General features: G+C 37.0%; 97 protein-coding genes, 1 tRNA gene and 2 pseudogenes. 41 read left to right on the plus strand and 59 right to left on the minus strand.

Annotated features, from left to right (window positions below):
• Positions 1-187: 187 nt before the first annotated feature.
• The 7 genes from C6H22_RS01895 (at position 188) to C6H22_RS01925 (ending at position 5857) form a co-directional block, all read left to right on the plus strand.
• Positions 188-1129, plus strand: coding sequence for an alpha-2,3-sialyltransferase (locus C6H22_RS01895; RefSeq protein ID WP_104693649.1), 942 nt, complete (start codon positions 188-190; stop codon positions 1127-1129).
• Entirely contained in the window at positions 1117-1653 is a 537-nt protein-coding gene (locus C6H22_RS01900) for an acylneuraminate cytidylyltransferase family protein (RefSeq protein ID WP_233706991.1), read from the plus strand. The genes C6H22_RS01895 and C6H22_RS01900 overlap by 13 nt, the downstream gene beginning before the upstream one ends.
• A 163-nt stretch (positions 1654-1816) precedes the next feature.
• Positions 1817-2854: an N-acetylneuraminate synthase family protein gene (locus tag C6H22_RS01905; RefSeq protein WP_104693650.1), complete on the plus strand. Its 1038-nt coding sequence runs from the start codon at positions 1817-1819 to the stop codon at positions 2852-2854.
• Positions 2851-3999, plus strand: a complete 1149-nt coding sequence (gene neuC / locus C6H22_RS01910) for a UDP-N-acetylglucosamine 2-epimerase (RefSeq protein WP_104693651.1) — start codon at positions 2851-2853, stop codon at positions 3997-3999. Before C6H22_RS01905 ends, neuC begins: the two co-directional genes overlap by 4 nt.
• Positions 4000-4023: 24 nt before the next feature.
• Positions 4024-4341, plus strand: a complete 318-nt coding sequence (locus tag C6H22_RS01915) for a Rieske 2Fe-2S domain-containing protein (RefSeq protein WP_104693652.1) — start codon at positions 4024-4026, stop codon at positions 4339-4341.
• 29 nt (positions 4342-4370) lie between these two features.
• Complete coding sequence (locus C6H22_RS01920; protein ID WP_233706999.1) at positions 4371-5351, plus strand: MBL fold metallo-hydrolase; 981 nt, start codon at positions 4371-4373, stop codon at positions 5349-5351.
• 14 nt (positions 5352-5365) lie between these two features.
• A complete protein-coding gene (locus tag C6H22_RS01925; RefSeq protein ID WP_104693654.1) occupies positions 5366-5857 on the plus strand; it encodes a hypothetical protein in 492 nt (163 codons plus the stop codon).
• A gap of 68 nt (positions 5858-5925) precedes the next feature.
• Here the strand turns inward: C6H22_RS01925 and miaB are convergent, their stop codons facing one another.
• Together miaB and C6H22_RS01935 are read right to left on the minus strand one after the other, a co-directional pair.
• Positions 5926-7257: a tRNA (N6-isopentenyl adenosine(37)-C2)-methylthiotransferase MiaB gene (gene miaB / locus C6H22_RS01930; protein ID WP_104693655.1), complete on the minus strand. Its 1332-nt coding sequence runs from the start codon at positions 7255-7257 to the stop codon at positions 5926-5928.
• A 3-nt stretch (positions 7258-7260) separates the two neighbouring features.
• Positions 7261-7509, minus strand: coding sequence for an HP0268 family nuclease (locus tag C6H22_RS01935; RefSeq protein WP_104693656.1), 249 nt, complete (start codon positions 7507-7509; stop codon positions 7261-7263).
• A 159-nt stretch (positions 7510-7668) separates the two neighbouring features.
• On the opposite strand from C6H22_RS01935, the gene nusA reads away from it, so the two are divergent.
• Genes nusA through miaA form a run of 3 tightly spaced genes read left to right on the plus strand, consistent with a single transcriptional unit; the run spans position 7669 to position 10919 of the window.
• On the plus strand, positions 7669-8841 hold the full coding sequence (gene nusA, locus C6H22_RS01940) for a transcription termination factor NusA (protein ID WP_104693657.1): 1173 nt from the start codon (positions 7669-7671) through the stop codon (positions 8839-8841).
• 21 nt (positions 8842-8862) lie between these two features.
• Complete coding sequence (locus C6H22_RS01945; protein ID WP_104693658.1) at positions 8863-9981, plus strand: pyridoxal-phosphate-dependent aminotransferase family protein; 1119 nt, start codon at positions 8863-8865, stop codon at positions 9979-9981.
• Between the two features lie 5 nt (positions 9982-9986).
• Complete coding sequence (gene miaA, locus C6H22_RS01950) at positions 9987-10919, plus strand: tRNA (adenosine(37)-N6)-dimethylallyltransferase MiaA (RefSeq protein ID WP_104693659.1); 933 nt, start codon at positions 9987-9989, stop codon at positions 10917-10919.
• Positions 10920-11125: 206 nt separating this feature from the next.
• Here miaA and rnhA read toward each other — a convergent pair whose 3' ends face one another.
• Genes rnhA through C6H22_RS01980 form a run of 6 tightly spaced genes read right to left on the minus strand, consistent with a single transcriptional unit; the run spans position 11126 to position 16390 of the window.
• Entirely contained in the window at positions 11126-11557 is a 432-nt protein-coding gene (rnhA, locus tag C6H22_RS01955; RefSeq protein ID WP_104693660.1) for a ribonuclease HI, read from the minus strand.
• Complete coding sequence (locus C6H22_RS01960) at positions 11532-12620, minus strand: tetratricopeptide repeat protein (RefSeq protein WP_104693661.1); 1089 nt, start codon at positions 12618-12620, stop codon at positions 11532-11534. The genes rnhA and C6H22_RS01960 overlap by 26 nt, the downstream gene beginning before the upstream one ends.
• A gap of 1 nt (position 12621) precedes the next feature.
• Positions 12622-13455: a peptidylprolyl isomerase gene (locus tag C6H22_RS01965; protein ID WP_233706993.1), complete on the minus strand. Its 834-nt coding sequence runs from the start codon at positions 13453-13455 to the stop codon at positions 12622-12624.
• A 4-nt stretch (positions 13456-13459) separates the two neighbouring features.
• Complete coding sequence (locus tag C6H22_RS01970) at positions 13460-14110, minus strand: CheB methylesterase domain-containing protein (protein WP_104693662.1); 651 nt, start codon at positions 14108-14110, stop codon at positions 13460-13462.
• 8 nt (positions 14111-14118) lie between these two features.
• Positions 14119-14952: a CheR family methyltransferase gene (locus C6H22_RS01975; protein WP_104693663.1), complete on the minus strand. Its 834-nt coding sequence runs from the start codon at positions 14950-14952 to the stop codon at positions 14119-14121.
• A gap of 10 nt (positions 14953-14962) precedes the next feature.
• Entirely contained in the window at positions 14963-16390 is a 1428-nt protein-coding gene (locus C6H22_RS01980) for a Do family serine endopeptidase (RefSeq protein WP_104693664.1), read from the minus strand.
• Positions 16391-16642: 252 nt separating this feature from the next.
• Between C6H22_RS01980 and C6H22_RS01985 the strand changes: the two genes are divergently transcribed.
• Positions 16643-17137 (plus strand): flavodoxin, encoded by a 495-nt coding sequence (locus tag C6H22_RS01985; RefSeq protein WP_104693665.1) that lies wholly within the window; start codon positions 16643-16645, stop codon positions 17135-17137.
• Between the two features lie 43 nt (positions 17138-17180).
• Here the strand turns inward: C6H22_RS01985 and C6H22_RS01990 are convergent, their stop codons facing one another.
• The 6 genes from C6H22_RS01990 to C6H22_RS02015 form a co-directional block, all read right to left on the minus strand.
• Positions 17181-18086 carry a methylenetetrahydrofolate reductase gene (locus tag C6H22_RS01990; RefSeq protein WP_104693666.1) on the minus strand — a complete coding sequence of 302 codons (906 nt, stop codon included), beginning with the start codon at positions 18084-18086 and terminating at the stop codon, positions 17181-17183.
• 22 nt (positions 18087-18108) lie between these two features.
• Positions 18109-20379 carry a 5-methyltetrahydropteroyltriglutamate--homocysteine S-methyltransferase gene (gene metE, locus C6H22_RS01995; RefSeq protein WP_104693667.1) on the minus strand — a complete coding sequence of 757 codons (2271 nt, stop codon included), beginning with the start codon at positions 20377-20379 and terminating at the stop codon, positions 18109-18111.
• A gap of 136 nt (positions 20380-20515) precedes the next feature.
• On the minus strand, positions 20516-21262 hold the full coding sequence (locus C6H22_RS02000) for an amino acid ABC transporter ATP-binding protein (protein ID WP_104693668.1): 747 nt from the start codon (positions 21260-21262) through the stop codon (positions 20516-20518).
• A gap of 77 nt (positions 21263-21339) precedes the next feature.
• Positions 21340-22005, minus strand: a complete 666-nt coding sequence (locus C6H22_RS02005) for an amino acid ABC transporter permease (RefSeq protein WP_104693669.1) — start codon at positions 22003-22005, stop codon at positions 21340-21342.
• 2 nt (positions 22006-22007) lie between these two features.
• Positions 22008-22664, minus strand: a complete 657-nt coding sequence (locus C6H22_RS02010; RefSeq protein WP_104693670.1) for an amino acid ABC transporter permease — start codon at positions 22662-22664, stop codon at positions 22008-22010.
• 71 nt (positions 22665-22735) lie between these two features.
• On the minus strand, positions 22736-23860 hold the full coding sequence (locus C6H22_RS02015) for an A/G-specific adenine glycosylase (protein WP_233706994.1): 1125 nt from the start codon (positions 23858-23860) through the stop codon (positions 22736-22738).
• A 145-nt stretch (positions 23861-24005) separates the two neighbouring features.
• Here C6H22_RS02015 and C6H22_RS02020 point away from each other — a divergent pair, with 145 nt between their 5' ends.
• Together C6H22_RS02020 and C6H22_RS02025 are read left to right on the plus strand one after the other, a co-directional pair.
• Positions 24006-26081, plus strand: coding sequence for a heavy metal translocating P-type ATPase (locus C6H22_RS02020; protein WP_158654587.1), 2076 nt, complete (start codon positions 24006-24008; stop codon positions 26079-26081).
• Between the two features lie 68 nt (positions 26082-26149).
• Positions 26150-26896: an SAM-dependent methyltransferase gene (locus C6H22_RS02025; RefSeq protein WP_104693672.1), complete on the plus strand. Its 747-nt coding sequence runs from the start codon at positions 26150-26152 to the stop codon at positions 26894-26896.
• 547 nt (positions 26897-27443) lie between these two features.
• Here the strand turns inward: C6H22_RS02025 and C6H22_RS02030 are convergent.
• From C6H22_RS02030 to C6H22_RS02115, 19 genes are all read right to left on the minus strand, one after another.
• A tRNA-Ser gene (locus tag C6H22_RS02030) sits at positions 27444-27531 on the minus strand.
• Between the two features lie 49 nt (positions 27532-27580).
• Positions 27581-28369: a shikimate dehydrogenase gene (locus tag C6H22_RS02035; RefSeq protein WP_199769790.1), complete on the minus strand. Its 789-nt coding sequence runs from the start codon at positions 28367-28369 to the stop codon at positions 27581-27583.
• Positions 28369-29178, minus strand: a complete 810-nt coding sequence (locus C6H22_RS02040; protein ID WP_104693674.1) for an SH3 domain-containing protein — start codon at positions 29176-29178, stop codon at positions 28369-28371. The genes C6H22_RS02035 and C6H22_RS02040 overlap by 1 nt, the downstream gene beginning before the upstream one ends.
• Before the next feature lie 15 nt (positions 29179-29193).
• Entirely contained in the window at positions 29194-30177 is a 984-nt protein-coding gene (gene purM / locus C6H22_RS02045; RefSeq protein ID WP_104693675.1) for a phosphoribosylformylglycinamidine cyclo-ligase, read from the minus strand.
• Between the two features lie 71 nt (positions 30178-30248).
• Positions 30249-30956: a CDP-diacylglycerol--serine O-phosphatidyltransferase gene (pssA, locus tag C6H22_RS02050; protein WP_104693676.1), complete on the minus strand. Its 708-nt coding sequence runs from the start codon at positions 30954-30956 to the stop codon at positions 30249-30251.
• Entirely contained in the window at positions 30953-31564 is a 612-nt protein-coding gene (locus C6H22_RS02055) for a phosphatidylserine decarboxylase (RefSeq protein ID WP_104693677.1), read from the minus strand. The genes pssA and C6H22_RS02055 overlap by 4 nt, the downstream gene beginning before the upstream one ends.
• Positions 31565-31592: 28 nt before the next feature.
• A complete protein-coding gene (gene ftsH, locus C6H22_RS02060; protein WP_199769791.1) occupies positions 31593-33506 on the minus strand; it encodes an ATP-dependent zinc metalloprotease FtsH in 1914 nt (637 codons plus the stop codon).
• A gap of 12 nt (positions 33507-33518) precedes the next feature.
• Positions 33519-34502, minus strand: a complete 984-nt coding sequence (gene prmA, locus C6H22_RS08750) for a 50S ribosomal protein L11 methyltransferase (RefSeq protein WP_199769792.1) — start codon at positions 34500-34502, stop codon at positions 33519-33521.
• 14 nt (positions 34503-34516) lie between these two features.
• On the minus strand, positions 34517-34894 hold the full coding sequence (locus C6H22_RS02065) for a chemotaxis response regulator CheY (protein ID WP_104693678.1): 378 nt from the start codon (positions 34892-34894) through the stop codon (positions 34517-34519).
• A gap of 88 nt (positions 34895-34982) precedes the next feature.
• Complete coding sequence (gene hisA, locus C6H22_RS02070; RefSeq protein ID WP_199769793.1) at positions 34983-35693, minus strand: 1-(5-phosphoribosyl)-5-[(5-phosphoribosylamino)methylideneamino]imidazole-4-carboxamide isomerase; 711 nt, start codon at positions 35691-35693, stop codon at positions 34983-34985.
• Positions 35693-37414, minus strand: a complete 1722-nt coding sequence (locus C6H22_RS02075) for an ATP-binding protein (RefSeq protein ID WP_104693679.1) — start codon at positions 37412-37414, stop codon at positions 35693-35695. Before C6H22_RS02075 ends, hisA begins: the two co-directional genes overlap by 1 nt.
• 12 nt (positions 37415-37426) lie before the next feature.
• Positions 37427-38326, minus strand: coding sequence for a cation diffusion facilitator family transporter (locus C6H22_RS02080; protein WP_104693680.1), 900 nt, complete (start codon positions 38324-38326; stop codon positions 37427-37429).
• A gap of 32 nt (positions 38327-38358) precedes the next feature.
• On the minus strand, positions 38359-39159 hold the full coding sequence (locus C6H22_RS02085; protein ID WP_104693681.1) for an enoyl-ACP reductase: 801 nt from the start codon (positions 39157-39159) through the stop codon (positions 38359-38361).
• 58 nt (positions 39160-39217) lie between these two features.
• Positions 39218-39820 (minus strand): methyltransferase family protein, encoded by a 603-nt coding sequence (locus C6H22_RS02090; protein ID WP_104693682.1) that lies wholly within the window; start codon positions 39818-39820, stop codon positions 39218-39220.
• 12 nt (positions 39821-39832) lie between these two features.
• On the minus strand, positions 39833-40699 hold the full coding sequence (gene dapA, locus C6H22_RS02095) for a 4-hydroxy-tetrahydrodipicolinate synthase (protein WP_104693739.1): 867 nt from the start codon (positions 40697-40699) through the stop codon (positions 39833-39835).
• A 42-nt stretch (positions 40700-40741) separates the two neighbouring features.
• On the minus strand, positions 40742-42010 hold the full coding sequence (locus tag C6H22_RS02100) for a M16 family metallopeptidase (protein WP_104693683.1): 1269 nt from the start codon (positions 42008-42010) through the stop codon (positions 40742-40744).
• 35 nt (positions 42011-42045) lie between these two features.
• Entirely contained in the window at positions 42046-43224 is a 1179-nt protein-coding gene (locus C6H22_RS02105; RefSeq protein WP_104693684.1) for a quinone-dependent dihydroorotate dehydrogenase, read from the minus strand.
• A gap of 46 nt (positions 43225-43270) precedes the next feature.
• The gene (pth, locus tag C6H22_RS02110; RefSeq protein WP_104693740.1) at positions 43271-43882 is read right to left on the minus strand and encodes an aminoacyl-tRNA hydrolase; all 612 of its coding nucleotides are present in this window, start codon (positions 43880-43882) and stop codon (positions 43271-43273) included.
• Positions 43883-43896: 14 nt separating this feature from the next.
• A complete protein-coding gene (locus tag C6H22_RS02115; RefSeq protein WP_104693685.1) occupies positions 43897-44433 on the minus strand; it encodes a 50S ribosomal protein L25/general stress protein Ctc in 537 nt (178 codons plus the stop codon).
• Between the two features lie 229 nt (positions 44434-44662).
• Between C6H22_RS02115 and hsdR the strand changes: the two genes are divergently transcribed.
• The 8 genes from hsdR to C6H22_RS02155 all read left to right on the plus strand — a co-directional run bounded on the left by hsdR (position 44663) and on the right by C6H22_RS02155 (position 53831).
• The gene (gene hsdR, locus C6H22_RS02120; protein WP_104693686.1) at positions 44663-46990 is read left to right on the plus strand and encodes an EcoAI/FtnUII family type I restriction enzme subunit R; all 2328 of its coding nucleotides are present in this window, start codon (positions 44663-44665) and stop codon (positions 46988-46990) included.
• A 70-nt stretch (positions 46991-47060) separates the two neighbouring features.
• A complete protein-coding gene (locus C6H22_RS02125) occupies positions 47061-48341 on the plus strand; it encodes an AAA family ATPase (protein WP_104693687.1) in 1281 nt (426 codons plus the stop codon).
• A complete protein-coding gene (locus C6H22_RS02130) occupies positions 48331-48966 on the plus strand; it encodes an RloB family protein (RefSeq protein WP_104693688.1) in 636 nt (211 codons plus the stop codon). The genes C6H22_RS02125 and C6H22_RS02130 overlap by 11 nt, the downstream gene beginning before the upstream one ends.
• Positions 48956-49138 (plus strand): hypothetical protein, encoded by a 183-nt coding sequence (locus C6H22_RS02135; protein WP_104693689.1) that lies wholly within the window; start codon positions 48956-48958, stop codon positions 49136-49138. The genes C6H22_RS02130 and C6H22_RS02135 overlap by 11 nt, the downstream gene beginning before the upstream one ends.
• Before the next feature lie 71 nt (positions 49139-49209).
• Positions 49210-50304 (plus strand): ImmA/IrrE family metallo-endopeptidase, encoded by a 1095-nt coding sequence (locus C6H22_RS02140; RefSeq protein ID WP_104693690.1) that lies wholly within the window; start codon positions 49210-49212, stop codon positions 50302-50304.
• Entirely contained in the window at positions 50297-50860 is a 564-nt protein-coding gene (locus C6H22_RS02145) for a DUF4411 family protein (RefSeq protein ID WP_104693691.1), read from the plus strand. The genes C6H22_RS02140 and C6H22_RS02145 overlap by 8 nt, the downstream gene beginning before the upstream one ends.
• A gap of 12 nt (positions 50861-50872) precedes the next feature.
• Positions 50873-52243, plus strand: a complete 1371-nt coding sequence (locus C6H22_RS02150; RefSeq protein WP_158654588.1) for a restriction endonuclease subunit S — start codon at positions 50873-50875, stop codon at positions 52241-52243.
• Positions 52244-52328: 85 nt separating this feature from the next.
• Complete coding sequence (locus C6H22_RS02155) at positions 52329-53831, plus strand: type I restriction-modification system subunit M (protein WP_104693693.1); 1503 nt, start codon at positions 52329-52331, stop codon at positions 53829-53831.
• Between the two features lie 37 nt (positions 53832-53868).
• Here C6H22_RS02155 and C6H22_RS02160 read toward each other — a convergent pair whose 3' ends face one another.
• The 5 genes from C6H22_RS02160 to C6H22_RS02180 are packed head-to-tail and all read right to left on the minus strand — an operon-like array spanning position 53869 to position 59296.
• Positions 53869-55449 (minus strand): phospholipase D family protein, encoded by a 1581-nt coding sequence (locus C6H22_RS02160; RefSeq protein WP_104693694.1) that lies wholly within the window; start codon positions 55447-55449, stop codon positions 53869-53871.
• Positions 55450-55469: 20 nt separating this feature from the next.
• Complete coding sequence (locus tag C6H22_RS02165; RefSeq protein ID WP_104693695.1) at positions 55470-56315, minus strand: YihY family inner membrane protein; 846 nt, start codon at positions 56313-56315, stop codon at positions 55470-55472.
• Positions 56316-56318: 3 nt separating this feature from the next.
• Positions 56319-57164, minus strand: a complete 846-nt coding sequence (locus C6H22_RS02170) for a biotin synthase (protein ID WP_104693696.1) — start codon at positions 57162-57164, stop codon at positions 56319-56321.
• Positions 57164-58174, minus strand: coding sequence for a Gfo/Idh/MocA family protein (locus tag C6H22_RS02175; protein ID WP_104693697.1), 1011 nt, complete (start codon positions 58172-58174; stop codon positions 57164-57166). Before C6H22_RS02175 ends, C6H22_RS02170 begins: the two co-directional genes overlap by 1 nt.
• Positions 58175-58189: 15 nt before the next feature.
• Positions 58190-59296: a DegT/DnrJ/EryC1/StrS family aminotransferase gene (locus C6H22_RS02180; protein ID WP_104693698.1), complete on the minus strand. Its 1107-nt coding sequence runs from the start codon at positions 59294-59296 to the stop codon at positions 58190-58192.
• Positions 59297-59423: 127 nt separating this feature from the next.
• Between C6H22_RS02180 and C6H22_RS02185 the strand changes: the two genes are divergently transcribed.
• Together C6H22_RS02185 and obgE are read left to right on the plus strand one after the other, a co-directional pair.
• Positions 59424-61010 carry a flagellin A gene (locus C6H22_RS02185; protein ID WP_104693699.1) on the plus strand — a complete coding sequence of 529 codons (1587 nt, stop codon included), beginning with the start codon at positions 59424-59426 and terminating at the stop codon, positions 61008-61010.
• A 157-nt stretch (positions 61011-61167) separates the two neighbouring features.
• Entirely contained in the window at positions 61168-62163 is a 996-nt protein-coding gene (obgE, locus tag C6H22_RS02190) for a GTPase ObgE (RefSeq protein ID WP_104693700.1), read from the plus strand.
• 86 nt (positions 62164-62249) lie between these two features.
• Here obgE and C6H22_RS02195 read toward each other — a convergent pair whose 3' ends face one another.
• Genes C6H22_RS02195 through speA form a run of 5 tightly spaced genes read right to left on the minus strand, consistent with a single transcriptional unit; the run spans position 62250 to position 66193 of the window.
• On the minus strand, positions 62250-62942 hold the full coding sequence (locus tag C6H22_RS02195; protein WP_104693701.1) for an MqnA/MqnD/SBP family protein: 693 nt from the start codon (positions 62940-62942) through the stop codon (positions 62250-62252).
• On the minus strand, positions 62942-63211 hold the full coding sequence (locus tag C6H22_RS02200) for an HP0495 family protein (protein WP_104693702.1): 270 nt from the start codon (positions 63209-63211) through the stop codon (positions 62942-62944). Before C6H22_RS02200 ends, C6H22_RS02195 begins: the two co-directional genes overlap by 1 nt.
• The gene (locus C6H22_RS02205; RefSeq protein ID WP_104693703.1) at positions 63212-63634 is read right to left on the minus strand and encodes an acyl-CoA thioesterase; all 423 of its coding nucleotides are present in this window, start codon (positions 63632-63634) and stop codon (positions 63212-63214) included.
• Between the two features lie 8 nt (positions 63635-63642).
• Complete coding sequence (cysE, locus tag C6H22_RS02210; RefSeq protein WP_104693704.1) at positions 63643-64341, minus strand: serine O-acetyltransferase; 699 nt, start codon at positions 64339-64341, stop codon at positions 63643-63645.
• 1 nt (position 64342) lies between these two features.
• Positions 64343-66193 (minus strand): arginine decarboxylase, encoded by a 1851-nt coding sequence (gene speA / locus C6H22_RS02215; protein ID WP_104693705.1) that lies wholly within the window; start codon positions 66191-66193, stop codon positions 64343-64345.
• 111 nt (positions 66194-66304) lie between these two features.
• Here speA and ybeY point away from each other — a divergent pair, with 111 nt between their 5' ends.
• From ybeY to C6H22_RS02245, 7 genes and pseudogenes are all read left to right on the plus strand, one after another.
• Positions 66305-66775 carry an rRNA maturation RNase YbeY gene (gene ybeY / locus C6H22_RS02220; RefSeq protein WP_104693706.1) on the plus strand — a complete coding sequence of 157 codons (471 nt, stop codon included), beginning with the start codon at positions 66305-66307 and terminating at the stop codon, positions 66773-66775.
• A 50-nt stretch (positions 66776-66825) separates the two neighbouring features.
• Positions 66826-67536 carry a flagellar basal body L-ring protein FlgH gene (gene flgH / locus C6H22_RS02225; protein WP_104693707.1) on the plus strand — a complete coding sequence of 237 codons (711 nt, stop codon included), beginning with the start codon at positions 66826-66828 and terminating at the stop codon, positions 67534-67536.
• Positions 67537-68274 (plus strand): pseudaminic acid cytidylyltransferase, encoded by a 738-nt coding sequence (pseF, locus tag C6H22_RS02230; protein ID WP_104693708.1) that lies wholly within the window; start codon positions 67537-67539, stop codon positions 68272-68274.
• Positions 68271-69200 (plus strand): hypothetical protein, encoded by a 930-nt coding sequence (locus C6H22_RS02235; protein ID WP_104693709.1) that lies wholly within the window; start codon positions 68271-68273, stop codon positions 69198-69200. The genes pseF and C6H22_RS02235 overlap by 4 nt, the downstream gene beginning before the upstream one ends.
• Before the next feature lie 30 nt (positions 69201-69230).
• Positions 69231-69710, plus strand: a pseudogene (gene pseH / locus C6H22_RS08820) (UDP-4-amino-4,6-dideoxy-N-acetyl-beta-L-altrosamine N-acetyltransferase); the annotation flags it as partial.
• Positions 69711-69764: 54 nt separating this feature from the next.
• Positions 69765-70769 carry a pseudaminic acid synthase gene (gene pseI, locus C6H22_RS02240; protein WP_233707000.1) on the plus strand — a complete coding sequence of 335 codons (1005 nt, stop codon included), beginning with the start codon at positions 69765-69767 and terminating at the stop codon, positions 70767-70769.
• A 120-nt stretch (positions 70770-70889) separates the two neighbouring features.
• Positions 70890-71171, plus strand: a complete 282-nt coding sequence (locus C6H22_RS02245; protein WP_104693711.1) for an HU family DNA-binding protein — start codon at positions 70890-70892, stop codon at positions 71169-71171.
• A gap of 62 nt (positions 71172-71233) precedes the next feature.
• Here C6H22_RS02245 and C6H22_RS02250 read toward each other — a convergent pair whose 3' ends face one another.
• The 5 genes from C6H22_RS02250 to accB are packed head-to-tail and all read right to left on the minus strand — an operon-like array spanning position 71234 to position 76638.
• Complete coding sequence (locus C6H22_RS02250; protein WP_104693712.1) at positions 71234-72136, minus strand: NAD(P)H-dependent glycerol-3-phosphate dehydrogenase; 903 nt, start codon at positions 72134-72136, stop codon at positions 71234-71236.
• 2 nt (positions 72137-72138) lie between these two features.
• On the minus strand, positions 72139-73539 hold the full coding sequence (locus tag C6H22_RS02255; protein ID WP_104693713.1) for an alanine/glycine:cation symporter family protein: 1401 nt from the start codon (positions 73537-73539) through the stop codon (positions 72139-72141).
• Between the two features lie 48 nt (positions 73540-73587).
• Positions 73588-74769 carry an MFS transporter gene (locus tag C6H22_RS02260; RefSeq protein ID WP_104693714.1) on the minus strand — a complete coding sequence of 394 codons (1182 nt, stop codon included), beginning with the start codon at positions 74767-74769 and terminating at the stop codon, positions 73588-73590.
• A 45-nt stretch (positions 74770-74814) separates the two neighbouring features.
• Positions 74815-76167 (minus strand): acetyl-CoA carboxylase biotin carboxylase subunit, encoded by a 1353-nt coding sequence (locus C6H22_RS02265; protein ID WP_104693715.1) that lies wholly within the window; start codon positions 76165-76167, stop codon positions 74815-74817.
• Positions 76168-76176: 9 nt separating this feature from the next.
• Positions 76177-76638, minus strand: a complete 462-nt coding sequence (gene accB / locus C6H22_RS02270) for an acetyl-CoA carboxylase biotin carboxyl carrier protein (protein ID WP_104693716.1) — start codon at positions 76636-76638, stop codon at positions 76177-76179.
• Between the two features lie 111 nt (positions 76639-76749).
• Here accB and dcd point away from each other — a divergent pair, with 111 nt between their 5' ends.
• Entirely contained in the window at positions 76750-77316 is a 567-nt protein-coding gene (gene dcd, locus C6H22_RS02275; protein WP_104693717.1) for a dCTP deaminase, read from the plus strand.
• Positions 77317-77322: 6 nt separating this feature from the next.
• On the opposite strand, the gene C6H22_RS02280 is transcribed toward dcd, so the two are convergent.
• The 5 genes from C6H22_RS02280 to C6H22_RS02300 form a co-directional block, all read right to left on the minus strand.
• Entirely contained in the window at positions 77323-77715 is a 393-nt protein-coding gene (locus C6H22_RS02280) for a GtrA family protein (protein ID WP_104693718.1), read from the minus strand.
• A gap of 18 nt (positions 77716-77733) precedes the next feature.
• Complete coding sequence (locus tag C6H22_RS02285) at positions 77734-79521, minus strand: glucosyltransferase domain-containing protein (RefSeq protein WP_104693719.1); 1788 nt, start codon at positions 79519-79521, stop codon at positions 77734-77736.
• Positions 79521-80534: a glycosyltransferase family 2 protein gene (locus C6H22_RS02290; protein ID WP_104693720.1), complete on the minus strand. Its 1014-nt coding sequence runs from the start codon at positions 80532-80534 to the stop codon at positions 79521-79523. The genes C6H22_RS02285 and C6H22_RS02290 overlap by 1 nt, the downstream gene beginning before the upstream one ends.
• 75 nt (positions 80535-80609) lie before the next feature.
• Entirely contained in the window at positions 80610-82004 is a 1395-nt protein-coding gene (locus C6H22_RS02295) for an aminotransferase class V-fold PLP-dependent enzyme (RefSeq protein WP_233706995.1), read from the minus strand.
• A gap of 19 nt (positions 82005-82023) precedes the next feature.
• Positions 82024-82728: a thioredoxin domain-containing protein gene (locus C6H22_RS02300; RefSeq protein ID WP_104693721.1), complete on the minus strand. Its 705-nt coding sequence runs from the start codon at positions 82726-82728 to the stop codon at positions 82024-82026.
• A gap of 175 nt (positions 82729-82903) precedes the next feature.
• Between C6H22_RS02300 and C6H22_RS02305 the strand changes: the two genes are divergently transcribed.
• The 3 genes and pseudogenes from C6H22_RS02305 to C6H22_RS09155 form a co-directional block, all read left to right on the plus strand.
• A complete protein-coding gene (locus C6H22_RS02305; RefSeq protein ID WP_104693722.1) occupies positions 82904-84115 on the plus strand; it encodes an argininosuccinate synthase in 1212 nt (403 codons plus the stop codon).
• A 6-nt stretch (positions 84116-84121) separates the two neighbouring features.
• Entirely contained in the window at positions 84122-85171 is a 1050-nt protein-coding gene (locus C6H22_RS02310; RefSeq protein WP_104693723.1) for an N-6 DNA methylase, read from the plus strand.
• Positions 85172-85603: 432 nt separating this feature from the next.
• Positions 85604-85861, plus strand: a pseudogene (locus C6H22_RS09155) (R.Pab1 family restriction endonuclease); the annotation flags it as partial.
• Between the two features lie 66 nt (positions 85862-85927).
• Here the strand turns inward: C6H22_RS09155 and argB are convergent.
• Positions 85928-86788, minus strand: coding sequence for an acetylglutamate kinase (argB, locus tag C6H22_RS02320; protein ID WP_104693724.1), 861 nt, complete (start codon positions 86786-86788; stop codon positions 85928-85930).
• A 68-nt stretch (positions 86789-86856) separates the two neighbouring features.
• On the opposite strand from argB, the gene C6H22_RS02325 reads away from it, so the two are divergent.
• From C6H22_RS02325 to C6H22_RS02335, 3 genes are all read left to right on the plus strand, one after another.
• A complete protein-coding gene (locus tag C6H22_RS02325) occupies positions 86857-87786 on the plus strand; it encodes a D-2-hydroxyacid dehydrogenase (RefSeq protein WP_104693725.1) in 930 nt (309 codons plus the stop codon).
• Positions 87787-87876: 90 nt separating this feature from the next.
• Entirely contained in the window at positions 87877-89160 is a 1284-nt protein-coding gene (locus C6H22_RS02330; RefSeq protein WP_233706997.1) for a hypothetical protein, read from the plus strand.
• Between the two features lie 10 nt (positions 89161-89170).
• Positions 89171-89758: a DedA family protein gene (locus tag C6H22_RS02335; RefSeq protein ID WP_104693727.1), complete on the plus strand. Its 588-nt coding sequence runs from the start codon at positions 89171-89173 to the stop codon at positions 89756-89758.
• Here C6H22_RS02335 and C6H22_RS02340 read toward each other — a convergent pair.
• Genes C6H22_RS02340 through hisB form a run of 4 tightly spaced genes read right to left on the minus strand, consistent with a single transcriptional unit; the run spans position 89745 to position 92372 of the window.
• Complete coding sequence (locus C6H22_RS02340; RefSeq protein WP_233706998.1) at positions 89745-90704, minus strand: septal ring lytic transglycosylase RlpA family protein; 960 nt, start codon at positions 90702-90704, stop codon at positions 89745-89747. The genes C6H22_RS02335 and C6H22_RS02340 overlap by 14 nt on opposite strands.
• A 9-nt stretch (positions 90705-90713) precedes the next feature.
• Positions 90714-91265, minus strand: coding sequence for a hypothetical protein (locus C6H22_RS02345; RefSeq protein ID WP_104693729.1), 552 nt, complete (start codon positions 91263-91265; stop codon positions 90714-90716).
• Positions 91240-91788, minus strand: coding sequence for a KdsC family phosphatase (locus tag C6H22_RS02350; RefSeq protein ID WP_104693730.1), 549 nt, complete (start codon positions 91786-91788; stop codon positions 91240-91242). Before C6H22_RS02350 ends, C6H22_RS02345 begins: the two co-directional genes overlap by 26 nt.
• Positions 91785-92372: an imidazoleglycerol-phosphate dehydratase HisB gene (gene hisB, locus C6H22_RS02355; RefSeq protein ID WP_104693731.1), complete on the minus strand. Its 588-nt coding sequence runs from the start codon at positions 92370-92372 to the stop codon at positions 91785-91787. Before hisB ends, C6H22_RS02350 begins: the two co-directional genes overlap by 4 nt.
• Positions 92373-92507: 135 nt before the next feature.
• Here hisB and coaBC point away from each other — a divergent pair, with 135 nt between their 5' ends.
• Positions 92508-93776 carry a bifunctional phosphopantothenoylcysteine decarboxylase/phosphopantothenate--cysteine ligase CoaBC gene (coaBC, locus tag C6H22_RS02360; protein WP_104693732.1) on the plus strand — a complete coding sequence of 423 codons (1269 nt, stop codon included), beginning with the start codon at positions 92508-92510 and terminating at the stop codon, positions 93774-93776.
• Entirely contained in the window at positions 93760-94506 is a 747-nt protein-coding gene (locus tag C6H22_RS02365) for a hypothetical protein (RefSeq protein WP_104693733.1), read from the plus strand. Before coaBC ends, C6H22_RS02365 begins: the two co-directional genes overlap by 17 nt.
• A 38-nt stretch (positions 94507-94544) precedes the next feature.
• Here the strand turns inward: C6H22_RS02365 and C6H22_RS02370 are convergent, their stop codons facing one another.
• Entirely contained in the window at positions 94545-95267 is a 723-nt protein-coding gene (locus C6H22_RS02370; RefSeq protein ID WP_104693742.1) for an FkbM family methyltransferase, read from the minus strand.
• Between the two features lie 183 nt (positions 95268-95450).
• Between C6H22_RS02370 and fabI the strand changes: the two genes are divergently transcribed.
• Together fabI and C6H22_RS02380 are read left to right on the plus strand one after the other, a co-directional pair.
• On the plus strand, positions 95451-96278 hold the full coding sequence (fabI, locus tag C6H22_RS02375; RefSeq protein WP_104693734.1) for an enoyl-ACP reductase FabI: 828 nt from the start codon (positions 95451-95453) through the stop codon (positions 96276-96278).
• On the plus strand, positions 96278-97366 hold a 1089-nt coding region (locus tag C6H22_RS02380), incomplete at its 3' end, for a MiaB/RimO family radical SAM methylthiotransferase (protein ID WP_104693735.1). The genes fabI and C6H22_RS02380, both read left to right, overlap by 1 nt.

Genomic DNA, 97366 nt, shown 5'->3' on the forward strand with positions numbered 1-97366 from the left:
CATTAAATGATTTTTAAGAAAAAAGTATTACAATTGACATTCAGAATAGTTTATAACTGTATGAAAATTACCATTTTCATAAGCATGCATCCCTATTTTACGAGATTCCTTACAACAATAAAGGGAAAATGGATGTATTTTATACTAATTCAATTCAGATTCAACAAGCAAATATTGGAAGGTTCTTATGTGTAACAGCTGTGAAATAAAGACATATAGCAAGGCGTGTGTAATCGCTGGGAATGGTCCAAGTTTAGCCAATATTGATTATTCTCTACTTCCAAAAGATTTTGAAGTTTTTCGTGCAAATCAATTCTTTTTTGAAGATAAATACTTTCTAGGCAAAAGCATAAAATGTGCATTTATCAATGGAATTTTCAACCTACCAACCTCTCACTTAACGCTTCATACTTTAAAGCAAAAGGATGAATATAAGATAGATTACTTGATGTGCATTCAACCAGGTGTAATAGTGGGGGGGGGGGCAACCCAAAACACATTGAGTTTTTTCCCAGATGTAATGGATGGATGTGAGTATATAAAAATGCTGTCAGTATTTAACAATAGCATTATGTTTAATTACATACATAAAGATCAAGCAATCACAACAGGCGTTTATATGGTGGCAGTAGCCGTAGCACTAGGTTATAAAGAATTATATATTGTTGGTATTGATTTATACAGAGATGGTGGTAAGTATGCTTTTAGTATGAAAGATAAGCCAAATTTCTTTTCATTGGGATTTGATAAAGAATGTAAGCCGGCAGATTGGCATAATGCACAAACTGATATAGATGCACTTAAGCTCTTAGAAAAAGAATATGGTGTAAAAATTTATATTTTAAGTGAAAGTTGCCCATTAAAAGAGTATTTTCCATTAGCTCCACGAGTTAATGACTTGGATTCTAGTTTTGTTAAGCCTAAACCTACAAATTTCATAAATGATGTTGTAAAAATCACGCCTAAAGATTTAGCAAGAATTAACTGGGTATTATCAGGAGATTACCTTTCAAGACAAGATTTAGCAGAAATTAGACGAATTCTAAAAATCTCAAAAATTATACTTTATCCATTGGTGATACTTAAAAGATTTATCAACAAAATGAGAAGGTTTGCATGGAAAAGTTAAATATCTTAACGATAATTCCTGTTCGTTCTGGTTCAAAAAGACTTAAGAATAAGAATATAAAAATGCTCAATAATAAACCACTTATGGCATATAGTATACAAGCGGGATTAGGATCTAGATATACTCATGATGTGATAGTTAGCACCGATTCAACTGAATATGCAAAGATTGCAAAGGACTATGGTGCTTTAACACCATTCATACGACCCAAAGAAATTTCATTAGATTCTACGAGTACTTATGAAGTTTTAGAACACGCGATAAATTTTTATAAAGAGCAAAATAAAATTTTTACATATATTTTATTGCTTCAAGCAACAAGCCCATTAAGAGAATCTAAACATATAGATTCTGCGATCGAATTAGCTTTGTATAAAAATGCAGATTGTGTGATAAGCGTCTGTGAATGTGATCACCCAAAAGAATGGAGCAATGTTTTGGGTGAGGATCTAAGCTTGGATAATTTTATAGATAAAAAATTCAAGGAAAAAGAAGTCAAGATTTGCCCAAAAATTATCGTTTAAATGGAGCAATTTATTTTGCAAAAATTGAGAATTTACTCTTAAATGAGGGTTTTTATATGCCTAATTCTTTTGCCTATATAATGCCAAGGGAAGTCAGCATTGATATAGATAGCGAATTTGATTTTTTAATGGCAGAAACTCTGCTTTTAAACAAAGGAAAATTATGAAAATAAAATTTAAAAATATAACAATAAGCAAAGATATTCCTCCATTGGTGATACCTGAAATGGGTATAAATCATAATGGCAGTTTAGAATTAGCAAAGTTGATTGTAGATTCTGCATGTAGAGCTGGGGCAAAAATTATAAAACATCAAACCCATATCATAGAAGATGAAATGAGCAGTGAAGCCAAAAATATAATTCCCGGAAATGCAAAAATTAGCATTTATGAGATAATGAAAAAATGTGCTTTAAACGAAAAAGACGAGAGAGAATTAAAAGAATACACAGAATCTAAAGGAATGCTATTTTTAAGTACACCATTTTCAAGAGCTGGGGCAAATCGATTAGAATCCATGGGTGTTAGTGCTTATAAAGTTGGCTCTGGCGAATGTAATAATTACCCACTGTTAAAGCATATAGCAAATTTTAAAAAGCCAATAATTTTAAGTACGGGAATGAACAATTTAGATTCTGTTAGAAAATCTGTCGAAATTCTAAGAAATGCTGATGTTCCTTTCGTATTACTTCATACTACAAATTTATATCCTACTCCCTATGAATTAGTTAGGCTAGATGCCATGAAACAACTAGAAAATGAATTTAATTGCCTTGTGGGTTTAAGTGACCACACGCTTAGTAATTTAGCTTGTCTTGGTGCGGTAGCCGTGGGAGCAAGTGTATTGGAGAGGCATTTTACAGATACAATGGATCGCGTTGGTCCAGATATTGTTTGCTCAATGGATGAGGAAAACTTAAAAAAATTAATCATAGAATCTAAATTGATGTGGCAAATGAGAGGTAATGGAGAATCTAAAAAAGCAACCATACAAGAGCAAGTCACAATTGACTTTGCCTTTGCATCTATTTGTTCTATTGCACCTATTAAAAAAGGTGAAAAATTTAGTGAAAAAAATATATGGGTTAAGCGTCCTGGATTTGGTGGTATAAGAGCTGAAAAATACGAAAATTTACTAGGCAAAATTGCAACAAGAGATATAAAAGAAAATGTTCAAATTAAAATGGGTGATTTTGAATGATTGGGTCAGAATCTAATACCAAAAAAATTGTTTTTTTAACCGGCACAAGAGCAGACTTCAGTAAAATAAAATCAATCTTAAACGAAGTGGAAAGAAACGAAAAATTTGAATTATTTATATTTGTAACTGGTATGCATATGAGCGAAAAATTTGGTCAAACTTATAGAGAGATTGAAAAAAATGGTTTCAAAAATATTTATAAATTTATAAATTTTAATCGCTATTTTGATACTGATAGCTCCCTTTCAGTTACTATTGATGGTTTCTCTCGTTTTGTTCACGAAATAAAGCCGGATTTAATAGTTGTTCATGGTGATAGAATCGAGCCACTGGCAGCAGCAATTGTTGGCGGATTAAATAATATTTTGGTGGCTCATATTGAAGGTGGGGAAATAAGCGGAACAATAGATGATTCTTTAAGACATGCTATTTCAAAACTTTCACACATACATTTTGTGAATGATGAACAGGCAAAAAAAAGACTCTTGCAAATGGGTGAGAGTAAAGAAAATATACACATAATAGGCAGTCCTGATTTAGAAATTTTACATAAGAGTATTGGGAAAATACAAGAAGCTAAAAGATATTATGAAATTGAATTTAAAGAATATGCGATTGTTATATTTCACCCTGTTACAACCGAGATAGATACCATACAAATACAAGCAAGACATTTGGTAAAAGCAATAAAACAAAGTGCTCAAAACTTTATAGTTATTTATCCAAACAATGATTTAGGATTTGATTTAATACTAAAAGAATATGAAGGATTACAAAATAATAAAAAAATTAAAATATTTCCATCATTAAGGTTTGAGTACTTTATAGCCTTGCTAAAACATGCGAAGTTTATAATAGGAAATAGTAGTTGTATTTTAAAAGAAGCAGTATATTTAAATACAAAAGGCATTTTAATAGGTACAAGGCAAAACGGCAGAGCAGGGATTGATAAAGTACTAAATATAAAGGCAGAATCTAAGCAAATTTTAGATGCGATAAATTCACTACAAATCAAATGCAATTTAAATACAGAATCTCAGCTTTTAGATTCTGGGATTTTAGAAAGCTCAAAATTATTTATAAAAGCGATATTAAATGATAAGTTTTTTAACACACCAAAACAAAAAATCTTTAACGATCTTTGAATTTTTAACAAAAAAGGAGTTTACATGAAGCTTTGCAGTTTGAATACTCTAAATGAAGGCATAAATGAATTTTTTTTAAATGATGAATTATATTTGATTGTATATGAAAAATTAAAAAATAATATAAGTGTTTATAGCTCTATTTGTCCGCATCAAGGTGGGCAAGTAAGAAAAAAAGATAAGACCTTTCATTGTCCTGCACACAATTGGTGCTTTAATAAAAATGGTGAAGGAATAAATATAAAAAGCGTTAATCTTTGTAAGCTAGATTCTGTAATTTTGAATAATGAAGTTCATATAGAATCTAAGCAATTTACCCCCCCCCATTACCACAAGCATTAGAATCTAAGCTTTCACAACAAAACTCTTTAATTAAAAAATCAAATTTAACACTTACTCTTCATTCTCATGCTACGCTAGAATTAAAAAATGATAATTTTTGTTTATTATGTGATCCTTGGCTTATAGGATCAGCATTTTTAGGTGCATGGAGAAATTATCCAAAGCCCTTAATTCATCCCAAAGATTTAAAACCAAATGCAATATACATTTCACATGAACATAGCGATCATTTACATCCTGCTACACTAAATTTTTTTGACAAAGATACAAAAATTTATATACCTTCATTTTCGAATATGCGAATGGAAAAAAAGCTAAAAGAGTTAGGTTTTAAAAATGTTAATCCTTTAAATTTTGGACAAAAAATGAAAATAGCGGGTGATATTTTTATAACAATATATGAACCAGCAAGCATTTGGAATGATTCACAAAGTTTAATTGAAATTTCTGGATATAAAATTTTAAATGTTAATGACTCAGGATTTAATCGAAGAATAGCAAAACAAATTGGAGAAATAGACATTTTATGTAGCTCATTTAGTCCTGGTGCATCAGGTTATCCTCTGACTTGGAGTCATTTGAATGATGAAAGAAAAGTTGAGATTTTTACCACTCAAGCAATTGCACAATTAGAAATGCTAACTCAAATGGCAAAGGAATTTAAAGCTAAATATTTTTTACCATTTGCTAGCCATTTTATTTTAAATCATCCTAAACATTTACCATATATGAATTTAATGAGAAAAAATACAATTCAAGATGTGATAAATGCTTTTAAAAATGAACGTTGCAAGGTTATAGACTTATTAACGGGTGAAAGTTTCTCTCTTCCGAATGCCGAATTTAAAAAACTACATTATGCACAAAATTTATATGATAAAAGCATAATAGAAAAATATATAAAAGAAGAATTCGATGAAGATGAATTTATAAGCCAATATCCTACAAATAAATTTGATATAAATAAGCTAAAAAAATATTTTTTAATCTTAATAATGTCCCAGAAATAAAGCTTAGTGAAGAAGTGGTTGTCACCATAAGAGTTTTAGAAAATTTAACTGGCTTTAGTATTGAAATTAAAAATGGTGAGTTAAAAATTTTAGATTCTATTGTTAAAAATCCACATATAACAATTAGTGCACCGGAATCTATTTTAGCCTGTATAGTTGACAATAACGAATCATGGGATGAAGCTAGCATTGGATATTGGTGTAAATTTCATAGATCACCTGATGTTTATCATAGTGAGTTTTGGCGATTACTTCAAGCACCATATTTTTTAAAACACAAAAATTATAAAAGCAAATTAGATTCTGTAATTTGTAAAGAAACCCCAATTTCTAAAATACTAGATTCTAAATCCTATCTAAAGGTTTTAAATCGTTATGGTTTGTATTGCTCTATTTGTGATAAGGCGAAAGCTGAGACACTAGAATTGGCTAGCCTTATTCATGGATTAACACCACAAAATTTAGACAGAATGATAAAAGAATTAAATGCGATTAATAAAATTTGAGAAAACTCAAAACGATTTGCTAAAACAACATACTACAATGAGTTTTCCGATACGCCAAAGCAAAAGATTTAAGGATATGCGATCACCTCGCCACTCAAAGAGCCACCCTGTGCGTTGGTAATTTTCACACGCACAATCTCACCAATATCCCCTACAAAATTACCAATCTTAACAAGCCGATTGTGATCGCTACGCCCTTCACTCCAACGCTCTTGTGTATGATGATTTTCAACCAAAACTTCCACAACTCTACCAATCTCATCTTGAGATTTTTGTGCAAGTATCTCTCTATGGAGATTCTGTAATGTTGCCAATCGCTCCTTCGCCACTTCAGAATCCACAAGCAAACTAGATTCTGTATTATACGCACTTGTATGTGGTCTAGGCGAGTAGATAAAGCTATACATTGTATCAAATCTCACTTGTCGCACGACATCAAGCGTATCTTCAAAATCCGCATCGCTCTCACCAGGAAAGCCCACAATAATGTCTGTGCTAATACCCACATCTTCCCTACCCTCACGTGTGCAAAACTCACGCAATTTTGCCACACGCTCAAGATACCATTCTTTTGTATAGCCTCGTTTCATAGCTTTGAGAATCTTGCTCGATCCACTTTGGAGTGGCATATGGATAGATTTACAAATCTTTGGATTACGCGCAAACTCTGCTAAAAATTCATCATTCATATGTAATGGATGAGGAGAGGTAAAGCGCAAACGCTCAATGCCATCAATCTCACTTAAATTGTGCAAAAGCGTCGCAAAATCTACCTTTTCATGTGGCACAGAAAATCGCACCCCATAATTATTTACATTTTGTCCCAAAAGTAAAAGTTCTTTTACACCTTTAGTGGCAAGTTTGCGCGCTTCATTAAGCAATAAATCTTGAGGTATAGAGATTTCCTTACCTCGTGTAAAAGGCACGATACAATAACTACATTTTTTATCACAACCTATGGAAATATTCAGTAATGCTTTAATCCCCATAGTTTGTGGCGAAGCAAAGACATATGTGCTATCATCATAATCTATATCTACTTCCACGGCTTTTGGCGTGTGTAAAACCTGCGTAATCTTAGATGTATTACGCGCACCTAGCACAAAATCCACATGTGGTGATTTTTTGATAATCCCACCACCCAAATGACTAGCGGTACAGCCACACACACCAATTTTTGCACCTTGCTTTTTGTGTAAAGCAAATTGCCCAATCTCACTAAAAAGCTTTCTTTCTGGCTTTTCGCGCACCGAACAAGTGTTAATAAGGATTAAATCCGCTTGTTTAGGATCATCTGTAAGATCATAGTGCTCTTTTTGTGCAAGCTCGGCGATAATGTGTTGGGAATCGCGCTCATTCATCGCGCATCCAAATGTTTGAATATAAAGTTTTTTGGTCATTCTTTAGATAATGTGTATTTCATAGATGTAATTGTTTTCATCAAGCCCATAACGCACTTCATTGAGTTGTGCACGATATCCAGCTTTTTGTATCGTATTTTGGGCTTTTTGCATATCTTTGTGAGCGTTTTGCCCATCAAAGTAAAACACATGTCTATTTTCTTCTTTGTATTGTCGCAATACCTCATCTAGTGAGATTTTGACTTCATTTTTTTTACTTTGTAAATCTGTTTTGGCAACTTTTAATTCCATAAGACTACCTCCCGAATCGGTGACAAATAAGGTCGCAAGTATAGCAAAATTACAATAATTTTGTAACTTTTAAGCTAAAAATTACTACAATGCACCCACTTCAAAACTTCTCTAAAGCAAGATAACTCACAAAGACAATTCGGAGGCTATAAAGACAGAATGGAAAAAATCTTAGACATCATAGATATGATAGCGTATGAAAAAAATATAGAACCAGAGATTGTGTGCAACATCGTCAAAGAAGGGTTAATTAAAATTGCACAAGAAGAGATTAGCCCTGATTATGAATATTTTGTAGAAAAAGATACCAAAAACCGCACCCTCAAGCTTTTTTATAAAATTGCTGTATGTGCAGATGATGATAAACGCCTAAAAGAAAATCCATTAGGCGTGATCGCGATCTCAAAAGTGCATCAAGAAGCACAAAATATAGGACAAAACATTAACATTGATGATATCTTAGAATATGAGCTTAGTTTAGATTCTATGAAGCGTGGAGCGATAAACAAACTCTTTTTAACACTTGAGCTAAATTTACAACGCCAAATTGAAGAACAACTCCTAAACGATCTCAAATCTAAAGTAAATAAAATCGTTGCAGGTGTGGTTGTGGGCGTAGATAAAGATGAAAATACCTTTGTTGAAATTAATGGTATACAAGCACTCTTAGCCAAAAAAAATCGCATAAAAGGCGAACATTTTAAAGTAGGACAAACCATTAGGGCATTACTAAAGTTTGTGGGCATAGGAAAAGGTGGCATACGCCTAGAGCTTAGTCGCACTGCACCAAAATTCTTAGAAGAACTTCTTACACTAGAAGTTCCCGAACTCAAAGATGAAGAGATTCATATCCATAAAAGTGCAAGAATACCGGGTGAGCGAGCAAAAATTGCCATTTTTACCGACAATACGCGTATTGATCCCATAGGTTGTTGTGTAGGGGTAAAAGGTGTGCGTATCAACGCTGTGAGTAGTGAGCTTAATGGTGAGAGCATAGACTGCATAGAATATGTCCAAACACCAGAAATTTTTCTTGCCAAAGCATTGGCACCTGCACAAGTGCTTAGTATCAAACTCCAACCTTATGATGAAGATTCACAACAAAAATTTGCCCATAAAGCTATCGTGCAAATACGATCAGATCAAAAAAGCAAGGCTATCGGAAAAAATGGAATCAATATTCGCTTAGCGAGTATGCTATGTAATTGTGAGATTGAACTTGTTGAAGTGAGAACACCGACACATAATGATGAAATAACCCTACAAGATATAAGAGAATCTAAAGTAGAAAAAACCGGCATTGATGCGTTGCAATCTCTCTTTAAAAATTAATCTACATTCTAAGGAGCTTTTATGTTATTGTTTACTCCAGGTCCAACACCAGTCTTAGAATCTATCCGCAATGCTATGAGTGAACCCACACTCCACCACAGGACGCCCGAATTTGAAGCCATTTTTGCGCGTGTGAGAGAAAATCTCAAAAAACTTCTCAACCTCCCAGAAGTGCTTATGCTAGCAAGTAGTGGTAGTGGTGCTATGGAAGCATGTGTAAGGACATTTACCAAAAACAAAGTGCTTGTGGTAAATAGCGGTAAGTTTGGAGAAAGATTTGCAAAAATCGCACAAGCCTACAATATCCCACACACACAAATACAGCATTCTTGGGATACTCCAGTAAGCCTCAATGAAGTGCTTGAAGCATTTACAAATGATAGCGATCTTGATTGTATATGTATGCAAATGTGTGAATCCGCGGGAGGATTACGCCACCCTGTAGAAGACATAGCTAGAGAAGTAAAAAAATTAAAGCCAAATGCTATGGTTGTTGTAGATTCTATCACGGCTATGGGAGTAGAACCTATCGACACAACACATATCGATGCGCTCATAGGTGGATCACAAAAAGCATTTATGCTACCACCGGGCTTAAGCATTATCGCGCTTTCACAAAATGCTATTGATATGGCAAATGAACGCAATATAGGATTTTATTTTAATCTCAAAACCGAACTAAAAAACCAAACCCAAAATACAACTGCATGGACTGCCCCCACAACTATCATTCAAGGACTTTACAGATACTTTGAGCTTGTAGAGGAAATGGGTGGAATCCAAAATATATATGCACAAACTAGAGCACGATCATTAGCAAGCAATGAAGCCCTTAAGGCATTGGGGCTTACTATTTATCCAAAAACTCCGGCACTAGCAATGAGCACGATCTATGATGAAGCACATGCAAGCACATTGCGTAAGATTCTCAAGACAGATTTTGCACTCAATGCCGCTGGTGGGCAAGATCACTTAAAAACAAGTATTATACGATTTAATCATATGGGGATTATCCCCGTGTATGAAACTGCGTGGATGGTCAATGCGCTAGAGTTTGCACTCCAAAAGGCTGGATTGCGAACATTTGATGGCACAGCTAATGCGGTATTTTTGCAAAAATATTATGCATTACTTAGCTAGATTCTATGCAAATCTTTGCACTCATCGGATCGAGTGGTAGTGGCAAAAGTGCGCTAGGAATAGAGCTTGCCACGCGCTATGATGGAGAGATTTTTTCATTAGATTCATTAAGCATCTATCGGTATATTACTATCGCTTCTGCCAAACCAAGTCCACAAGACTTAGCAAAAGTCAGACATTATGGGATTGATGAGTTAGATCCACACCAACCCTGCAATGTGATGACATTTTGGCAAAGTTTAGAATCTGCACTCACACAAGCAAAATCCAAAGGAAAAAGGACATTTTTTATTGTAGGAGGATCAAGCTTTTATCTAAAAAGTATGATTGAAGGCTTAAGCCCTATGCCACAACTCACACAAGAGGTATCACGCGCAATACACAATCACATAGCTACTATTCCAAAACCCTATGAGTTTTTATCTCACATTGATTCTCTATATGTGCAAACACTACAGCCTACCGATACATACAGAATCCACAAAGCCCTTGAAATATATTTTGCTACAGACACAATTCCAAGCGTGTATTTTGCTACACATCCTAAACAAAAATTTTTAGCTTTAGAAAATATACCTATTTTGGTGCTTGATATGCCTAGAGACATCTTGCGAAAAAGGATAAACATACGCACACACGCGATGATTTCTCAAGGTTTGCTTGATGAAGTGCGATTTTTGCATGATAATTATCCAGCACATTCCCAAAGTCTCAAGGCTATAGGCATTAAAGAAAGTCTAGAATTTCTTGCAACAAACAATAGCGACACCAAAATGCTACATACACTGATAAGCACACACACCGCACAACTCGCCAAAAGGCAAAGTACTTTTAATCGCACACAATTTCGCAATGCCCTATTCTTAGATTCACACCAGATTCACGCTTACATCGCTTCACATGTGCAAGAACACCAAAACACACACTCTAAATTGTAAAATAAAACAAGCACTATATAAACACACTTCTTGCAAAAGAATATGGCATAAAAACAATAGTGTTTGCAGAAGCAACAATTAAAATCCTTATTCTGATGGAGAAGACTTTCACGGAAAAGTTGTAAGTTTTAAACTCTTGGGATATACAAAAAGATGCCATTCATAACTTTATGTACGGATCACAGATAAAACCTGCGTATGATTTATTACTTGGTAGATTCTAAAATTTTGAACGCTTCTTGTTTGGCAATCTTATCGCACTCTTCATTAAGTGCAATGCCTGAATGCCCCTTAATCCAAGTCGCGTGAATCTTGTGTTTTTGTGCAACTTCTATATATCTTCGCCACAAATCAGGATTTTTTACCTTAGCGAAATCCTTTATTATCCAATTTGCAAGCCATACATTGATACCCTCACACACATACTTAGAATCGCTATAAATTTCTACACAACAAGGCTCTTTGAGTGCTTCAAGAGATGAAATAACAGCTTGAAGCTCCATACGATTATTGGTTGTGTGCGCTTCTCCACCACTTATGACTTTGCGAGTGGATTTAAACTCCAAAATCCCACACCAACCACCCGCACCGGGATTGCCCAATGATGAACCATCACAATAAAGAGTAACGGATTTCATCTTTGCTTTCTCGCACAGAACACAAAACGTCAAAGCTCAAAAGTGCATTACAAGTGGGACATCGTTGATTTTCTAGAGGAAAAATCCCCTTGCATTCGCTACAACGATATTCAAAATGCAAATCCACACTAAAATTCGAATATGCGCGTAGCAAACGAAGTGTTTCTAACTCAAATTTTGCACATTCTTGCATACTAGATTCGTGTGATATATGAGATTGCTCACGTGCTCTATAAATTTCAATAATCTTTTGATTTGTAAGACTCTCAAGTGGGACTTCACTTTTGGGACAATGCCAAAATACATCAAGGAGATTTTCTATATTGCGTGCTTCCTGTGCCTTTTGCCAAAAAAGTGCAAGATTATAATTCCTATAATACATTAAAATAGGCTTTTCTAACCTCGGAAAAATAGCCTTTAGCGCCTCCAATTTAGGCACTTTATCTTCAAACGCACTCTCTTCATCAGCAAAAATACACACACTCTCTAAATACGCACGATTATGCGATAAGGTTTCGAAATACTTTGTGTCATCAAGATTTCCAGATTGCTCATAAATCTCTTGCAAACAATCTACTACATCAATCGCCTTTTCATACTCATTAAGCTTCTCATAAATCCTAAGTAGATAAAACAAAGCTTCTGGATTTCTAGGAAAATTTTTGACAATCTCCAAAAATACATTTTTGGCGCGTTGTAAAAATCCTGATTGAAAATGCGCCACACCAAGTGCATACAAAATATGAACTTTATCCTGTGTAGATGTGCTAGGGTTGGTGTTTAATATACTTGTATAGATCTTGATAGCTTCTTGAATATTACCACTTTGAATATAGGCATTGGCGATAAATTCTAGCGTTGGAATCGCATTTTTGTTTAGCTTTAAAAACTCTTCAACACCATCTTTTATCCCCAAAAATTCATAAGATTTTTTCAAATCTTCAAGAGAATTCACACGCTTTCGATCCTTTAGGCGGTTGCGAATAAAATCTAGCACACCGACAATAGCAATAATCATAAAAACAAGGATAATGCCAAAAAGCGGATCTTGATACCACTGCATATTATTCTCGTAAATAGACGATCTTAGCACTCGCGCGAATCTTGGCAAAGTGTTCTTTAATGATGCTTTGCTCTTTTTGTGCCATTACCCGCTGATTGACCATAGGCTTAGCTTCCTCATAACTCATAAGCTTCTCTCCAAGCTTTTCAAGCACCAAAAAACTCGCAAGAACATTATTTCCTGCATTAAGCACAGGCGTAAAATCCCCTTTTGGTGTTGTAACAAATACTTGAGCAATTTGTGGTGAAAGGATATGCATATTGATTGTTTCTTCTTGTTTTTGCACGCCTTCGATATTCTTCTTTGGATCTTTCATAGCCTTTTGAAGCAACGCATCGCTTGAAGTGCTATAACGCATAACTTTGACACTAGATGGGACTTCAAAATCTTTTTTATGTGCATTATAATAGGCAAATAATTCGCTTTCATCGGTAATATTGACATTACTAGCAAGAATTTTTTGCATTAATTCACGCGTTTGGAGTTGTTTTTTGAGATCAGATCGATATACCTGATAACTCACCCCTTCTCTAGCAAGTTGTGCAATAAGCGCATTTTTGTTGATACCATTGCTTGAGGCAATACGCCCAATTTCATCATCAATCTTAAATTCATCAATGCTAATCTTAAAACGCTCAATCTCATCATCTTTCAAACGCTCATTAATCAATAAATCAATGGCTTGTTGCCTATCAACTTTCATAGTTTTTTGCATTTTTTCTATCTCATGCAATGTTATAGCATATCCATTGACACGCACCGCTACACCAGCTATAACATCACTTGCTACTACCATACTCCCAAACCACAGACACATAATAAGCACATATCGCATATTTCTAACCTTTAAAATTACTAATATATTCAATAATTTGCTCAAGACTTAGCGTATACTTTGCTCCACCAACCTCAATAGCTCTTTTTGGCATACCAAAAACCACGCAACTTTGCTCATCTTGTGCAATAGTAATAGCACCATTTTGATACATTTCTTTTAATCCTATACTCCCATCATCGCCCATACCGGTAAGAATCACGCCAAGTGCATTTTTTCCTGCCACATTATTCACATTGCGAAACAAAATATCCACACTAGGTTTGTGTCGGGAGATTCTAGGACCATCTATGGGCTTTGCAAAATAATGTCCATTTTCATAACTCAATGATATATGTGAATCTCCACTTGCAAGATATGCGTAGGATTGCTCAAGACGCATTTTTTGTGTTACCTCAAAAATATCAAGCTCTGAAAGAGAATCTAAACGTCTAGCAAAAGAAGAACCAAAAGTTTTTGGAATATGTTGAACTACGACAATTGGTGGCAATCCTCTAGGAAGTTTTGAAAAAATCACGCTAAGTGCATCAACACCACCTGTGCTCGCACCTATAGCGATAAGTTTTGGGCGTATCAAATCCTTGCATGGCTTACTCTCTAGCAAGGTATCTGGATGGAGTTTTTGACCTGTAGCTAATTCTTTTGAATCTATCATTGTCTCCCTTATCGCTGCCGAATAAAAATTTTATGCCCAAGCTTTTCTGTGTCATTTGCTAAATCATAAAGGCTTTCGGAATGCCCCAAGTAAAATGTCCCACCAATTTTTAGCAAAGAAAAGAGGCGTTGCAAAATATTCTCTTGATCGGGTTTAGTAAAATAAATAAGAATATTTCTACAAAACACTATATCAAATTCTTCGTTACTAAAAGGATATCTTTTAGCAAAAAGATTTAATTGCTTAAAAGTTATCATATTTTTAAGCTTTGGTTTGGCGCAAAGATGGCGTATTTTTTCAGATTCATCAACAACATCAAAAAACCCTAAGGTCTCACTCTCCGCCCACTTAGGCCACTTTTCCATTAAAGGATTGATCGTATATTTTCCTTCTTTGGCAACCTCTAGCACTTGTGTGTCAATATCTGTAGCAATAATCTCAACTTGTGTGCTAGTATTATAAATTTTTTTGGCATATGCCACCGTAGCAGCAATAGAATACGGCTCCTGTCCTGTAGAAGATGCACAACAATAAATTCTAATACGCGATTGTGTCTTAAAAAGCTGCGGCAAAACCCTATCAAGCAAATCATCAAAATGAAAGCTTTCGCGGAAAAAATCTGTCTTGTTGGTGGTAAAAACATTGATAAAAGCTTGTTCGATATTTTTATCTTTTGTCACCTCTGCAAGTAGGCTCTCTACACTCTCACAATGCGTATCTTTCATAAGTTTTAGGACACGATTTTTTGCCATAGCAAATTTAGAATCTACAATGGCAATCCCTGAAAGCTCATAAATTTTCTCTTGCAAAAGTTTAAAATGCTTAGCATCAATATGAATCATAAATCATTCTTTATTTTAGGATAATGGTTTTAATTCCATTTCGAGAATATACCAAGATTCTCTTGTTTTTGTTTTTAAACTTGCCCAAAGCTGCCAAAAAATCTGATGTTCTTGTAATGTTGCTATTCTCAACTTGCGCTATCACGTCACCTATACTAAATCCGGCTTTATGGGCTAATGAATCTCTTTTTACCTCCACAACCACTACACCTCGCACATTATCTGGGATTCTGTAGCGTTGGCGCAAAGTTTGAGTGATTTCACTTACCTCTAAACCATTAATACCTCCATTGGCATTCTTTGGAGTATTTTGTTCTTCATCCATTTTGTATGATTCATCACTGCTAAGCTCTCCTAACACAACTTGAGTCATGCGCTCTTGTTTGTCACGCACATATTTAATGGTAACTTTTTGTGTGGGCGGAAGCATACCAATAAGATTTTTAAGATCCTGTGCGCTTGTAATTTTTTTGCCATCTACTTGCGTGATAAGATCCCATATCATAAGACCAGCTTTTGCTGCTGGAGATTGTGGCTCAATACTAATAAGCAATGCTCCCTCTCTTTGTCCATAGGTTTCTTGTAAATCCTCACTCACATCTTGGATTCCCACACCTAAATACCCTCGTTTGACTGAACCTTTTTCGATAAGCTCTTTGGCAATTTTTTTAACCATCTCAGAAGGAATCGCAAAACCTACACCATGATTACCACCTGTGCGTGAAAGAATCGCAGTATTTATCCCTATGAGTGCTCCACGAGAATCTATCAATGCTCCGCCACTATTGCCCGGGTTGATAGATGCATCTGTTTGGATAAAATTTTCATAATCATTAATCCCTATGCCACTTTTATTGAGGGCAGAAACGATACCTTGTGTTACCGTCTCTCCGACGCCAAATGGATTACCTATGGCAAAAACTACATCACCTACTTGCACCGCATCACTATTAGCAAAACCAATAGATGGTGTGTTGGCGTCTATTTTAATAACAGCAAGATCACTGCGAGAATCTGCACCTATAATTTTGGCAGTATATTCTTTGGTGCTACCAGAGAGTGAGACAAGAATCTTATCGGCACCATCTATGACATGATGATTGGTAATAATATATCCATCGGTGGAGATAAGCACACCACTTCCCAAACTTCGCTCGATTCTATCTCTTGGAATCTGCCCATACACATCGCCAAAAAATTGTTGAAAAAATGGATCATTAAACATAGGGTGGTTAGGAATTGTGTTTGAAACTTGTTTTTGCGTAGAAATATTGACAACTGCCTTTGTCGCATCGCCTAATGAGGAAGCATAAGATTGAATACTTTGGGGAGAACTACTAGGATTTAGGCGTTCTTGCACATCCGGTGCATTTTTGAAATCAAAAGCCCCCATATACCCGACACTTGCTATCAATAAAATACGACACGCTTTTATCATACAAACTCCTTACTTTAGATTCTAAAATATGTAAATCGTTATTGTATTTGGTATTCTTAAATAATTACTAAAGTGAGTGAGCTTATAAGAATGCTTATCTCATGGAGACTATGTCTATTTGTGCAAAAAATAAAAAAGCAAGATTATTAGAATCTTGTAATACTTTGTTACAAAAAAAGTGTATTATTCGCATTTTAAGAGATATAGGAATTATTCTTATTTTCTCTATCTATGGTATTGTAAGGAGTATGTATGCAAAAAATTGGGATTTTTTATGGGAGTGATTCTTCAAATACACAAAATATCTGCCAAAAAGTTGCTAAAGAACTTGGTGATGCAGAACTCTTTGATGTAGCAAAAGCTTCTAAAGAAGACTTTATGAAATTTAACAACCTCATTCTTGCCACACCTACCTATGGACATGGCGATTTACAAGATGATTGGGATAGTTTTTTAGATACACTAAATGAAGATGACTTTAGCGGAAAAGTAGTCGCTTTTATCGGCGTAGGAGACCAAGACACGTATAGCGATACATTCTGCAATGGCGTTTCTTATCTCTATCACAAAGCTACAAAAGCCAAACGCATTGGGCAAACCGCCAATGAAGGATATTACTTTGATGATACAGAATCGCTCGTTGATGGTAAGCTTGTAGGACTCTTGCTTGATGAAGATAATCAAGAAGATCTTAGCGATGATCGCATCACTAAATGGGTGGCTCAGATAAAAAACGAATTTGTATAAAATATTTGGGTGCAATTTTGCCCCAAATATAAAACATAAAATTTTATGATGGATAAAATTCTCTCACAAGCTCTAATTTATTGGCACTCATAAAATGTATTTTGTCATGTAGGCTTCGTAATTGATCCAATAACTCTCGCGATAATTCCAAGCCAACCTCATATTCATTATCTTTGGCATTTCGTAGTTGGGTAATCCAAGCATCTGGGATAAACACGCCTGGTAGCTTATCGCGCAAAAAAATGGCGACTTTATAATTCACTACTGGAAAAAATCCAAAAATTAGCGTGGTGTGTGTGCCAAGCTCGGCATTTATTTCGTTCAAACTTTGGAGAAGAAATTCTGCCATTTTTTTAGAATACACAGGCTGTGTAAAAAGCGCGTATGGTTTGCCCTGTGAGATTTTTTTACGCATTTTGGTTTTAAGAGATTGGGGATTATTAGCATAGGAATTTATCACTTGAAAACCATAGATAGGCTCTATAGAATCTTTTAGGGCTTTGCCACTAAGCACCTTCCCTTCATTGAGATCGTGAATGATACGCATAAGCTTTAGGGAATTTTCCTCAAAAACACCCTTGGATTCTGCGCAATCTCCAAGCTTAATGGGATCGCCCGTAAGACACAAAAATGATCGCAAACCAAACTCATTTGCTGCCAAAATATCTCCACACAATGCAATAGAATTACGATCGCGCATTCCAAGAGTGCATACAACAGGTCTGTGGGTGATATTCTGAAGTTTGATAGAGCTTAGAATCGATGATGGTTTAAAATGCGCCAAAGGCGAATCGGTGCAAACAAATGCATCGATTGTCACCTCGCTAGAAAGCTTAAGAAGTTTCTCTACTTCTTTGCTTCCTGCAAGTGTCGGTGAAAGTGGTGGGGTAACCTCTAGGGTCAAAAGTCTTTGTTTTGTGCCAAGTTTGGCTACAAACTGCTCGATCATCTCGTGTTTCTTTGTATGGATCTTAGCCTAATGTGCCTCGCACAGCCTTAACTGCCTCAACCATATTTTTGAGACTTGGCTTGACTTCTTCCCATTTTCGAGTTTTTAGCCCACAATCTGGATTAATCCATAATTGTTCTTTTGGCAATACTTCCAAAAGTGCTTTGATTTGATTGATAATTTCTTGTGTGCTTGGGATTCTAGGGCTATGAATATCATACACACCCGGTCCTACTTCATGTGTATAGCCAACTTCTTTAAAGACTTTTAGCAATTCATTTCCACTTCTTGCAGTTTCTATACTAATGACATCAGCATCCATTGCTTCGATGGTTTTGATAATATCATTAAACTCACTATAACACATATGTGTGTGAATCTGTGTGTTTGCTTTTGCTACTGCAGTAGAAATCTTAAAGCACTCTAGCGCCCATCGCTCATATTCTTTGATATTTTCAGTGCGCAAAGGATATCCCTCTTTAAAGGCTGCCTCATCGACTTGAATAATTTTCACTCCGCCTTTTTGTAAATCATCAATCTCATCAGCAATGGCTAATGCAATTTGTTCGCATACTTGTGAGCGTGTCATATCATCGCGTACAAAACTCCAATTTAGAATCGTTACAGGTCCTGTTAGCATACCTTTCATGATTTTTTGCGTAAGACTTTGCGCATATAAAATCCAATCAAGTGTCATTGCCTTAGGTCGTGCCACATCACCAAAAATAATAGGTGGTTTCACACAGCGACTACCATAGCTTTGCACCCAACCATTTTGGCTAAACACAAAACCTTCAAGTTGCTCCCCAAAATACTCCACCATATCATTGCGTTCTGGTTCTCCATGCACCAAAACATCTAAATCAATTTCTTCTTGAAATTTCACACAATCTTGTATGTATTCTTTGATCCCTACTTCATACGCATCTTTACTAATCTCACCTTTTTTATACCCTAAACGCAATGCCCGAAGTTCTGGTGTTTGAGGGAATGATCCAATCGTTGTTGTCGCAAGATCTGGATAGCCTAGCTCATCTCGTTGAATCTTAATACGATCTTTGAAAGCTACATCACGGCTTTTTAGTGTATTTTTGCTCACACGATCGCGCACAGCTTTATTATTTGTTTTTTCAGAAGTTTTACGCACATCATTAATAACTTTATTGGCCTCAAAAAATACTTTACTTCCTCCATTTACACCATTTTTGAAGAGATCTTCAAGCACTCTTAACTCTTCAAGTTTTTCTTTTGCAAAGCTAATCCAACTTAAAATTTGTGAATCCATTTTGTTTTCATCATCTTTCCCAAAAGGCACATGCAAAAGTGAGCAAGAAGTAGTAACCACTACGCGATCTTTAGGAACCTGTGCTGTGATAGATTCTAATGTTTTGAGTTTAGATTCTAAATCTGCCACCCAAATATTACGCCCATCAATAAGCCCTGCAAAAAGCACTTTATTACTTCCTGCGATAGCACCAAGAGATTGTGTATTTTTAGCCCCTGCGATAAAATCAAGTCCTATACCATAAATACTTGTTTGCAATAAAACTTCTGTAAGCTCATTGCTATGCTCAAAAAAAGTTGTTACAATGGTTTTGATACCTTTTTGTGCAATGCTTTCATACACTTCTTTAATGGCTTGTTTATCATAGACACATTGCACTTGTGGCGTATCATTATGCCATCCACGCACAAAAATAGGCTCACTAAATTCAATCATAACTTCTGAATCTAGTTTGGCAACCTCATCAATCAAGTCTAAATACGCGCTTTTAAGCTTTGCAAAGATAGCCTTTGGATCACCTTGTGCAATTTTGCTTAATCCAAAAAATGTAAAAAGTCCTATAAGTGAAATCTTTGGCTTATATCCTAGTGCTTTGGCTTCGTTGTATTGATCCTTTAGTGTTTGAATCTGTGCTTGATATACATCTGTTTGGCTAAGCTCTGGCACGACATAGTGATAGTTTGTGTTAAACCACTTTGTCATTTCACACGCTACACCTTTTGCGTGTCCGCGTGCCATAGCAAAATATCCCTCCAAACCGCTTAAGTCTTTGAATCTTTGTGGCTTTGCATCAAGCGCATAGGCAAGATCTAAAATATTATCATAGTAGCTAAAGTCATTGACGCATACATAATCAAGATGTTTTTGTGCTTCCCAATGCTTTTTGCGCAAATCTTTGGCTACATTTTCTAAATCACTTTGGCTACATTTTCCAGCCCAAAATGCCTCTAAAGCTTTTTTTAGCTCCCTATTTTGTCCGATACGAGGAAATCCAACGATACTACTCATCACGATCCTTTTTATGAAATTTTATTTGGCGGATATTATTACATAGTTTTTTTAAAAACACAATATGTGTTTTGAGATTTTTTAGATTCTGTGGCACAAAAAGTAACAAACACATTATGTGTTTTAAGATTTTTGCTTAGTTATGCTGAAGTTTGCGTTTAAAATCAAAAGTCTTAAGAAAATTTTTGGCACGAGTGCTTTTGGGATTGGTAAAAAACTCTTGTGGCGTGCTAGATTCAATAATCTTTCCAGAATCCAAAAACACGATTTTATCACTCACTGCCTTTGCAAAGCCCATTTCATGAGTAACAAGAAGCATTGTCATGCCTTCATCAGCAAGTTCCAAAACCACATCAAGCACCTCACGTACCATTTCAGGATCAAGCGAAGCTGTAATTTCATCAAAAAGCATAATCTTTGGATTCATACACAATGCACGCACAATCGCCACGCGTTGTTTTTGCCCACCACTTAAGAGTTTAGGATATGCCTTAAGCTTAGATTCTAGCCCTATGCGTTTAAGAAGATTATGGGCTTGGTGCAATACCTCATCTTTAGGGCGTTTTTGCACCTTGAGTGGTCCTAATAAAATATTTTGCTCCACACTTAAATGTGGAAATAGTTCATAATTTTGAAATACCATACCAATTTCTTGGCGAATCTTGCTCCAATCAGTCTTTGGTGTGTTTATTTGCACAGATTCTAAATAAATCTCACCACCTTGTGTGTGCTCTAATCCATTAATGCAGCGCAATAATGTGCTTTTACCACAACCACTAGGCCCCAAAAGGGTTACTACCTCGCCTTTTTGCACCACAAGATCGATATTATCAAGCACAAGAAGAGAATCGTATCGCTTCGTAAGATTATAGATTTGCAACATAAAAACTCCTTATATCAATACATGTAGCACATTTGATACCACACAAGATTATCTTGTTTCTTAGAATCCAAAAGATTCTACATCCCAAAATCCTTGGATTCTAAGCGTTTTGCAAGATAAGAAAGCGGATAGCATAAAACAAAATACAATACAAGCAAAAAGCCATAAATCACAAATGGCGTACTCACGATTGTATGGTTTGCTTCAATAATCTGTCTAGCGACAAAAAACACATCGCCCACTCCGATAAACAACAAAAGTGAGGTGGTTTTGATAATGCGCGTAAAAAGATTAATACTTCCAGGTATAAGACGCGTGGTAACTTGTGGCAAAATGACAAAAACCTGTGTCTTTATCCAATTCAAACCCAAACTCAAAGCCGATTCTCGCTGATGGTTGCTAATAGAACTAAACGCGCCACGCACCAAATCTGCCATTTCTGCACTTCCCCAAAGACTAAATACCAAAATCCCCACAAAAATATTATTGATATGTATATCCATAGCTTGTGGCAATCCAAAATAACATACATACAGCAATGCCAAAATAGGCACGATACGCACAAATTCCAAATACAGCCGACATACCATACGCACTACCACAGATCGCATAAGCATACACAGCCCTATTAATGAGCCAAATACTATAGAAAGCCCAATGGACACAAAAGAAACAAAAAGCGTAATACCTAATCCTTCGCCCAATCGATATACATTGCTTGCGCTAAAAAGTGAATCTATCATCGCTACAGCCTTTGTTTGATCGTGCGTTCGATAAGGCTAAACACTAACGATAGGGGCAAAAGTATCACCAAATATGCACACAACAACATAAAAAGTGCCTCATAGGTTTTGGCATACATCATAATAATATCCTTACTCACATACAAAATATCTGCAAGTGCGATAATCCCCACCACTGAAGTTTCTTTGATAAGAAAGATTACATTTGCCGCTAGAGATGGCATACACACGCCTAATGCCTGTGGAAAAATGACATAACACACAATATCAAAATGCGATAATCCTATGCTAAGGGCAGATTCTTTTTGTGCTTTACCTACACTTTGCAATCCTGCACGAAAAGATTCACACATATAACCACCGCCCAAAAACGCTACACCAATAATCGCACACCAAAATGCACTAATATGCAATCCCACCTTGCTAAGCCCAAAATATAAGAAAAAAAGCTGAATAAGCAGTGGGGTATTGCGTGCCACTTCAACATACAACGCGCTAAGGCGAGTGAGAAAAAAGATAGGTCTAAAAGATAAGCAAAGCGCGCACAAAAAACCAATGATAATCGCCAACATTATGCCAATTCCAGAAATTTCTAAAGTTAGCCAAAATGCATCATAAAACATATAAGTATGTTGTAAGATAAAACCCCAATCAAGCACTATTATCCCTTTTTACAAAATTATCTTAAGTAGTATTTGTTAATCACTATCTTAACACAAAATCTCATTCATTACATTTCTATACCACATGGAATACATTTTAGGGCTTTGTGGCTTAGGTTTGAGAGTGGAATACTAGAGAGCATATCTAGTGCCACAAAAGTAATATCATGTCGTAATTGTGAATCTACACTACAAACCACACAAGAATCTATAAGCGCCTGTGTCTGCTGTTTATCCTGACAATGGACATGAAATACCAAAGCACTGATGGCATATTTTGTATAGGCATGTTTAAAACTCCCTATGTGTGCAAAAGATGTGGTAGAACCCTTAGAAATGCTAGAAGGAGAAATATTAGAAGGATTTCCAACACGCATAGGCACATTATACAACCCAGCATACAATGCAGAATCTCTGCGAGAATGCGGAGAATCTAATGCAATATACAATATTTGATCCTCATAATAAGTAACTATATATAACTCCAGTGTTAGAGATTCACGCGTCTTTAGTATTTTTTGTGGATAAAGATGTGGGGCGTTGCTACCCTTACAAAATTCCCTAATAGGACATACTATACACAAAGGCTTACTTTTACACACAAGAGCCCCAATATCGAGCAATGCTTGATTATAAGTGAAACTATCTTGTGTATCTAATAACGTTGTGGCAAGGGTTTGTAATTCGTGTTGCGTGGGATTTTGCAACGCAAAAAGGCGAGAAAATACACGCTTAATATTTGCATCGACAAAACCCACACTCTCCCCAAAACCAAAGCAGCTTATCGCTCCAGCACTATAAGCCCCAATACCAGGCAATTTTTTGAGATTCTCCACACCTTTTGGCAACGCCCCATTATAGTTCTCTACACAAATTTGTGCACATTTTCGCAAATTACGAGCCCGTGTATAATACCCTAGTCCTTGCCAAAGTCGTAAAATGTCTTGCTCGTGAGAATCTGCCAAGGTAGATAAGCTAGGAAATGTATGTAAAAATGGAAAATAAAATGCCTCTAATACGCGAGAAACTTGTGTTTGCTGTAACATAATTTCACTAATATACACTTCATAGCTTTGTGAGCCATCACGCCTAAGATTGCGCCAAGGTAACTCCATTCTACCACATTTGGCATACCATTGTGCGATACGCATATGAAAATCAGGAAGCCAATCTGGTACAGAGCATATAGACATCAATATCCTTACAAAAAATTGCGTGATTATAGCAGATTCACAGACAAATATGTTTTCTTATAATTATATACATTTTGATAATACATTAACGCAACATTGCAAAATATACATTATGATTATCACTATAAATTTTTGGGGAGCTTGTATGCAAACATTTCACATAACAAACCTTGAATGCCCATCTTGTACCAATACATTAGAGCATAAACTTCGTAATATCAAAGGTGTGAGATCTGTGCAAATTTCTTTTGCCACCAACACACTTACTATCGATTGCGATGATATAGAATCTGTAAAACAAGCAATCTCATCTCTTGAACCAAAGGTAAAAATTACAAAAAAATCCCAAAAAAGCCATATTTTCACACCTCAATTATTTATATTATTAGGGCTTATCGCGCTGTTTCTCGCTTCGTTAGGTTGTATGCATTGGCTCACATCTTTGGAGCAAAAAACCTCCGATTTCTGGATATTTTTTATAAAGCTACTTTGGATTCTTATCTATCTTGTAAGCGGACGCAATGTCATTAAAGGTGCAATACAAAGCTTTAGGCACAAAGAGTTTTTTAATGAAAATGTCTTAATGCTCACCGCCTCCATAGCAGCATTTTGTCTAGGGGCGTGGGAAGAGGCGGTAAGTATTATGCTTTTCTTTGCCACAGGAGAATATCTCCAAGAAGTGAGTGTCAAAAAATCCAAACAAGCCATCAATGAAAGCGCAAACCTTATCCCACCAAACGCACATATTATCGATACAACAACACACCAAATACAAGATATTGATCCCAAAGATCTTGCCATAGGTGATCATATTATCTTATATGCTGGGGAAATGCTCTCGTGTGATTGTATGCTCATACAAGAGAGTGCAAGTTTTAACACCGCTGCTATCAGTGGCGAATCCCTGCCTATAGAATCTAAGCAAGGTGATGAGATTCTAAGTGGTGCTATTGCACTAAATCAAGCTATAAAACTTCAAGTCTTGCGTCCTTTTGCGACAAGTCAAATCGCTAAAATTGCCGATTTAATAGTCTCTGCTACAACACAAAAATCTCATACTGAAAATTTCATCACCACTTTTGCTCGCTATTACACACCTATCGTATTTGCTCTGGCTCTAGTCTTAGCCCTTATTCCACCTATATTTTTTGGTGCAAGTTTTGAAGAATGGATCTATCGTGCTCTAGTCGTGCTTATGGTAAGCTGTCCTTGTGCGCTTGTCATATCCGTGCCTATTGGGTATTTTGGAGGCTTGGCTGCAGCGAGTAAAAGAGGTGCATTAATCAAAGGCTCAAACTACTTAGAAGCTCTAAGCAAACTCTCCATCATAGCATTTGATAAAACAGGGACATTGACAAAAGGTGTGTTTGAAGTGCTTGATATAATCCCAAATGCAGGGTTTAGCAAAGATGAAGTCCTAACCACCGCACTTTGCGCACATAATCTCTCTAATCACCCCATAGCTCAATCTATAAAAGACACATATCATAAGCTTGGACACATACATCATATCAGCGAATATGAGGAATTATCGGGCTTGGGTGTGCGTGCGGTTTGCGATAATCACGAAATTCTTGCTGGAAATGACAAAATTCTGCATGCCTTTGATATAGCTCATAATACTTGCGATGTGCAAGGAAGTGTCGTGCATATCGTGCGTGATAAACAATATTTAGGCTATATACTCATTGCCGATGTGCTAAAAGATGAAGCACCACAAGTTATCAATGCACTACACAAACTCCATATAGATTCTATAATACTTAGCGGTGATAGAGAATATCCATGCAAACAAGTAGCACAAAAACTTGGATGCAACTACAGGCACTCTCTCTTGCCACAAGACAAAGCACAGATTATGCGTGAGATAAAAGCCAAAAGTAGTGGCAAAGTAGCCTTTGTGGGCGATGGCATAAACGATGCTCCAACACTTGCCTTAGCAGATGTGGGTATAGCAATGGGCAGTGGTAGTGATATAAGCATTCAAAATGCTGATGTTATCATCACAAACAATTCCCTAAAAACCCTCCTACAAAGCATACAAATTGCCAAAAAAACAAAAACCATCATCTACCAAAATATCGCCCTCGCACTTGGGATAAAGGGTGTGTTTATTGTTTTGGGATTATGTGGGTTTGCGACCATTTGGGAAGCGATTTTTGGTGATGTGGGCGTGGCACTTTTGGCTTTGGCAAATGCTATGCGATGTATGCGCACATAAACTAATTCAAATAAGTTTTATATTATATATGATATAACTCCAGTACTATCTAGACCAGAGGGGGTTTTATGTTAAAAAAGTTAATCAAGAAATATATTCCTAAATCATATCTTGATAGATATTATTATCCATATAGATGGACACTAAGGAACTACAAAACACTTTCACGGGAATACAATCAGTTTCAAAGTATGCGAGAGTGGAAGTGCCTTGATAAAAATAGAGAAGCGTTACCATGGTATACTTATTCATGTATAGAGTATCTAAATAACTTGGATTTTTCTAACAAGAAGGTTTTAGAATGGGGGGGGGGGCAATCGTCTCTTTATTGGAGTAGGCGAGTGTCACACCTTACAACTATAGAAAGCAATACACAATGGTTTAAAACCCTACAGGATCAACAAGCTATAAATCAAGATCTATACCTGAAAACTACCCTAAATGGTCATCCACAGGAGGACTACTCACAATTTGCGCTAAATTTAAACAAAAAATTCGATGTAATCATAATAGATGGTGGTGATGTTAATGGTCAAAATACACGCTTTTTATGTGCAAAAATAGCCGCAAAAATTCTCAACAAAAATGCACAGGAGGGTGCCATGATTATTTTAGATAATGCTGATTGGCACAAAGGGTGTGCAAAATTTTTACGAGATGAAGACCTCATTGAGATTGATTTTCATGGATTTGGTCCTATAAACTGTTACACATGGACAACCTCAATTTTTATTACAAGAAACTTTGCTTTTAAACCAAAAAATGACATACAACCTCATTACTCAATGGATGCCTTACGCTTTAATTATGATTAAGAACCAAGTTGAATATTTTATTGTAAACAATACCATTTTTTATGGAATGGTAACTTAAACATTGTAGAAATCTATAGTCGTGTTTATAGATTTTGAGGCTTTCTAGTTTTTTTGAGAATCTTTATAATCGATACCTCCTATCTTAATGTTGAATGTTTGGGATTTTTGGATTTGGATTCTCATTTTTGACCTTGGTTGAGCATAAGACCCGATTTTTAAAAGATTAAGTTTTATAGTTTATACAGACAAATCAATATTGTAAGTCTAGAATGTAAAGATAATGACTTTCTTGGATTGTTGATAGATTGGATTAAGTGATTATATTTTTCACCATTAGATCGCCACCATAATGCACATATGCATTATGACAATCATCACATTCAACACAATGGGATGGATCGTTGGTCCGATCCCTTTGGCACACAAAATCTGATTTCTTTGGTGGTTTGAGTAGCGATAGTGGTTTTGGTTTGGGATTTGGTAATGGCAGTGAATGGTGTAAATAATTTCGATAAGTCTAGAGATGTAAGTTAGGATTCTTAAGTAATGGCAGAGAGGAAGGGATTCGAACCCTCGAAGGTTTGCACCTTACACGCGTTCCAGGCGTGCTCCTTCAACCACTCGGACACCTCTCTCTATAAAGGGTGTATTATACTTTTTCTCATCTTCAAAAACCCTTAGAGTCTATAATCCAAGGGTATTCATGTATGCAAGTGCGTCTTTGGTGCTAATAGCACCAAAGCTAAAAAGCTCACTGCTAAGTGCTGCTTGATTAATAAGCATTTGTGCACCATCGGAGGTTTGTAAGCCAAGATCTTTGGCGAATTTCAAAAATGGCGTATGCCTACCATAAATAAGATCAAAGCCATAGCGTGCTTGAGAGAGAATAGCACGCAAGAGTGTTTCTTGCAGTGGTAAAAGATCATCATTTAACCCTGCTGGAGTAGTATTTATCACGATGTCATAGGGTTTGGTAGAGTGGAAATCTTGGGGTGTAAGACACACAAAACCATTACGTGCAAAGTATTCTAAGCGTGTTTTGGAGCGATTGATGATATGCGTGGTGATACCATTTTGTCGCAAGATAAAGGCTAAAGCCTTTGCCGAACCACCTGCACCAAGAATAAGTGCATTACGCAGATTCCATTCTTGCACACACATAAAAAAACCTTGTGCATCGGTGTTATAACCAATGATTTTCTCTCCTTCACGCACCCAAGTATTAACAGCTCTAATTTCTTTGGCAATCCCTCGCACTTCGTGGCTTTGGGCAAATGCTACTTCTTTGAAGGGCACGGTAATATTTGCCCCTTGAAGCTTAAGCATACTAAATGTAGCACCAAGCTCATCTGGGATTTTTAGTAAATATCTCCCATAGCGTGCCTCAAACCCTAAAGACATAAAAGTAGTATTGTGCAAAAGAGGGGATTTTGAGTGTGCAATAGGATTACCAAAAACACAAAATTGTTGCATTATTTGCTCAAAAGGCGAGATGCAATATAACCTTCTCGTCCATTGTCTAAAAGGATTTTACTCCATTCATCTTCACTTTGGAGGACTTGCACATTTTGACCAAGTTTGAGCGTCATAATTACTGGTGCATCAGGGCTAGGAAATGCGCGAATATTAGCGGATTTAACGATAACTTTAGGCATAGCATCTTTGGATATGATACCTACATTTTGTGTACTCTCTTGTGGGGCATTAGTGCCAAGCAAGTATGAAGCGATATAACCACGAATCTTAGAATCTACCTCCACTTCACTCCACTCACTTTCTGGAATATTTTGCACCAAGAATAGTTGTTGCCCTGCATATACTTTGTATAGAATCTTACTATTTATATTTGGAAGTGCGCGAATATTGGCACTACGCACATGCACATACCGAACCTGTGGGACATCAAAGGTTTGGGGTGTTTGTTGTGGCGTTTGAGGTAATGTATCTGGTGTATCTGTATTCGCTTGTGATGGCACTTGGTCTTGTGTAATCTCTTGAGTTGTTTGAGGGATTATGATTTCTTGGGTAGGTTGTGTCAAGATGATTTCTGGTTGTAAGTCATACGCTTGTGCTAAAGTAGTGGGTGGTGTTGTATGTGTATTTTGAGAATCTGCATCCATTGTGTTTTGTGCGGATTGTGATTTGTTGTTTTTATATTGTGCGTATAAATATGACAACTTTTTTTCGTTAAGTTCTGCAAATATCACAAAATACAAAAAAATCCCCAATATCACGATAAGAATGGGGATAGAATAGAGTTTTACAATAGATTTTAATGACATATATATACTCCATAATTATTGTAACTTCACCCCGTTGCTAGAATCTATGTATCCTAGCACATAACCCCCGCTTTTGCCTACCACAAGATCGACATCCTTTGGATCTACTATAAAAATCATTCCAACACCCATATTAAAAGTCCTAAAACATTCTGCTTCATCGACATATTGACGCATCAAATCAAAAATTGGCGGTGTTTTGAGAGCACTTTTTTGGATACAAGCACCTAACCCATGAGGAATCGCGCGAGGGAGATTCTCTATAATCCCACCACCTGTAATATGTGCAAGTGCTTTGATATGATTTTTGAGTGTTAAAAAGGTTTTGACATAAATAGCAGTAGGCGTAAGGAGCGTTTGTGCAAGTGGCAGTCCTTCAAAGAGTGAATCTAATGTAAGATTCGCACGATCTAGGACTTTTCGCACTAGCGAATAGCCATTAGAGTGCAAACCACTAGAAGGTAGAGCTATAAGGACATCTTCTTCTTTTAACCTTGTTTGGCGTTGTAAATCCTCTTGTTCTGCAATTCCTACCGCAAATCCAGCAAGATCAAAGTCTTTTTTGGCATACATACCGGGCATTTCAGCACTCTCTCCGCCTATAAGCGCACATTGTGCGAGTTTGCAACCCTCTACAATACCTTGTATGACACGCAACGCATTTGCTTTATGAAGCTTACCTGTGGCGTAGTAATCAAGAAAAAATATCGGTGTAGCAAAATTACAAATAAGATCATTAACACACATTGCAACAAGATCAATGCCCACATTCTCTAAAATATCTGAATCTATAGCAAGGCGTAGTTTTGTCCCCACACCATCGGTAGCACCTAAAATCACAGGTTGCTTATATCCACTAGGCATAGCATACGCACCAGCAAAAGAACCAATCCCACCGATAACATTTACATCAAATGTGCTTTGGACTAAGGGTTTTAGTCCATCTACAAGAGCATTACCCTCGTCTATATCTACTCCAGAATCTTTATAACTTAGCATAAATGCTCCATAAAAAATTTGGCGTATTGTATAGTATAGAAACTTTGCATAAGATTATGTATAAGCTCACACTACTTATTTTTATCTATTTTGCAAATAATCTTGCCAAAAAGTATAAGCCAACGCACAACTCCATACACGACATAAAGACTAATGAGTATGCAAAGCGCCTCTGAAGGATAAACAAAAATCACACCAAGCAAAATCACAAGAATAATAAATGCCTTAAGATTCCAGTGCATTTTTTTAAAGCTTGGGTAACGAATATTGCTTACCATTAAGATTCCAACAACAAACGCGCACAGCAATAGAGGCAACATTGAAGCAGAAAAAATAGAATATTCTAAATCTACCAGAATCCAAAGCACGACAAAAATCGCAGCTGATGGAATGGGTAAGCCTATGAAAAAATGTGGCTCATCTGAAGTAGTGATATTAAATCGTGCTAAGCGAATTGCACCAAAAATCACAAAAAGCGCAGGGACAACTTCCCCAAGTCGCCCATACGATTCTCCTACATAAAAAAACAATAACATGGCGGGTGCTACCCCAAATGCAACAACATCAGCAAGAGAATCAAACTCCACACCAAATTTACTAGAGGTATTGGTAAGCCGTGCTACGCGTCCATCAAGTCCATCTAAAATCATCGAAATGACAATAAACCAACATGCAAGTGCGAAATTACTGTGTGAAGAGGCAATGATACTTAAAATGCCTAAAAAAATACTACCAGCGGTAAATAAATTAGGTAGTATGAAAAGCGGACTTATTTTCATTGATTGTATCCTATAATACTTTCATACCCATAAACCTTATCGCCCACACTCACTTTTATTTCAAATGTTTTTGGAAGATATATTTTGGTAAAGCCTATTTTCATGTAGCCACAGCGATCACCTACGGCGAGATTTGAGGTGGCATATACGCGTGAGGTATCCAATAACTGCGGAAAAAAGTCTATGCGATATGTGTCATTGCGTTCTTGCCAAGATAGACTAAAAGATGCGTTAAGCGTATGCTTTTTATCGTTATTACTAAAATAGAGATTAAGTCCATTTTTGCATTGTAAGGTTGCATTAAGGATATCCATAGGGGCTCGTATTACACCTATATCATAGCATCGAGTTTGAATTTCCACACACACGCTATCTTCAAGAATATCGATATTTTTCACAACACCATCTATTGGTGCTACAAAACTTGCAGAATCTACATCCGCAATCCTTTCGGGATTACGAAATATATACAGCCAAAATGCCAACCCAAGCAACATAACAAAGGTGATAAACCCGAGATCAAGATATGCACTGATTAAAAAAATAATTACCCACACAATCGCACCAAACCAACCTTCTTTGGCTATTATTTGTATGTTTGTGTTCATCTTTCCTCCTTGTAGTGCCTCGATATTCTTAGTGTTCCTCTTCTATAGGAACTAAGCGAGAAGTCATATTATGCTCTTTTTCATACGATTCTATAATTTCTCGCACTCTGCTACCATCAATGACTTCTTTTTCTAATAATTCAGCAACCATACTTTCAATAGCTGGTGCATACTCACGCAAAGTTTTCTTGACATGCTCAAAATGTTCTTCAAGCATAGTGCGTATGTAATTATCCATTTTTTGCGCAGTCTCTTCACTAAATTCACGGCTGTTAGCACCACCGCCTAAGAAATTATTTCTTCGCGTAAAATCCTCTAGCACCATAAGTCCGCTTACATCAGTCATGCCATAATACACAATCATATTTTTTAAAATTCCTGTAGCACGTCGTAAATCATCAGATGCACCATTAGAAATTTCTTGTAAAAATACTTCTTCAGCAGCTCGCCCACCAAGTAACACATCAATTTGTGCTAACATTTCATAGCGTTGCTCAAGGTTACGATTTTCTTCTGGTGTATGAAGAGTATAGCCAAGTGCACCCATACCACGCGGTATGATAGAAACTTTATTTACTCTGTGTGCGCCTTTTGTGAGTTCACCCATAAGAGCATGCCCGCTTTCGTGGTAAGCGACTATTTTCTTTTCTTTTGGCGAAATGGATCGAGATTTTTTCTCTAAACCTATCATTGTTCGCTCCATCGCTTCTTTAAAGTGTTTTTGAGAAACTTCTTTTTTATTTTCACGCCCTGCAAGAAGTGCAGCCTCATTGACAATGTTTGCCAAATCTGCTCCTGCAAGTCCTGCGGTAAATTTTGCAATTTCTTGTAAATCCACATCGCGCGAAAGTTTAACGCTTTTTATATGGACTTTTAGAATCTCAACACGCCCTTTGAAATCTGGTGCATCAACAAGCACTTGTCTATCAAAACGCCCTGGTCTTAGAAGTGCAGGGTCAAGAATCTCTGGTCTGTTTGTTGCAGCCAAGACAATTACGGGGGCATTTTCGCTACCAAACCCATCCATTTCTGCTAAAAGTTGGTTTAGTGTTTGTTCTCGCTCATCATTGCCACCTACCATACTACCTGCAGCACGAGATTTTCCTATCGCATCAATTTCATCAATAAAAATAATGCTAGGTGCCTCTTTTTTTGCCATTTCAAACAAATCTCTTACTCTACTAGCTCCAAGTCCCACAAACATCTCTATAAAGCTACTTCCACTCATAGAAAAAAACGGCACATTTGCTTCCCCTGCGACTGCTTTGGCAAGCAAAGTTTTACCGGTGCCCGGAGGACCTACTAATAGCACGCCTTTAGGGATTTTTGCACCTACTGCCGCATAGCGTTCTGGATATTTTAGGAAGTCCACAATTTCTACGACTTCCTCTTTTGCCTCTTCATTCCCTGCCATATCATCAAAGGTTACATTGGGCTTTTCAGCATTGACAAGTTTTTTTGAGCTTCCGATACCAAACATACCACCACCCATGGATTTTTGCATTCTGCTTGCGATAAAAAGCCAAATAGCAATGATGATAAAAATAGGCAATAGCATATTAATCATATCTGTGAAGAAATTAGATTCACTAAAGCCACTATATTCAATTTGCTTTTCATCAAGCAAAGTCGTAAGATTTGGATCTGACACTCTTTTGGCGGTGTATAAGACTTTTGGTGATGAACTTGTAGAAAGTGCGCGTATGATAGTTTGTCCGATACTTACAGAATCTACCTCTTTGTTTTGAATGAGTTGCTTAAGCTCATAGTAGCTTACTTCTTTGCTGACCACATTGCCACTTAGCCTATCGCTAAGAATATCCCCTGTAGGTGAAAAGAGCTTAAATAAAATCATTACACCAATTACCAAGATAGCAAAAGTCAAAAATGGATTTTGCTTAAATGGCGTTTTTTTGTTGTTATTATTTTGATTTTCTGTCATTGTTTATACTCCTTAAGATTTATCATGTATGCATTTTTGGAGTTTTAGGGCTACCCACTCATCACGCACACAAGATTCTATAAGCCTAAAACCCTGTAAAAAACTTTCTAACACATCATCTTTGTGGGTTTCTAAAATCCCAGAAAGGATTAAAATCCCACCATCATGGAGGTTGTGCATAAAATCTTTGTAAAGAACCTTTAAGGTAAAGGCTAAAATGTTTGCCACTATAACATTAAAAGTTAAATCTGTTTTGAGGCTTCCTATACTCCCTTCCCAAATTTTGCATACAGATACATCGTTATTGGCAAAATTCTTTTGACTTTCTACAATGCTAAGGGGATCGGTATCACACGCATACACTTCCGCACCAAGTTTGGCGGCTACTATAGATAATATACCACTTCCACAACCCACATCAAGGAGTTTTTTACCCTGCAAGTTAAGGGTGCTTAGCATTTCAATACACATTGCCGTGCTTGCGTGATGGCCTGATCCAAAGGCAAGAGCAGGATCTATAATGATAGGTACTTGTTGTGAATCCTGTGAACTAGTGTGTGAAAGATCCCAAGAAGGTGTGATAAAAAACTTGCCACATGCAATGGGTTTAATAGAATCTTTATAGGCTTGTATCCAATCTTGATTGTCTTTTTGGGTAATTGCGTAAGCACAGCCTATGCTAGATTCTACCCTATGACTAAGAATCTCGCAAAACTCTGCCAAATTTTTTACAAATTCTTCACGCACATCAAACGGAAAACGTGCTATAAGTTTTGTTTGTTGTGGGGAGTGCAAAAGCGTGCTATATGTAGTGTGCAGTGTGTGCCATTGCATAGAATCTAACTTTTCATCAAAAATGCTATCGTTTTGGATATATTCGATACTACACAAACCAGAATCTTGAAGGTATGTCGCAATAAAGCAAGAGAGGAAATCTGCAAAAATCTCTACATCTTGACTTGGATAAATAGTATATTGAAAGTATTTTTCGTGCATTAGGAGATGGGAGTTTAGCCCTCATTCACACCCAAAACTACCTCAAGCTTTTCTTTAAGCACTTGCGGAGTAAAAGGCTTAACGATATAATTATTCACACCAGCCTTGAGTGCGGTAATAACTTCAGCTTTACCACCTTCTGTGGTAACCATAATAATAGGAATATCTTTGTAGCGATCATCACTTCTTACTTTTTTGACTAGATCAAGTCCATTCATTTCGGGCATATTCCAGTCCGTAATAAGCACATTGATACCCTCTACACTATCAAGCAAACTCCACGCTTCCACGCCGTGTTCAGCTTCCAAAATATCCTCATAGCCTAATCTCTGGAGTGTATTTTTTATGATTCTTCGCATTGTTGAGCTATCATCGACTACAAGTAACTTCACTGCTACTCTCCTTAATATTGATTTATTTTGGGTTATATCGGAAAAATTGCGCAAATCTTAGCACACAAAGTTTGAGATTTGCTTTAATCTAAGTATTTTTCATATACTTTTGTAAATCTATTTTGTGCTCATAAAAAGCTTTACCTATGATAACTCCATTTATATGAGGGTTGGCACTAAGAATCTCTAATTCTGTGGCATCAGAGAATCCTCCACTTGCAATTGTATAAATGCCACTAACTTGTGCGATACTTTGTGTGAATTCTATATTTACACCACTTAGAGCGCCATCGCGGTTAATATCTGTGCAAATGATAGCATCTACTTTACTTCCCTTGAAATATGAAGCAAAGACACTTGCTTCCATATTTTCCTCTTTTTCCCAACCTTGTGTCGCTACCTTGCCATTACGTGCATCAATTCCTATGGCAATTTTGTAGTGTTGTGCCATTTTGAGTGCAAACTCTGGATCTTGTAGTGCAATAGATCCTAGAATAATCCTCTCTACACCTAAATCTTGATAGTATGCGATATTTTCTTGTGTCCTAATCCCTCCACCTAGCTCGATTTTTAGTGATGTGTGTGAGAGAATTTGTTTAATAACTTCTTTGTTGCGTGGCTCTCCAGCAAATGCGCCATTTAAATCTACGATGTGCAGCCACTTTGCACCCATTGCCTCGATTTCTTTAGCAAATTCTAGCGCTTCACCATAGACTTTTGCGCTTTGCATATCTCCTTTGTATAGACGCACAGCCTTACCATCTTTAAGATCAATAGCCGGATAAATATCTATCATCATTACTCCCTTCTAAAACCTACACTTTTTTGGTTATCAAAATTTGCGTTTAGCTCTTTTTTGATTTCTTCCTCAAAATCTTGTATACAAAAGATAGGATCTTCTCTTGTAGCGACTTTGTAAGCAGTATTTCGCACGACAAGCTTTATCTGCCCTCCACTAAGATCAGATTCACAAAGTTTCGCAATAAATGCCTCCCGTGTGCCATCTAAGGTAATATTTGTTGGCAAAAGATGATCCCAGAGTTGTCGCCTTTGCTCTTTGTTTGGTCTTTTAAATTCGATTTTGTAGTTAAATCGCCGCGAAAATGCCCTATCAAAATTTTCTAAAAGATTAGTTGTTGCGATCAAGATTCCTTCAAAATGCTCAATTTGTTCTAAAAAAATATTTTGCATTTGGTTATGCATTTTATCCGTGCTTGTGTGTGCTCCACCTCTTGATGAGAGAAATTGATCTGCTTCATCTAAAAACAAAATAGGCTCACTTTTGACTTTTTTGCACATCTCTTTGTAAGTATCAAAAATAAGGCGTACATTTTTTTCACTCTCGCCAACATATGCGGATAAAATCTTGGAGCAATCAAAACTTAGTACCTCTTTTTTTAGGCTTTTAGCCAATGCCATTGCACTAAGCGTTTTGCCAGTGCCTGGAGGTCCAAAAAATAAAATTTTAGCCTCAATATTTTTGCTTTCTTTGATACCCCACAGCTTTAAGCGATTAATAACTACAGAATCTACTTGTGCAAGGATATGCCTTAGGGTTTCTTTTGTGTTCGGGGATAAGATTACCTCATCAAGTGTGGATTTTGGATCAAGGAGTTCAAAAATTTCTTGATTCTTGATGAGAGATTCTAGAGTGATTTTTGTATGTTTTGGTTTTTTGGTGGGGTTATTGATTGTGTGCAAAATTTCATTAGGGATAAAAAAAGATTTATCAATATTCCCAAATCCTGAAAGATACTCATCATAATCCACCAAGCCTTTTGAAAGTAATTTAGAATCTTCGCTAAGAAGTTCAAGGTTTGCCATTTTTTCATATTCATCATCACTTATAAGGTGCATAAGCGCATTTACATCTCGCGTATTTTGCATACTTCTTGGGGAATACTCTTCTTTGAGTAAAGCTAAAAAGATAATTTGTTCTTTTTGGTTTAATTTATGGGCTTTGAAAAATTTTATAAGAGAGAGTTGTTTTTTGGTAAGTTTTAATCTTGCAGAGATTCTATCTTCAAGGAGCTTGAGGGAATTTTTGGATAAAGATAGAGAATCTTGACGCATACGACTTGTTTTGTGTAATAAATCTATACGTTTAAATTGATCTTTTAGATATTCCAAATCGTTGGTATATGCGCTAATTTCTGGTAAAGTGTCATCAAAATATCCCTCTAAAAGTCGCAAAAAATTATACGAAAGACTAATGCGGTCATTATATAGTTCGAGCATAAGCATAGGCATACTATTGGGATCATCTGAATTAAGTTGTGTAACCCATCCCATTTCGATGAGATCATATATTTTTGGCAAAAGCTCAAAGTGTGTTTTGTATTCTTGTTCGCCATAATACTTACTCAAAAATAGCGACACAGAGCAAATATTATCACCATACAGATAATTTTTTAGAAGGTTTTGGAGAATCTGTGCTTCTTGCTCATCGCATTTAAGATGAGGGAAGATTTTTGAATTTTGTAATGTGTTAGATTCTAAAAAATCAACAAGAAATTCCATATATTATCCTTACTACAAAATCACATCAAATTCTGAATCATCATAAGGGTCAAGGTGGGCATTAATTTCCCATACCAAGTTTTTGTCAATTGCGCGAATGCGATTTTCTATATCATTACAAATTTTATGTGCCTCTATAAGTGTAATGTCTGGGTGAAACACTAAATGCACATTAATAAAAATAATATTTCCCACGATACGACTACGCAATGCGTGATAGCTTGTGATAGGGCAATCTCCTAAAATCTCTTGCACACGCGCAAAAATATGTGGTTCAATCGCCCTATCAAGCAATAACAAAACATTTTCCTTGATAAGTTTAAAAGCAGAAACCATAATATATAACGCAATAATAATCCCCAAAATCGCATCAAGTTTTTCAAAACCGCTAAAACCAATGACTGCAAGAGAACATAAAATCGCACCATTGCTAAGCAAATCCACTTTGTAGTGAATCACATCGGCTTTGATAACTTGTGAATTTGTTTTTTTGGCTACTTTTTGGAGAAACCATACAAGTGCGAATGTTACACAAAAAGAGACAATCATCATACCTATAGAAGAATACAAACTCTCAAGCGCGTGAGAGGAAATAAGTTTTTGCACAGAAGTATAAAAAATATACATTCCTGAACATGCGATAATCAAGCCTTCAAATGTGGCTGCTAGGAATTCTAGCTTTCCTAACCCATAGTTAAATTTACCATCTGCAGGTTGCTCGGATTTTTTGATAGCAAAAAAATTAAAAATAGAGATTCCCACATCAAGCAGTGAATCTATCGCACTAGCTAAAACCGCGATGGATCCACTTACGATCCCTACTATGAGTTTTCCTATGGCAAGACAAAGTGCAGTAAGCGTCGCGATGAGCGTCGCGTATTTTGGAGTGTAAAGTAGATTTTGTAAGAACACTTTGTTGCTTGTCTTTGGGTTTGTTATGTTATTTACTTAAAGGTTGTGCCACCATCGATAATGATAGTTTGTCCTGTAAGCCACGCACTTTGTGTGTTATCACACAAGAAAAATGTTGCTCCTGCCAAATCTTGTGGCGTTCCCATACGATTAAGAGGGGATTGTTCCTCAACTTTTGCCTTCACTTCTGCATAATCTGGAAATGCTCTTAATGCGTCAGTATCGATAGGTCCTCCACTTACAGCATTAACGCGTATGCCCCATTCTCCTAATTCTGTGGCAGCATATTTGACCATTGTCTCTACTGCATTTTTAGAATTTCCATGTCCTGCATAGTTTGGCATATATACAAGATTCCCTGTAGAGCTAAGAGAAACGATCGCACCACCACCAACTTCTTTCATGCGTTTTGCTGCCTCTTGCGCTCCCACAACAAAAGCAAGCACGGTAGCAGTATAAATATTATTGAGACCTTTTGGGCGTAGTCGCATAAATGGTGCAAAACCACCTGCTACGCTTTTTCCATAGATAATAGCATTTGAGATAAAAAAGTCAATGCGATCAAAATCGTTATCGATTTTGCTAAAAAGTTCTATATATTGCTCAGGCTCCAAAACATTAAGAGGATAGAATCTCGCCTTCACTTTGTAGGTAGATTCTATATCTTGAGCGATTTTTTGTGCCTCTTCTTCATTTTTGTTGTAGGTAAAAGCCACATTCACGCCATTTTGTGCAAAACGATACAAAATTGCCTTGCCTATACCGCGTGTAGCACCACTGATAACTAACGTTTTACCTTTCATAAATTCTGTAGTATTTTGCTCATTTGTCATCATATACCTCGTTTATTGAAGTTATAAAACCCTAAATTCTAGCAAACTTTTCTTTAAACTAATACATCATGTAGAAATTTGGTAATATCTCATAGTTGTGTAAAACTTCAATGACTAAAATAGCCACTACACCGATAAACCAATTAAATGTGCGTCGCAATTCTTTGTGAAAAAACTTAGGGCGCACTTCGATTTTTTCTGGACAAGAGAAATGTGCAAATGAAGGAAAAAATCTTGAAGTATTTTGCAAAAATTGCTGATATTTTTCACCGAATCTTTGAGATAGGAAGTTTTCTTCACCCAAAATAGTCATACGATAAATCCACAAAAACAAGATTCCGCCAAGAATGATAAATATTAGCTGTGCTTTAAGCGCCAAAATCCCAAGAAACCCTATAAAAGAAAATAGATACAAAGGATTGCGACAAAGGCTATATGCACCATAATCAATAAAGCTATTGCCATCGGCTCCCTCATTTTTCATACCGCCAATAAATATTGTGGCATAAAGTCGTCCGATAACACCCGCAATAACAAGTGCTATGCCCACACCGCGTATGCAGTTTGCCACAAAATCATTATATGGTGTGTAAGAGACAAGAAGCCACACAGCACCAAATGTTCCTAAAAGATATTGCCAAATAAAACGATTCCATTTCATGCATACTCCTTTTTATGGTAGGACTTTATAGTCTTGAAGGACTTGTTCTATTTTGATCATATTTTCCTTACTTGGTGCAAGTAATGGCAATCTGTATTCCAAACTTGGTATAAGCCCACTAATATACATTGCTGCTTTAATTGGAATAGGATTACTCTCACAAAAAAGGACTTTGTTTATAGCATAGAGTTTGTTATTTATCTCTTGACTTTGTTTCATATCACCATTGAGGGCTAGATGTGTGAGTTTGGCAATTTCTTTTGGCAAAAGATTACCCGCCACAGAAATCACACCTTTTCCACCATTAGCTAAGATGGGATAATTAATCGCATCATCACCGCTAAAAACCTCCATTTTTGGTGCATTTGTCACAAGCTCAATGACACGCTCCATTGACCCTGCCGCTTCTTTAATCGCAAAAATATTTGGCACATTTTCAAAAAGCCTTATAGCTGTATCTGTTTGGATACTTACGCCTGTGCGTCCTGGGACATTATAAAGCATAAGGGGGATTTGCACAGAATCTGCCACTGCTTTATAATGCTGATACAACCCTTCTTGACTTGGTTTATTATAATATGGACTCACACACAATATCGCATCTGCACCGCATTTTTGCGCAAATTGTGCAAGCTCTATAGCTTCTTGTGTCGAGTTACTACCAGCGCCAGCAAGTACCTTAGTATTGCTTCCTTTGCATACATTTACCGCCACTTCGATACATTCCATATGTTCTTTGTGATTTAATGTAGCAGATTCACCCGTTGTCCCCACTGGCACACAAGCATCCATACCATAATGTATTTGCCGCAATAAAAGTTTTTCATATGTCCCAAAATCAATTTTACCTTGGTAAAAAGGTGTAATAAGCGCACTCATAGCCCCACTAAGTGTTATCTTACTTTCCACGATACCCCCCCTCTATTTGTGCAAGATAACAACACTTAATTGTTTATTGTCAAAATACTTTCTTGCCACACTAGCAAGTTGTTCTATGCTTAGATTCTCAATAGCCTCTTCATACGCAAATAATGGACTTAAATCCCCTCTAGCTAGATAATCCCCGAACACATATGCACTCGAAGAAGCGTCTTCAAACCCATAAATAAAACTTGCTTTAGTGTTAATTTTTAGCTTTTCAAGTTCTTGATGGCTTATTTTTCCCTTTTTGATACGATCTAAAATCGCATAAATTTCTTTTTCAATCGCCTGTGCTTTGACATTTGGGAGGGCTTGTGCCATAATGAAAAAGATTCCATCATCTTTGAGTTCCATATTATAGGCTGAAATACTAGAAGCAAGATGTTTTTTATCAATAATCTCACTCTCAAATAAGCTAGATTTACCGCCACTAAGAATCTTGCTAATGGCACTTAGTGCAACTTGATCTTTGTGTGCAAAATTTGGTATTTTATAGCCCATAGCTAAATATTCTATTTCGGTATCTTTTGTGATTGCTACGCGTTTTTGCTCTGTTTGTGTTGGTTCTTTTGCTTGCACCTGTGGGATAGAATCTGTCTTATTAGCAATCTTGCCAAAATACTTTTGTGCCGAGTCAAAAACTACTTGTGGATCTATATCCCCTGCTACAAGCACGATTGCATTTTGTGGTTGGTAATACAAAGAATGAAACGCTTTAATATCCTCTAATTTCCAGCTCTTTATGTCATCACTAAAACCAATAGGTGTCCAATGATAAGAGTGCTTTGTGAATGCGGTATTAAAAAATGTGAAATACAAAAGCCCCATAGGATTATTATCCGTGCGCCATAAACGCTCTTGCATTACCACATCACGTTCAGGCTGAAACTCTGAATCTGTAAGGCTTAGATTCTCCATGACTTCGGCAAAAAGCCCTAAACTCTTATCAAGATTTATGTTTGTGGTTTTGATATAGTATTTGGTGTAATCAAAGCTTGTAAAAGCATTATCCACGCCACCAAACTTTTTTACAATTTCATCGAACTCACCAGCTTTAAGGTTTTTTGTTGATTTGAAGTTTAAATGCTCAAGCATATGGGCTATGCCACTTTTACCTATAACCTCATTGCGACTACCAACTTTATAAATCACATCAATCTCTACCACGCTACTTTGATTTGCCAATGGCACGACTACAACTTGCAATCCATTGTCTAGTGTTTGTTCATAATGCTTTGGTATAGCTCCAGCATAGCTTATCGCACTCATTAAACCTCCTAATAGCAAAATTTTTAGACTTTTCATTATATATCTGCCTCATCAGCTTTGATACGTTTTGTTGGAGTTTTTGGTCTTTTGCTTTTTGGGGATTGGGTTGTTTGAGATTCACTAGATTGGGCTACTTGTATTTCACCATCATTTTTTGATTTTTTGGTGTGGTTAACACCTATGGCTTCAGAAATATGATGGAATCCATCAGCCTCAAGATTTTCTATAATTCCTTCGTTGATGCGTTTAAGAAGTGAAGGACCTTGATAAATAAGTCCCGTATAAATTTGCACAAGTGAAGCCCCCATTTTGATCCGCTCATATGCTTCATTGGCGTTGTCAATACCACCAGAAGAGATAAGAAGTGTTTTGCTAAAAAATTCTTTTGCAATACTTGCAAAGACTTCTCTTGAACGCTCTTTGAGAGCCTCGCCACTAATCCCTCCTTGATCCTTTGCACCTTGCAACAAACTATAGTCAATACTCGTATTTGTGGCAATGATACCTCTACATCCATGCTTTATGGCAGATTCTATAACTTCTAGCATATCATCGGTATGCATATCGGGTGAAATCTTTAAGAATACAGGTTTTTGCGTGTGTTGGCATGCCATTTTAAACAACGAGGCAACAAAACTTTTGTTTTGCAAATCGCGAAGTTTTGGGGTATTTGGGCTAGAAATATTAAACACAAAATAATCCGCTAGATTCAATAACTCTTTGAGCGTATTTTCATAATTTTGCAAAGAATCGCTTTGCGCAATAATTTTATTTTTTCCAATATTTGCACCAATAGGGATAGAAAAAGGATAGCATTGTTGGAGGTGTTTGGCAATCTTGCTAACACCAGCATTATTAAAACCCATCATATTTTGCAGGCTATGTGCTTGCGGAAATCGGAATAACCTTGGTTTTGGGTTGCCACTTTGTGGAGCTTGCGTGATTGTGCCAACTTCAACAAACCCAAACCCCAACGCACTAAGTCCTTTTATCATCGTCGCATTTTTGTCAAATCCAGCACTAATACCCACAGGGTTTGGAAAACATAAAGAATCTAGAGTGTTTGTAAGTCTTTTGTCATATCGCACAAATTGCCATGCCAACAAGTCTTGCACCAAAGGCAGTGGTGCAATTTTGCGCAAAAATAATTCAGTAAGATTATGAGCTTTCTCTGCGTCTAGTTTAAAGAGTAGTCGCTTAAAGTTTTGATACATTTTTACCCCTTTGTGATGATACAAACTTGCATTTTATAAAAATTCCCTAAATAATATCTTTAACATTCTTGGTATTATATGCGTTTTGTATGGCTTGTAGTGTTGGGTTGGTAATAAAAAAATCTAGTGCTTTTATACCATAAACACATAGAGAATCTAGAGTTTCTTGTTCTGTATGCGTGAAATCACCAAGCACGTAATCAATAACGCATTGTTCTTTTGGTTTGGATTGGCTAAGTGTTGGCTTACCAATCCCACAACGCATACGCATATACACATTCCCACAAAGAGAATCTAGAGATTTTAGTCCATTATGTCCGCCACTTGATCCACCTTGCTTAAATCGCACAGCCCCAAGGCAAAGATCCATATCATCGTGTATGACAAGCATTTGTGTGATCGTATGATATTTGTAAAACGAAGCGATACTCTCGCCGGAGAGATTCATAAATGTTTGCGGCTTGAGACAAAAGATAGAAGCGTGTGGGGTGCTAAGACACGCACAAAAAGCTTGGGATTTTTTATCACAATCCCAAGTGAGATGATGGTGTTTTGCAAACACATCAAGAATAATAAAACCGATGTTATGTCGTGTGCGTGCATATTTTTCGCCGGGATTTCCAAGACCAACGATCAGTAAGCACTCTTTAGACTGCATTGCTGCATACAAAACTATTTTGCTTTGATGACACCAACTACAGCAACATCTTGATTATTGAGAACTCTAACACCACTAATTTCTGGTAAATCCCGCACGAGGATAGAATCTCCTACATCCAAATCAGTTACGTCAAGCTCATAAGCATTTGGCAAACTCTCTGGAGTGCATTGCACACTGATACGCTTTGTAGAGATAAAAAGCACACCTTTGTTTTTTAGCCCTTTTGCGTTACCTTTTGTTTTTACTGGAACTTTAAATTTGCTCACCACACCTTTTTGAGCTAACAATAAATCCACGTGTTTAAGAATATCTGTAACAGGATCTTTTTGATATTCTTGGACAACGACATCATAACTTTTTCCACCGATTTTCACTTCAAAAATCAAGTTTGCCTTACTCTTGATTTCTTTTATGAAATCATTGAGTTTAAATGCGCAATGGATATTTTCTTGTCCTTTTCCATAGATATTGGCAATTAGATAACCATTGTTTCGCAAAGCCTTTGCCGCTGCTTTAGAAATACTCTCTCTAATAATACCTTCTAACATTTGTAATCCTTTTTGTAAAAACTTAAAAAGGCGAGATTATAGCAAAAAATCTACAAAAAGAGAAATAAATGGGATTATGTTTGATGAGTGGGACCGATGTGCAAGTCTAAAGATCTGCATACCCCCTCTGTCATACGTATCTTGCTTAGATATAAACCAATCTACATAAGATTCATATAGACAAATGCCAAGAAACCGATTATAATGTATATTTTTATGGAGAGTATGGATGCCATTAGGAGAAACGGATACAAGAATCAAATTTATCGATACCAAACTTAAAGATTCTGGCTGGAGCGAGGATTTTATCAAGCGTGAATATTATTTTACCGATGGTAGAAAACTGCTTGGAGGCAAAAGGGGTGTTAGAAAATTTGCCGATTACTTGCTTTGCTTTCAAAACAACAATCTAGCCGTTATCGAAGCAAAAAGGCTTAGCAAAGATTCACTAGATGGATTATCTCAAGCCATAGAATATGGCGAGATTCTTGGTGTGCGTTTTGTGTATGCTACAAATGGCACAGAAATTTATGAATACGATAGACTAGATTCACAAGGTCGCTATATAGATGAGTTTCCAAGCCCACAGATTCTCTTTGATAGGACTTTTGGTAACCTTTTGGAATGGCACCACAAACTCCTAACCCAAAAAGAACTCTATATCCCACAAAAGCCATTGCGTTATTATCAAAAAATAGCCGTAGATAGAGTGATACAAGCCCTTATCAATGACAAAAAGCGAATCTTACTCACCCTCGCTACTGGCACAGGCAAGACAACTATCGCCTTTGCGCTTTGCTACCGCCTCCTGCAAGCAAAATGGAATCTTGATAACACTAATAGAAAGCCAAAGATTCTCTTTCTTTGTGATCGCATTACCTTGCGAAATCAAGCTTTAAACGAGTTTAATCCTATAGAGGGAGATTGCAAAGAGATTAGTGCAGGAGAGATACACAAAAATCAAGACAAAGTGCCTACAAGTGCTGATGTGTTTTTTGGTATCTATCAAAGCCTAAGTAGCGAGGAGAATATTCAAGAAGATGCTCAACAAGACAGGCACAAAGAAGAAAGCAAGTTGTATTTGCAATACCCAAAAGATTTCTTTGATCTTATTATCATAGATGAATGCCATAGAGGCGGAGCCAATCAAGAGGGGAGCTGGAGGGCTGTGCTAGATTATTTTGAAAGTGCAGTGCATTTGGGGCTTACTGCCACGCCAAAGCGAAGCGATAATGTAGATACTTACAAATATTTTGGCAACGCTGTGTATGAATACAGCCTAAAAACTGGGATAGAAGATGGCTTTCTCACGCCTTATAAAGTCAAGCGTATCATCACCACTCTAAGCGATGGCTATACATACAACCCCGATGACATCGTGCAAGGCGAACTACAAAGCGGACATTATGCACCAATCAAATTTGAGCGTGAGATCACACTACCCAAATACAACGAATTTATCGCCAAAAAGATTCTAGAGCTTATCAATCCTATGGATAAAACGATTATCTTTTGTGTCAATCAAGCCCACGCAAGTGCTATAAAAATCGCTATTGATGCACACAAAAAGGTTAAAAGAGATGATTATTGTGTGAGAGTTACAAGCGATGAGGGGACTATAGGACTAAACTATCTTAAAGAATTTCAAGACAATGATAAAAGCTATCCTGTGATTCTCACAAGCTCCAAAATGCTAACAACAGGTGTCGATGCGAAAAATGTCCGAAATATCGTGCTTTTAGCAAATATTGGATCAATGATTGAGTTTAAGCAAATCATAGGGCGAGGCACAAGAGTGTATGAGGGCAAAGACTTTTTTACAATACTTGATTTTTTTGGTGCGACCAAGCTTTTTTATGATCCAAAATGGGATGGAGAAAGCAATGCTATAGATGAAGAGAGTAACACAGATTCTGATACTAGTTTCCCTGTAAGCACCAAAAGCAACAAACAATCAAACAAAACAGATGAAACGCCAAGCCAAAAGGTAGTGATTCACCTAAAAAGCACCAAGCTACAAGTGCTAGATATACAAACGCGTTATGTAGGAGGAGATGGCAAACCGCTAGGCACAAAGGAGTTTTTGGAATTTCTCATCGGCAAGCTTGGTGCATATTATGATGACGAAAAGAAACTAAAGGCGATGTGGAGTGAGCCAAAAAATAGACAAGCATTCTTAAAAAGTCTCCAAAATGAGGGGATTGATGATGAAGTGCTAGAGAATCTACAAGAGATTTTTGAGCGAAAAGATTGCGATATTTATGATATTTTGGCGCACATTAGCTTTAGCAGCGAGATAGTATCACGCAGTGAGCGAGTGATAAGCGTGAGAAAAAGTGGCTTTTTGCAAAGATTCCATAAAGAAAGAGCTATAAGGCTTATAGAGTTTTTGCTCGGATATTATGAAAAACACGGAATCAACGCCTTTGACAACATTAGCACTTTGCTAGAGCTTAGCTCACTTGGCTCTATGCAAGAAATCATTAATGACTTTGGCGGAATCTCCGCACTAAAAGAGAGCATAGAGGATTTGCAAAGGGAAATATATGGGGTATAAAATATATTTTTAAGAATAAATTTGAGATTTTTTGTTAAAATTATGCTCTAAAATTATTTTGGAGCAAGGTATGTTAGTAGAATTTAGGGTGAGAAATTTTTTTTCCATTCAAGGTGAGCAAGTTTTTAGTATGGTGGCAAGTAGCGATAAAACCTTTTTAGATTCTCACACAAATAACGACAAAAAACTAACGCTACTAAAAAGCAGTGTGATTTATGGAGCAAATGCCGCTGGAAAATCAAATATAATAAAAGCTTTGATAGCCATGAGACAAATTATTACATCAAGTGCAAAAAGTCAGAGAGGAGATGAACTACCTATAATGCCTTTTGTTTTAGGAAGTGATGAGGATAAACCCACAAAATTTGAAATCATTTTTATACAAGATGACATAAGGTATCAATATGGTTTTATTTTAAATACGGAAAAGATTTTAGAAGAATGGCTTCTAGTCTTTAGTGAAAGCAATCGAGCACAAAAATGGTTTGAAAGAATCTATAGTGAAAAAGAAAAAAAATATCATTACACATTTGGGGCAAAATTTCTAGGCTCCAAACAGCTATGGGCCAATAATACAAGGGAGAATGCTTTATATTTATCTATAGCCACTCAATTTAACAGCAAACAATTAAAACCTGTATTTGATTTTTTTTTAGACAACCTGAAAATAGCTGCTGAAGATCACTGGAGTGATGCACAAGAGGTCACGATTAAGCTAATAGAAAAGGGTAATACAAAAATTATTAATTGCTTAAAAAAAGTTGATTTAGATATCGAGGATATTTGGATTAAGCACGAAGAATTAAATATAACTGAATTAATCCAAGAGAAATCTATTTCACAGAATCTCAAACAAGAAAAATTGGACAATACCGGAAGATTAATAAAACAGAATATACAAATTATACATACAGACCAAAAGGGTAGCAGGGTCGGTTTTAACATAGCCTTAGAATCAAAAGGGACGCAAAAATTTTTTAAATTAATTGGGCCCTGGATAGACACCCTAGAAAAAGGATATCTAATTGTAATTGATGAGCTAAACACACATTTTCATCCATTAATGACAAAATTTTTGGTAGAACTCTTTCATAACAAAGAATTAAACCAGCATAATGCACAATTGATATTCACTACTCACGATACTTCTATTCTAAATCAAGATATATTTAGAAGAGATCAAATTTGGTTTTGCGAGAAACAAAACAAAGCCACCAAGCTTTATCCACTAAGTGATTTTAAAGTCAGAAAGGATAAAACAAATTTAGAAAGCGATTATCTTTTGGGGCGTTTTGGGGCTTTGCCTTATTTCAAAGAGATACTATCATCTTGGAGCGATAATGGGCAGTGATGATTTGCATAAAAAAAGAAATACAAACCTAAGAAAAAGACACTCAGAACGAGAAACAAATGAAGTCATACTAATAGTGTGCGAGGGTGAAAAAACCGAAATCAATTATCTAAAACAACTAAAAGATTTTTTTAGATTAAGCAATGTAAGGATAAATATCATCTCAAGCAAAAAATCGAATCCTTTGCAGATTGTGACATTTGCCAAAGGAAAACATAAAGATCATTCTTATAGTAAAGTTTATTGTGTATTTGATAAAGATACGCATTCAACCTTTGATGAAGCATTGGAAAAATGCAAAAAATATAATTTTGAAGCGATTGTTTCAAACCCTTGCTTTGAGTTTTGGATACTTTTGCATTTTACATACACTACAGCAAACTTTCATACAGATAACAAAAATAGCCCTTGTGATAAATTAATCAGCAATTATTTAAAAACCCATATCAAAGATTATTCAAAAAGCTATAAGTCTTTTGCTCAACTAATAGAAGATAAATTTAATCAAGCAATTGAAAATGCCATAAAGGCAAACAAGGAAGCCGAAGATAATAATTACACAAGCCCATATACCTTTATGTACAAACTCGCCTCTAAATTCAAAGAGTTACACAATGCCAAATAACACAATGACACATTTGCCACAGGGGTGGGAAATAAAAAACTTCAATGACATTAGCACTTTGCTAGAGCTTAGCTCACTTGGCTCTATGCAAGAAATCATTAATGACTTTGGCGGAATCTCCGCACTAAAAGAGAGCATAGAGGATTTACAGAGGGAAATATATTTAAAGTAAGCTTGAATTATTTGGTATAAATTGGATAAAATTTAAGAAGAAAGAAAAAATAAGAAAAAAGCAGAATAATAATGGCTAATATAAATATCAATTTTGATAGATTAAATTATTTATTGGAATTATTTGATTTTAATTCTATTAATGAACTTGCAGGGTATATTGGAGTTAAACAAATTAAAAATCCATTAACAAAAACAATTTTAAATAAAATAGATAATATTTTTAAAAGGGGTTTAGATTTTTATACAAACCCCAATTCTATTGACAATAAACAATCAAGTATTTTATTTAGAAAGAACAATATCCAAGAAAAATTAAATGTGGGTGATAAACAATTAATTAGTAAAATAGAACAAGAAATTTCTTATATTTCGGGATTAGCAAAAATAACTAATTTTAATTTTTCAACAAGAAAGTTTGGACAATTTAATATCAATGATAATCCCAGAGAGGTTGCCAAGCAAATGCAATTTTTGCTAGCAAATAACATAAAAGATGATAAAAAATTTTTGCAATCTTTTATAGATAATCTTGCCGAATACAATATTCTTGTAATAGAAGAGGTGCAATCTCCAAAGTTAAAATATAAAAGCAATTTATGTGGTTTTTTTATAGAGCCAAATGTTATAGTTTTAAAAAAACAACAATCAAGAAAAAGAGAGATTTTTACTTTAGCACACGAGCTTGGGCATTATCTATTAAAGAGAGAGCATATTGATAAAAATATTTTTAACGCAGATGTTAATTCAGAGGAAAAATGGTGCAATAAATTTGCCTTTCATCTTTTGGCTAGTAATGAGATAGATGAATTAGATGATATTGCAAAAGATGATATGAGTATTACTAATAAAAAAATATTGGGGTTCTCATCTAAAAAACATATAAGCAGGCTTGCAATTTTTTACTATTATGCTGACAATAAAAAAATTAGCTGGAAAGAATACAATAGGCTAAGTAAAGAGTTAGAGGAAGAATTTGACAACAAAAGAAAGATTGATAAGTTAAAAGGAGTTAAATATCGTCCATCTAAGCCAATTATATCTCCATTAAAAAAAGATATTTTTGTAGATGCATTTTTAAATAATATTATTGATGAATATACGATACGCACAGAATTTTCTAGAAATATAGATAATAATAATTTAGAGGAGTTTATTTATGGATGAATTCCTTTTTGACACAAGCTCTTTGCTAAATTTTGTAAAATACTACCTACCATTTGATGAAAATTCAAAATTAAAAGAATTCTTATTGCAAGGCTTTAATGAGGATAGATTTTTATTGTTAAGTGAAGTCAAAATAGAATGTGAAAGAGTTTCATCTGGCTTAATTTTTAATGAGCTTGCAGAATTAAAGAAAATAAAGCCCTTAAAACAAGCAGATATTGTTAATAACAAATGGCATAATCTCATTGATAATAATTTTAGTATAAAAGGAATGAAGTCAAAATTAAATCAAAATGAATACGAACAGCAAAAATCAAATTTTATTAAAAGTGCTGATTTTGCATTGATTTTTTATGCTTCTAATAATCAAAATAATGGAAATCCAACAATAATAACAGAAGAAACAATAAATAGTAATGATAATAAAATTTTTAAGAAAATTCCTGCAATATGTGAAATGCAAAAGATAAAATGTATTAGTCTTCCCCAATTTCTTAAAAAACAGATAAGCGTTAAATACCAAGTCTTGGGTAATCTTTTTTGTGCAAGCAATTAGGTGGAGTATAGGTTGAAAAAAATACCGCAAGGGTGGGAAGTAAAAACAATAGAAGATGTTTGTAAAAATTCAAATTCAAATTTAGCCTTAAAAGATATAAAAGATAAAAGTGGAGATTATCCTGTTTTTGGTGCAAGTGGCATAGTTGGTTATGTGGATTTTTTTCATAAAGCTCAAGAGTGTTTAGGCATAATTAAAGATGGTGCAGGGGTTGGAAGAGTCTTTGTTTTACCTAAACAATCATCAGTAATAGGCACTTTAAGCTATTTAGAAAACAATGAAACTACGAATCTCAAATATTTGTTCTACTTTCTTAAAAATCTAGATTTTTCAAAATATATTTTAGGTTCGGCAATCCCACATATTTATTTTAGAGATTATAAAAAAGAGCAGATTCCACTTCCGCCACTCAAGGAGCAAGGGAGGATAGTGGGGATTTTGGATTTGGCGTTTGAAAAGATTGATAAAAGCGTGGAGTTACTCAAGGCAAATCTTGCCAACCTCGATGAATTTGCCCAAAGTGCATTAGACAAGGCATTTAATCCTTTGAAATACACCACTCTTCATTCTGAGGCATTAGCCGAAGAATCTAAAATCAATCAATCGCACGAAGTGCAGACAGATAAAAGCGTCGTCGGGGTGGGGGGAGAGGTTGAGAGGGGAGAGGGAGCGACTTCGCAATTCAAGCCCCTCCACCCTCTCGCAAAAGACATAGAATCTAAAAATGATAATTGTGATTCTACGCCTTTATCTCAAGATGACAACTCCCCCTATCCCCTCCCGCAACATTGGGAATGGAAAAGCTTAGGGGAGATTTGTTCTGTTACAGATGGAACACATAAAACGCCAACTTATGTAGAAACTGGGATTCCATTTTTGTCTGTCAAAAATATTTCTAAGGGCTTTTTTGATTTAAATGATGTTAGATACATATCACAAGAAGAACACAATAAACTTATTAAGAGGGCTAAGCCTGAATTTGGAGATATTTTGATTTGTCGTATTGGAACTTTAGGTAAAGCTATAAAAATTTCTTTAAGGTTTGAATTTAGTATTTTCGTTAGCTTAGGGCTTTTGAAACCAAAGATTAAGTTAGTAAGTGATTATCTGGCTCATTTTTTAAATTCTTATTGTATTGAAAAATGGATTAATGATAATAAGGTAGGCGGAGGAACACATACTGCCAAACTAAACTTAAATGTTTTAGAAAAATGTCCTGTAGCCCTCCCAAAAGACATAAAAGAGCAAGAGCAAATCGCTATGCACTTAGATTCTGTCTTTGATAAGATACAAAAACTAAAAGAGCTTTATAACGCACAGCTACAAGACTATGAGGAGCTTAAGCAATCCCTACTTACTCAAGCTTTTAGCGGAAAGTTATAAATGTTAAAAATTTGCCAAACTTTAACACAACAGCAAGATATGTTAAAAATTTTGGATTTTTTTAACATATTATCAAAGGACAACAATGCAAAACACAATTAATAGAATCACAGACATACTAAGGCGTGATGATGGCATAAGTGGTGCGATGCACTATAGTGAACAGATTAGCTGGATATTGTTTTTGAAGTTTTTAGATGATTATGAAAAAGAATTAGAAAATGAAGCGTTTTTGAATGGTGTGCCTTATACAAGTATTTTGGATTCTCAGTATGCGTGGCAGAGTTGGGCAGCACCCAAAAAAGATAGCAAACTTGATGTGAAAAATGCGCTAAGTGGGAGTGATTTGCTAGAGTTTGTCAATAATGAGCTTTTCCCTTATCTCAAAAGTTTCAAAAACAATGAGGGCTTTAAAAGTATCGAGTATAAAATCGGTGGGATCTTTGAATTTATCGACAATAGAATCGCCAACGGACACACGCTAAGAGAAGTGATAAACCTCATCGATGAGCTTAGCTTTAGCAAAGAAAGTGATGTATTTGCACTAGGTGATGTGTATGAGAAACTACTAAAAGATATGGGAAGCGATGGCGGTAATAGTGGGGAGTTTTATACACCAAGGGCGTTGGTAAAAGTGATGGTAGAAGTTATCAATCCTAAGCCAAAAGAGAGAATCTATGATCCAGCGTGTGGGAGTTGCGGGTTTTTGGTGGAGAGTTTCTTACATATTTTGTATAAAAATAGGGCAAAAGGACAAAAAGCAAGTCTAAGCGTAGAGGAGCTAGAATTTTTGCAAAAAGATGCACTCTTTGGCAAAGAAAAAACGCCACTTAGCTATGCTATGGGTGTTATGAATATGATACTTCACGGAATAAAATCCCCAAATATCATCAAAACAAACACGCTAAGCAAGAGAATAACAGACATAACGGAGAATGAAAGATACGAGGTCATACTCGCAAATCCTCCTTTTGGTGGCAAAGAAAAAGAACAGATTCAAGGCAATTTTATCGTGCGCTCCAACGCTACAGAACTTTTATTTTTGCAACATATCCTAAAATCACTCAAAACCAATGGTAGATGCGCGATTATCGTGCCTGAAGGAGTATTGTTTCAAAATTCAAATGCCTTTGTGAAAGTCAAGCAAGATTTGATAGAAAACTATAACTTAGAATGTGTGCTAAGCTTACCTAGCGGAGTGTTTCTCCCATATAGTGCAGTCAAAACCAATGTGTTATTTTTCTCCAAAGGGTTAAGGTGCATTGTAGAGGAGCAAGATAGCAATGTGTATTATTATGAGCTTATCCCGCCTTATAAACTCACCAAAAATAAGCCTTTGGAGTATGTGCATTTTACAGAATTTTTGGAGTGCTACAAACAACGAAAAATCACACCGCATTCTTATCTTGTGAGTTTGGAGGAGCTACAAGCAAGGAATTATGATCTAAGTGCCAAAAATCCCAATGCAAAAGAGGAAAAATCCTTGCGTGAAGTGGGCGAGATTTTAGAATCTTTGCACAACACCCAAAATCAAATGGTGACACTTTTGGAAGAGTTAGAAACACAAATACACACAAAATCTCACTAAAAATACCAAATCTAAGGCATATGCGTAGAAAGCTAAGCTACACTTGATCCTCTGGCAACACTCTAGCTAAGACATTAAAAAAACGCAATAATATGTTTGCATTTGGTGGTTTCTGGTAAATCTCAAACTCTCCATTTTTGTTGTATCCTTTCCAAAATATCTTATCATCTACGCACCAAAGTTGCCACGCATCCATCATCTCTTCTTGGATATTTGCCTTTGTCTTTTTGGCAAAACTCGGATTTTCAAAAACCACTACAGATTCTGTATTGAGATTGCTTGATCGCTGATCGAGATTAAAGCTCCCTACCCACGTAATACGCTCATCAAAAACAATTGTTTTGCTATGTAGCGACGCGCCTGAACTAAGCTTACCTCGCACACCACTTTTCTTTTTTTTGCCCTCATATTGGTATTCATACACGCGCACACCATTTTTGACAAAAATATCACGATAGCGCTCCCACGCTGCATATACCACAAGCGAATCTGTGGAAGCTAGTGAATTAGTAAGGACGCTAACATGTATATTGCGATCTTGGAGTGATTGGAGATTGCCTATAGTATGCTTACCTGGCACAAAATACGCTGCGGCGATATACACATCCTTTGTGGTATGTGCAAAGATTTGTTTTAGTGCATCTGTAATGGGGCGATTGGGATTTGTTTTATCGATTTTATCTGGCTCATCCGCGATAAACATTGCCTTGCCCCACGCCATATCAAATTGCTTTGTTGTGTAGTGTTGCATAAATGCTTTGATTGTCTCATTATACTTTAAAAATCCATTAGGCTGGGTAGCGATCTGTTCTGAAATTGCTTTAGTCTCTTTAATGTAGTTTTTCATAGATCGTTTGGAGGGCAAAAGTGTCGCAGGTATAGAGCGCTCATACTCCCAATAATTCATAAAACTCTTTGTCGCAGACTTTGCTACATCACCGATAAAAACTACATCGGTATCGGTAAAATTTAAATGTGTATTGTTATCAAAATAATCATCCGCAACATTACGCCCACCGATAATAAGTGCGGTATTATCAACGATAAAAACCTTATTGTGCATACGGCGATTGATACGCGAAAAATCATAAATCATTTCAGGATAGCGTAAAAGCTTGGAGCGATTTTTATAGGGATTAAAAATTTTAACCTCAATATTTGGATGTGAATCTAGCGTAATAATATCCGAAAAATCAGAATCTAAGCCATTGTCATCAATCAGAATACGCACCTGCACACCTCGATTTGCTGCTTTCCAAAGCTCGTGCATAAAAATTTTGGACGCAAACTCATCTTTGTAGATATAGGATTGCAAAAAGATAGTTTTTTGTGCCATACGCGTGAGTGCGACGCGATGCAAAAATGCTTGTGTGCCATCAGATAGCAAAAATGCGCCACTCTCGCCTTTGTGTGCTTCTAACTCATCGGCATATACCATACCTAGTGTTGTCGTATTTGGGATAAATTCTGGGATTTTTTGCTTTTGTGGTAAAGCACTGGCATTGATATCTTTGATATTTACCACCACAGAAGAACACCCTGCATATACAAAAACTGCCAAAAATCCTATGATAATAATACTAGTAGCGTTCAATATATGTTCGCTCAAAAATGTCATAACTAACCCTTGGTTACACTTCAAATTTTGACTTCACCAAAAGTCTGCTCAAGCTTCTTGCCAAAGTTACTCATAAACCCTTCGCAAGATCGCATACCACTCAAAATCACTATCCAAGAAACATAAATCCACAACATCAAAAACAACAAAATAGAAATTTGTCCATAAATACTTTTATAAGTTTGGTTATAAAACACATAATACACAAACCCCCATTTTGTGATAAGCCACACAATCGTAGTGCCTAAACTAGAAAGCAATAATGGGAAAAAATGTAAGACTTTGTTTGCTGAAATTTTAAACAACACAAAAAACATCGCCCAAGTGATAAGATAAGGCAAAGTCTTATACAGCATACTAAAATCCGCCACATCATTAAGCACCCTTTGGACTTCGCCACTAAAGTAAATAGAAAGCGCTAAGGACACTGGAAACAAAGTAATCATAGTCCAATACACCACAACAGAATCAAAAAACTTTCTAGGGCTTGAATTAAACACTTTAGCGGTTACATACTCAAAGTTGCGAAAAAACAAAATCGAAGTAACAAGCACATATACTAATCCCATTGTGCCGAGCTTGGAGCTGTTTGCCAAAAATGCATCAAAGTATTGAGAAAATGTGTCTGTGTTGGTAGGCAAAAGATTTGATAAGATAAGTTCTTTTAACTCCAAAATCTCACTTTGAAACTGCGGAAAACTAAGCAAGATAGAAAAAAAGATAAGCAACATCGGAATAAGGGCAAAAATCGTATAAAAACTTAGTGAAGCCGCATAAATCAACTGCTGATCAAAAAAGCGATAGATTCTGCGAATCTCAATGCTTATTTTGTGCACAAATACTTTAGAGATAAAAGGTTTTTTCATCGATTAATGACAACTTGTTGCGGGTATGTATCCATAAGAGAGTATGCGATCAACATCGTTTTTGGGAGCTTCGCCTTTTGTCGTGAGATAATCACCTAGCACAACCGCATTTATCCCACACTCAAAAAGCTTTTTTTGATCCTCGCCAAAGATATGTTCTCGCCCACCAGCTATCATCAAACGTGTTTTGGGTAAAAATTCGCGCGCTAATGCCACACAATCAAGCGCCTCTTCTTTGCTAAGCTTAGGAGCCTCGATAGGAAGATTAGGATTAGCAATATAAAAATTTATAGGGCTAGAATGAGGTGTGAGAATCTGCAATGTCTTAAGCATATCAATTCTATCCTCCCAACTCTCCCCTAGCCCAAAAATCCCTCCTGAACATAACCCAAGCTCTGCTTTTAGTGCATTCTCGCAAGTCTCAAAGCGCTCGCTCCAAGTATGGGTGCTACAAACTTGTGGGAAAAAGTTCTTTGAAGTCTCCAAATTGTGATTGTAGCTATCCACGCCATTTTTTTTAAGATATTTAAGCGAATCCAAATCCGATCTCCCACAACATGCAATAATATGTAAGCCCAAATCTGCCTCTTTTATCGCACGTGCAACTTGTGCGATATATTCACATTTTTTAGAATCTAACCCACGCCCAGAAGTTACAAGACAAAATCCAAGCGCGCCGTATTCTTTAAGACTTCTCGCTTCGTGCAAAATGTCCTTTATAGGTTTATTTTTGTATGTAGGAACATTTGTATTATAATGGGAAGATTGGGTGCAATATTTGCAATCCTCTGCACAATTTCCGGAAGTTACATTGCAAATAGAGCATAAAAAAATTTCTTTTGGATTCATTATATTCCTTTGGTATGAGTTGTATAAATGATATTTTGTATTTGATTGGCGATTTTCATAGCATTTTGCCCATCAATTTCATTGGGCGCAATCTCATTTTTTTGTGCAACACTGGACACTTTAGAATCCCTAGAATTAGTGCGACACATGTTACTAAAATCTAGCAACTCCAAAAGCAAGGCTTCTTGTGGTCGTACCTCAATACTTTCGCTACGCGATGAGATAGAAATATTGTGCAAATGTTGCTCGATAGTCTGTTTGTTGATTAGCACTTCTTTGCTTAAAAGATTACAATCAATATACATATCTTCGCAAGTAGCGGTAATTTGGCGGATTCTCTTTTCTGTGATACGCGAAGCTGTAATCGTGCTAAAAGCACCATTTTTATGTGTGATAATCGCACGCGCATATTCAATCATGCCATTAATCACGACACCATGGGCTTGCACCTCACGCACTTCTCCATTAAAAAGCAAACTCAAATCAATATCATGAATCATCAAATCCATTACTACATCAACATCCGTAATGCGGTTGCTCATTTTATTGGTGCGGACAAAATCCACACTAAAAATGCGTGGAGAATTTTTTAACAATTCCCGCAAAGCAGCAATAGCGGGATTATAGCGCTCGATAAATCCTACTTGGATACAGAGATTTTTATTGCGTGCGGCATCTACGATGATTTGGGTTGTATCAAGCGTATCGGTTAGGGGTTTTTCGACAAAAATATTTTTGATATGATCGCTTACTTTTTGGATATAATCAAAATGTGTAAATGTCGGTGTTACGATAATCACACCATCACTATTTTGCAAGGCATTTTCTAGCTCACTTTCATCTTGGAGCGCATAAACATCAAATTCTTTTGCACTTTTTTCTAATAACTCTTTATTCACATCATACATAAAGCTTACTTCAACATTTTTTAAGAGATTGAGGTTGCGTAGGTGGTTTTGACCCATTTTGCCAATGCCTAAAAGCCCAATTTTTACAATTTTGCGATCCATACTTTCACCTATGCTCTAGCTAAGCAAAGTATTAAGCGATTCTATAATATAACTTTGCTCTTGCTCACTCAAAAATGCACTAAAAGGCAAAGAAAAAATCTCGTGCGAGATTCTCTCACTCACAGGGAACGCACCTTGTTTGTAACCCAAATATGCCAAAGATTCTTGTAAATGCAAAGGCAACGGATAATGTATAGCCGTAGGAATACCTTTGCTTTGTAGCATATCTAGCACTTTTTGGCGCGTAAATCTCTCATCAGGCAATCGCACTGAATATTGTGCATACACGCTTGTGCGATCGCTTGGAATCTCTGGTAAAATAAGATTTTTGAGGTTGCGTGTATAGATGTGCGCTATCTCCTCGCGTTTAGCAATCTCTTGATGAAAATGTTTAAGCTTGGTATTAAGCACTGCACATTGTATAGAATCTAAACGCCCATTAAGTCCTATGTATTTATGCATATAACGCCCAATTTGTCCGTGATTGAGGATAGATCCAATCTTAGTATCAAGTGCTTCATCATTACAAAATATTGCGCCACCATCGCCATAACACCCAAGTGGCTTAGATGGGAAAAAGCTTGTTACGCCTATCGTAGAGAGGTTACACGAATATTTGCCTTTGTATGTTGCGCCAAAGCTTTGACACGCATCCTCTATCACAGCGATATTATGTGCCTTGGCGATAGCATTAATACTATCCATATCCGCAGGTAATCCATACAAGCTCACAGGAATAATCGCCTTGGTGCGTGGCGATATAGCAGATTCTATTTGGAAAGGATCAATATTATATGTCGCCTCATCGATATCAACAAAAACAGGTTTTGCACCCAAAAGCGCAATCATTTCAGCAGTAGCAATAAATGTAAAAGGTGTTGTAATAACCTCGTCATCTTTTTGTATCCCAAGTGCCATAAGTGCAATAAGTAGCGCATCTGTGCCACTAGAGACTGCACGCGCATACCGAGCACCACAAAATGCACTAAGATTAGATTCTAATGTATGCACACTTGGACCCATGACATACGCACTAGAATCCAAAACCTCTTGTATCGCTGTATCTATCTCATCTTTATAAGCCTTATATTGCGCCTTTAGATTAATAAATTGTATATCCATCGCTCACCTAGTTCCGACAAAATTTGGGGAATTTTACCAAAAAAATATTTAAAAATTTGTCCCATATCCGATTTAGCTTGTAACTTGCACAAGGAAGTGTAAGCAAACATACATAAAGGAGTATATCATGGCTTTCCAAGTCAATACAAACATTAACGCGCTTAATGCGGCGGCTCAAGGGACATTCACCCAATACAATATGAAAAACTCACTTGAAAAGTTGAGTTCTGGTCTTAGAATTAATAAGGCAGCAGACGACTCTTCAGGTATGACAATTGCCGATAGTTTGCGATCTCAAGCAAGTGCCTTAGGCCAAGCAATCAGAAACACAAATGATGGCATGGGGATTATACAAATTGCAGATAAAGCAATGGATGAACAATTAAAAATCCTAGATACAATCAAAGTCAAAGCGGTTCAAGCAGCACAAGATGGGCAATCAACACAATCTCGTCAGGCAATCCAAGCAGACATTAAACGCCTTATCGAAGGTTTGGATAATATCGGTAATACGACTACTTACAATGGTCTTGCATTACTTTCTGGATCATTCTCTAACAAAGAATTCCAAGTAGGTGCTTACTCTAACCAAACTATTAAGGCATCCATTGGTGCATCTGTGTCTAACAAAATCGGTCAAGTGAGACTCGAAACAGGTCAAAATGTCACAGCAACTGGTGAAGTGCAGTTGAAGTTTGTCAATGTCGATGGTGTTAATGATGTAGAGTTTGAATCTGTAAAAATCTCTTCATCTGCTGGTACAGGTTTAGGAGCGCTTGTAGAGGTTATCAACAAAAACTCTGATAAAACGGGTGTGCGTGCGACTGCCAATGTTATCACAACTTCAGATGAAGCTATCAAAGCAGGAAGCCTTGGTGGTGTAATCCTTAATGGAATCTCAATCGGTGATATCGTTGGTATTAAAGACAACGATAGCGATGGTCGTTTGGTGCAAGCTATCAATGCCACTACAATGGATACAGGTGTAGAAGCTTACACAGACAACCTTGGTCGTTTGAATTTACGTAGTACCGATGGTCGTGGGATTCAATTCTCTACAACAGGTGCAGTAGCACAACAAGGGCAAAACCAACAAGGTAATGCACAAGGACAACAAACTGCCGGTGTGCTTGCAATAGAAAAAGTCAATGATGGTAAAGATATTATTGCAGGTGCAGATGTCAAGAATGGTGGTAACTGGAATCTTGGACGCCTTTCACTTGTAAGAACCGATGCAAGAGATATAGTAATAAGTGGGACAAATATCAGTGCGACTGGTTATAGCCCAAACCAAACAGTTGCTGAAGCCACTGTGAACTTGCGTGATGTAACAGGTTCTTTTGACAGAGATATCCGTTCAGCTTCTGGTGGTAACTTCAATGGGACACTTGTCAAAGAAGATAAAAACCTTGGCGCAGGTGTAACTTCTCTAAGAGGTGCAATGGTAACAATGGATATCGCAGAATCTGCTACAAAAATTCTCGATAAAATCCGTGCAGACCTCGGTTCTGTTCAAGGACAAATGGTAAGCACTGTTAATAACATCACTGTTACTCAAGTGAATGTTAAAGCGGCTGAATCACAAATTAGAGAGGTAGATTTTGCGGCTGAAAGCTCAGAATTTAGTAAGCTAAATATCTTGGCTCAATCTGGAAGTTACGCACTTTCTCAAGCTAATGCAGTTCAGCAAAATATCTTAAGACTTCTCAACTAGTCTTAAGAATTATGCCTTACTTTTTGCTAGAGGTGCTTACCTCTAGCATACTTAAATCACTCTCTTGCCTCTTTTGATAGATTATCCTAAGCCCAATTTTTTGAATCTTAAGCTACAATTTCCTTGATATTCTCATAGAATCTAAGGATATTTCATAATGTTTGTCGATAGTGCTGATATTTTTGTATTTTCTGGTAATGGCGGTGCTGGCGGTGTAAGTTTTTTGCGTGAAAAATTTGTCATACAAGGCGGACCTGATGGCGGAGATGGCGGCAAGGGTGGCGATGTCATCATCGAAATAGACCCAAATGCACACACTTTAGCAAATTTTCGTGGCAAAAAACATTATCGCGCACAAAATGGTGCAAATGGCGCACCACGTAATTGCAATGGAAAAAGTGGTGAGAATCTTGTCATCAAAGTGCCACTTGGCACGCAGATTCTAGACTTTGATAGTGGCGAGATTTTGGCGGATTTTGGCAAGAATACAATGCGTGTAAAACTCCTAGAGGGTGGTAAGGGTGGATTAGGCAACGCACGATTTAAAACCGCACGCAATCAAGCCCCCACACATGCTCAAAAAGGTATCCCGGGAAAAGAGCTACATATCCGCCTAGAACTCAAGCTTATCGCTGATGTTGGGCTTGTGGGCTACCCAAATGTGGGCAAATCCACGCTTATCTCAACACTCTCTAATGCAAAACCAGAAATTGCTAACTATGAATTTACCACAATCACACCGCACTTGGGGGTAGTGGATGTTGATGAATTGCATTCTTTTGTAATGGCAGATATTCCGGGAATCATCGAGGGTGCGAGTGAGGGCAAGGGATTGGGATTAAGATTCCTGAAACATATTGAACGCACAAAATTTTTGCTTTTTGTGCTTGATAGTGCAAGAGAAATGGGTATTTACACACAATACATAAATCTAGTGCGAGAACTTGAGAATTTTTCCCCTGCCTTAAGTCAGAGAAATTTTGGAATTGTGATTAGCAAATGCGATGTGCATACACCAGAGCTAGATTCACTCCAATCCCTTTGTGCTTCACATACACCACATTTTATCCTACCCATTTCAGCTGTGGCACATCAAGGGATCAAAGAACTTGTTTTTGCACTTTTTGAAGCCCTACAATCAAACTCTACATAAAACCCCTAAGTACTAGTATTTTGGGTAAGACTCACTTTCACTACAAAGAGTAAAGCGGTATGTAAGGATATATTTGGCTTAGTTTTTTAGAATCTATGTGGGCGTTTGATGCGCTTCAAACGCACTTGTCGATAAAATCGCTCTAAGCCTCTTTGTTCCTTTGGTCCTATGGGATAAAAAATATGATCCAAATACTCTAAAATATACCAAGATTCTATCCCACTCCTATGCGAGGCTGCCATAAGCATATAATGAGGAATCTTCTTGTGTTTAGTGCCATAACGCTTATTAAATGCCTTGCTAATACGCCCCAAAAGCTCTCCATAACTACTAAAACACAAACGCCCAAAAACAAAAGGTAGATTAGTGCGATCCCACCATTTTTCTCCCATATCTTCAAATTCACCGCCATTATATCTAAACCTAAGCGCTCTATCACCGATAAGCACTTCACCTTGCAACCCCAAAACTTGCGAAAGCACATTGGAAGTATCAGATTGGTAATCAAAACCACTACCTTTTTTGACAATCACGCTCCATACTGCACCTTTGGCGATGATACCGCTAGGGCATACCTTATGCTTATAATGTGATGCATAACCAGCAATCGATGAGATAAATCCCGCATCAATGCGCCTAAACAAGAAATCTTGATTGAGCTTTGAGGGAAAGGATTTTTTAAGTGCAATACACTTTTTCATATATGAGGGTAATGGATAGGCTTTGATACACACATCAAAAGGCAAAAGATTAAGATATGCAATTTTTCCAAAACGCATTATATAACCATTGTGATGTGTTGGTGTTTTGATAGGGTGTTAAAAATCCTGTCGCGTTGCTCTTGAGAATCTACTTCGAGTTTGATATGCACACTCACGAATTTTCCACCATGAGAAAAACGAGTTTTTGTAATCTTATAAGGAGTGTTAATAGTTTCAAAAATGGTATTTTGCACCTGTGTTTCATCTCTACCAATCACAACATACTCCCACAAAGTAGGATATACAATCTGTGGGGTTTGCTCTAAATCATTATGAATGTGCTGCATTTACACTCCTTGCAATAATTTTACAAATTCATCTGGAATCTTGGTAATCTTTTGATGGGTAATATTAACAAATGCAAGTGTTACCTCCATACCAAAGATACGATCTTGTATTACAGGCGAAAAACTAGATGTATTATGCCCTTGAGCTATTCTGTATATATCTTGTCTAAGACACACAGAAGTCTGTCTCATCCACAACACTTCCGATCGCACCTCTAGTAGATCGCCTAACTTAGCGCTTGCATAAAATTTTGCCTCCAAATCGCTAACCACAAAACCACAATTTCCACTATATGGCTGCATAGTGTTGGCAAAAAATATCTCGCTTCGTGCGCGTTCGCAATATTTGATATAATTTGTGTGATAGACAATCCCGCCACAATCTGTGTCCTCAAAATAGATTCTCACTTGATATGTCTGCATTGCATTTCCTAAGATTTTAGCGACTCTAAAAATTGCTTATACAACGCATTCAGATTCTCAAGCTCTTTAGCGCAGTCTTTGGAGCTTGTCTGCTCTAGAATCTGCAAACGCTTACACAAATACTCAAAAAGCACTCTATCAATATCTGGAAGTTTATTTGCCGCACTTGCTTCTTTAGATCTACCCTTGACAATCACGCGTGCAGGTATACCCACTGCTGTGCATTCAGGTGGGACATCGCGTATAACCACAGAATTTGCACCAATCTTTGCATTTGCCCCTATAGTAATATCACCCAACACTTTTGCTCCAGCCCCAATTACAACGCCATTTTCTATGGTAGGATGGCGCTTGACCTTATCCAAACTCACCCCACCTAAACTCACACCTTGATAAATCGTTACATCATCGCCTATAATCGATGTTTGTCCGATCACCACACCAATAGCATGATCAATAAAAACGCGCCTACCGATCTTTGCTTCTGGGTGAATATCAACATTGGTAATAAAGCCCGTAATCCCCATAAGCACGCGCGCTAACCTCCGAAATCCACGCACATACAACCAATGTGCCACTCTATAATGCACGAGTGCAATCACACCCGGATAAAAAAACAATTCGATTCTGCTCTCTAGCGCAGGATCACGCAACCTCACAACACCAAAATCCTCTCTGATGAGTTGCCACAAACTACGCTCTTGCATACTAGCCCTTTTTGATACTAATAGTGCGGAGATAGCCATTTTCACTAAGCATAACATATAAGCGTCCCAACACCTCTTTTTTGCTATCTGAATCTAAGTCCTGATTTTCCTCGATATATTGCTTTAGGATTCGCTCAATCTCTTTGGTATCATAGTCCAAATCATCAAGCACATCAAGAATAGTTTGAGCTTCCAAAAGATTGCAAAGTTCATAGCCTTTATTGAGATCATCATCAAATACAACGCTAAATTCTGTAGGATGTGTAAAAAGATTATGTCGCATACCTAACACCTCTTGATACGCTCCAACAAGAAAAAATCCTAAAAAATATTCCTCTTTGGTTACATCAACATCGTGCAAATACAACGGCTTACTTGCATCAAATGCCACTTCCCCATCGCTATCACAAGTAATATCCCATAAACTCGCACTCCTTGTTGGCCGGCGATTTAATCTATCAAGAGGCATTACGGGAAAATTTTGTCCCAATCCCCAATAATCGGGCAAGCTTTGGAAGAAGCTACAATTTAGTAAATAGCGTTCTTGCACTTGTTCTTGAATAGCAATGATCTCATTATGATTTTTATGTTTAAGGAGTTTGATGACTTTTTTGATGATGAGATGCACCAACACTTCGGTATTACTACGATCTTGCAAATCAATATATCCCAAATCAAATAAAGTCAGCAAAGATTCCATATGATCGAAGCTATCGTGCAAGTATTCAATCGCGGTTTTTTCACTCACGCTCTCATAGAGATCATAAAGCTCTTGAATAAGTGGTGGATTGGAATCTTTTAGCTTAAGTGCCTCTTCATCATATTCTTGGGAAAGTAACTCTAGCACAGGTGCGACCAAAACCGCGTGATTAGCGGCGATAAAACGCCCAGATTCTATAAAAATATCAGGTTCTTTCTCGTTTTTATTTTTTGCAATTTCACGCAATGAAAACACCACATCACCGCTAAATTCTTCAAGTGTATAATTGCGATTATTCTCATTCTCGTGTTGGGTATATTCCACCGCTAAACCACCACCGATATTCACGCAACTTAGATTCTTAGCGCCTTTTTTGCGAAGTTCGGCATAAATGTTTCCAGCCTCTCTCAAGGCTTTTTTAAGAGGCAAAATATCACTCATTTGACTACCAATGTGAAAATGAATCATGGTAAATCTATCTAAAAGATCATGCCACTCAAGCATATTAAGCGCCTCTAAAAGCTCCGTGGAAGTTAAGCCAAATTTCGAATAAATTCCACCACTTTTTGCCCACACACCTATACCACTGCTATGAAGGCGGATTCTAAGTCCTATTTTGGGATAAGGTTCGCCCATTTCTTTGGCAACATCAATGATTGTTTCTAATTCGTTTAATCCCTCAATAGTAATTGTAATATCGTGCTTCATATTTGCCGCAATAAAGCCAAGAGAAATCATCTCTCGATCCTTAAAGCCATTAATAGTAATAGGTGTATTTTTGTTAGCATACGCCATCGCCAAAATAAGCTCTGGCTTACTCCCTGCCTCTAATCCATAACATTTATCTGCACTTTGCTCTACAAGTGGCAAGACAAAATGTGGCATTTGATTGACCTTGAGGGGGAAAACTGCCTTAAAATTCCCTTGATAATTATATTCTGCAATAGCACGCTCAAATGCTGTAAAAACTTTGCAAATCTGATTTTTAATAAGATGAGGAAAACGTAGTAGTAATGGACCTCGATAGCCCTTTTCACGAATCTCTTGCACGATTTGTATTAATGCGGGTTTGCTTTTGTGATTAATTTTTACTTGCCCATCATCGATAAAAAAATCGCCATTAGCCCAAAAGTTGATGCCATAATCCACCATAACTACACCTTACAAATCTAGATTCTAAACTCACATTATACAAAAGATAAAGATATAATGCACCAAAAACATACCCAAAGATTGAATATTCTTAATCACTAAGGAGTAGCTATGCTAGAAATACAAAACCTAAGCTCATATACACTAGATTCACTTAAGTTTGATGAGATTTTTTTAGCCCTTGCTAAAGCCTATAAACCAAACCTAGTCTCTCATCTTTGCGTAGAAATTCTCATCACAGATTCAACCCAAATCCAAGAGATTAATGCAACACACCGCGATCAAAATAAGCCTACAGATGTGCTTTCATTTCCTTTGGATGTAGATTTTGTATATGCACCTGCAGAATGTATGCTAAGCATAGGTTCTGTGGTGCTTAATGCCCAAATGGCTGATGCAGTAGCCACAAACTTAGGGCATAGCCTAGAAGATGAGTTATATCTACTCTTTATCCACGCTTTGTTGCATATTTTTGGTTTTGATCATGAGATTGATAATGGCGAACACAGACAACAAGAGTGTCGATGGATTACATTCTTTAAACTCCCAAAAAGTCTCATAGAACGCACACAAGATTCATAACAAAAGGGAATATCCTTTGCTTTTGTCACAAAAAACACAAAGGTTTGATGATGAAAAACATAGTATTGTGGATAGGAATGTGCGGATTTGTAACTCTAGCATATGCATTTGATGCGGATATTGATTTTAATGAGATTCCAAACTATGTCGAAGAATCTCCCTCTCAAGAATTTATCCCAGACATTCCGCGCGCAGGAAGTTTATTTGGCACAGGTGATAGACCACTCTTTGCCGATAGAAGGGCGATGAAACCTGATGATCTTATCACTGTGATTATTGAAGAAAATGCAACAGCAAATTTCACAACCAACAAAGCCTATAATGGAACAAGTGGCGGTGTTGTTACACCTCCTAGCATACAATATGGTGGTGCCGATGAAGAACAACAAAAAATCGCTCAAGAACTCAACAACCAAAGCGCCTACACTCTCACCAAAGCCAACAACACGACAAACTTTACTGGTGGTGGCAATCAAAGTCATACCGATGCGATTAACGCTACTATCACTGCACGCATCATCAAAGTGCTAGAGAATGGTAATTATTTTATTGCAGGACAAAAAGAGATCTTAGTTGATGGAGAAAAACAAATTCTACAAGTGAGTGGCGTGGTGCGTCCATACGATGTAGAAAAAAACAACACCATCCAAAGTCGCTATCTTGCCGATGCTAAAATCGCCTACCGATCTGTAGGACCTATCAGCCAAACGCGTAGCAAAAATCCAGTGAGTGATGGAATCGAGAGTGTGTGGCCATTTTAGATGAATCTCGCCATCATTCCAGCTAGAGGAGGCTCAAAGCGAATTCCATACAAAAACACTAAACCTTTTTGTGGTAAGCCTATCATAGCCTATGCAATCCAAAATGCCATACAAAGCGAAATTTTTGATGAAGTGATTGTAAGCACGGATTCAGAAGAAATCGCTACTATCGCTATACAATATGGCGCGAAAGTGCCATTTATGCGCCCACAACACTTAAGTGATGACCACACACCCACACTTCCAGTCATAGCACACGCCTTGCAAATGCAACAAGCCCAAGATCTTGATATGGTTTGTTGCTTGTATCCAACCACGCCACTTTTGCCTACACACGCACTCACACAAGCTTATACCATACTTTGCAAAGATCATAATGTGCGTTATGTGTTTGGAGCACTTGAATATACACATAGCCCTTGGCGAAGTTTTAGGCTAGATTCTATCTCGCTACCTACTCATACACATACCACCACACAAGAAGAGGCATTTGCTCCTACACTTTTATATCCACAATTTGAAAAGACACGATCCCAAGATCTCGCGCCACTTTATTATGATGCAGGGCAATTTTATTTTGCTAAGGCTTTGAATTTTATGCAACAAATACCCATATTTGCCCCACATTCTCGCGCTCTTATCCTAAATCCTTTGTATGCTCAAGACATAGATACATCACAAGACTGGCAACTTGCTGAACTAAAATACCAACTTGTGCATACAACAAATGCCAAATGACACTCTATTATTTCTATGATGATGGCGCTAAAGCTGGATTAGGACACTATCGCCGCATACACCTACTCGCACATAAAATCGAACACATAACAACGCACCAAAAAATAGAACATGTGTTTTGTCCCATATCAACGCATACATTACAACACCTAGAGAATCTACACACGTTTTGCACCAATATACACCCACAGCAAACTTTAGGTGCGATAGTAGATAGCTATATCTTTGGAGCAAAGCATTTTGCCTTGTTAGATTCAGTATTTCCACGCCTTTTGTGTCTTGATGATGAAAATCGCAATGTATATCCACCAAAAAGCTTTATTCTTAATGGCACAATTAATGCCCATAAACTCTATCCTCACCACACTAATCAATATATACTAGGCACAGACTTTGCACTTTGTGATGAGATATTTACGCCTATACCCTTAGCACAAGAAAAGGTGCATGCAATATTTGTAAGTTTTGGAGGCAGTGATCAACAAAATTTCAGCACACAGATTCTATCATTTATCCAATCTAGTATGCCCTCTTGTACCATACACCTTGTATTGGGTCAATACTATCCTCACCCGACACCCACAGGAGAAAACCTTATATGCCACAATGCCCTTAGCACACTGCAAATGCAGCAAGTCATGCAACAATGTGATATTGCCATAAGTGCAGGTGGTGGCACACTCATAGAACTCGCCCAAAGCCTTATACCTACCATTATGATTGAATCTGCACCAAACCAACACTTTCAAATCACGCAGTTTGCTACACTTGGTGCATTTAAACATGCCAAAAGCCTTGCACAAATCCCAGAGATTTTACGATCGCTTGCACCTCAATCCGTGCGCCAAAGTATGAAAAATACTCTAACAACTTTGCATTTTGGGCAAAATATACAATCTGCTCTAAGGAATATCTTTGGCTTATAATGTTGCATGGAGATCGCGTGGGAGGAAACAATGAATTATACAATACGTGGCTATGAAGCAAGAGATTTTTGCTCTTGTGATAAACATATGTTAGAAGAAATTTTAGCTATCCGCAACACACCACAAGTCGCACAATGGATGTATAGCACACATATCACGCACAAAGGACATTTTGAGTTTGTCAAACATCTAAAGCAAGATCCAACGCAACGCTATTGGGTTATTTTGCACAAAAATTGTATCCTTGGAGTTGGATCACTCACGCGCATACGATACAAACATGCTTATCTTGGAATCTATACCAACCCACACGTCACACATATCACGCACAAGGGGCAAAAAATACTACACGTTATCGAGCATATTGCCCTTAAAGAGTTTGGTTTGCATACTTTGTTTTTGGAAGTAATGAGCACCAATAAACGCGCCCTAGATTTCTATCAAAAGGCTGGATTCACACATAATGGCATTTTGCAAGATTTTGTGTTACATGATGATGTATTTTGTGATGTGTGCATTATGAGCAAAACACTCAAACAACATCTTACAATCCAATCCACACAAATGACACACACGCCTCTAATTGTAGCAGAGCTTAGCGCTAATCACTGCGGAAGTTTAGAGATCGCGCGTCAATCACTCTATGCAATCGCCAAAAGTGGTGCAAATGCCATAAAACTCCAAACCTACACGCCAGATTGTCTCACGCTTGATGCAAAAAATCAATACTTTAAAATACAAAAGGGGCTATGGAAAGATACATACCTCTATGAACTTTATAAAAATGCACAAACGCCTTGGGAATGGCATGAAGAGCTTTTTAAATTAGGGCGAGATTTGGGGTTACTTGTCTTTAGTTCGCCATTTTCTAAGCAAGGGGTAGATTTTTTAGAATCTCTTAATTGCCCTATGTATAAAATTGCGAGTTTTGAGGTGCTAGATCTTGAGCTTATAGAATATGTGGCAAGACTAAAAAAACCTATGATACTCTCAAGTGGTATAGCCGATGAACGAGAACTCCAAGAAGCAATAACACTATGCAAGAAGCATGGGGTGCGTGATATTACGCTACTTTTATGCACAAGTGCTTATCCTGCACCATTAGATTCTATGCACCTAGCAAGTATGCGTGCATTTGGGCAGAGATTTGGTGTAAAGTTTGGACTCTCTGATCATACGCTTGGCACTCTGTGTGCGAGTATGGCTGCAACACTTGGGGCTAGTATGATAGAAAAACACTTCATTTTAGACAAAAATTTGCAAAGCCTAGATAGTGCATTTAGCCTTGATGCAAAAGAATTTAGTGAGCTTGTCAAAGATATTGCGCGTGTGCGTGAGATTATGGGAAATGAGAATTTTAGAATATCACAAAAACATGGGCGTGAGTTTGCTAGAAGCATTTGGGTAGCACGAGATATAGCAATGGGTGAAGAACTCACAAGAGAAAATATCAAAATATTGCGACCAAATGGTGGGCTACATCCACGAAATTATGAAACCCTTTTAGGGCGTAAAGCATCACGCGATCTCAAATTCGGAGAACCACTCACTCAACAAGATTTCATCTAAATGTGTATCATGGAGAATTTTCATGTAAAATATCCCAAAAACACCCCCAAGCCTTGACTTTTGTATAAAACTCGCTAAAATATGCGCGTCTCTAAAAAATTTTATCACAAGGGGTTTATCATGAACAAGGCTACTTTTGTTGAACTTGTTAAAATTGCAGGAAAGTTTGAAACAAAAAAAGATGCTGAAAGAGCAGTAAATGCTTTTATAGAAGCTGTAACTAAAGCACTTGCTAAAAAAGAAAGTGTTGAATTAGTTGGTTTTGGTAAATTTGAGACTGCTATCCAAAAAGCAAAAACAGGTAAAGTTCCTGGAACCAACAAGACATATACTACTAAAGAAAAGAGAGTTCCTAAATTTAGACCTGGTAAAGGTTTGAAAGACCTTGTGAGCAAAAAATAACTTTGCTTACTTTCTAGGGATATGCCCTAGATTCTCTTTTTTTAATTCTTTTTTGTATTCTTTTATTTCATTAGCGTATCAAGACTTTCTTTAATATTCTTTCCTTCTGTGATCGCATACACTTCGTGTGCAATAGGCACATAAATGCCTTTTTCTTGTCCAATTTTTGTGATAGCTTCTGAAGTTTTTACACCTTCTGCAACCTCTCCTAGCTCACACAGAATATCTTGCATTGTTTTGCCCTTTGCAAGTCCTAATCCCACACGATAGTTGCGCGACATTGTAGAATTTGATGTCAAAAACAAATCTCCAGCACCAGAGAGACCCAAAAATGTCTCCATCTTTGCACCAAAATGCTCGCCAAAACGATTCATCTCCACAAGACCACGCGCCAATAATGAGGCTTTGGCGTTTGCTCCTAGATTCAATCCATCGCAGATTCCTGCAGCAATAGCGATGACATTTTTATACGCTCCAGCTATCTCACCGCCTATCACATCAAGACTTTCATAGGTTTTAATAAAACTTGGCATAAGTGCTCCAAACTCTTGAGCAAGCAAAAGATTATGTGCATGAATCACAAGTGCGCAAGGCAATGATTGTAGCACTTCTGAAGCGAAACTTGGACCACACAGATAGGCGACATTATTTTGTGATGTGTATTGCGCATAAATATCACTCACAAATGCGTTATGCGCAGTTTCTATGCCCTTAGAGGCAGCAAGAATCTTACAATCTTTGGGTAATGCTATACCTCCCAACCAATCCCTTAAGGCATTTGTTGCAATTGCTATGACAAAATATTCACTCATCAAGGCTTCAGTAAGCTCTACTTGCCTAATATTTGCAGCGACCATATCCCTCACATCACGCCTAGATACAATGCACACTTCGTTTTTTTGCGAAAGCGAAAAAGCTAAAGCCCTCCCCCAAGATCCACCACCAAAAACACTCACGCTAGCCATAATTATTTCCAGCACTCTGTATTGGTAATCCCCACACTAGAAGCCTTAAAGCGTGGATCTTTTCCTGCCTTGCGTTGCACTTCATAATCATGCAACACACGCAATGCAATGTTTCCAAGCAATACAATTGCTACAATATTGATAATAGCCATAATTCCCATAAAAATATCTGCCAAATCCCACGCAAGATCAAAACCTATCTGTGTCCCAACAAAAACCATAAGCACCGCACTTGCACGAAAAATATTAAGAGCTATTTTGTTATCGGTAATAAACTTAAAATTCATCTGTGCATAAAAAAAATTACCAATAAGCGAAGTGAACGCAAAAAGTATAACAGCGACACTCACAAAATGCAATCCAAACTCTCCCAAATATCCCTGCATGACCTTTTGCATAATCGGCATCCCCTTTAGCCCATGAAGATTCTCTTGAGAACAAAGCACCATGAGCGCAGTAGCGGTGCAAATTATAATTGTATCAATAAACACAGAGAGTGTTTGCACCATGCCTTGTTTAGCTGGGTGTGTAGTGTGTGCGGCAGCTGCAGCATTTGGTGCAGAACCCATACCTGCCTCATTAGAAAACAAACCACGCTTGATACCTATCACCATAGCACTTCCAGCAAAACCTCCAAAAATTGCCTCAAAATCAAAAGCTTGTTCAAAGATATGCATGAACACACGAGGCAATTCAGCAAAATGCATTATGATCACAAAAGCCGCAACACCAAAATACCCAATTGCCATAATTGGCACAAGCACAGAAGCAATAAATGCAGAAGATTTATGTTTACCATAAAAAAATCCCACTACCGATATTGACAACAAAATACCAAGGAAGATTGTAAAATAACTATTTTGAAATGAATCTTGACCTATGTATATCTCAAAAACAGAAGTAAGCGTGTAAGCTTGTAAGCCATTAAACCCGTATGTAAAACACGCTATAAGCGAGATAGCAAACACAATCCCAAAACTTCTAGAACCCAATGCGCTTTGTATATAATATGCAGGACCACCTTTATAATTATAAGCACCATCTTTGCGTTTATACACTTGCGCAAGCGTACTTTCTACAAAGGCACTCGCTCCACCAAGCAAAGCAGTAACCCACATCCAAAAAAGCGCACCCACGCCTCCGACACTCATTGCAACTGCCACACCCACAATATTTCCTATTCCTACGCGCGATGCAGTAGAAATCATCAATGCCCCAAATGATGATACATGCTCTTCATGTGATTTTTCGCGCAAAATCTTTAAGACTTGTGGCAAAAAGCGAAATTGAATAAATCGTGTGCGAATACTAAAATAGATTCCACACGCAATAAGCATAAAAACCAAGAGATATGTATAAAGAAAGGCATTGATAGACTCAAAAAAAAGCATAATATGTTGCATAAACTCCCCTTTGCCAGTAGTAATTTTACTATCATAAAGTCCTTAATCTTACATTTTTCTTAGACCTACTGCCACCAAAAGCACAAAAATAGTAATTCCAAGTCCCAAAAAAAGCTCTAAAAGCCCATAAAGTCGTATAAATGGCTGGGTAATGAGTGGCGAGGCAAATTGCCCTAAAAACATAAAAGAGCTCATAAAGCCCATAGCCTTACCTGTATGATGAGGTTTAGCAATACTAAAAAGATATGAATTGTTATTGACAACAATAAGACCACAGCCACAGCCAAGCAAAATAAGCGCAAATAGCACAACCAAATATGTATGAAACACAAAAAAGATTAAAAACGCACTTCCCATGGCAGCTAAAGCTATGAGATACACTTGTTTAATACTAAGGTAGATTCTAATACGCTCATAAAAAAGCGCGATAATACCAAACGATAATGCAGAAATTGCCATAGAAATTCCCACAATCTTTGGACTCTCATGCAAATACTGCGTGATAAAAAATGGTAAGCGCGTGGGTGAGACAAAATACGTAGCCATGACAAAAAAGCCCATAAAATATACTGGAATAAATGGACAGATTCTAAAAGGCTCATCATCTACATGTTCTTGTGGTATGTGTTTAGGCGTTTTTGGCTCAAAAAGATATATACTTGCCAAAATAAAAAATACAAAACCCAAAAAATATACCAAAAATGGATAACGCCAACTCAATGCAGATAAATACCCAGCTATACTTAAAAATACTGCACTTCCTCCGGCTGTGGCAAAACCCTGAACTCCAAGCATTTTTTGTCGCTCATTACCTGTATAATAACTCGCCACTAATATCGAAGCGGAAGTCATCACAAATGCCGTAGCTATACCAAAAACACAACGCGAAATCAGAATATAATAAATATTATCAAGCCAGAATCCAAGCACCCCTGCACTACTCCAAATTACCATCGAAGGAAGCAAGAAACGCAATTTTCCAAATGTATCAATTGCTATGCCAGCTATAGGTGAAAAAAACACTACAAAAAGCGAGGGAATAGTAAGAATCAGTGGGACAAGCACATCAGCGTGAGGAATATGAGCAAAATGCTCACTAAGCGCAGGAAGTGAGGGTGAGATAACAACATTTCCAAGCACAGTCATTGAAGTGCTTGCAAACAATGCCACCAAAAACAGAGGCTTGTGTGTCAGCGTATGAATCTTTTTGTCAAGTTTTGTCATAGACATACTACAATCATATTAAAGATTACATAACTTACATTTATATACGAGTTACGACAAAAACGTTTGTTCCAAATATTTTGTATGAATAACAGAATCATGAAAATCTTTATTTTCCATCATTTTGATATGAAAAGGAATGGTTGTTTTGATACCTTCGATACAAAATTCCTTAAGTGCGCGATGTATTCTAACGATAGCTTCTTGTCTATTGTGTCCCCATACAATGAGCTTACCTATCATAGAATCATAATGCATAGGAACACTATAACCACCATACGCATGAGTGTCAAGACGCACATTGGCACCACCTGGGCTTATCCATTTGGTAATTTTACCTGGGCATGGATAAAATTTTTCAGGATCTTCAGCAGTGATGCGACACTCTATACTATGTCCCCTAAACGTAATACTCTCTTGTGGTGGGAGTTTTTCGCCTTCAGCAATACGTATCATCCATTCTACAAGATCTAGCCCGCTAATCATCTCACTCACAGTATGCTCGACTTGCAAACGCGTATTCATCTCCATAAAATAAAAATCTTCGTAATTTGCATCAAGCAAAAATTCAAATGTCCCAGCACCCACATAACCAATATATTTAGCCGCCTTGACTGCTGTTTCTAAAAGTTTTTGTCGCACTTCTTCTTTAAGCACAACTGCAGGAGCTTCCTCGATAAGCTTTTGTTGTCGTCTCTGTGCCGAACAATCACGCTCACCAATATGCACAACATTGCCATGCTTATCGGCTAGAATCTGCACTTCGATATGCTTTGGATTACGAATAAATTTTTCCATATAAATTGTGCCATCACCAAACGCACTTACCGCTTCAGATTCAGCTGCAAGATACAGATTCTTTAAAAATTCAGGTTTTTCAACTACGCGCATACCGCGTCCACCACCACCTGCAGCAGCTTTTAAAATCACAGGATAGCCTATTTCTTCAGCAACCTTTTGGGCTTCTTTATAATCTTTAAGTGCGCCATCACTTCCCATGATCACAGGCACACCTGCTTCTTTCATCACATCTTTAGCCTTGGATTTATCGCTCATAAGCACCATTACTTCACTGCTAGGTCCGATAAATTCGATATTATGATGCGCACAAATCTCTACAAAGTTTTGATTTTCAGACAAAAATCCATAACCCGGAAAAATTGCATCGGCATCAAAAAGTTCTGCTGCGCTCATAATGGCTGGGATATTGAGATAACTCTGACTTGACTTGTCTCCACCTACGCATACCTTTGCATCGGCTATATCAAGATAATGTGTGTTTTTATCGGCGGTAGAATAAATAGCAATAGCTTGCTTACCCATTTCTTGAATAGTCCTAATAGCTCTTAGTGCGATTTCTCCGCGATTTGCTATTAAGATTCTTTGTATTTTTTTTGTGCCCATAGGAATACCTTAGAGTTTTTGGATACGCACAAGGTTAGTACTAAACTCAACTGGTGTAGCATCATCTACCTCAATAGAAAGAATCTTACAATCACATTCTGCTTCAATCTCATTCATAATCTTCATCGCTTCAATAATGCCGATAGTCTGTCCTTTTTTAACCGTATCACCAACATTGACATAAGGGGCTGCACCCGGGCTTGGGCAACGATAAAATGTTCCAACCATTGGAGAAGCGATAAATTCTCCACCTTGGGCTTGTGGAGCCACTGGAGCTGGTGTAGAAGCCAAGGCTTGTGATGCTTCATTTGAAACTACAGGAGATACAACTGGAGCTTGTGGAACACTCACTGGAGCAACACTTGTGTATTTCTCAAGCTTTAACTCAAACTCTCCGTCTTTAAGATTGAGTTTTGCGATTTGACTATTTCCAAAAACTTCCATAAGTTTTTTGATTTCTTGTAAGTTCATCTAACCCACCTTCTAAAATTCAAAATTTAATCTGCTATAATACCACATTTTCAAGTAAAGCAAGGTTATTTCTTAGCCTATCTTGCAACTTCACAATAATGAGGGGTGTTTATGGGTCTTAAATCAGATACTTGGATACGAGAAATGAGTTTGCAAAATGCGATGATAGAGCCATTTTGTGAAAAGCAAGTGAGTAAAGAAACCATTAGTTATGGACTTTCTAGCTATGGTTATGATATTCGTGTAGGTGAAGAGTTTATGATCTTTAGCAATATAGGTGCTACATTAGTAGATCCCAAGAATTTCAAAGAAGAAAATGTAATCATAAAACGTGTCAAAGAATATTGCATTATCCCTCCAAATTCTTTTGCACTAGCCCATAGCATAGAATATTTCAAAATGCCTCGCGACACGCTTGCCATTTGCCTTGGTAAAAGCACATATGCACGATGTGGAATTATTGTCAATGTTACGCCATTTGAGCCAGAATTTGAAGGACATATCACTATAGAAATTTCCAATACTACGCCACTTCCGGCTAAAATCTATGCTAATGAAGGGATTGCGCAAGTCTTATTTTTACAAGGCGATGAAATATGCGAGGTAAGTTATAAAGATAGAGGTGGTAAATACCAAGGGCAAAGAGGCATTACTTTGCCGAAAATTCTCAAACACTAAACCTAATTACTGCTTAAATGCCCAAAATCGGCTAACCACATAACCTACAAGCGTATAGGCTACTTGCGCGCAAAGAAGTGTTATATATTCGTTAATTCCAAAGATTCTGTGTGTAACACTAAGCACGATCATACTTGCACCATAAGCCACACCCATAGCAACAATAAAACGCACAAAATCTTGTTTATGCGAATTTTGGGATTTGAAAGTAAATTTTTTATTTAGCACGTAAGAATTTAGGACACCAAAAATCGTGCCTATGGTTTGGGAAAGCTCTACCATGACACCAAAATATGTAAGCACAAAAGCACAGCCTAAGCCTACAAATGTATTTATGACGCCCACACATATATAAAGCACTAACGAATGTGAGAGCACAGCCTGTAGTTTCTTACGCATACAAAACCTAAAATATTCTTATGACTTCTGCGACACCAAAGAATCACTAGTGCTTTGTGAATCTACATTAGATTCCGTATCCTCATCTTGTATGCTTTCATCATTTTCTTTATGCACATAGCGTTCATATCCCTTAAATTCTATGATTGTGCAAGCAGGATATGTTTCGATTCTATGATAACGATTATCAATAAGTCTTAATCGCTTACCAGCAGTCTCTGGATTACATCGCGCATCAGTTTTAAGCTTATCCCAATCTTCAGATTCTGGAATAACCTCTAATTGCTCATCTGGCACATCACCCCAACCATAATGTTTCATCACTGTGCGCACCCACCATTTTCCATCAGTAAGAGATACGAGACGCTTCATTATGCGATTGCTTTTTGAAGAATTTTCCAAAACAGGTGATGAGGTAACCCAACCCTTAATCCTAAAAAGATAATCTTCGGATGAGGCTTGTTTGGGGACAATATTTGCCAAATCATTTAAAAGAATGGTAACCCTGAAAGTTTGGTATTCATTCTGTTTAGAAAGTGCATTACCATAAGAGTTTGCAAACACTACAAGCGACCAAGAAAAGAAACCAACCACAATCGCAGAAAGCACGAAAAATAATCTTTGAGCGCCATTTCTTGTGGCAAGTTTTTCAGAATTTGTTCGCTTTTGATCCTCTCTCTTATATGCCCATCCCCGCCATGCGCTAACGACATAAATCGCCAAAGCCGCGGTAAATACGCCTATACCAATAAATGCACGAGGACGCGTAAGAGGTTGAGAAAGCACAAGGTATGTGCCATATGAAAGACAAATACCAAGCACAAGTGCGATCATTGCTATACCAAGCGCTAGAATCTTATTGATTTTAGACTGCACTAACGCAGATAACAAGAAAAATACCACAAGAAGTAGGAAACAAATCTTGATACCACTCCACCCAAAATCATGCCACAAATAATCAAGATACATATCAAGATTGCGCATAAACCCGCTAATTAATTCCTCTTTTGGAAGCATACTTGTGCTTGCTTGAGCGTGTGACATAGGGTGCATAATAAAGAGCTTAAAAATACCAAGCGCAATGAGATAATTTGTAAGTGAGACTGCGACAAAAATAATAGTTTTTTTCAATCCAGCATTTGTTTGGTTAAACATCAAAAATGCAAAAAATAACACCAAAATAACTTCTATCCCGCTACTTGCTTGATATGTCATACACATTCCCAAAGAAGAGAGAATCCCTACAGGGATATAGGCGCGCATATGGTGAATAAATACAAATGGAATCACACTAAACAGCACAGAGAGCGCCATATAAGGCGAATCATAACGGAATGAAAGCTCCTCTAAGAAATAAGGCGAAAGCCCAATGGGTAATGAAGCGATGATACCTAAAACCGTCAAGCGTTTTTTATGTGGGACTTCACTCTCTTCCCATATGCTATCTTCTTTTTTCCAAATAACCTCACGAATGCTCCACACCAAAATCACAGAAGCAAAGCTTAAAAACCCAATAGCAACAAGCTGTGTAAGCGGTGCAATATCAGCAAGCACGGTATCCATATGCATAAAAGTAGCCAAAAACCAACTAATATAGCGTGAAAAGTTATCCCATTCTTTATAGCCGATAACCGCACGATTCCAATCATCGATATAATACACATCAGCACGAATAAGGGCCATAATCCCTACAAGATACAAGGAAAATGCTATAAAGACATACTTCCAAAATCCCTGTGTGTGAAAAAATGCCCATGAAGTGATAACAAACTCTTTAAGGGCTTTTGAAAATATATTTCTGCGCATTATTTCTCCTTGGTGGTATGTAAAGATTGTGTTTCTTTAAAATCTTCTAAAATATAGATAGGACGCATTTTGACTTGCTCATAGATTCTTGCGATATATTCTCCAATCACACCCAAAAGCATCAACTGAATCCCACCAATAAAACTAATAAGCACGATAAGACTTGGGTATCCAGGCACGAGATTTCCATACAAAAGGGTAAATATGAAACGATAAATTCCATACCCAAATGCAAAAAGACTAATGATCGATCCAAGCACAAACGCGATTCTAAGAGGTGCGGTACTAAAGCTTACAATACCTTCAATAGCGTATTTAAAGAGTTTCCAAAAACTCCAACTAGAAGATTCTTTAAAATGCGGGATATATTCATATTCAAGACATTGTCTTTTAAATCCTACCCACGCAAACATTGCCTTTGAAAATCGATGATATTCTTTCATCTCTAAAAGCGCATCAATCACTTCTCTATCCATAAGGCGAAAATCGCGCACACCAGATTCAATTTTGACTTCTGAAATGAGATTAGAGAACTTATAAAACATTTCACTTAGTGCTGCACGTATCTTACTCTCGCCAGCTCGTGTCGTGCGACGCGCATACACGACTTTTATTTCGCGCCTAGAATCTAGCCAAATTTGTATCATTTGTGGTATGAGACTAGGAGGATCTTGCAAATCCGCATCCAATAAAATTACACCTTCGCCTCTTGCTTTTTGCAGTCCTGCTAAAATCGCTGCTTCCTTGCCAAAGTTACGCGAAAAAGAATATACATTGATACGATATGCGGAATCTGTATGGTTTGTTTGCATATCATACAAAATTTCTAAAGTCTTATCCTTGCTCCCATCGTTGACAAAAATGAGTTCATAAAAAGGCTTACTATCTTGGGGGAAGAGATGTTTTACTCCACTCATAGTTTTTGTGATTTCCTCTAAAAACTTTGGGAGAGACACCTCTTCGTTATAGCAAGGCACAACGACTGAAATATGTGTAGAATCTAACTCCTGCATACACGCCTCCATACCAATGAAATGTATTTGTAAGAATACAAGTGGGATTGTATACTTTTTTTGCTAAGTCTTTTGTTAAGTGCGTAAAATCTTCACACACTTATGCAAGCTTTCGACAAGATATTGTATATCCTCTATGGTGTGTGTATAGTGCAAACTTATGCGGATCCATCCGGGGCGTTTGTGGGGGTTTTGGAGCAAATCACAAAGAAGTTTTTGTGATTGTGGTGCAGTAAATTCTAGCGAATCTAACTCCATAAGATAATGCCCATAAGGTCCAGCGCAACTACAGCCAGCACGAGTTTGAATCCCAAATTTTTGGCTTAAAAGCATACTTAAATCAAATGGCGAAACACACGCGATATTAAAACTAAAAATTCCTAGATTCTCTGTTGTCTCACTCTGATGTCCATACAATGTCAATGCCGGAATGCTTTTAAGCTCTTTGAGAAAAATATGGCTTAGCACCCTCTCACGACGCCTAATGTGTTCTAGCCCAATCTCATTACGAAGCTGATAGGCAAGTGCTGCACGCAAAAATCCGATGATATAAGGAGTGCCTGCTTCTTCTTTGTGCGCGAGACTTTGGACATAGAGTTGTCCATTATCATTTGCATACTCAATCGTGCCCCCACCGCTAAAACTTGGTATAGGATTCTGACAAAGGCTTTTTCGCACTGCAAGTAAACCGCAACTCTGCACACCACCAAGTAATTTATGAGGCGCAAGAAAAAGTGCATCAAAACAATGCGAGGGAATATTCATATATGGTGAGCTACTTGCGGCATCAAAGGCGAGGATACCCTTAAGTGCATGGCGTCTAAACACATGCGCAATCTCTTCAAAAGGCGATATAATACCACTTACATTGGAAGCAAGAGCGATGGAAGCGATTATCTCATCATTGTGATAATTTTGAAGCTTGTTGCTAAAATCATTCACACAAAAATGCCCCATGGAATCTAAAGCAATCTTTTGTATCTCACACAAACCCTCGCGCAAGCTAATTTCGTTAGAATGATGTTCGTATGAACTAATAAAAACCTTAGGAAGTTTTGGTAGTGAATCTAGCGACAATCGCTCTCGTGTAGCTGGTGGGATATAGATCCCTAAGAGTTCTTGAAACTTCTTAATCGCTCCACTTGCGCCAGAACCACACCCTATCAACACAAATTCATCATCAAGCTCAAGACTTTTAGCGAGCCTAAAGCGTGCCTCCTCATACAATGCCCCCATAGCTCGTGCATGCGTAGCAGAAAATGAATGTGTATTGGCATAAAAAGGCAAAATCTCTTGTATGCGAGATTCTATGACTGCATACGCAAGTCCTGAAGCCGTCCAATCAAAATACGTGCTTTGTGAATCTAAGATCGTGTGCTCACGCACCTCCTCCAACACCTCATCAAAACCCATATCCGCACGACTTAGTAAGGGTGCAAAAAATTTTTGAATAAATGATTGAATATCCATGTCAATAAGATTCTATAATTTATTTAGATTCTATGATATATGGCACACTATGCACTCCTGCCTGTGCGACTGCTTGGCTAATTTCTAAGACTTTTTGATTTTGCAAATCTTTTGGCTTATATTCCCTGCTATAGATTGTTGTAAGCAACGCGAGATTTTTAGATTCATCATTTGTTTTTTTGTCAAAAATTTCACTGGCTTTTTTGATCGAATTTTCACCCAAAAATCCCACAATCAGCATAGCAACATTACTAGATTCTAAGCGCGAAGAGAGATTCTCAAGCTCTTTTAAACAATACGGACACATCGGATCAGAGATTATATACATAGTATTTTGTGTAGGTTTTTTTGCCTTAAATGTGATCACTTGGTCTTTGTAAGTGTCAAAAAGTTTTATGGCTTTTGCATCAACTTTAGCCTTTTGAGCGTTTGTAAATTCTGTCTGTATGCGATCAAATTTTGTCAAAAATGTATTATCCCTACTCCACATCAACTCACCAATGCCAAAAAGCACCTCACCATCACTAGAGCCAAAAAGCATAATCTGCTCACCATTTTGGTTATGCTCCAAAACCACCGCAAGGAGATTATGTCCTAACTCTTGTGTGCTAAGCACTTTTGCTGGGATTTTTTTAGAATCTAAAAGCGTTTGGAGTTTTTGCTTTGCATTATCCGCACCCCAAAGGCTACACACACATATCATAATAGCAAAAAAAACTCTCATGCATACCCCTTATTATAAAACTTATTTAGAAAATTTTGCGTTGGGATTGTAAGCTTTTTGCTCTTTTAATGGGCTTAAATTTCACACATAACCACTCATAGCCAATACTCTCTCAAGATATTTTTTAGACATTTTGTTATAATGTTTCATAAAAATTGACTGCAAAAGGAGCATTATGACTACAGATATCAAAAAAGTAGTTTTGGCATATAGCGGTGGGCTTGATACAAGCGTGATTCTCAAATGGCTTGGAGACACGTATGGTTGCGAAGTGGTAACCTTTACAGCAGACATTGGGCAAGGTGAAGAAGTAGAACCTGCACGAGCAAAAGCCTTGAAATTAGGCATAAAACCGCAAAACATCTTTATTGATGATTTGCGTGAAGAATTTATACACGATTTTGTATTTCCTATGTTTAGGGCAAATACGATTTATGAGGGGGAATATCTCCTTGGCACAAGCATCGCGCGCCCATTAATTGCCAAAAGACTTGTAGAAATCGCTAGAGAAGTAGGTGCTGATGCCATAGCGCACGGAGCAACTGGCAAAGGTAATGACCAAGTGCGATTTGAGCTTGGAGCTTATGCACTAAATCCTGATATAAAAGTCATTGCACCTTGGAGAGAATGGGATTTAAATAGTCGTGAAAAACTTTTGGCTTATGCAGAATCTGCAGGCATTGAGATTGAAAAAAAGCAAAACAAATCGCCCTATTCAATGGACGCAAATCTCTTACATATAAGCTATGAAGGACAGATTCTAGAAGATCCAAATGTTGCACCTGAAGAAGATATGTGGCGATGGAGCGTAAGCCCCAAAAATGCCCCTGATACCCCAACCATTATTACGATTAGTTTTGAAAAAGGCGATGGCGTGGCAATCAATGGCGAGAAGCTAAGCCCTGCAGAATTTTGGGCAAAACTCAACAAGCTTGGCGGTGAAAATGGCATTGGGCGACTTGATTTGGTAGAAAATCGCTATGTGGGTATGAAATCGCGTGGGTGTTATGAAACTCCGGGTGGAACAATCTATCTAAAAGCACATCGTGCCATAGAATCTCTATGTCTTGATAGAGAAGCGGCACATTTAAAAGATTCGCTAATGCCAAAATATGCCGAGCTTGTTTATAATGGCTATTGGTTTAGCCCAGAGCGCGAGGCATTACAAGCGTTGATTGATAAAACACAAGAAAAAGTCGAGGGTGTCGTGAGAGTAGAGCTGTATAAAGGTAATGTAACCGTGTTAGGTAGAGAATCCAAAAACTCCCTCTTTAATGCAGCTTATAGCACCTTTGAGGAAGATTCTGTGTATAATCAAAAAGACGCTACAGGGTTTATTAAGCTCAATGCACTAAGATTTATCATCGCCGGGAAAGCAAGAAAGTAAGCACAAATGCAACAACACCTAAATAAAATTGATACAATAAATCTTGGTTCATATTATACCCCAAGATTCATTGTCGATATTGCTTACCAAATACTAGAAAGTAAAATTGAGGATCTGAAGAGTTTTTTATTTTTTGATAGCTCTTGTGGTTATGGAGATTTTTTTATTAAAAAATATAAATATTTGGGGGCTGATATTGATGAAATTGCATTAAAGAAAGTGGATCAATCTATAAAAACTATCAATACAAATTCACTTTTAAATGTTTCTCGAGCAAAATTCAATATTGATGAAAATCAAAAATTAATCATTATAGGAAATCCTCCCTATAATGATAAAACTTCAATAGTGAATAATTCCATAAAAAAAGAAGTGTTTAAAATGGATTCTAAATTAATGCATAGAGATTTAGGAATCTCATTTTTACGTTCATTTGCGGTTCTTAAGCCACAATATATTTGTGTCTTACATCCTCTTTCTTATTTGATTAAGCAGACAAATTTTAATGCTTTATTTGATTTTAAAAGTAATTATAGACTTCTTGATTGTTTAATTATTAGCTCCGCATTTTTTACAAACTCAAAAACATTTTTCCCTATTGTTATTGCATTATATGAAAAGAATAATAAGGGAATGGATTTTAATTTTATTAAAAACTATGAGTTTAAAACTTATGAAGGACAAACTTTTGTGTTAAATAAATTTGATTTTATAGGTAATTATATTACAAAATATCCAAATCCAAAGGATTCCAGAAAGGAGGTGGCATATTTTCATACGATGCGTGATATCAATGCACTCAAACGAAATGCCACATTCATGCCAAATTACAATTCAAATACCATTAGGGTATTTAGTGAGAATGTAAAATACTACTACTATGTTCATCATTTTAAAAAATTTGCAAAAGACTTGCCCTATTATTTTGGTAACTTAGATGTTTTTATTAATCACAAAGAGTTTATAAAAATTGAAAAAGAGTTCTTGAGTTTAGATGATAATTCTAGTATTAAAAATTATTTTAATAGGTTATTTAGGGAGTATGTATGTGCTTAAAGTATGAATTTCCACTAAGCAAAGTAACGGGTAAGATTCGTATTAAAGAGAGGTTGGCATTTAGTGATTATGGAATCCCAGTTCCTCCGACAAGAACAATTATTACGCATAAGCATTATATAGAATGGCAGATAGGTTATGATAAATTAGTAGATGGCAATGAAGAGTATCGTTTTATTGGTGCTAATGGAAAAAGAAAACAAATATATGAGCTAAGTGAATTTTTAGAATACGTATTAAAATATAAGCTTATAGACTGCAGGGCATTAAAAGTATTAAAATATGAAATTCAAAATAATAAGGATTTTATAGAATATAGAGAAAAAATAACAAGAAGCAATTTTACAAAAGAGGCAATGAATAATTTAACTTTTTTTAAAATCAAGTGTCAGCTATCCACTTTTAGTTCATCAATTTTCAAACAAAGACCTACTTTGCGAAATTATCATAAAAGAAAAACAATATGCAGTTGGCATTATGCCAATGCTCTATTTTTGCGTGGCATTAAGCAGCTTAAAGGATTCCAAGAATCAAAGTTTTGTTGGGAGATGCATACAAAGCAAAGAGAATGGTTATTTGGAGATAAATAAACAAAATATAGAAGTATTTATTCAAATGTTTAGAATCTTTGGAATGCTTAGCAAAACACATCAATATGATTGCTTGCAAATATTAGATTATATACTTTAATTTAAACTTAATCATTGTGAATTATTTTCAAAATATATTTTTTGATTAATGGTTAAGTCCTGTTATCTAATCACACACAATTTGTGTGCCAATGCCTTCTTTGGTAAAAAGCTCCAAAAGCAGTGAATGCTCGATCCGCCCATCAATAATATGTGCTTTTTTGACACCATGTTGCACACACCCCACACATGCCTCAAGTTTTGGGATCATACCGCCACTAATAACACCACGCTCTTGCAAAGATTCTATAGCACGAGGTGTGAGCGAACTAATAAGCTCTTTGCGCTCATCAAGTACACCTGGAATATCGCTAAGAAAAATAATCTTGCTTGCTTGCAATGCCTTTGCAATCTCACATGCCGCGATGTCGGCATTAATGTTATACCCCACGCTATCTTCTCCGCTTGCAATAGGTGCAATGATTGGCACAAACCCTTCATACAATAGTTTCTCAAGTAATTGTGTATTGACACTTGTGATCTCCCCTGTGTAACCAAATGTACCATTATCTTTGGCGCGCGCACTAAGCATCATACCATCTTTGCCACTTATCCCTACTGCACGAGCCCCATGGAGATTTAAAAATGCCGTAAGTTCTTTATTAATCTCGCCACTTAGCACCATCTCTACAACCTGCATACATTCTTTGCTTGTTACACGATAACCATCAAGAAAATGGCTCTGTATCTCTAGTTTAGCAAGCATTTCATCAATGCGTTTTCCACCACCATGCACGACAACAGGGCGAATTCCAACCATATACATAAGCACCAAATCAAGTGCAAAATTTTCTTTCAAATTGGGGTTTAATTGTGCAGCGCCGCCATATTTAATGACAATTATTTCCTCACGAAACGCACGAATAAAGGGAATAGATTCCAAAAGGACATTAACTATTTTTTGCTGTGTTTTGTAAGTTTTTTGCATAGAGCGCCTTTGATAAGAAATTTATCTTTTTGCATTATTATTACCTAAAAAACATTAAGGAGCACATAATGAAAAACATTGTATTGCTAGATTCACAAACATTGGGAGAATGTGATTTGAAGGTCTTTGAGCAGTTTGGTAATTTCACACATTATCCCACCACAAATCCGCAAGAAATACTACAACGCTGTCAAGATGCGCATATTATCCTTACAAACAAAGTTATTCTTAACGCTGACACATTGGCAAAATTGCCAAAACTAGAGCTTATTTGTATCACTGCAACAGGGACAAATAATGTAGATCTTGAATACGCTAAACAAAGAGGAATTATCATCAAAAATGTCGCCGGGTATTCCACAAACGCAGTAGCACAACACACGCTTATGATGGCATTATATTTTTTAGGGAATCTAGGGTATTACGACAACTATTGCAAAAGTGGAGAATGGAGCACAAATGCCATTTTTACACATATCAAAGATCCTATTAGGGAACTTGATGACCTCGAATGGGGCATAATAGGGCTAGGCACGATAGGACAGAGGGTAGCACAACTTGCGCAAAGCTTTGGAGCAAAAGTAAGCTATCACTCCACAAGTGGAAACAATAAAAATACACAATATCCACACAAAGATTTGGATTCACTTCTACGCACAAGTGATGTAATTTCTATCCATGCCCCACTTAATCCACAAACAAATAATCTCTTAAATGCGAGTAATCTCACACTCCTTAAAGATCATACAATCTTGCTTAATGTGGGTCGTGGTGGGATTGTGAATGAAGCCGATATTGCCCATATTTTAGAAACTAAGCCATTTTACTTTGGCGCTGATGTCTTGGTAAAAGAACCTATGGAATCTAATCATCCACTCCTAAATCCAAAAATTGCACACAAACTCCTTATTACACCACATTATGCGTGGGCATATGACAAAGCACGCACAAGGCTATTAGAGGGTGTTATCAAAAATATTGCAGAGTTTGTAAAATAAATTTTTGTTCATGCTTTTGGAATCAAAGTATTTTTAGGATACAATCCCAAGCTTTTGGATCGCAATCTTACATTAAGGAGTGAATAAATGATGAAAAAAACTTTGGTTTCCTTGGCAGTATGTGGAACATTAGGTAGCATAAGCGGGACAGAGATTATAGTTTCTCCCTTTGGGTATCTCACAGGTATGTATCAATCAACGCCTACCGACAAATTTGCATTTCATGTGCGAAGTGGGGCGGATTTTAATATCAATAATAGTGGCTTTTCTTTTGGGCTTGGTGCTATTGGTTTATGGAATATTCCTCTAGATAGCAACCAACTTTCAAATAGTGTAGGGGATATTTCTGATGCCTATCTCCAATACAAACGCAGTGTCAAAACAAATGAAGGCAACACAAAAGAAACACTGCACGCATCTGTCGGGCGTTTTAATAGTGATTTTTTGCGATCTGATTGGTTAGCTGGAAATATACAAGGTATTGGGGTACGCTATTCTGTCTCAAATCGTTTTGATCTATACGCAAGTTACTTTAACTCTTATCTCAACACTGGCTACAAACGAGGGCAAATCGGAACAAAATACGGAACTTCTATAGCTAATCTTACACCATTTAGCCCTAATACCAAAGATAGATATATTGGTGGTGAAGTGATTATGGCGGGGATAAGCTTCACAGAAAAACAAAAGTTTTTGTTTGATATTTTTGGGCTTGTGAATTCTTCTTTACCAAATACTCTCCCAGCAGTACCAAATACTAACAGAGGCTCATCACTACTTGGACAAGTTGGTGCAACCATTAGTTTTAATATTGCTACATCCAAAGAGGGTTTTCAAGCTAGAACAACCTTGCGTGGTTTAGCGCAATATGGCAATACAGATAGACGAGATGCGCCAGATAGACTTGGACAAGATTTTAGCTTCCTTGCATGGGCAGATGAAAAACTCACAATCTATAATGATTTCTATATTGGTGCAGGCGCACATTATGTAGGCGGACGCGAAGGTATGGGAGGTATTTGGAGTATTACTGATGCGACTCGTTATTATGGTAATACAATGGGTCTAGCTAGCACCACTATGGGCTATATTGCACCATACTTTTTCAATAATACAATAACTGCATATGTGTATGGTGGAATTGATTATAAACGCTTTGCATTGCATGCTTTGGCTTCATTTATCGACTATCAAGAGTTTTCACTTATGGCACAATATAGATTCTGGGAGCAAAATGCTATGAGTTTAGAAGCTGGTGGAGGTTTTATCCACTATAAATTCGATGGGTATAGCACACAAACAACCATACCATACTATGCACTTATCCCAACAAGCCAAAATACTTTCAATGTTTTCGTGCGATTTAACTACTAAAGGGTAAGACTTGGAAGAGATTATACAAGGTCTGCAAACTTGGGGTTATATGATCCTATTTTTATATAGCCTCGGTGGAGGCTATATGGGATTAGTCGCTGCAGCGACTATGAGCACTCTCAATCAGCTAGATATCACGCTTTGTATTCTTATAGCATTTTTGGCAAATGTGCTTGGAAGTTCATTTCTCGCATATATTGCCAGACATTATAAAGCAGATATTCTGCCTATGTTTGCCAAATATTCGCGCCAAATTGCCCTCACACAACTTTGGATTCGCAAATATGGCAAAATCAGCATTTTTATTGGTAAATATATTCAACTTATTCGCATTATAGTGCCTATTGCTGTGGGGATTAGTCGCTATAAATTTAGTCTTTTTTTGCTATACAATGCCATTGCATCGCTTGTTTGGGCAGTTTTGATAGGATGTATCACATTTTTTTCAAGTAATGCCGTGCTTACCTTGATGCAAAAACTCGATGTGCATCCATATATTTTGCCAGTTGTGCTTATATGTTGGGGGATATGCATTGCATTTTTGATACACAATGCCTCACGCAAGATTCACAAAAAACCCAAATCTACTCACGCGTAAGAATCTTGTCACCAAAACCCTCTGTATTTTTCATAAAATCTCGTGCTTCTTGCTCGCTCTTAAATCCTTGCAAGAACACGCGATAGAGAATTTCATTGTTTGCATCGTACATTTCTTTGATAATAGTCGTATATGGTGGATATTTGTCATATTGTTCTTTAGTTATACGCGCACCCTCTTGTTTTTTAAATACCCCTAACTGCAGAGTAAAATTCCCGCCTGCTATACTTTTTGGTGTCTCTCCAACATGAAATTCCTCTTGCAACACCTCATCATTATTTAGCTCATCTTTAGATTCTGTATGAATCACACCCTTAAATCCAATCACTTCAAGGCGCACTTTTGCTGTGCCAACCTTTATCATATCAATATCTTTTGCAGCAGCATTACTTAGATCAATAATGCGCCCATCAACAAATGGTCCCCTATCATTAATACGAACAATGGTGCTTTTGCCATTCTCAAGGTTATAAACCTTTACCACCGTATTCATAGGAAATGTTTTGTGTGCTGCGGTGTGTGCATACATATTGTATGTTTCACCATTAGAGGTTTTTTTGGCGTGAAAATTAGGTCCATACCAACTTGCCAACCCATCAAAACGATCACCAAGTTTCACTTCCTCGGGGTGATACCATTTACCAGCAATTTGATAGGGCTTCATGGTAGCATTTTGGATAGCCGGAGATTCTCGCATGGTGTTTCCACCTATATTAGTATCTGCACCACTTTTAAACGCATCAAGATCATCGTAACTATCCGAAAAACTATGATATGTATTAGTATTGCCATGTTCAAAAGTGCGTTTTTGGGTATTTTTATAGCTACCCCAATCCTCGTATTCACCAAAAGAACCCTTACCACCATTATAAGCACTTGTGCTTGCACAACCACACAATACCCCTATAAGTCCGATACAAATATATGTGATGCATGTAGAATACACCATTGCTCCTTATTGTTTTGGGTTTCCTGTTAGCTGAATGAAACCATCAAGATTTTCGCCCTGCAAATATTCTTTGTTTTGATCAAAATGGATATTTAATCCTTGCAAATCCGTCTCATCTTGTATCAAAGAAAACTGCCCCTCGCCATCAAAGATTCGCATCTGATAATCATACACACCTTTTTGACTCCATAACACAAGTCCATCCTCTCGAATAAAGCGAATGCTTTGTGGTGCATAATATTTATCTTTGATAGCTTTTAGATATGGTGCATAATATTCCTCTTTTCGTCCTTGAGAATCTAGCTGATAGGCAAACACTTCATAACCCTCATCGTATGTGTTATAGCGCAAGATTCTTGAACCATTTGCAACAAGTGAAAGCGGCTCGATGGTGAGCAAAAAAAACTCAAAATCCCCAATCTCGATGCTTGGAATGTTGGTCCCAATGTCCTTATATGCGCTCTCATCTTGCTCAAAAAACAAAATACTGCCCACACTTAAGAGCAATAAACCAATAAAAAAAGCATAAATACTAAAGGAAATATTTTTGAAGCTCATTGCCATATTCTTTGCATGTAATATCTCTAATTTCTTTTTCTACTTTAAACTTAGATTCTTTAGCAAGAATATCCTCTATCATCTCGCGCACTGCACCCTTGCCACCTTTTTTTTTCAAGACATTTCTTGCAACTGCTTTAATTTCCTTAGCACTATCTTTAGGTGCATAGCTTTGCTTGATACGCACAAACATTGGCAGGTCATTCAAATCATCTCCTATACACGCTACTTCATCATTTGCAAGATTAAGCTTTACCAAAAGCTCTTGCACCACCGCACCCTTATCACTCACACCCATATACACAAACTCAACGCCAAGCTCTTTGGCTCTTCTTTCCACGATAGAAGACTCACGACCGGTGATAATGGCACTTTTGCGTCCTAATTGCTTATTCCACACGCTTAAAGCCAAGCCATCTTTGGTATTAAAGCTCTTTAACTCCTCGCCATTTTGTGTGTAAGTTACTTCGCCCGTTGTCAAAGTGCCATCCACATCAAGGAGCAAAAGCTGAATGTTTTTCATAATACACCTTTGGTGCTTGGTGTAGAGATTCTAGCGTTTGGCGTGAGTGCGCGACGCAAACTCACACCAAACGCTTTAAACATCGCTTCTGTAATATGGTGCAAATTCTTGCCACGCTCACACACAATATGCGCACTTATATTAGCATTAAAGCACACTGCACGAAAGAATTCTTCCACAAGTTCCACATCAAAGCTACCAATTTTCCCCCTATAATGCTCCCCTACTTCAAAAACCAAAAAAGCGCGATGTGAAAGATCTATATCACAAGCAACACACGCCTCATCCATCACTACACGCGTATTACCAAATCTCTCTACACCATTTAGTGGATACAGCATATACTTTAGCGCCTCGCCTAACGCTATGCCACAATCTTCTACGCTATGATGATCATCAATATGCGTATCGCCCTGGCATGTAAGAGTAAGATCTATAAGGCTATGCTTACTAAAAGCCTCTAGCATATGGTTAAAAAAACCTACGCCACTCTCAATCTTTGATACACCATTCCCATAAAGCACTGCCTCTAAACTAATATCCGTCTCTTTTGTTTTACGTGTATGTGCTATGTGGTCTTTCATAAAGCTACCTTTGTAAAGAATCTAAAATGCCACCATTTTACCAAAATATTCACGCTCCACGCAAAAAATAGCCAAAAATTATCTCTTTAAGGCAAAGTTTATTACAATGTCTACATCACTTACCAAGGGGCAATCATGAATGATTTGCAATTTCTCGCACCATTTTTTACACACAAGAGGGTATTGATCCTTATAAGTGCGTCTGTGTCGTTGTATAAAATGCTAGATGTTATAAGCACACTCACCAAATTTGGCGCACACGTTAAGGTGGTGATGAGCAAAGAAAGCACTACTTTTATCAATCCTATTCTTTTTGAAGCGCTTAGCAAAAATGTTGTTTTACACCAAGATTCACAAAATTGGACGCATACAGATGCACCAAACCACACTAGTTATGCCAGATGGGCAGAAGTCGTGCTTATCGCCCCAGCCACCGCAAATACTATAGCCAAACTCGCATGTGGTATGGCTGATAATATCATTTTGTGCACTGCACTTGCTTCTAATGCACCAAAACTTATTGCTCCAGCGATGAATACAAATATGCTCAATGCTCCGCAAACGCGAGAAAATCTTGCAAAACTCCAAACATTGGGATTTAACATTATCGAACCTAGAGATTCTCTCCTAGCGTGTGGGGAATATGGTAAGGGAGCGTTAGCTAAGCATAATGATATAATCTTTGCTCTAGTCCAACTTTTTGTAGAAATGGGAATGTTTCATAATACGGGGTTTTGGCATGGCAAAGAAGTTATCATCACGGGGGGAGGTAGCAAAGAAAATATCGATAGTGTGCGTGTATTAAGCAACCTATCAAGTGGCAAGCAAGCCTATTTTCTCGCTCTAGCACTATATGTTTTGGGTGCAAAAGTATTTTTGATAAGCTCAAATGTGCCCACCATACTTCCGCAAGACTTGCATTTTATCGAAGTCTCAAATTCACTCCAGTATTATCAAGCCATCATAGAATCTAAAAAAATGTGCAAGGATAAACCTATCTTATTTATGGCAGCAGCAATAGCAGACTTCATACCAGAAGTGGTAAGCCAAACCAAAATCAAAAAAGATTCACTAACAAAACTTCAACTCACATTAGAAAAAAATATGGACATCTTAAGCAAACTTCCTGCCAGTGAGTTTATCAAGGTTGGATTCAAGGCTGAAGATGATTATCAAAACGCACTACAAAATGCCAAAGAAATGCTACACAAAAAAGAGTGTAAAGTGGTATGCCTCAATGTCTTAGATTCGCTAAAAAACGCTTTTGGCACGGATACCAATCAAATGACACTCATTAGTGCTGACGCAACGCAAGAAACGCCACTTCTTGATAAATTTAGCTTAAGTTTTGAAATCGTTGCTTTCACACAGCAAGTCCTTCTTAACGATGATCACACGCATTAATGCCCTACAAAAGCTTCTTTTGGATTCAGATTCTAAAGCCTTGCGCTTTAATGCGAATCTCCCAGTATCACTCAAAGTTTTACAAAAACTTGATATGAGCACATATCTCTTGCAGGTAGGCACGAAAACACTTAAAACAACAAGCTACAAACCTCTGCATATAGGGCAAAAATATTGGGCACAAATGACAAACACAAAAGATGGAAATATCGTGCTAAATAATCTTATAGAGCGACCTAAAGTGCTAGATTTTATCGCACAAAGCCCACTAAAATTCTCTCCAGATACACTTCAAGAAGCACTAAAAGATTTGTATGGAGAATTCCCCAAAGAAATGGCGCAATTTAGTGCAGAGCAAATGGCACAAGCAAAGGATAAATCAGAGTTTGAATATTTTGGTTTTGTGCTTATGGGACTAAAGCATGGGGTGTTAAACCTGTGTGTCTCTGATGGAAACTCACAAGCTGGGCTTTTACAACTTACAGGAAATAAACATCAAATCACCTTTTGTGCGATTATGCCAAATTTGGGGATTATCAAAGGGACAATCACACTACGAGATGACACATTACATCTTGCACTTACGACAAATTTTGAAAATACCCTCAAGCTTTTGCAATCTTATGCGCACAAGCTTGAAGGCTTTCAATCTATAAACTTCGAAAAAGTCGCACAACTCCAACCACTTTTTACGCAAAATACAGAATATTTGCTCAATATCACAGGTTAAGATTCTAAACCCCATAGAGTCTTTAAAAACACTCAATCCTAACTTTTGTATCTAAAGAGAACAGTATTATGTAATTTGGCATAGAAACTATAATTACGAGACACCAAGAATACATAGATAGGATGATTCAAAAATTGTGAGATGTCGCCACAATAAACTTCTACCAAGATGATTCTAGGCACATACTTTTGCCAATTGTTAGATTGCAAAACTTCCAAATCAAGAGCCTCACAATCAATGCTCAAAATATCAATACGGGTATTTGATGGCAAGTGCAAATCTAAAATTTCACTAAGTTTTCTAACACAAATAGGAACTCTTGCCTTAATAAAATACAAAGGATTTTTCTCATAAGATGCTGAAAGCTCCTCGGAAAAACCATTCAAAGCAGGTTCATTAAAAATATGATATATTAATTCCCCCCCCCCCGAAGCTACACCGCATTCAATATTAATATCTCTGGGACGAAAACGATTAAAAAGCTTCATTGAACCTGGCATTGCATCAATATTAATACCTCTCCATCCCCGCTTATACAACAAATACGTATTTGAAAATCTAAATGGATGGTGTGCCCCTACATCAACATAAAAGCCATCTTTCTGATCCCCAAAAATTCGCGACAATAATAAATCTTCACCCTCTTGTGAATAACACTTCGTAGCAAACCTTGTAATATACAAATTCTTGAAACTAATCAAGGTATCGTATAATGCCTTGGGTAACAAAAACGACAACAGAGATTTTGCTAAACCTTTCATATGCATTGTTCTCCAGAAAAATCTACCCTACAATATCTACATAATACAACCGAGAACATCAGTGTATTTCCTAAAATTTTACCCTAAATAAACTTGCAAGTCTTTTAAATAGCCTCTGTTTAAGCCAAAATGGCATATAATGCACAGCTTAAAAACTTTAACCTACCGCAAAAGGAGCATGGTATGATACTTAAAGGTAAAAAAGGTCTTATCGTAGGTGTAGCAAATAATCGATCTATCGCGTATGGCATAGCAAAGGCTTGTAGAGAGCAAGGTGCAGAACTTGCTTTTACATTTCTAAATAGTGCACTTGAAAAACGCGTGCGTCCAATCGCCCAAGAGTTAGGAGCAAAAGATCGTGTGTATGAGCTTGATGTGAGCAAACCAGAGCATTTTTCTGCGCTCGTAGAAAGCCTCAAAAACGATTTTGGGAATCTCGATTTTGTGGTGCATTCTGTGGCATTTGCACCAAAAGATGCGCTTGAGGGTGCATTTGTCGATACAACCAAAGAGGCATTTAACACTGCTATGGAAATTTCTGTGTATTCTTTTATTGAACTTAGTCGCTATATCTTGCCATTGCTTAATACTGGGGGATCGATCCTTACGCTCACCTACCTTGGAAGCGTCAAATATGTGACCAATTATAATGTAATGGGTGTTGCAAAAGCAGCATTAGAATCTAGTGTGCGCTACCTCGCTTATGATTTAGGCAAAAAACATATCCGCGTCAATGCGATCTCTGCGGGTCCTATCAAAACTCTAGCGGCAAGTGGCATAGGGGATTTTAATATTATGCTTAAATGGAATGAGGCAAATGCTCCATTGCAAGAAAATGTTAGCATCGAGCAGGTAGGAAATTCTGCAATGTATCTTTTGAGTGATCTTGCAAGTGGTGTTACAGGAGAAGTGCATTATGTGGATTGTGGATACAACATCATGGGTATGTGCTCTACAGAAGAAGTCGATGGCAAGCTTGTGCCACGATGGGATAGCGTGAAAAATAGCTAATGTCCAAACAACTCCATCTCATCTCACTAGGCTGCACCAAAAATCTTGTAGATTCTGAAGTGATGCTTGGCAAACTTGCTAATTATAAGATCACACAAGATGTGGATAAAGCTGATGTGATCATCATAAATACCTGTGGTTTCATAGAATCTGCCAAACAAGAGAGTATTGCTACGATCCTACAAGCAAGTGCAAACCGCAAGGATGGTGCCCTACTCGTGGTAAGTGGGTGTTTGAGTGAGCGTTATTATGACGAGCTCAAAGAACAAATCCCAGAGATTGATATTATCACAGGCGTGGGAGATTATGGTAAGATAGATTCTATGATTGAAACTAGACAAAGCCGATATTCACGCAAGGTATTTCTTGCTGATGAATATAATGATCGTGTGATTACTAATTCTTCATTTCATAGTTATATCAAACTAAGCGAGGGGTGCAACCAAAAATGTAGCTTTTGTGCAATCCCTTCTTTTAAAGGCAAACTACACTCGCGCACGCTAGATTCTGTCATCAAAGAACTAGAGATTCTTTATAATAAAGGCTTTAGGGATTTTAGTTTTATCGCTCAAGATTCTAGCTCATTTCTGCGTGATCAAGGTCTCAAAAATGGGCTTATTGAACTTATACATCGCATAGATTCTTTGCAACTTCCGATAACAGCGCGTATTCTCTATCTCTATCCCAGCACCACAAGCATAGAGCTTATAAACACCATAGCCAACTCACGCACATTTTTACCATATTTTGATATGCCAATCCAACATATCAGCGACTCTATGCTAAAGATTATGAATCGTGGTGCAAATCGTGCCACACACGAAAAACTCATAAACGCTATGGATACAATCCAAGGTCGATTTATGCGCACAAGTCTCATTATCGGACACCCCGGCGAAAGCGAGGAGGATTTTATAGAACTTTGTGCGTTTGTAAAACAAAGCCCATTTGATAGGATTAATATTTTTGAATACTCGCCACAAGAAGATACAAAAAGCTTCACGCTTCCAACAATAGAATCTAAGATAATCACCAAACGCATTAACACAATAAACAAGATTCTAAAAAAAAAGAAAAGAGCGGAGTCG

The organism is Helicobacter equorum (genome assembly GCF_900198655.1).
Taxonomy (GTDB): Bacteria; Campylobacterota; Campylobacteria; order Campylobacterales; family Helicobacteraceae; genus Helicobacter_F; species Helicobacter_F equorum.

Bases quoted from the DNA above. Each gene is read 5' to 3' on its own strand.
- C6H22_RS01895 (WP_104693649.1), top strand. From the start codon at position 188: ATGTGTAACAGCTGTGAAATAAAGACATATAGCAAGGCGTGTGTAATC.
- C6H22_RS01900 (WP_233706991.1), top strand. From the start codon at position 1,117: ATGGAAAAGTTAAATATCTTAACGATAATTCCTGTTCGTTCTGGTTCA.
- C6H22_RS01905 (WP_104693650.1), top strand. From the start codon at position 1,817: ATGAAAATAAAATTTAAAAATATAACAATAAGCAAAGATATTCCTCCA.
- neuC (WP_104693651.1), top strand. From the start codon at position 2,851: ATGATTGGGTCAGAATCTAATACCAAAAAAATTGTTTTTTTAACCGGC.
- C6H22_RS01915 (WP_104693652.1), top strand. From the start codon at position 4,024: ATGAAGCTTTGCAGTTTGAATACTCTAAATGAAGGCATAAATGAATTT.
- miaB (WP_104693655.1), bottom strand. From the start codon at position 7,257: ATGACCAAAAAACTTTATATTCAAACATTTGGATGCGCGATGAATGAG.
- C6H22_RS01935 (WP_104693656.1), bottom strand. From the start codon at position 7,509: ATGGAATTAAAAGTTGCCAAAACAGATTTACAAAGTAAAAAAAATGAA.
- nusA (WP_104693657.1), top strand. From the start codon at position 7,669: ATGGAAAAAATCTTAGACATCATAGATATGATAGCGTATGAAAAAAAT.
- C6H22_RS01945 (WP_104693658.1), top strand. From the start codon at position 8,863: ATGTTATTGTTTACTCCAGGTCCAACACCAGTCTTAGAATCTATCCGC.
- miaA (WP_104693659.1), top strand. From the start codon at position 9,987: ATGCAAATCTTTGCACTCATCGGATCGAGTGGTAGTGGCAAAAGTGCG.
- rnhA (WP_104693660.1), bottom strand. From the start codon at position 11,557: ATGAAATCCGTTACTCTTTATTGTGATGGTTCATCATTGGGCAATCCC.
- C6H22_RS01960 (WP_104693661.1), bottom strand. From the start codon at position 12,620: ATGCAGTGGTATCAAGATCCGCTTTTTGGCATTATCCTTGTTTTTATG.
- C6H22_RS01965 (WP_233706993.1), bottom strand. From the start codon at position 13,455: ATGCGATATGTGCTTATTATGTGTCTGTGGTTTGGGAGTATGGTAGTA.
- C6H22_RS01970 (WP_104693662.1), bottom strand. From the start codon at position 14,110: ATGATAGATTCAAAAGAATTAGCTACAGGTCAAAAACTCCATCCAGAT.
- C6H22_RS01975 (WP_104693663.1), bottom strand. From the start codon at position 14,952: ATGATTCATATTGATGCTAAGCATTTTAAACTTTTGCAAGAGAAAATT.
- C6H22_RS01980 (WP_104693664.1), bottom strand. From the start codon at position 16,390: ATGATAAAAGCGTGTCGTATTTTATTGATAGCAAGTGTCGGGTATATG.
- C6H22_RS01985 (WP_104693665.1), top strand. From the start codon at position 16,643: ATGCAAAAAATTGGGATTTTTTATGGGAGTGATTCTTCAAATACACAA.
- C6H22_RS01990 (WP_104693666.1), bottom strand. From the start codon at position 18,086: ATGATCGAGCAGTTTGTAGCCAAACTTGGCACAAAACAAAGACTTTTG.
- metE (WP_104693667.1), bottom strand. From the start codon at position 20,379: ATGAGTAGTATCGTTGGATTTCCTCGTATCGGACAAAATAGGGAGCTA.
- C6H22_RS02000 (WP_104693668.1), bottom strand. From the start codon at position 21,262: ATGTTGCAAATCTATAATCTTACGAAGCGATACGATTCTCTTCTTGTG.
- C6H22_RS02005 (WP_104693669.1), bottom strand. From the start codon at position 22,005: ATGATAGATTCACTTTTTAGCGCAAGCAATGTATATCGATTGGGCGAA.
- C6H22_RS02015 (WP_233706994.1), bottom strand. From the start codon at position 23,860: ATGTCTATATGCTCTGTACCAGATTGGCTTCCTGATTTTCATATGCGT.
- C6H22_RS02020 (WP_158654587.1), top strand. From the start codon at position 24,006: ATGCAAACATTTCACATAACAAACCTTGAATGCCCATCTTGTACCAAT.
- C6H22_RS02025 (WP_104693672.1), top strand. From the start codon at position 26,150: ATGTTAAAAAAGTTAATCAAGAAATATATTCCTAAATCATATCTTGAT.
- C6H22_RS02035 (WP_199769790.1), bottom strand. From the start codon at position 28,369: ATGCAACAATTTTGTGTTTTTGGTAATCCTATTGCACACTCAAAATCC.
- C6H22_RS02040 (WP_104693674.1), bottom strand. From the start codon at position 29,178: ATGTCATTAAAATCTATTGTAAAACTCTATTCTATCCCCATTCTTATC.
- purM (WP_104693675.1), bottom strand. From the start codon at position 30,177: ATGCTAAGTTATAAAGATTCTGGAGTAGATATAGACGAGGGTAATGCT.
- pssA (WP_104693676.1), bottom strand. From the start codon at position 30,956: ATGAAAATAAGTCCGCTTTTCATACTACCTAATTTATTTACCGCTGGT.
- C6H22_RS02055 (WP_104693677.1), bottom strand. From the start codon at position 31,564: ATGAACACAAACATACAAATAATAGCCAAAGAAGGTTGGTTTGGTGCG.
- ftsH (WP_199769791.1), bottom strand. From the start codon at position 33,506: ATGACAGAAAATCAAAATAATAACAACAAAAAAACGCCATTTAAGCAA.
- prmA (WP_199769792.1), bottom strand. From the start codon at position 34,502: ATGCACGAAAAATACTTTCAATATACTATTTATCCAAGTCAAGATGTA.
- hisA (WP_199769793.1), bottom strand. From the start codon at position 35,693: ATGATGATAGATATTTATCCGGCTATTGATCTTAAAGATGGTAAGGCT.
- C6H22_RS02075 (WP_104693679.1), bottom strand. From the start codon at position 37,414: ATGGAATTTCTTGTTGATTTTTTAGAATCTAACACATTACAAAATTCA.
- C6H22_RS02085 (WP_104693681.1), bottom strand. From the start codon at position 39,159: ATGACAAATGAGCAAAATACTACAGAATTTATGAAAGGTAAAACGTTA.
- C6H22_RS02090 (WP_104693682.1), bottom strand. From the start codon at position 39,820: ATGAAATGGAATCGTTTTATTTGGCAATATCTTTTAGGAACATTTGGT.
- dapA (WP_104693739.1), bottom strand. From the start codon at position 40,699: ATGAGTGCGCTTATTACACCTTTTTACCAAGGTAAAATTGATTTTGGG.
- C6H22_RS02100 (WP_104693683.1), bottom strand. From the start codon at position 42,010: ATGAGTGCGATAAGCTATGCTGGAGCTATACCAAAGCATTATGAACAA.
- C6H22_RS02105 (WP_104693684.1), bottom strand. From the start codon at position 43,224: ATGTATCAAAACTTTAAGCGACTACTCTTTAAACTAGACGCAGAGAAA.
- pth (WP_104693740.1), bottom strand. From the start codon at position 43,882: ATGCAGTCTAAAGAGTGCTTACTGATCGTTGGTCTTGGAAATCCCGGC.
- C6H22_RS02115 (WP_104693685.1), bottom strand. From the start codon at position 44,433: ATGTTAGAAGGTATTATTAGAGAGAGTATTTCTAAAGCAGCGGCAAAG.
- hsdR (WP_104693686.1), top strand. From the start codon at position 44,663: ATGCCATTAGGAGAAACGGATACAAGAATCAAATTTATCGATACCAAA.
- C6H22_RS02125 (WP_104693687.1), top strand. From the start codon at position 47,061: ATGTTAGTAGAATTTAGGGTGAGAAATTTTTTTTCCATTCAAGGTGAG.
- C6H22_RS02130 (WP_104693688.1), top strand. From the start codon at position 48,331: ATGGGCAGTGATGATTTGCATAAAAAAAGAAATACAAACCTAAGAAAA.
- C6H22_RS02135 (WP_104693689.1), top strand. From the start codon at position 48,956: ATGCCAAATAACACAATGACACATTTGCCACAGGGGTGGGAAATAAAA.
- C6H22_RS02140 (WP_104693690.1), top strand. From the start codon at position 49,210: ATGGCTAATATAAATATCAATTTTGATAGATTAAATTATTTATTGGAA.
- C6H22_RS02145 (WP_104693691.1), top strand. From the start codon at position 50,297: ATGGATGAATTCCTTTTTGACACAAGCTCTTTGCTAAATTTTGTAAAA.
- C6H22_RS02155 (WP_104693693.1), top strand. From the start codon at position 52,329: ATGCAAAACACAATTAATAGAATCACAGACATACTAAGGCGTGATGAT.
- C6H22_RS02160 (WP_104693694.1), bottom strand. From the start codon at position 55,449: ATGACATTTTTGAGCGAACATATATTGAACGCTACTAGTATTATTATC.
- C6H22_RS02165 (WP_104693695.1), bottom strand. From the start codon at position 56,315: ATGAAAAAACCTTTTATCTCTAAAGTATTTGTGCACAAAATAAGCATT.
- C6H22_RS02170 (WP_104693696.1), bottom strand. From the start codon at position 57,164: ATGAATCCAAAAGAAATTTTTTTATGCTCTATTTGCAATGTAACTTCC.
- C6H22_RS02175 (WP_104693697.1), bottom strand. From the start codon at position 58,174: ATGGATCGCAAAATTGTAAAAATTGGGCTTTTAGGCATTGGCAAAATG.
- C6H22_RS02180 (WP_104693698.1), bottom strand. From the start codon at position 59,296: ATGGATATACAATTTATTAATCTAAAGGCGCAATATAAGGCTTATAAA.
- C6H22_RS02185 (WP_104693699.1), top strand. From the start codon at position 59,424: ATGGCTTTCCAAGTCAATACAAACATTAACGCGCTTAATGCGGCGGCT.
- obgE (WP_104693700.1), top strand. From the start codon at position 61,168: ATGTTTGTCGATAGTGCTGATATTTTTGTATTTTCTGGTAATGGCGGT.
- C6H22_RS02195 (WP_104693701.1), bottom strand. From the start codon at position 62,942: ATGCGTTTTGGAAAAATTGCATATCTTAATCTTTTGCCTTTTGATGTG.
- C6H22_RS02200 (WP_104693702.1), bottom strand. From the start codon at position 63,211: ATGCAGCACATTCATAATGATTTAGAGCAAACCCCACAGATTGTATAT.
- C6H22_RS02205 (WP_104693703.1), bottom strand. From the start codon at position 63,634: ATGCAGACATATCAAGTGAGAATCTATTTTGAGGACACAGATTGTGGC.
- cysE (WP_104693704.1), bottom strand. From the start codon at position 64,341: ATGCAAGAGCGTAGTTTGTGGCAACTCATCAGAGAGGATTTTGGTGTT.
- speA (WP_104693705.1), bottom strand. From the start codon at position 66,193: ATGGTGGATTATGGCATCAACTTTTGGGCTAATGGCGATTTTTTTATC.
- ybeY (WP_104693706.1), top strand. From the start codon at position 66,305: ATGCTAGAAATACAAAACCTAAGCTCATATACACTAGATTCACTTAAG.
- flgH (WP_104693707.1), top strand. From the start codon at position 66,826: ATGAAAAACATAGTATTGTGGATAGGAATGTGCGGATTTGTAACTCTA.
- pseF (WP_104693708.1), top strand. From the start codon at position 67,537: ATGAATCTCGCCATCATTCCAGCTAGAGGAGGCTCAAAGCGAATTCCA.
- C6H22_RS02235 (WP_104693709.1), top strand. From the start codon at position 68,271: ATGACACTCTATTATTTCTATGATGATGGCGCTAAAGCTGGATTAGGA.
- pseI (WP_233707000.1), top strand. From the start codon at position 69,765: ATGACACACACGCCTCTAATTGTAGCAGAGCTTAGCGCTAATCACTGC.
- C6H22_RS02245 (WP_104693711.1), top strand. From the start codon at position 70,890: ATGAACAAGGCTACTTTTGTTGAACTTGTTAAAATTGCAGGAAAGTTT.
- C6H22_RS02250 (WP_104693712.1), bottom strand. From the start codon at position 72,136: ATGGCTAGCGTGAGTGTTTTTGGTGGTGGATCTTGGGGGAGGGCTTTA.
- C6H22_RS02255 (WP_104693713.1), bottom strand. From the start codon at position 73,539: ATGCAACATATTATGCTTTTTTTTGAGTCTATCAATGCCTTTCTTTAT.
- C6H22_RS02260 (WP_104693714.1), bottom strand. From the start codon at position 74,769: ATGTCTATGACAAAACTTGACAAAAAGATTCATACGCTGACACACAAG.
- C6H22_RS02265 (WP_104693715.1), bottom strand. From the start codon at position 76,167: ATGGGCACAAAAAAAATACAAAGAATCTTAATAGCAAATCGCGGAGAA.
- accB (WP_104693716.1), bottom strand. From the start codon at position 76,638: ATGAACTTACAAGAAATCAAAAAACTTATGGAAGTTTTTGGAAATAGT.
- dcd (WP_104693717.1), top strand. From the start codon at position 76,750: ATGGGTCTTAAATCAGATACTTGGATACGAGAAATGAGTTTGCAAAAT.
- C6H22_RS02280 (WP_104693718.1), bottom strand. From the start codon at position 77,715: ATGCGTAAGAAACTACAGGCTGTGCTCTCACATTCGTTAGTGCTTTAT.
- C6H22_RS02285 (WP_104693719.1), bottom strand. From the start codon at position 79,521: ATGCGCAGAAATATATTTTCAAAAGCCCTTAAAGAGTTTGTTATCACT.
- C6H22_RS02290 (WP_104693720.1), bottom strand. From the start codon at position 80,534: ATGCAGGAGTTAGATTCTACACATATTTCAGTCGTTGTGCCTTGCTAT.
- C6H22_RS02295 (WP_233706995.1), bottom strand. From the start codon at position 82,004: ATGGATATTCAATCATTTATTCAAAAATTTTTTGCACCCTTACTAAGT.
- C6H22_RS02300 (WP_104693721.1), bottom strand. From the start codon at position 82,728: ATGAGAGTTTTTTTTGCTATTATGATATGTGTGTGTAGCCTTTGGGGT.
- C6H22_RS02305 (WP_104693722.1), top strand. From the start codon at position 82,904: ATGACTACAGATATCAAAAAAGTAGTTTTGGCATATAGCGGTGGGCTT.
- C6H22_RS02310 (WP_104693723.1), top strand. From the start codon at position 84,122: ATGCAACAACACCTAAATAAAATTGATACAATAAATCTTGGTTCATAT.
- argB (WP_104693724.1), bottom strand. From the start codon at position 86,788: ATGCAAAAAACTTACAAAACACAGCAAAAAATAGTTAATGTCCTTTTG.
- C6H22_RS02325 (WP_104693725.1), top strand. From the start codon at position 86,857: ATGAAAAACATTGTATTGCTAGATTCACAAACATTGGGAGAATGTGAT.
- C6H22_RS02330 (WP_233706997.1), top strand. From the start codon at position 87,877: ATGAAAAAAACTTTGGTTTCCTTGGCAGTATGTGGAACATTAGGTAGC.
- C6H22_RS02345 (WP_104693729.1), bottom strand. From the start codon at position 91,265: ATGAGCTTCAAAAATATTTCCTTTAGTATTTATGCTTTTTTTATTGGT.
- C6H22_RS02350 (WP_104693730.1), bottom strand. From the start codon at position 91,788: ATGAAAAACATTCAGCTTTTGCTCCTTGATGTGGATGGCACTTTGACA.
- hisB (WP_104693731.1), bottom strand. From the start codon at position 92,372: ATGAAAGACCACATAGCACATACACGTAAAACAAAAGAGACGGATATT.
- coaBC (WP_104693732.1), top strand. From the start codon at position 92,508: ATGAATGATTTGCAATTTCTCGCACCATTTTTTACACACAAGAGGGTA.
- C6H22_RS02365 (WP_104693733.1), top strand. From the start codon at position 93,760: ATGATCACACGCATTAATGCCCTACAAAAGCTTCTTTTGGATTCAGAT.
- C6H22_RS02370 (WP_104693742.1), bottom strand. From the start codon at position 95,267: ATGAAAGGTTTAGCAAAATCTCTGTTGTCGTTTTTGTTACCCAAGGCA.
- fabI (WP_104693734.1), top strand. From the start codon at position 95,451: ATGATACTTAAAGGTAAAAAAGGTCTTATCGTAGGTGTAGCAAATAAT.